Here is a 102,663-nt window from a genome sequence, read left to right as displayed (position 1 = left end):
CATATTTGGCGTTGACTTTTGGCACGCTGTTGAGTTCTCAAGGAACGGACGCTTCCTTCAAGTCCCTCTCAGGACCCTCCGGGCTTTTCCCTTCGATGTTTCAAACCTTATCAGGCTTTTTCCGTCCCCCTGACCATCCCCTGCGGACAGGCAGAGGTGTAGACCAGTTAGGATCTCGGCTTGAAAGGTTGCTGCCGACCCCCGACTCGACGTCGCGTTGGGGTCACGCAGGGGTACGACAGTACCTGGCGCCGGAGAGCGAGGCAAATCGTTTCCGGTGGCCCTCTAGGTCCGTCAAGCCGGTAGCTTTCGGTCGGAACTAGGACTTCAACTGACATACGCTTCTGAACAGTGTGCCGCCCCCTACGAGCAGTGACGGGGGTGCGGCGAATCTCCACCCCTGGGAGGCCCCATGACCACAGTGACGTCCCCTCTTGCCGGACGTGCCATCGGACTGTCCGCGGTGCCGGACCCGGTGTTCTCCGGTGCGATGGTCGGTCCCGGTACCGCCATCGACCCCGTCCGTGAGCCCTCCGAGGCCGTGTCCCCCGTCGACGGCGTCGTCGTCTCCTTGCACCCGCACGCCTACGTCGTGGTCGACGCCGAGGGGCACGGCGTGCTGGTGCACCTGGGCATCGACACCGTGCAGCTGAACGGCGAGGGCTTCGAACTGCTGGTCAACAAGGGGGACACCGTCACCCGCGGCCAGGCCATGGTGCGCTGGAACCCCGTCGCCGTCGAAGAGGCCGGGAAGTCCCCCGTCTGTCCGATCGTGGCGCTTGAGGCCACGGCCGATGCGCTCGGCGACGTCGTCGAGAGCGGCGACGTGAAGGTCGGGGACTCCCTCTTCTCCTGGCAGTGACGTCGTCGTGACGTCGGTTGGCCGTGGTCACGGCCGGTACGAGATCCATCGCGGCGGCACGGGCCGCCGCTCGACCGGGGACGGGTGAAATGGAGACAACGCTGCGAGGCGTCGGCGTGAGCCACGGTGTCGCCATCGGAGAAGTACGGCACATGGGTACGGCGGTGCTGGAGCCGCCCGCCAAGCAGAACCCCGCACAGGACGCGGAGCGCGAACAGGGGCGCGCCCGTCAGGCCGTCGACGCGGTGGCCGCCGATCTGATCGCCCGGGGCAACCTGGCGGGCGGCGAGGCGCAGGCCGTGCTGGAGGCCCAGGCGCTGATGGCCCAGGATCCGGAGCTGATGGCGGACGTGGACCGGCGGATCACCGTCGGGAGCACGGCGGAGCGCGCGGTGTACGACGCGTTCGCCGCCTATCGGGCGCTGCTGGCGGGTGCCGGGGAGTACCTGGCCGGTCGGGTCGCGGACCTCGACGACGTGCGGAACCGGATCGTGGCGCGGCTGCTCGGCGTGCCCATGCCGGGCGTGCCGGACAGCGACGAGCCGTACGTGCTGATCGCGCGGGACCTCGCGCCCGCGGACACGGCGCTGCTGGACCCGACGCTGGTGCTGGGGTTCGTGACCGAGGAGGGCGGGCCGACCAGCCACAGCGCGATCCTCGCGCGGGCGCTCGGGGTGCCGGCCGTGGTGGCGCTGCCCGGGGCCGGCGAGCTGGCCGAGGGCACGTTGGTCGCGGTGGACGGCAGCACGGGTGAGATCTTCGTGCAGCCGAGCGCGGAGAAGCAGGCCGAGTTGGAGCGGGCCGCGGCGGAGCGGAAGGCGGCGCTGTCGGCGTCGAGCGGGCCGGGTGCCACGTCGGACGGGCACAAGGTGCCGCTGCTGGCGAACGTCGGCGGCCCCGATGACGTGCCGGCGGCGGTGGAGGCCGGTGCCGAGGGCGTCGGGCTGTTCCGTACGGAGTTCCTGTTCCTCGACGACAGCAAGCAGGCACCGTCGGAGGAGAAGCAGGTCGACGCGTACCGCCGGGTGCTGGAGGCGTTCCCGGAGGGCCGGGTGGTCGTGCGGGTGCTGGACGCGGGCGCGGACAAGCCGCTCGACTTCCTGACGCCGGCCGACGAGCCGAACCCGGCGCTGGGCGTGCGCGGTCTGCGGACGCTGTTGGACCACCCGGAGGTGCTGGCGACGCAGCTGTCGGCGCTGGCGAAGGCATCCGAGGGCCTGCCGGTGTATTTGGAGGTCATGGCGCCGATGGTGGCGGACCGCACGGACGCGAAGGCGTTCGCGGACGCGTGCCGGGCGGCCGGGCTGCGGGCGAAGTTCGGCGCGATGGTGGAGATTCCGTCAGCGGCGCTGCGGGCGCGGTCGATCCTCCAGGAGGTGGAGTTCCTGTCGCTGGGCACCAACGACCTGGCGCAGTACACCTTCGCGGCGGACCGTCAGGTGGGTGCGGTGTCGCGCTTGCAGGATCCGTGGCAACCGGCGTTGCTGGACCTGGTGGCGCTGTCCGCCGAGGCGGCTCGGGCCGAGGGCAAGAGCTGTGGCGTGTGCGGTGAGGCCGCCTCCGATCCGTTGCTCGCGTGCGTGCTGACGGGGCTGGGGGTGACGTCGCTGTCGATGGGCGCGGCGTCGATTCCGTACGTGCGGGCGATGCTCGCGAAGTACACGCTCGCGCAGTGCGAGCGGGCTGCCGCTGCGGCTCGCGCCGCCGACACCGCCGAGGAGGCGCGGACGGCTGCCCAGGCGGTGCTGTCCGGCGAGTAGCGCTCGCTGGTGTGTGTTGGGCGGAAGGGCCTCGCTGGTGCGGGGCCCTTCCGTCGTGTCGTGGTCCGGGTCGGGGTTCAGTGGTGGGGGTCGGGTTCGTCCGAGGGGACCTCGAAGCCGGCGCGGTACTCGACGTTCGGCTCGGGGGACACGGGTTCGCCGGTGGTGGCGTCGGTGCAGTAGGCGCTGAAGACCTCCGCTTCGGTGAGGGGGACGAGGCTGCTCGCGTCCAGCCGCCAGCCGTGGAGTCGTACGGGGACGTCGGCGGAGGTGGTGGTGCGCAGGACCACGCCCGCGGGGCGGTGGAGGGCGACGGCGGTGGCGAGGACGGTGACGAACTCGGTCAGTGCCACGGTGTCGATGCGGGCGGTGGAGCCCGTGGCGTCGCGCTGCGCGTGGAGGGCGGCGAGGAGGTGTTCTTCGGGGGCGAGGACGCTGCACACCAGGTGGTGGGCGCCTGGTCCGGCGGCTTCGAGGAGTCTGCTGAGCAGGTGGAACGCCCGGTCGAAGGACGCCTTGCCGATGTCCTCGCCGCAGTCGGCGCAGGCTCCGATGTCGGCGAGGAGGGAGGCCGCGTACTCCCAGGTGGCTTGGCGGACGGCGTTGTCGATCAGGCGGGGCAGCAGGTCGCCAAGGGGTTGGCCGGTGTAGGTGAGGGCGTCGCCGCGGGCGGCGACGGAGGCGGTGTAGCGGCTTCGGCTGCGGGTGGCGTCGGGGTCGATGCCTTCGTCGGTGCAGTACTCCGCGAAGTCGTCGGGGTCGAAGAGGGCGACGGAGGTGTACAGGCCGTCGGCCGTGCGGGAGGCGAGCAGGGCTTCGACGTGCCGTAGGTACGCGGGGTGGTCGTCGAAGGGGAAGGTGTCGTACCCGAGCATGGCGTGGAAGTCGTGGGCGTCGGTGAGGACGCCCACGGTGCCGGGGACCTCGCGGCGCAGGGCGCGCCGCTGTGCTGCCCGGGTCCGTGGCCGGCCCGTGGTGCGTCGGGACCGGTGGGAGCGGCGGCGAGCGCTCGATGCGCTGCGTTCGCCGGGGTCGCGGTGGTCGCCGTGTTCGGCCGGTGTGGTGTCGGGTGTCATGGTCTCCCCCTGGGCGTGCCGTCGGTCGTGCGCACCCGTGGCGGGGTGCGCACGATCGCGTGCACAACGTCGATCAGTGACTACTCACCGTAGCGAGCGCCACTGACAACGGGCCGCGGGCGAGGCGTCAGGTGCCCTGTCGGGTGCGGGCGAGTTCCACGTAGAACGCCAGCAGGTCGGGCTTGTCGACGGAGCCCGGGTTGACCGCCTTGCTGAGGGCGGCGCCCTGGAGGAGGCGTTTGACGGGCACTTCGAGGCGCTTGCCGGTGAGGGTGTGCGGGACGGCGGGGATCTCGATGATGTCGTCGGGGACGTGGCGCGGCGAGAGCTGTTCCTTGATGGTGTTCTTGATCGTGGTGCGCAGTGCGTCGTCGAGGGCGACACCGGCGGCGAGGTGGACGAAGAGGGGCATCCAGTAGCCGCCGCCTTCCTCTTCGAGGCCGATGACGAGGGATTCGCGGATCTGCGGGAGTCGTTCGACGGCCTCGTAGATGTCGGCGGAGCCCATGCGGACGCCCTGGCGGTTGAGGGTGGAGTCCGAGCGGCCGTGGATGACGACGGTGCCACGGTCGGTGATGGTGATCCAGTCGCCGTGCCGCCAGGCGCCGGGGAACATGTCGAAGTACGCGGCGCGGTAGCGGGCCGCGTCGGGGTCGTTCCAGAAGGCCGTGGGCATGGAGGGCATGGCCTGGGTGACGATCAGCTCGCCGACCTCGTCCACGACGTCGTGCCCCGTGGGGTCCCAGGAGTGCAGGTCGGTGCCGAGGCCGGCGGCCTGGAGTTCGCCGATGTGGACGGGGAGGGTGGGCACGGCACCGGCGAAGCAGCTGCACACGTCGGTGCCGCCGCTGACGGAGGCGGTCCACAGGTCGGCGCCGGCCTCGGCGAACTCGTCGTGCAGCCAGCGGAAGCCGTCGGGCGGGAGGGGCGAGCCGGTGGTGGCGACGCAGCCCACGCGGGAGAGGTCGTGGTCGCGCGCGGGGTGCACGCCGGCCTTTCGGCAGGCCATGACGTACGCGGCGGAGGTGCCGAAGAAGGTGGCACCGGTGCGTTCGGCGACGGCCCACTGGGCCCCGACGTGGGGGTGGCCGGGGCTGCCGTCGTAGAGGACGACGGTGGTGCCGGTGAGCAGGCCGGAGACGAGGAAGTTCCACATCATCCAGCCGGTGGAGGTGTACCAGAAGAACCGGTCGTCGGGGCCGAGGTCGCAGTGGAGGGCGAGCTGCTTGAGGTGTTCGAGGAGGATGCCACCCTGGGACTGGACGATGGCCTTGGGCAGTCCGGTGGTGCCGGAGGAGTACAGGATCCACAGCGGGTGGTCGAAGGGGACCGGGGCGTACGTCAGCGGTCCGGGGTCGCCCGCGGTGACGTCGGCCCAGTCGGCGGCGCCGTCGGGTGCAGGGGTGCCGAGCAGGGGGACGTGGACGACGGCGCGCAGGGTGGGGAGTTCGGCGCGGAGTTCGGCGACGGTCGTGGTGCGGTCGTGCTCCTTGCCGCCGTAGCGGTAGCCGTCGACGGCGAAGAGGACGACGGGCTCGACCTGTTGGAAGCGGTCGAGGACGCTGCGGGCCCCGAAGTCGGGGGCGCAGGAGGTCCACACGGCGCCGACGGCTGCGCTGGCGAGGAGTGCGACGACGGCCTGGGGGACGTTCGGCAGGTACGCGCAGACGCGGTCGCCGGGGGTGACGCCGAGGGAGCGCAGGTGGGCGGCGAGGGCGGCGACCTGGCGGCGCAGCTCGGCCCAGCTCGTCTCGACGGGCCCCGTGGTGTCGTCGGTGGCCTCGTCGACGTGGACGAGGGCCGGGGCGTCGGGGCGGGTGTCGGCGGCGCGCAGCGCGTGCTCGGCGTAGTTGAGGGTGCCGCCGGTGAACCACCGGGCGCCGGGCATCTCGGGGTGGGAGAGCACCCGGTCGTAGGGGGTGGTGAACCGTACGTCGAAGTACTCGGCGACCGCGCCCCAGAAGGTGTCGAGATCGGCGACGGACCAGGCGTGGAGGGCGTGGTAGCCGCCGTCGGAGGGGGCTCCGTGGTGTGCGGCGGCCCAGCGCTGGAAGTGGGTGATCCTCGCGGCGGCGATCCGGTCGGCGTCCGGCTGCCACAGCGGGGCGGGGGTCGCGGCTGGGGACGCTTGGTGCGCTGCGTTCGCTGGGGTCACGGTGCGGCTCCCGGAGGGCTCTGGTCCGCGCTCCCGGTCCTGGGTGTCAGGGGTGGGGCGCCGTGTGCTGTCTGAGGCTGTCAAAAGGTGCCGTGCGCGTGCGGGGTGTGCGGTGGCACGGGCTGACACGGACGATGCCATGTGATCGTCTTTCGCACCAGAGCGGCGGGGAGCGGCCCGCGCCCGGGGTCGGAGCCGCCGGGAGCTGCATGGAACCGGCCGGACCTCCACCGTGCTGATCGACTTCGATCAGAACCGATCCGTGCTGAGCGCAGAGCCGATCCGTGCTGAGCGAATCCCCGGCGGACTGCGCGGGACAAGGGCACATCGGAACAGATGCGACCGAACCGGATCTGTTGTTCGATCGCGACGGGCGTCACCCTGGGTGAACGGCAGTTGAACGGTCCTCGTGTACCGGTCCCCGGGTGGCAGGCTGACGTGCATGGACGGTCATGAGTTCGTGCGTTCGGTGAGGGACCTGGCCACGCGCCGGGGGCTGCGGGCCGCTCGGTCGGCGTGGCGCGGACGTCGGACCGACGCGCGGAGCCTGCCGGCGCGGGGCGCCGAGCGGGCGCGGGTGCCCGGTTCGGTGGCGGGCGTGGAGCCGCTGCCCGGCGGGGGCGTCGTGCGCTTCGCCCGCTCCGAGTTGCGGATCCTGGTGGCGTCCGGGGGCGCGGTGTTCTGGGGGTGGGACGGGGCCGACCCCGAGCCGTCGTACGCACTGGCCGGCACGGCACCCGAAGCGGACCCGCGGGCCCAGTTGGAGCCGGACAAGGACTGCGGCTGGCGGGTGGTGTCCGAGCGGGTGACGGTGGAGGTCTCCCGACACGGCGCCGTGGAGGTCCGTACGCCCGGCGGGGTGGTGCTGCGGCGGGATCTGCCGCCGCGCTGGTGGGAGCCGGTGCGTGGCGGGCCGGCGCGCTGGGTGCAGCGCACCGAGGTGGCGGCGGACGCGCGCTTCTTCGGCCTCGGCGGGCGCTCCGCCGGGCCGCGGCTGCCCAGTGGTGAGTACAGCCTGTGGAACACCGACCCGCGGGGCTCCTTCGGCCCCGGCGACGATCCGCTGTCCATCACGATGCCCGTGCAGGTGGTCGTCGCGGACGCGGGCACGCACCTGGCCTTCTACGACAACACGTGGGAGGGGCGGGTGGTGCTGCGCGAGGGTGCCGAGGGCGAGGGGTCGGGGCACGACCGGCCGGGCACCAGCGTGCTGCGGATGGACGGCGGTCCGCTGCGGTGCTGGGTGGTCGTGGGCACGCCGGCGCGCGTGCTGGCGCGCTGGTCGCGGCTGACCGGGCCGGCCGCGGTGCCGCCGTCGTGGGCGCTGGGCCCGCAGCACGCCCGTTGGGGCTTCGGCAACCAGGAGGAGGTCCGCCGGGTCGTCGCCGGCTACCGCGAGCGGAACCTGCCGCTGTCGGCGGTCCACCTCGACATCGACCACTACGACGGGCACCGGGTGTTCACGGTGGACCGGCGGCGCTTCCCCGACCTGCCGGCGCTGGCCGGGGAGTTGCGGGACGCCGGGGTGCGCACGGTCTCCATCGTGGATCCCGCGGTGAAGGCGGAGCCGGGGAACGCGGTGTACGACAGCGGCCGGCGGGCCGGGGCGTTCGTACGGGACGCGCGCGGGCGCGAGGTGCGCGGCGAGGTCTGGCCCGGTGCGTGCGCCTATCCGGACTTCACGGACCCGCAGGTGCGGCGGTGGTGGGGCCGGTGGTACGAGGAACGCCTCGCCCAGGGCTTCTCGGGCGTGTGGCACGACATGAACGAGCCCGTGTCGTTCGCGCCCTTCGGGGACATGACGCTGCCCCGTTCCGCGCGGCACGCGTTGGAGGGGCGCGGGGGCGACCACCGCGAGGCGCACAACGTGTACGGGCTGACGATGGCGCGCGCCGGGTACGAGGCGCTGCGCCGGCTGCGCCCCCGGGAGCGGCCGTTCCTGTTCACCCGTTCGGGGTGGGTGGGCATGCAGCGCTACGGCGGGACCTGGTCCGGCGACGTGGCGAGCGGCTGGCCGGGGCTGCGGGCCTCGCTCGCGCTGGTGGTGGGGCTCGGGCTGTGCGGGGTGCCGTACTCCGGCCCGGACGTCGGCGGCTTCGACGCGGTGCCGTCGCCGGAGCTGTATCTGCGCTGGTTCCAACTGGGGGCGTACCTGCCGCTGTTCCGTACGCACAGCGCGATCGACGCGGGGCGCAGGGAGCCGTGGGAGTTCGGCCCCGAGGTGCTGCGGCACGCGCGGGCGGCCCTCGTGGAGCGGGAGCGGCTGCGCCCGTACTTCGTGACCCTGGCGCACCTGGCGCGGTTGACGGGGGCGCCGTACGTACGGCCGGTGTGGTGGGGGGCGCCCGAGGACCGGGCACTGCGGGAGTGCGACGACGCCTTCCTGCTCGGGGACGCGCTGTTGGTGGCGCCGGTGTTGGAGGCCGGGGTGGAGCGGCGCACGGTGCGGTTGCCGCGGGGCCGTTGGTACGACACGGCGACCGGTCGGGCCCACCACGGGCCGGGGCAGGTCGAGGTGGCGGCGCCGCTGTCGCGGGTGCCGGTCCTGGCGCGCGCGGGCTCGGTGGTGCCGGTGCGGGGTGCGGACGGGCGGCTGGAGTTGGAGGTGTGGGCGCCGGTGGAGGGGCGCAAGGGCGGCGGGCTGGTGGTGCCCGACCAGGGCGACGGCTGGGCGCGCGCGGAGGTGGAGCGCTATGCGACCCGGCTCACGAAGGGGCGCGTGGTGGTGAAGCAGATCCGCGGGGACGGCACGGCCGCGCCGCGCCGGCGGGTGCGGGTGCGGGGGCTGCCGTAGGGAACAGGACGGGGGTCAGGCGTAACGGCCGGCGAACCAGTTCGCGACCACCTCGGTGTGCAGCGGGAAGGCCAGGTCCGCGGGGCCGCGCAGCAGGTGCCAGCCGGCCGTCTCGCCCGTGGGGACCGACGGCGGCAACGTGGCCGCGGCGCGCGGCGGCAGCAGGGCGAAGACCAGCAGGTGTCCGGTGGAGCCGCTGAGGACGTCGGCGAGCCGGACCGCAGCGGCGTCGGCCTCGATGCGCGTCTCCTCGCGCAGTTCGCGCACGGCGGCTTCCTGCCAGGTCTCCCCGAGGTCGACGAAGCCGCCGGGGAGCGCCGCCCTGCCCGCCGCGGGCTCCACCGTGCGGGTGATGACGACGAGCCCGGCGCCGTCGGCGTCGTGCACGGGCTGGAGCACCACGGCCACGGGCAGCGGGTTGCGGTAGGCGGTGGCGCCGCACGACGGGCAGGTGCGCGGCCAGCCGGCCACCGGGCCGTACGGGGCGCCGCAGTCGGCGCAGTGCGAGTTCTCGGACACGCGCGGACTGTAGCCGACGGGGCGGAGCCGGTCCCGGGCACCCCGCAGAGCTCTGGCCGCCCGCCGCGGTGCGGGTTTACGGTGCCCGGCATGGAGCGGACATTCGATTCGTACGAGGAATTCTGGCCGTACTACGTGGCGATGCACTCCAAGGCGGCCACCCGCTGGGTCCATCTCACGGGCACGCTGACCGGGCTCGCGGTCACGGCGTACGGGCTGGCGCGCGGGCGCAGGCGCTATCTGGCGGCGCTCCCGCTCATCGGGTACGGCACGGCGTGGCCCGCGCACTTCTTCATCGAGGGGAACAACCCGGCGACGTTCGGGCATCCGGCGTGGTCGTTGCGGGGTGACGCGCAGATGATCCGGATGATGCTGACCGGCCGCGACGCGGAGCTGGCGGAGACCGCCGCCAAGTGGCTCGCCGAGAACGGCTGACCCGTGGCACACTTCTGACGTTCCGTCAGTTTTCGTGGCCGGGAGGGACCCTTGACGCGCACACCGGTGGTGGCCGGCTGGTTCACACAGGGCGACGGGGAGGAGTTCCGGCTGCTCGGCACCCGCTGCGGCGACTGCGGTGCGGTCTTCTTCCCGCGTGAGGACTCCTTCTGCCGCAACCCCGCCTGCGCCGGGGACGCGTTGGCGGAGGTCGCGCTCTCCCGACGGGGCACGGTCTGGTCGTACACCGACGGCCGCTACCGTCCCCCGCCGCCGTACGTCTCCGATCCGGACGTCCCCTGGGAGCCGTACGTCCTGGTCGCGGTCGAGTTGGCCGCGGAGGGAATGGTCCTGCTGGGGCAGGCCGCGCCCGGGGTGTCGACGGCGGACCTCTCCGTCGGCGCCGAGGTGGAGGTGGTCCCCGGCGTCCTGGACGAGGACCGGGAGACGGGCACGGTCCGGACGACCTGGCACTGGCGCCCGGTGGCGTCATGAGCGGGGAGCGGGACGTCGCGGTCCTCGGGGCCGGCATGCACCCCTGGGGCAAGTGGGGCCACAGCTTCGTCCGGTACGGGACCCTCGCCGCCCGGGCCGCCCTCGCCGACGCCGGGCTCGACTGGCGCCGCGTCACATCCGTCGTCGGCGCGGACACGGTGCGCGGCGGCTACCCCGGACACGTGGCGGGCGCCACCTTCGCCCGGGCGCTGGGCTGGCAGGGGGCGCGGGTCACCAGCGTGTACGCCGCCTGTGCGTCGGGCGCGCAGGCGATCGGCACCGCACGGGCCCAGATCCTCGCGGGGCTCGCCGACGTGGTGCTGGTGGTGGGCGCCGACGCCGCGCCGAAGGGCTTCTTCGCCCCCGCCGGCGGCGACCGGCCGGACGACCCCGACTGGCTGCGCTTCCGGATCCTGGGGGCGACCAACCCCGCGTACTTCGGCCTGTACGCCCGGCGCCGCATGGCCCTGTACGGGGACACCACCGACGACTTCGCCCGCGTCAAGGTGAAGAACGCGGCGGTCGGCGCGCTCAATCCGCACGCCCGCTACCGCAAGCCCGTCACGGCCGAGGAGGTCGCCGCGTCCGCCGTCGTCGCCGACCCGCTGCGGCTGCTGGACGTCTGCGCCACCTCGGACGGCGGCGCGGCGCTGGTGCTGTCCAGCGTGGAGTTCGCGCGCCGGCACGGCGTGGCCGACCCGGTCCGCGTCCGGGCGGTCTCGACCGTCACCCCGACGTATCCGAGGACCGTGCTCGACCTGCCGGACATCGCGACGGACTCGACCACGGCGGTCGGAATCGACGGCGGCGGCTCCTTCAGGGCGTCCATCGCGCACGCCGCGTACGAGGAGGCGGGCATCGGACCGGAGGACCTGTCGCTCGCCGAGGTGTACGACCTGTCCACCGCGCTGGAACTGGAGTGGTACGAGGACATCGGGCTGTGCGGACCGGGCGAGGGGGCGAAGCTCGTGCGCGAGGGGGTCACGGCGCTCGGCGGGCGCGTACCCGTCAATGCGAGCGGGGGGTTGGCGTCGTTCGGGGAGGCCGTGCCCGCGCAGGCGATCGCGCAGGTCTGCGAGCTGACCTGGCAGTTGAGGGGGGCCGCGGGGGCGCGGCAGGTGGCCGGGGCCCGGGTCGGGGTCACCGCCAACCAAGGGCTGTTCGGCCACGGGTCGGCGGTGGTGGTGGTCCGCTGACGCCTCCGGGCGTCAGGCGGAGGCGTGTCGGTGCTCGGGGTCGACCCGTTCCAGGGCGTGCTCCACCACCGCCACCAACGCCAGCTTCGCGGAGTCGCGTTCACGGGCGTCGCACATCATCAGCGGCACCCCGGGGTCGAGGTCGAGCGCGGCGCGCACGGACGCCGCGGGGAACCGCTCAGCCCCGTCGAAGCAGTTGACGGCGACGGTGAAGGGGATGCCGCGGCGCTCGAAGTAGTCCACCGCGGCGAAGGAGTCCTGGAGGCGACGGGTGTCGGCCAGCACCACGGCGCCGAGCGCGCCCTGCGCCAACTCGTCCCACAGGAACCAGAAGCGCTGCTGGCCCGGCGTGCCGAAGAGGTACAGCACCAGGTCGTCGCGGAGGGTGATGCGTCCGAAGTCCATCGCGACGGTGGTGGTCGTCTTGCCCGCGACGCCCGCGGTGTCGTCCACGGGCCGCCCCGCCTCGCTCAGCACCTCCTCGGTGCGCAGCGGCCTGATCTCGCTCACCGCGCCCACCAGCGTCGTCTTCCCCACCCCGAATCCACCGGCGACCAGGATCTTCAGCGCCACCGGCTCGACGGGCTTGCGGACACTAGAGCGCCCGAAGGGCATTGATCACCTCACGGAGGATGTTCACGTCCGGCAGCTCGGCCGGCGGAACGGGGCGGGAGACGTGGACGAGCGCGCCTTCGACGAGATCGCCCACCAGCACCCGTACGACCCCCACCGGGAGGTCCAGGCCGGTGGCGAGTTCGGCGATCGACTGCGGGCTGCGTTCGCAGCGTTCGACGATGTCGACGTGCTCCGGGGAGAGCGATCCGTCGTGGTGCAGGTGGTGGGCCGAGGGCTCGGCCACGACCAGGGCGATCATGTCGAGCCGGTGCTGGCCCGTGCTGCTGGTGCGACCGCGGGTCATGGCGTACGGGCGGACCACCGGCGACGCGTCGGCGTCGAAGAAGTGGTGGCGGTGCTGGGAGTGCCGGGGGTGGTGTGCCGAGTCACTCATGCCCGCGCTCATCCCCCGGCGCTGGCGGGACCGGTCCGGGGGGCGGTGGACAGGTGCGCGCCGACCCGCTTGACCATGAGGGTCATCTCGTAGGCGATCTGGCCGACGTCCGCGTCGGCGTCGGCGAGGACGGCGAGGCAACTGCCGTCGCCGGCGGCGGTGACGAAGAGGAACGCCTCGTCCAACTCCACCACGGTCTGGCGGACCCGGCCCACGTCGAAGTGGTGTCCGACGCCCTTGGCGAGGCTGTGGAAGCCGGAGGCGACGGCGGCGAGGTGCTCGCCGTCCTCCCGGGTCAGGGCGCGCGAGGCGCCGGTGGCCAGGCCGTCCCGGGAGAGCACCAGGGCCTGGCGGATGCTGCCGACCCGGTCGACGAGTTCGTCGAGCAGCCAGTTGAGTGCGCCGGAGCCCTGCGCGGGGTCTTCGCCGACGGCGTGTGCTGCGGCGTGCGGTGCGGTCATGGGCCGTCCCCCTCCGGGGTGGTTCGTGGTGCCGGCCGGCCGGTGCCCGGGCCGGTGGACTGGTCGACACCTTCGGCGGCACCGTCCGCGTTCTCGCGGCGGCCCCGCTGCCAGCCGCGCTGCATGGCCGCCATGCGGGTGCGCACCTCGTCCGGGTCGCGTTCGGCGTCGGGACCGAGATGACGCGCGTCGTCGTGGTGGGTCGGGGGCTGCCGGGTCCGGCCGGTGTCGGGGTCGGCCCTGAGCTGCGGGGCGAGGCTGGCCTGGCGCACGCGTCGCGGCAGTCCGTCGACCGGTGCGGGCGGCGGTTCTTCGTACGGGGGGACGGCGTCGAGCGCTTCGGGGCGGCCGGCGGATCCCGCGCGCGCGGGGTCCGGGGCCGGCAGGGGCTCGGGGAACGGAGCCGGGTGGGTGCGGACAGGCTCATCGACCCTGTGTCCGCCGTCGGTGATCAGGGTGGGCGGCTTGGTGCGCCGGGGCAGCGGTGCGCGGTGGGCCTCGTCGGGCTGCGGCTCGTACGGTGCGAACGGGGACAGCGCGTCGGGGAGGCCGTCGGGGGCCCCGGGGTCTTCGGGGGCGTCCCAGTCCGTACGGCCGCCGAGAAGCGCAGGACCGTTCCGCCGCGCCTGGCCGCTCTGGGCGAGCGCGGACAGCTTGGTGCCGCCCTCGCCCTTGCCGTTGCGTCGCCCGAAGGGCCCGTTCCCGGCCCGGTCGATGCGGACGCCCCTGCTCTCGGTGTCCGGGGCGTCGGTCAGCAGGGCGGCCGGGATGAAGACGATCGCCGAAGTGCCCCCGTACGGGGAGGGCTGGAGCGACACCCGTACGTTCTGGCGCTGGGCGAGCCGGCTGACCACGAACAGGCCGAGCCGGTCGGTGTTCGACAGCTCGAACTCCGGGGTCTCCGCGAGGCGCAGGTTGGCGTCCAGCAGGACCTCGGGCGCCATGCCGAGACCGCGGTCGTGGATCTCCAGGGTGAAGCCGTTGGCGACGCGTTCGCCGTGGACCTGGACCGTGGTGTGCGGCGGGGAGAACACCGTCGCGTTCTCCAGGAGTTCGGCGATGAGGTGGGTGAGGTCGGCGACGGCCGATCCGCCGACGCCGATGCGGGCCAGTCGGCGCACCTCGATGCGTTCGTAGTCCTCGACCTCGGCCACCGCGGCCCGGACCACGTCCATCAGCTGGACGGGTCTGCGCCACTGCCGGGAGGGGGTGGCGCCGGAGAGGATCACCAGGCCCTCGGCGTGGCGGCGCATGCGGGTGGTGAGGTGGTCGAGGCGGAAGAGGTCCGCGAGTTCGTCGGTGTCCTCGGTGCGGCGCTCCATGGTGTCGAGGAGCGTGAGTTGGCGGTGGAGCAGGACCTGGTTGCGGCGGGCGAGGTTGACGAAGACCTCGGAGACGCCGCGGCGCATCTCGGCCTGGCGCACGGCCGCTTCGACGGCGGCGCGCTGGAGGGTGTTGAGGGCGTGGCCGGCCTGGCCGATCTCGTCCTTCTCGTACTCCAGGCGCGGGGCTTCGGTCTCGACGTCCACCGGTTCGCCGGCGGCCAGGCGCCGCATGACGCTGGGCAGCCGGACGCTGGACACCTCGTGCGCCTCGCGGCTCAGCCGGGAGAGGTCGCGGACCAGGTCGCGGCCGATGCGCACGGAGACGACGACGGAGACGAGGAGGGCGGCGAAGCCGAGGACGCCGGCGACGCCCGCCTTGACGAAGACGTCGTACGTGGCGGGTTCGACGCGGTCCTCGTGGCGCGTCTGCGCCGCGTTGCCCTCGTCGCGGAGTTCGTCGAGCACCGGAGCGGTGGCCACCTGCCACTCCTGTGCCTCGGACGCTGACGCGTGCCGTAAGGGGCCGCCGGTGGTCAGCCGCTTCTCGGCGTCGCGCAGGGGCGCGGTCTCCGGGCCCTTCCAGAACACGCGGTGGATCTCCCGGTCCTTGGGGAGCAGGGCTTCGAGGCTGGTGTCGTACAGCACCTCGCGCCGGGCGACGAGGCCGGTGAGCTGGCGCAGTTCGTCGGAGTCCACCCGGCCGGCGGTGAAGGCGGACGCGATCAGGGCGTCCTCTCGGGCGAGGGCCTCGCGGGCGCGGGCGAGGCCGACGATGGCGCGGCCCTGGCGCTCCAGGCCGACGTCGCCGAGGGAGTGGAGGGAGTTCAGGAAGGAGAAGCCGGGGTCGACGATGCCGTTGTAGTACTCCAGCGCCTCGATGCGGGTGACGGTGCCCGCCTCCACGGAACGGCGCAGCGCGGTCAGTCCGTCGTATCCCTTGACCAGCTTGCCGAGCTTGCGCTCGCCCTCGGTGCCCAGCGTCTCGCGGGTCTCGGCGTCGTCCGCCCTGGACCTGACCTCGGCGACGGCCGCGTCCGTGGCGCCGCGCCGGGTGCGTAACTCGGGGAGCGCGGTGGAGGCGCGGCGGTCCGCGAGGTAGACGAGGGTCTGACGGCGCTCCTGCTGGAGGGCGTCGATCGCACTGGTGACGGGTTCGCCGACGTCTTCGGTGACCGCGTTGGCTTCGAGGAGTTCACTGGCCTCCCGGCCGGTGAGCACGGTGGTGAAGGCCCACAGTGCGGTGAGGGAGAGCAGCGGCACCAGCAGCAGCGCTGCGATCTTCCGGCGGATGGACTTCCCGCGAAAGCGCATGGCCTCCCTCCCCCGGCCGGAACCGCCCCAACGGACGGTGGTGTTCCGTCACTCCGTCAACAAACGGCGCGAGCCTACTACTGTCACACAAGCAACTCGAAGGGCCGTCCGGACGATTTTCGGCCGACCGGAGGGGTGTTGCCCACGGGTTGCTCCGGCATTCAAGGTGTTGGGATTCCCGGCGTGTCGCAAGGGGGTGCGGAGAGCGTCGGCTCCCCCGTCGCTGGAGATGGCCGGATTCATTCGTTTCATGCCCGGGTGGTGGAACAAATCGGCGCTCTCGTGCGTCCTTATGTGCAGAGCTGTTGGGATCCTGGTGATAGCGGTCGGTAGCGCGAGGTTCGCCCGCACTGCCGGTTTTCCCTTGAGGTCTCCAGTTGTCGGATTCCGGCGTCGATGTCCGGTGTCGGTTTCCGGTGCCTGCGGCGCTGCCGGAGGCGGAGGCTGGAGTAGGGCCGAGGGATTTCGGGCAGCCACCCAGAGGCCGGATGGATGTGGGGGGACGTGGGAAGTGACCAGGACGATGGACCAGGGGGAGCGTCGCGAGTCGATGCGGTACGCCTCGGATGAGGCGCGCGCGCCGCGGCAGCTGTGGGTGGAGGAGCCCACCGCCCGGGCCCGGCTCGCGGACCCCGTGCGCACCGCAGCGGTGCGGGCCGTGCTCATCGTGGCCATCACGCTCATTCAGGCGATGGTGGCCTTCCTGAGCACCCTCGCCGGCTCCTGGCTCGCCTTCCCGATGGTGCTCAGCAGTGTCGCCAGTACGGTCGTCGCGACCTGGTCCGTGCTGGACGTGTGGGTGACCCACCAGGTCTGGAAGCAGCGTCACGGCGTGATTTCCGAGCCCAGCAGCAGTGCCCGCCAGTTGCGCCGGGAGCGCCGCCGGGCCCGGCGGGCAGCCCGTGCCGAAGCCCGTCGCGAGGCGCGAATACGGCGCCGCGAGCCGCACGGCACGGCCCGGATGGCCAAGGCCGAGGCGTCCGCGTAGGAGCCGCAGGCGTATGGACCGTGGGCGTACGGGCGCTGGCATGAGCCAGCGCCGTCGCCCGGCGCATCGCTAGCCGTCCTGTGCTTGTTGCTCGGGTGCTTGAGGTTCCCGATCTTCCCGGTGCTCCTTGGGCTTCTCAGCCTTCTCGGGTGTCGGTGCCGCTTCGCTGGCCGGGGGCGGGGTCTGGGCGGGCAGGGGTGCCGGTGCCGGTTCGCTCGTGGCCCGCTTGAACATCCGCGTGGCCGTGATCTCGCCGTGGACCTGCTCGCCCGCCGGGTCCTGCTGGGGCAGCCCCGGCCGCAGGTGCTCCTCCACGCTGATGTACTTCAGCCCCGCGCGTAGATCGGCGTCATTGCGCAGCCGGATCACCAGGGGGAACTCCGCCAGGGCGGTGGTGTCGAAGAGTCCCGTCGTGTAGAGGAGCTGGACGCCCAGCGCATCGGAGACGGCACGCTGGAGTTCCAGCAGATAGGTGGCGTTGGCCCGGCCGATCGGGTTGTCGAGGAAGAGCGTGCCGGCGTGCCGGTGGCGGTCCCGGCCGCGGTCGTTGCTGCGCAGGGCCGCCATCGTGCAGTACAGCGCGATGGCCGCGGTCAGGAGCTGGCCGCCGGAGAAGACGTCGCCCATCTGACCGACCGGGACGCGTTCGGCGCGCAGCACCGCGTCCGGCTTCAGGATCTCCACGGCGATGCCCTTGGGTTGCAGCGCCGCCTGGACGCCGCGCAGCAGCAGGGACATGCCGTCCCTGCGGCCCTCGCCGTACGCCGCGGTGGCGTTCTTGCGCACGGCCGCGCGGGTGGCCTCGTCGATGACCTCCCCGAGGCGCTCCGCCAGCGTGGCCTGGTCGGGCTCCTCGAAGCGGATCCGGAGGAACTCCTGCCCGGACCACTCCCCCAGCCCCTCCGGCAGCCGGGACAGGCGCTGCGCCGAGCGCAGGGTGGCCAGCGCCGATTCCACCAGTCCGCGGAGCCGGTCGACGATGGTGTCGCGGTTGCGCTCCAGCTGCTGGAGTTCGTCGGTCAGCACCCGCAGTCGAGGGGCGAAGGCTTCCGCCCAGGCCGCCGCGTGCTCGGGCAGGGCGGCGGCCGGCAGCTCGCGGATCTGCTGGCGCGCGGGGGTGCGCACCTGCTCGTACCGGGTGGAGTTGGCGTGCCGTACGAGGACGTCGGAGGCTTCCCGTACGGCGGACTCGGCCGCCGACAGGTCCGTGGCGCAGCCGCGCAGGGAGCGCCGGGCCTCGGCGGTGGACTGCCGGGCGTCGGCGAGGTCCCCGGCGTACGGCTCGGGGTCCTGGGCCGGCTCGTCGTCCTGCTGGTCGCGCAGCAGGTCGCGGAGTTGGGCGGCGGTCTCGTCGAAGCCGCCGGCGGCGTCCTCGGCGGCGCGGTGGGCCTGGAGCAGTCCGCCGTGCACCTCTCGGGCGGTCTCCAGGGCGTCAGTGCGGGCGGCCAGTTCGCCGGTGGCGGTCCGCAGCAGGCTCTGGGCGTGCTCGGCGTCGGCGGGGAGCAGTTCGTCCGGGAGGTCCGTGTGCGCCTCGCCGTCGGAGGGGGCCAGCCGTTCCGCTTCGCCCCGGAGCCTGCCCAGCTTCTCGCTGGCCTCGGAGGCCCGGAACTCCAGGGTCTGGACGAGGGATTCGGCCCGGGCGACGGCGGCCTGCCGGGAGGGCCCGTCGGCGCCTTCGGTGCTCTCCAGGAGCTGTGCCGCGCGGGTGCGGACCTTGTTGGTGAGCCGGTCCAGTTCGGCCAGGGCCGCGCTCTCGTCGCCCTCGGCACGGGCCTGTTCGGCCCGCAGGTCCGCGCCGACGCCGACCTTCTCGTACAGCTGGGAGGCCGCGCGGTACGCCTCGCGCAGTGCGGGCAGCGCGGTGCGCCCCTGCGGCGTCGATGCTTCCTGGGCCGGGGCGTCCTCGTCGGGGAGGTGCTCCGGGGCGCCGGCGATCTCGGCCCGCTCGGCACGCAGGGCACGCGCGGTGCGGTGGGCGTCGTCGGCGGTGCGCTGGGCGACCCGTCGGTCCTCGTCCGCGGCCTTCGCCCGCTCCAGGCAGCTCGCGGCCCGCTCCTCCGACTCCGCCGCCTCGTCGGCCAGTTCCCGCAGCTTGACCTGCCAGCCGGCGCGCTCCCGGAGCCGGAAGGCCAGCCCCGCGAGGGCGTCCGCGGCACGGCGGGCGCGCTGGGCCTGCTCCTGGCGCTCTTCGCGTACGGCCGCGGCCTCGGCCGCCGCCTCATCGGCTTCGGTGCGCACCACGCGCGCCTCGGCCAGCTCGGCCGCCGCGGCCTCGGCGGCCTCACGGGCCGCGGCGGAGCCCTGGGCCAGTTCGGCGAGCATGCCGGGCGGGCAGTCGGCGCGCCACGAGCCGAGGCGCGCGGCGAGTGCGCGGTCCCCGGCGAGCCGGGCCGCGAGCGCCCTGATCTCCTCGTCCCTGGCGGTGGCGCGGGCGCGCAGCGCCTGGCGCTCCTCGTCGGCGGCGTGCTCGTCGTGCATGGCCGGGTTCGGCGGGACGAGGAACACCCCGGCGTCGTCGGCGCCCTGTGCGGGCACCGGCGCGAGCAGGGCGGCGGCGGTGCCGACGGCGACGGCGGACCGGGGCAGCAGCGCGGCGCCGGCGAGGACCTCGCGGGCGCGGACGTGGGACGCGGGGTCGGTGATCACCACGCCGTCGACCAGTTCGGGGCGGGCGGCGAGCACGGCTGCGTGGTCGGCGGGGTCGACGGCCTGGGCCAGGTAGCGCCAGCCGGGCAGGGCGGGGACGCCGTGCTCGGCCAGGAACTCGACGGTCGCCAGGACGTCGGGGCCCGGGGGCAGCAGCCCGCCGTCGCCGAGCGCGCCGAGGATCCGGGCGTCGTCGGCCGCGGCCGTCCGCAGGTCGAACAGCTGGCGCTCGGCCGCGGTGACGTACTGCTCCAGCAGCCCGCGCAGTTCGTCGGCGTAACGGTCCAGTTCTTCGGCGGCGAGAGGGCCTTCGCCCGTGCGCAGCGGTGCGCCGGAGCGGACTTCGTCACCCTGCGGGTCGTCGGCGTCGGCGGGGCGGGGTGCTGCGATGGCGGGCGCCGTGGGCAGGCTCAGCAGTTCGGCCAGGCGGGTGTCCTCGGCGATGGAGGCGGCGGCCCGGTGCTCCGCACCGTGGGCGTTCTCGGCCGCGCTCGCCGCGTCGGCCGCGCGGGCGGCGGCCAGTTCGGCGCGGGACTCCGCAGCGGCGGCCTCCTTCGCCCGCTCGGCGGTGACGCGCGCGGCTTCCCGGGCGGTGTCCCAGGCGGCGACGGCGGTCTTCTCGGCGTCGCTGGCGGCGAGCGCGGCCCGCGCCGGGTCGGCGTCGGGGGCGGTGTCGTCGAGCCAGCCGGCGCGTACCGCTTCGGCGGTCTCCTGCTCGACCTCGGCCAGCCGTTGGCGCAGGTGGCCGATCTCGCTGCGGGCGCGCTGGGCTTCGGTGGCCGCGGCGGTGGCGTCGCGGTGGGACGCTTCCCCGGTCTCCTGGAGCGCGGCGGAGCGCTCTTCCTGTTCGTTGGCGAGCCGTTCGCAGTCTTCGGCGGCGGCGTGCAGGGCGCGGACGAGGTCGGCGGCGGCGAGGGCCCGGGCGGCGAGGGCGGGGGCGGCGTCCCGCTCGGCCTCGCGGATGGCGGCGGCCACCCGCGCGGACCGGTCGCCGGCGGCCCGGTGCCGCAGCACGGCCTCCGCGGCCTGCCACGCCGAGTGGAGCGTACGGGCGTCGATCAGCTCGCGGCGCTGGGCGGCGGCGCGCTTCTCGGCGACGGCGAGGGCGAGGGAGGCGTTGCGGTAGGCGAGTTCGGCGGCGACCAGGGAGCTGCGGGCCCGGGTCTGCTCGGCTTCGGTGACGGTGTGGGCGGCGGCGGTGACCTGCTGGGCGAGGTCGGCGGCTCGGGCGCGTTCCTCGCCGGCCCGGGCGGAGAGCCGACGGGTCAGGCTGCGGGTGCGGCGTTCGGCGGCGGCGTGGATGTCCCGGGCCCGGGCGCGGGTGTCGGCGGCCTCCACGATCCGGTGCAGCAGGTCGACCGAGCCGGCGGTGAAGTCGCGTTCGGCGGTGAGTTCGGCGCGGCGGCCGAGTTTGTTGCCGAAGCCGCTGACGAGGTCGGCGAGGCCGTCGGTGTCCCGGGTGTCGGTGACGGCCCGCAGCAGCAGGTCGGTGAAGTCGGAGTCCTTCTTCACCGCGAAGAGGCCGGCCGCTTCGCCCTCGTCGGCGTTCATCTCCCGCTGGTAGCGGAAGAGTTCGGGGTCGAGGCCGAGGTCGCCGAGGTGTTCGTTCCAGCGGTCGTGGATCTCTTCCCAGTGGACGTCCAGGTGGGTGTACGCCTTGCCGGCGTCGGTGAGCGCGTCCCGGAAGCCCTTCATCGTGCGGCGCCGGCCCCGGGCGCCGGAGGCCCCTTCGACCGGGGGACGCACGGCGGTGGACTCGGCGACCGGGAGGGAGTCCAGGCTGAGCCCGGGGCCGGGCCGGAAGGAGTACCACGCCTCGGCGAACTTGCGCGGATCGTTGGAGACCTGGCGGCCCCGCCACTCGCTGACCTTGCCCACGACGACCAGTTCGCCGGTGAGGGTGTGCTGCCATTCGAGGGCGACGTGTCCGCAGTCGTCGGCGAGCAGGAACTTGCGCAGCACTCCGGAGCTGGCGCCGCCGAGGGTGTTGCGGTGGCCGGGCAGCATCACCGAGAAGATCAGCTTGAGCAGTACGGACTTGCCGCCGCCGTTCTCCAGGAAGAGCACTCCGGCCGGGGCCGGGCGGCGCGGCGGGCCGACGGGCTCGTCCTGGAAGAACTCCGCCTGGGTGGGGGCGGGGTGGGGCACCGGCTCGCCGACTCCGCGCAGGTCCAGGACGGTGTCGGCGTAGCGCGCACCGGCGGGCCCGATGGAGTAGAGGCGAACGCGGGACAGCTCGTACATGGCGGCGGACTCTCAGATGTCGACTGGTCGGGGTGCGCGGGCGCAGCGGCGACCGCGCGCGGTGGGCAGTGGTCGGGCGGGCTTACGTGTGGAAGGGCAGGCCCGCGTCGGCGGCCAGCTCCAGGTCGTCCCCGTCGGGGGGCGGGACCAGGGTGGCGCTGCCGTCGCTGACGGGCACGACGCCCAGCTCCAGCAGTTCGGCCATGGCGGCGCTGCCGGCCATGTCGCGGACCTGGAGCTGGTAGCGCGCGGTGGTGCGGTAGGCGCCGCCGGCGTCGTCGCCGGTGCGCTGGAGGAAGCCGGAGTCCGCGAGGAAGGCGACGGCCTTGCCGACGATGCCGGTGGTGGAGCCGGCCAGTCGGCGGGCGTCCTTGGTGGCGCCGGTGGCGCTGCGGCGGGCGTAGACGCGCCACGCGGCCTCCAGGCCGGGGGCGTCGGTGGCCGGGTCGGTGTTGTCGCCGCGCTCGTCGGCGCGCTCTTCGAGTCGGCGGCACGCCTGGCGGACGTAGCCGTCGACGCCGAGGACCGTGAGGCGGCCGATGTAGGCGTCGTCGGCGAGGTCCTCGGGGCGGGGGAAGGCCATGGCGGCGACCGCGAGGTGGGCCAGTCCGTGGAGGAAGCGGTCGGTGGAGTCGGCGGAGGTGCGTCGGGCGTATTCGCCCATGCGGACGGCGAAGACGGATTCCTCGTCCGCGCTGATGGCCATGCCGGCGCGCGGGGACACCTCCAGGACGACGAGTCCGAGGCCGGTGGCGACCGCGTCGGCGAGCCGGGCGAAGGGGGCGTCGTCCCGGTAGCGGCGCAGCAGTTCGGCGTACTCCGCGTCGCGGGCGGGCAGCAGCTTGGGCTGGAGTCCGAAGGAGACCAGGCGGGCGGCGTCGGCCGCGTCGGCGGGGGTGACCTGGGCGGCCGGGGTGCCGGCCGCCTCCGCGGGCGCGTCCGCCGCTGGGTCGCGCCAGGGGGCGCGCTCGGCGTGCGGTTCGGTCGCTGTCACTGGACGTGCTCCTCGTACGGGCGTGGGGGTCGGGGGCGTGGCGGGCTGGTGGCCGGTCGGCGGCGGGTCATGCCGCTTCCGTGCGGTCGGCGGCCATGCCGACGGCGTCGAGCAGGGCGGTCCCCACGATCAGGTCGGCGCCGCCGAACTCGGGGTCGTCGAGTTCGGTGCCGTCGTCCACGGCGAACAGGAGGCGTTCCTCGCCCTGGCGGTAGGCGGTGCCGACCGGGGGGCTCGCCGCGTGCACCGCGAGCAGTGCGACCAGGTACGGCAGGTCTGGGTCGCGGCGGCGGGCGTCGGCGAGGAGGCCGGAGAGCCGGCGCGGCGCGTCGTGCTCCAGGTCCAGGAACTCCATGGCCTGGGCGAGTTGTTCCTCGCTGAAGCGGCTGTCGTCGGGGGTGGCGATCAGGTCGGGCTCGGGCATTTCGGCGCCGAGGTGGTCCCGCTCGACGGGGGGCGTCAGCAACAGGTCGACCAGGTCCGCGAGGCGTACGGACGAGGGGGTGCGCAGGCCGGTGCCGCGGGCGAAGAAGGCGTCGGTGACGCGGACCGCGGACTCGACCGGGAGCGGCAGGAGGGGGGCGACGAGCTGGCCGTGGAGGTCGAGTCCGGTGCGGGTGGTGGGGCGGGCGAACGCCTGCCGGTCCTGTTCCGCGCGGAAGAGGGGGCCGGCTTCGAGGAGTCGGGACTGGAGCTGGGTGTGCCGGCGGATGCAGTCCTTGACGATGTCGACGAGTTCGGCGGCGCGGCGCTTGTGCTCGGGGTCCTCGGCCTCGTCGCGCGCCTTGCGGATGTTCGTCAGGATCGCGTTCTCGTGGCGGTAGCGGTCGGCGACGTGGTCGAGGGCTTCGGCGATCAGGTCCGGAACGGCGTTCAGCCAGTCGACCGCGCGGACGTTGCGGCGGGTGGCCTCCAGGGTGCGGCGCAGGGTCTCGGCGTACTGCACGGTGCGGTAGCGGGCCTGTTCGGCGGCGAGCTGGGCGTCGGCGAGCCGGCCGCGGCTGATCAGGACCTCCAGCTTCACCTCGGCGGCGATCTGCGCGCTGGTCACGTCGGTGTCGAGGGCGCCGACGAGGACGTTGACCGCCTCGTCGGTGGTGCGGAGGTAGACGCTGCCGCCGTAGCCGGGGACCTCTTCGATCAGCTTGAAGTCGTAGTCGCGGCGGGTGTAGACGCCGTCGGTGCCGAAGGTGCCGTACACGGCGCGGAAGCCTCGGTCCACGCTGCCGACGTTGATCAGGTTCTCCAGGACCCAGCGGGCGACGCGCTCGTGCTCGGCGGCGGGGCGTCGGGGGGCCTGGGCGGCGATCCTGGGCAGCAGTCTGGCGACGATCTGTTCGTGGTCGGCGCCGGTGTCGAAGTCCATGTTGAGCGTGACGAGGTCGATGGCCGCGAGGGCGACCTCCGCCATCGCGTAGACCGTGTACTCACCGGCGAGGTTCGCCTTGCGGGCGTCGAGGTCGTGCAGCGGCGCGGTGCAGGCGAGCGCGCGCAGCCGCCGCGCGAGCCCCTCGTCGGCGGCCGGGCCCTGCGCGGGCCGCGGCCCCGCGCTGAGCTGGGGCGGAACGGGGTCCGTCGAGGCAGGCGAAGTCACGGTGCACAGATTAGGTCCTCGCACTGACACTGGTCGAAACGGCGCAGATGCCGCCCGTCACGACGGAACCGACCCGGGCGTGCGGCGGGTCGGTTCCGCCAGGGGGCGGCGGCGCGGGGGTGTCAGTGCGTGTCGGTGCCGTGGACCCGGTGGGCGTACGTCTCGACCATCTGTGCCCGGGAGTCCTCCAGGTACTGCACGAGCAGCCGTTCGGCCGTGGTGGCGTCGCCGGCGCGCAGGGCGTCGAGGATGGCGCGGTTGCGCACGAGGTAGGGCTGGTGGAGGCCGCGCGGATCGTCGACGACGTGGAACGCCAGGCGCAGCTCGGCCAGGACGCCCCGCATGAGTTCGTCGGTGCGGGCGCTGCCGGCGAGGGCGACCAGCTCGCGGTGGAAGTGGATGTTCGCCGTGGACACGCCCGTCCAGTCGGCGTCGCGCTCGTGCTGTTCACCGGCGCTGACGGCGGCTTCGAGCGCCGTGACGTCGTACGGCGGGGCGCCGAGGCCGTGGACGACGGCGCACTCCACGAGCTGGCGGGTGCGGTAGATGTCGGTGACGTCCTGGACGGCGAGCATCCGGACGAAGACGCCCCGATTGAGCTGGTGGACGAGCAGCCGTTCGTGGGTCAGCAGGCGGAAGGACTCGCGCAGGGTGTTGCGCGACACTCCGAGCGCCTGGCCGATGGCCTCCTCGGACAGGCGTTCACCGGGGCGGAAGTAGCCCTCGGCGATGCGGGTGCGCAGGATGTCCGCGACGCGTTCGGCCGTGCTCGTGCGGCCGAGCAGCGCGCGGTCGTGCTCCAGCTCGCCGAGGCCGCCGGATCCGGCAGGTCCGCTCGCCCCGCTCACAGCGCTCGATCCGCTCGATGCACCCGATCCGCTCGAAGCGCCGGGCCCGTCGGCTCCGCTGGACCCGCCCGTCTTGCCCGTACCGGTCTCCGTCGCCCTCACGACACCTCTCTCTCCCGCCGGGGGCCGCCTCAATCCGGCCCGCACCGGCGCACGGGAGCCATCGTAGAAGGAAACAACGAGCCAACGCGCCCCTTGTCGGATCGTTCAACGATCCTCTAGCTTGATGACATCGCACAGTCACCCTCCCCGCTCGACACTGCGAGGTGCAGATGAGCACGACTCGGGTACAGCCCACGAAGGGTCAGCTCCCGGACGACACGGGAGCCTTCGCTTGGCTGAGGGCACTGGGACCGCGCGGGCGCCGGGCGTTCGGCGGAGCATTCGGGGGCTACGCCCTCGATTCGTACGACTACTTCACGCTGCCGCTGAGCATGGTGGCCATCTCCGCCTACTTCAGCCTGGACAACGGCCAGACCGGTCTGCTGACCACGGTCACCCTGGTGGTGTCCGCGATCGGCGGTGCGCTCGCGGGGATACTCGCCGACCGCATCGGCCGGGTGAAGGCCCTGATGGCCACGGTCATCACCTACGCGGTGTTCACCGTCGCCTGCGGCTTCGCACCCAACTACGAAACGCTGCTGGTCTTCCGGGCCCTCCAGGGCCTCGGGTTCGGCGGCGAGTGGGCGGTCGGCGCGATCCTGGTCGCGGAGTACGCGTCGGCGAAGCACCGGGGTCGGACGCTCGGCGCGGTGCAGAGCGCCTGGGCCGCCGGCTGGGGCCTCGCGGTGATCGTGTACACGCTGGTGTTCGAGTTCCTGGACCCGGACACCGCCTGGCGGGTGATGTTCTGGACGGGCGCGCTGCCCGCGCTCCTCGTCATCTACGTGCGGCGGCACGTGAGCGACGCCCCCGAGGCGACCGCCCGGCGGCAGGCGAGCACGACACGGGGCTCGTTCACCACGATCTTCAAGAAGGACCTGCTGCGGGTCACCCTCTTCGCCACCCTGCTGTCCACCGGCGTCCAGGGCGGGTACTACACCCTGGCGACCTGGGTGCCGACGTATCTGAAGACCGAGCGCGGTCTGACCGTGGTCGGCACCGGCGGGTATCTGGCCCTGCTGATCTCCGGGGCGTTCCTCGGCTATCTGACCGGCGGCTATCTCACCGACCGAATAGGCCGGAAGAACAACATCGCGTTGTTCGCCGTGCTGTCGGCCCTTGGCATCCTGTGCTACTCCAAGCTCCCCGAGGGGGAGAACGGGCTGCTGCTGCTCCTCGGCTTCCCGCTCGGGTTCTGCATGTCGGCCATCTTCAGCGGGTTCGGTTCGTTCCTCAGCGAGCTCTACCCGACGGCCGTGCGCGGCACGGGCCAGGGGTTCACGTACAACAGCGGCCGGGCCGTGGGAGCGTTCCTGCCGACCTGGGTGGGCTACATGTCCGACAGTTGGGGCGTGGGCGGGGCGCTGCTGCTCGGTGCCGTCGGTTACGGGCTCGCCGTGGTGGCGCTGCTCGGTCTGCCGGAGACCCAGGGCAGGGAGTTGCCGTGACCTCGGGGGAAAGAGAAAGGAAGGGCTGCACATGACGTGGGCGTCCATCGACCTCAACGCCGATCTGGGCGAGGGCTTCGGTCAGTGGCGGCTGACGGACGACGAGCAGTTGTTGTCCGTGGTCACCAGCGCGAACGTCGCCTGTGGGTACCACGCCGGGGACGCGGTCACCATGCGCCGGGTCTGTCAGCTGGCGGCCGAGCGCTCGGTGCGCATCGGGGCCCATGTGGCCTACCGCGACCTGGCCGGGTTCGGACGACGGGCCATGGACGTGCCACCGGACGAGCTGACGGCCGAAGTGGCCTATCAGATAGGCGCTTTGGAGGTGTTCGCCCGGTCCGCCGGCTCCCGCGTCGCGTACGTCAAGCCGCATGGCGCCCTGTACAACCGGGTGGTGCGGGACGAGGAGCAGGCGGCGGCCGTGGTGGACGGCGTGCTGCTGACGGGAGAGCGGCTGCCGCTGCTGGGGCTGCCCGGGTCCGCGCTGCACGTGGCGGCGGAGAAGGCCGGACTGCCGGTGATCACCGAAGGGTTCGCGGACCGCGCCTACACCGCGGAGGGCACCCTGGTGCCCCGCGACCAGGAAGGGGCGGTGATCACCGACGCGCCGACCGTGATCGACCGGTCCGTCAGCATGGCCCGCTTCGGCGCGGTCACCGCGCACTGCGGGCGGTCCGTGTCGGTGCGCCCCCGCTCCCTGTGCGTCCACGGGGACACCCCGGGCGCGGTGACGTTGGCGCGCCAGGTGCGCCGGGGACTGGAAGGCGCGGGCGTACGGGTCGGTGCGTTCGCATGAGGGCCCTGCCGATGGGTGATCGGGCGCTGCTCGTCGAGCTCGCGGACGGGCAGGAAGCGGGGGCACTGCACGCCGAGTTGGTGCGGCGGCGCACGGCGGGGGAGCTTCCGTCGGTGACGGAGATCGTGCCCGCCGCCAGGACGGTGCTGCTGGACGGCTTGGCGGACCCGGCCGGTTTCTCCGCCGAGCTGGCGGGGTGGCGCGTGCCGCCGTTGCGGTCCCGGACGGCGGACGTCGTCGAGCTGCCGGTCCGCTACGACGGAGCCGACCTGGCAGAGGTGGCCGCGCTGTGGGGAGTGTCGGCCGCGGAGGCGGTGGCGATCCACTCGGCGGTCGAGTTCCGGGTCGCCTTCTGCGGGTTCACCCCGGGCTTCAGCTATCTCACCGGCCTCCCCGCACGGTACGAGGTGCCACGCCGGGCCACCCCGCGCACCTCGGTCCCGGCCGGCTCCCTCGGCCTCGCCGGCCCGTACACCGGGGTGTATCCCCGCTCGTCGCCCGGTGGCTGGCAGCTCATCGGCAGTACGGACCGCGCGCTGTGGGATCCGCACCGGGAGCCGGCCGCCCTGTTGTCCCCTGGAGCACGGGTGCGGTTCGTACCGGATGGCACATGACGGATCGCGCCATCGCCGTCGTACGCGCCGGAGCGCTGACGACCGTGCAGGACCTGGGCCGATTCGGACACGCCCATCTCGGGGTGGGGCGGTCCGGGGCGCTCGACGAGCCGGCGGCCCGGCTGGTGAACCGCCTGGTGGGCAATGTCGAGGGGGCCGCGGTGTTGGAGACCACGGTCAACGGTTGTGCGGTGCGGCCCCGTCGGGCGGTGACCGTCGCCGTGGGCGGCGCCCCCTGCCCGGTCACCGTCGACGGGCGCCCGGTGGCGTGGGGGGCGCCAGTACGAGTGCCCGCGGGCGCACTGGTGGACCTGGGCCCGGCGACGTACGGGGTGCGGAGCTATCTGGCGCTCGCCGGCGGCGTCGCCGTCGAACCGGTCCTCGGCAGCCGGGCCACGGATCTGCTGTCGGGGCTGGGCCCCGGGCTGCTCACGGACGGGGTCGTGCTGCCGCTGGGGGCTCCGGGCGGTGCGCCGGGCCGGGTCGACGGCGTGGTGCCGTGGTCGAGCCCGCCGGCCGAGTTGGTGCTGCGCATCCGCTTCGGACCCCGCGCGGACTGGTTCACGACGGCGGCGCTGGCGACCCTCGTCGCCGGCGGCCACCGGGTCTCGGTGGCGAGCAACCGCATCGGGATGCGCCTTTCGGGACCGGCGCTCCAGCGGGCGCAGGAGGGGGAACTGCCCAGTGAAGGCATGGTGCTGGGAGCGGTCCAAGTGCCGCCGGACGGCTGTCCGGTGGTCTTCCTGGCCGACCATCCGACGACGGGCGGCTATCCGGTGGTCGCGGTCGTCGACCGACGCGATCTGCCCGGTGCGGCCCAGGCCGTGCCCGGGACCCCGGTGCGGTTCGTCCCGGTGTGATGCGCCCGGGTGCGACAGGGGCTCCGGAGCCCGGGGGGGGCGGCTTAGTGCTCCGGTGGTCCGTATCCCCCGCCGCCCGGGGTCTTCATCACCAGCACGTCACCCGGAGCGACGTCCACGGAGTCGACGCCGAGGAGCCGGGTGACGCTGCCGTCGGCGCGCTCCACCGTGTTCTCACCGAGCGCTCCGGGGCCGCCGCCCGCCATGCCGTAGGGCGCGACGCGCCGGTGCCCGGTGAGCAGGGCCACGGTCATCGGCTCCAGGAAGCGGATGCGGCGGACGACGCCGCAGCCGCCGTGCCACCGGCCGGTGCCGCCGCTGCCGGTGCGCACGGTGAAGGAGTCGACGCGCACCGGGTAGCGCCACTCCAGGACCTCCGGGTCGGTGAGCCGCGAGTTGGTCATGTGGGTCTGCACGGCGTCCGCGCCGTCGAAGCCGTCGCCCGCGCCGGAGCCGCTGGCCACCGTCTCGTAGTACTGGACTCGGTCGTTGCCGAAGGTCAGGTTGTTCATGGTGCCCGATCCCTCGGCCTGGACGCCGAGGGCGGCGTACAGCGCTCCCGTGACGGCCTGGGACGTCTCCACGTTGCCCGCGACGGTCGCCGCGGGGTGGACGGGCGCGAGCATCGATCCGGCGGGGACGCGGATTTCCAGGGGCTCCAAGCAGCCGCTGTTCAGGGGGATGTCCTCGCCGACGAGGGTGCGGAAGACGTAGAGCACGGCGGCCATCACCACGGAGGTGGGGGCGTTGGCGTTGCCGGGCAGTTGGGGCGAGGTGCCGGCGAAGTCCAGCACGGCGCTGCGCCGCGCGCGGTCCACGCGCAGCGCGACCTGGATCACCGCGCCGCCGTCCGTCTCGTAGCGGTACGTCCCGTCCGCCAGCCCGGCGACGATGCGGCGCACCGACTCCTCCGCGTTGTCGCGCACGTGCCGCATGTAGGCGTGCACGACGTCCAGGCCGAACTGGTCGACCATGTGATCCAGTTCGGCGATGCCCTTCTCGTTGGCGGCGATCTGGGCGCGGAGGTCGGCGAGGTTCACGTCCGGTGCGCGCGACGGGTAGCGGCCGGCGGTGAGCAGTTCGCGGGTCTCCGCCTCCCGCAGCCGCCCGTCCCGCACCAGCAGCCAGTTGTCGAAGAGGACGCCCTCCTCCTCGATGGTGGTGCTGAAGGCGGGCATCGAGCCGGGGGTGACGCCCCCGATCTCGGCGTGGTGGCCGCGCGAGGCGACCAGGAACGGCAGCCGCGGACCGTCCGCTCCCGTGTCGCCGCCGTCGCCGAACACCGGGGTCACCACGGTCACGTCGGGCAGATGGGTGCCGCCGTGGTACGGATCGTTGATCGCGTACACGTCCCCGGGCCGCAGCCGCTCACGGTTGCGGTGCAGCACCTCCTTGATCGACTCGCCCATGGAGCCGAGGTGCACGGGGATGTGGGGGGCGTTGGCGATCAGGTTGCCCTCCGGGTCGAAGAGGGCGCAGGAGAAGTCGAGCCGCTCCTTGATGTTGACGGAATGGGCGGTGTTCTCCAGTCGGACGCCCATCTGCTCGGCGATGGCCATGAAGAGGTTGTTGAAGACCTCCAGCAGCACCGGGTCCACGTCCGTGCCCACGGCGACGCGTTCGGGCCGGGCCGTGACCCGGGTCAGCAGCAGCTCCCCGCCGGCGCCGGCCTCGGCCCGCCATCCGGGGTCGACGACGGTGGTCGCGTCCGCCTCCGCGACGATGGCCGGCCCGGTCACCGCGTCCCCCGCGCGCAGCTCCGTACGCCGGTGCAGCGGTACGTCCCGCCAGGCGCCGGCGACGTACATCGGCACCAGGTCCCGCGGCCCGGCCCCATGGGGCTCGGCGCCTGTCCCGACGCCGTCTTCGGCCGGGTGGTGGTCCCCCGCCGCGCCGGTCGCCTCCACCGACACCGCCTCGACGACCAGCGGCTTGTCCATGGTGAAGGCGTACTGCGCGCGGTGGGCGGCCTCGAAGGCGTCCCGCATCTCGCCCTCGTCCGCGAGCGGTACGGGCAGGTGGGCGTCCGTGCCGGCGTACCGCAGCAGCACCTTCGCGCGGGTGGTGACCGCCGCGTCGGCAAGGCCGTCGGCCCGCAGTTCGGCGCGGGTGCGGTCGGCGAGGTCGCGGCACAGCTCCCGCACCCGGGCGACGGTCCGGGCGTCCAGCTCTGCCTCCACGGACTGCTCGCGCATGGCGGTGGCGTCGGCGAGCCCGATGCCGTACGCGGAGAGCACCCCGGCCAGCGGCGGGACGATCACCGTGGAGATGCCGAGGGCGTCGGCGACGGCGCAGGCGTGCTGGCCGCCGGCGCCGCCGAAGGAGTTCAGGGCGTAGCGCGTGACGTCGTGGCCGCGCTGCACGGAGATCTTCTTCACCGCGTTCGCCATGTTGAGGACGGCGATCTCCAGGAAGCCGGCGGCCACGTCCTCGGGCGCGGGCTCGGTGGAGGTCTGCTGCCGCACCCGTCCGGCGAGTGCGGCGAAGCGTTCGCGGACGACGGCGGCGTCCAGGGGTTCGTCGCCGTCCGGTCCGAAGACGGCGGGGAAGTGGGCGGGTTGGACGCGGCCGAGCATGACGTTGGCGTCGGTGACGGTCAGCGGTCCGCCGCGGCGGTAGCAGGCGGGGCCGGGCACGGCGCCCGCCGAGTCGGGGCCCACGCGGTAGCGGCGGCCGTCGAAGTGGAGCACCGAGCCGCCGCCCGCGGCGACGGTGTGGATGCGCATCATGGGCGCGCGCATCCGGACGCCCGCGACCTGGGTGCCCAGTTCGCGTTCGAACTCCCCCGCGTAGTGCGACACGTCGGTGGAGGTGCCGCCCATGTCGAAGCCGATGACCCGTTCGTGGCCGGCGCGGCCGGCGGTGCGGGCCATCCCGACCACTCCCCCGGCCGGCCCGGACAGCACCGCGTCCTTGCCCCGGAAGTGGGCGGCCTCCCGCAGTCCGCCGTTGGACTGCATGAACTGGAGCCGGATGCCGGGGAGTTCGGCAGCCACCTCGTCCACGTAACGCCGCAGGATCGGCGAGAGGTACGCGTCGACGGCGGTGGTGTCGCCGCGGGGTACGAGTTTGATCAGCGGGCTGACCTCGTGGGAGCAGCTGACCTGGGTGAAGCCGAGGTCACGGGCGGCTTCGGCGACCTGCGTCTCGTGGGCGCGGTGGCGGTAGCCGTGCATCAGGACGACGGCCGCGCTGCGGAAGCCGTCGGCGCGGGCCGAGGCCAGCCGTTCGGTGACGGTCGCCAGGTCCAGGGGGCGTACGACGGCGCCGTGGGCGTCGACGCGCTCGGGGACCTCCACGACCCGGTCGTACACGGCCTGCGGGAGCACGATGGCGCGGTCGAAGATGCGGGGGCGGTTTTGGTAGGCGATCCGCAGGGCGTCGCCGAACCCTTCGGTGATCAGCAGGACCGTCGGCTCGCCGCGCCGCTCCAGCAGGGCGTTGGTGGCGACGGTGGTGCCCATCTTGACGCAGGCGACCCGGTCGGCGGGGACCGGTTCGTCCGGCCGCAGGCCGAGCAGCAGCCGGATGCCGGCGACGGCCGCGTCCCGGTAGCGCTCGGGGTCGTGGGAGAGGAGCTTACGGGTGACGAGGCGTCCGTCGGGACGTTTGCCCACGACGTCGGTGAAGGTGCCGCCGCGGTCGATCCAGAACTCCCAGGGCCCGGTCATCCCCCCATTGTGACAAGGGGGCGCCCGCCGGACACGGTGGCGGAACCGGCCGGGGCGCGGCGGTGCGCACCGGTCGGGGCGCGGCGGGAAGCGGCGGGGGCGTGTTGCGAAAGCAGCTCCGTCCGCCCGCAGGCCAGGAAGGACTTTCGCAACACGCCGCGGGTCCGGGGTCGGACCCGCCCGTCTTCGTGCGGGGTGCGCGGTGCGTCAGATCGCCGGGGTGTCCGGACTGATCCTGCTGCGTACGGCCGTCTGGACCTCGTCCTCCTCGGCCGGGTCGGCGGCGAGGCGGCGCAGGCGTTCGGCGACGCGGATGTCACCGGTCTCGGCGTGGCGGGCGGCCACCTCGCGCGTCGTCTCCTCGCAGTCCCAGAGGCACTCGACGGCGAAGCCCGTCGCGAAGGAGGCGTCGGTGGCGGCCAGGGCGCGCGCGGCGCGCCCCCTGAGCTGGGAGGAGGCGGTCTCCCGGTAGATGTGGCGCAGGACGGGGGCGGCGCAGGCGATGCCCAGGCGGCCGGTCCCGTCGACGAGCGTCCAAAGGAGGGGGGCGTCCGGCCCGTCGGCCCGGACGGTTTCGCGCAGGGCGCCCAGGACCAACTGGGCGTCGCCGGCGGTGCCCCGGCAGGCGAGCACGCAGGCGGCGGACGCGCCGAGCGCGTCGGGGCGGTGGACCCAGCCGCGGGCGCGGTCCACGGCCGCCTCGTCGCACATCCGCTCGAAGGCGGCGATCGCGGCGTCGGCGACGGTTCGGGAGCCGGTGGACGCGGCGAGTTCGACGAGGTCGAGGACCGCGGGGTCCCGGGATTCGGCGAGGTAGTGCAGGGCGGCGCTGCGTGCGCCGTCGCCGCCCTCGCGCGCGGCGGTGACGATCAGGGCGCGGTCCTCCGCGGCGGCGACCGCGGTGAGGCACCGGGCGGCGGGGACGTGCAGCGCGGCGCCGCGCGCGGCGCCCTCGTCGGCCCAGTCGAAGATCGCCTGGACGCTCCAGCCCGGGCGGGGGCCGCTGGGCCGCAGTTGGCGCTGCCAGCGGTCGAAGGACCCGGCTTCCTGGGCGGCCCGCACCCGGGCGCCCACGCCCTCGCGCGGGTCGTCGGCCCACAGCCGCCACGGCCGGGGCTCGAAGGCGTCGCGCACGGTGACGGCAAGGTCGGCGTCGCCCTCCGGGCCGGCGGGGAATCTGGCGAGGATCGGGGTGGCGAGCGAGCGCAGCCCCGCGTCGTCGTCACGCAGCGCGAGCTCGTCGAGGGCCCAGGCCCAGTTGGAGCCGCGGGCCGCGTAGTCGCGCAGCATCTCCAGGGCGTCCCGCCTGCCGTACGAGGCGAGGTGGCCGAGGACGGCGAGCGCGAGCCCGGTGCGCGCCTCGTCGGGGTCGACGAGGTCGTCGGGATCGCACAGATGGCGCTGGATCGCCTCCAGACCGCCGTGCAGGTCCAGGTAGAGGCGTGCGTAGTAGAGGGAGCGGTTCTCGACCTGCCAGTCCTTGCGGGGGTCGTTCAGTACGCAGTGGTTGAGGGCGGCGAGCGCTTCGTCGCGCGGGGCGGCGAGCGCGTGCAGCGTGCCGTCGCCGCGGCCCCTCTGCAGCAGGCCGAGCAGCGTGCCGCTCGGCGCTATGACTGGATCGAACATGGGGAAGGCCTCACATCAAGCTCTCGACGCGACCGGTGGACGGGGATGCCTAGGCCGCGCAGCAGCATGCGGAGCCGTCCGTCGCCACGCGCGCTCGACGCGTCTTCTGCTCGGTGTAGACCATCTCTTCATCGCCTCTCGTCGGTGGGCCCCAGGGGAATTCCCGGTGATGTCCAGGACAGGACCCGTCGTCATGATGACCCACCCATATCGCCACCGCGACCACATTTACGACGTCCTTCGCGGGGCGGCCGGACGGCCTCCGGGCGACGACGGCGGAAACTCTCCGTGACGAAACGGTGGGTGTCCGGCGGCTCACTCGTCGCCGAACAGCCTCAGAAGCTCTGTCTTCCCAAACATCCGCGCGGTATCCACGGCGGAGGGAGTTCCCGCGCGCGGATCGGCGCCGCGGGCCAGCAGGACGCGGACGACCTCGTCCTCCCCCTTGAAGACCGCGCCGGCGAGCGGCGTCTGCCCGCGGTCGTTGGGGCGGTCCGGCTCGGCGCCGCGGGCGAGGAGCGCCTCGACCGCCGCGGAGTGGCCGTGGTAGGCGGCGAGCATCACGAGGGTGTCGCCGCGGTCGTTGGTGAGGTTGGCGGGCACTCCGGCGTCGACGTACGCCGCGAGCGCCTCGGTCTCGCCACGGCGAGCCAGGTCGAAGACCTTGGTCGCGAGTTCGATCACTTCCGGATCGGGGGACTCGCTCATCGGAAGGACCTCCTTTTGCTCCGTTGACCTGGGCGTACGGCGGGAACAGCCGTACGAGCGCATCGATAGGGCGCCAGGTTACTGCCCGCGGTGCGGGCCGTGCCCCGCGACCGCGGCGGACGCATGTCGACGCGCGGACCAACGTGCACCATTTCAGTGAAGTTCATTACTCTTCACCCGTTTGCACCTTTAATCGCATATGTGATTCCTGTGAGGTTGGAAGTACTCATGGTGACTGTCCCCTCACCCAGGAGAACCTCACATGGTCCTGTCGATCTCAGGCGTGGTCCTGCTCGCGATCATCGTCTTCCTCTTCTTCAAGAAGGACGGTCTGAAGGCGTCCCACGCGCTGGTGTGCGCACTCTTCGGATTCTTCCTGGCGGGCACCGCCATCGCCCCCAGCATCACGGCCGGCAGTCAGAGCCTCGCCAGCCTGCTGGGCGGCATCAAGTTCTGACCCCCGACCTGCCCCGCCCGCACCCCGTACCCGCATCCCGTACCGCATCCCAGGAGAACGACGTGGCCCGGCTACCGCTCCCCCGCATCCTGAGCACCGGATCCGCGCAGCTCGCCCGGAGCCGGGAGTTCGCCCGCACGGCCGCGGACGGCGCAACCGACGTCCTCCATCCGCTGATCACGGTCTCCCGCGGGCTGCGGCAGCTCTCGGGCCTGGCCCGGCAGCGGTGGCTCGCCACCCCCAAGGAGAAGCGCGGTCCCCTGCTCTTCTTCGTCGCGGCCGGCGTGCTGGCGGTGGCGTTCGTCCCGTACGGGCCCCTGACCGCCCTGATCGCCCTGATGGGCGCAGCCGCCTGGAAGGGGCGGGTGCGCACCCCCGTGCGGACCGGCCCCGACGAGGCCGAGGCCGGTCGGCTCCAGGCGCTCTACGACGCGCTCGTGCCGTACTTCTCGGACCCGGACGACCCCGCCCCGCTCTTCGCCCACGGCGGGCAGTGGAGCAGCGCCTTCAGCGACCACGCCTTCGACGGCACCGGCCGGCTGACCGCGCTGCGCATCGCCTACCCCGCCTACTTCACCGACGGCGAGGAGGAGTCCCGGACGCGGATCGAGCAGGTGCTGCACGCCAAGTCGGGGCGGGGACGCGAGTACCGCTTCGTCTGGGACGAGGAGGGCAACCACCTGTTGATGACGGTGCTGCCGGCGCTGGCGACCACCATCGCCGCCCAGCGCTTCGTGACCGCGCCCGGCGAGACCGTGCTCGGCTTCACCGACGCCGACGCGGTGCAGCGCACGGTGCCCGTCGCGGACGGCAACGACACCCGGGACGCACCCCCGGTGATCTGGCGCACCGGCCCCCGCTCCACCGAGCCCCATCTGCTGGTCGTGGGCGAGCCCGGCAGCGGGACCACCACCCTGATGCGTTCCATCGCCCTCCAGGCGCTGTCCCACGGCGACGTGCTGATCGTGGAGGGCAGCGGCACCGGGGAGTACGCCTGTCTCGCCGGTCGCAGCGGGGTGCTCGCCGTGGAGTGCGCGCTCACCGGCGCCCTGACGAGCCTGGAGTGGGCGGCCCGGGAGACCGAGCGGCGCCTGATCGCCGCGAACCGCGCCCGCCAGGCCGGACTGCCCGCGCCCGACGACACCAGGCGCCCGCTGTGGATCCTGGTGGACCGCCCGTCCGTCTTCGGGCACCTGGCCGCGGCCGACGGGCACCCCGATCCGCAGGAGCTGCTGGCGGTGCCGCTGCGGCACGGCCGGGCGGTGCACGTCACCGTCGTGGTGGCCGAGCAGTCCGACTGCCTGGACGAGCTGTGCGAGGTGGTGCTGACGCACACCCGCGCCCGGGTCGCGCTGGGGGCGGCCGACTTCGGCCTGGTGGCGGCCGTGCTCGGGGCGGTGCCGCCGACCACGCCCGCGCCGCACGTGCCGCCGGGCCGCGGCTACGCCCGCCTGGGCACCGGCCCCGTGCTCCGCCTCCAGGTGCCGGCGACGCCCGATCCGTACGACGACGCCACCGCCCACGACCAGCGGCAGGCCGTGCTGGAGCTGCTGCCCGAACGGCCCGTCGGCTCCGACCGGCCCGAGGTGCCGAGCGCGCCCGGCGCACCGGAGCAGCAGGACGCGTACGACGCCCGCCCCGTCGAATCGGTGTCGATCCCCGCGGCGATGATCGACGGGCCGGCCCCTGACGCGGACACCGCGCGCCCGGTCCCCGCGGAGGGCTGATCCCCGGCGCCCGCTCCTCACGCCACGAAGGTGCGCGGCGCCTCCGCCCCCGTCGTCGCTCCGCTGCGCACCAGCCGTGCCGCGGCGGCCAGGCGCACCGCCGCCTCGTCCGCGACCGGCCCGCTCACCGTGAACGGCAGCCGGACGAAGCCCTCGAAGGCGCCGTCGACCCCGAAGCGCGGTCCGGACGGCACCCGTACGCCCACGCGTTCGCCCGCCTCCGCGAGTCGGGAGCCGGAGAGCCCGCCCGTGCGCACCCAGAGCGTGAGCCCGCCGCGGGGGACGGTGAACTCCCAGTCGGGCAGCTCCCGGCGCACCGCGCTCACCAGCGCGTCCCGGTTCTCCCTCGCCTGGGCGCGGCGCACCGCGACCGCCTCGTGCCATCCGCCGGTGCGCATCAGCCAGTGGACGCCGAGCTGCTCCAGGACCGGGGTGCCGAGGTCCGCGTAGGCCCGGGCGGCGACCAGCGAGCGGATCACGTCGGGCGCGGCCCGCACCCAGCCGATGCGCATCCCGGCCCAGAACGCCTTGCTGGCGGAGCCGACCGTGACCACCGTGCCGCCCGCGGGGTCGAAGGCGCAGACGGGCCGCGGCATCGCCGAGTCGTCGTCGTCCAGGTGCAGCTCCGCCATGGTCTCGTCGACCACCAGCACGGTCCCCGCCGACCGGGCCGCCTCCACCAGGCCGCGGCGCTGGTCCTCGTCGGCGAGGGCGCCGGTGGGGTTGTGGAAGTCGGCGACGACGTACGCCAGCCGGGGCGCCGCCTGGCGCAGCACCTGCCGCCAGCGCGCCAGGTCCCAGCCGCCGAGTTCGTCCTCCATGGCGACGGGCACCAGCCGGGCGCCGGCCTCCCGCATCAGCTGGAGGATGTTGGCGTACGACGGTGACTCGACGGCGACGCGCTCGCCGCGGCCGGCGAAGAGGTGGCACAGGGCGTCCATGGCGCCCATCGCCCCGGTGGTGACCATGATCTGCTCGGGCATGGTGGGGATGCCCCGCGCCGTGTAGCGGTCGGCCAGCATCTGGCGCAGCACGGGGATGCCCGCGGGGTAGTCGCCGTGGGTGTGCGCGTACGGCGGCAACTCGTCCAGCGCTCCCCGGAAGCTGCGGGTGAGCCAGGGCTCGGGGGCCGGGAGCGCCGCGCAGCCGAGGTCGATCACGGAGCCCAGCGACTCGGGCGGCAGCGGCTCCAGGCCGCGCGCCGGCAGGGGGTTCCCGGCCGGGACGGCGGTCCAGCTCCCGGCGCCCCGACGGGATTCGAGGAAGCCCTCCGCGCGCAGCGCCTCGTACGCCGCGGCGACCGTGGTGCGGCTGACGCTGAGCGCGAGCGCGAGTTCGCGCTCGGCGGGCAGTCGGGCGGCGACCGGGACCCGGCCCTCCAGGACCAGCAGGCGGATCCCGTCGGCCAGCGCCCGGTAGGCGGGGGGCTTGCGCGTGCCGGGGCCGGCCGGGCGGTGCTGTTGGGCGGCGAGCTGTCGGGCGAGCTGAGCCGCACCCACGACAGAAGTCCACTGAGTCACGGAAGTCAGTCCACCTTCCTTGAATTGGCCATGGTTGGCATCTACTCGATGGCCACAGGGTGTCATGAGTCAGTCCACCATCGCCAGGAGGGGCCCCACATGTCTGAGGAATCGATCGCACCGACGGATGCGCCGACGGATGCGGGGCGGACCGCGGCAGCCGGGCCCACCAAGGCGTCGGCTACCGCGACCGTGCGCTCGCGCCGGCTGCCGCGACGGCTCGCCCAGCTCTACGGGGGGCTGGTGCTGTACGGGGTCAGCGCGGCCATGATGGTCCGCGCCGGCCTCGGGCTCGACCCGTGGGGCGTGTTCCACCAGGGGCTGGCCGAGCGGGCCGGGCTGACCATCGGGGTGGTGACCACCCTCGCCGGCGTGCTCGTGCTCCTCGCGTGGATCCCGCTGCGCCAGCGGCCGGGGCTGGGCACGGTCTCCAACGTCCTGGTCATCGGCGTCGCCATGGACGCCGCCCTGTACGTGCTCCCCGGGGCGCAGGGGCTCGCCGCCCAGATCCCGGTCCTGGTCGCCGGCGTGGTGCTGAACGGCGCGGCCACCGGCCTCTACATCGCGGCGCGCTTCGGGCCCGGCCCGCGGGACGGGCTGATGACCGGGCTGCACCGGGTCACCGGCCGCTCCATCCGGCTGGTGCGCACCGGCATCGAGCTGGCGGTGGTCGCCAGCGGCTTCCTGCTCGGCGGCACGGTGGGCGTCGGGACGGTCGTGTACGCCCTGAGCATCGGTCCGCTGGCCCAGGTGTTCCTGCGGGTCTTCGCCGTGCCCGGCGCGGGACCGGAGGCCGAGCCCGCCGCACGGGCCCCCGAGGGCCGCGTGGTGGCCCGCGGCCCGGCCGCCGGGGGAGGACCGGACGCCGGCGCCGCGGCCGAAGGAGCGATACTGCGGCAGTGACCCCCGTACCGAGACCCCGACCGCGTCACCCCGTCCTGGACCACCCCTCCGTGCTGCCGTTCGCCCACCGGGGCGGGGCGGCGGACGGGCTGGAGAACACGGCCGCGGCCTTCAGGCGCGCCGCCGCCCTCGGCTACCGCCACTTCGAGACCGACGTCCACACGACCGCGGACGGCCGGCTCGTCGCCTTCCACGACGCGACCCTGGACCGGGTGACGGACGTCGGCGGCCGGATCGCCGAGCTGCCGTGGCGCGAGGTGCAGCGGGCCAGGGTCGGCGGACGGGAGCCGCTGCCGCTCTTCGAGGAACTGGTGGAGGAGTTCCCGGGCGTGCGGTGGAACGTGGACATCAAGGCGGAGTCGGCGCTGGAGCCGCTGGTGGACCTGGTGCATCGGGCGCGGCTGTGGGACCGGCTGTGCGTGGGGTCCTTCTCGGAGGGCCGGATCGCCCGGGCCGCACGGCTCGCGGGACCCCGGCTCGCCACGTCGTACGGCGTGCGCGGCGTCATGGGGCTGCGGCTGCGCTCGCTCGGGCTGCCCGCGGCGGTGCGCGCGGGCGCGGTGTGCGTCCAGGTCCCCGAGAGCCGGGGCGGCGTGCGGGTGGTGGACCGCCGCTTCGTGCGGACCGCGCACGCGCTGGGGCTCCAGGTCCACGTGTGGACGGTGAACGACCCGGACCGGATGTGCGCCCTGCTCGACCTGGGGGTGGATGGCATCATGACCGATCGTCTGGAGACGCTGCGCGCGGTGCTGACCGATCGGGGTGCCTGGGTCTGACCCGCGCGACCGCACCGCGCACGAACGAGGGGGGCGCGGCATGACCGCCGGGACCGCGGAGCACGAAGGGGCTGCGGGCGACGGCCCGGGGCCGGACCGGTCCGGGGGCGACGCGCTGCGGGAGCGCCGGCGCGAGCAGCACGGCTGGTACCTGTACGACTTCGCCTGCTCGGTGTACTCGACGAGCGTGGTGACCGTCTTCCTGGGGCCGTACCTGACCTCGGTGGCGAAGGCCGCGGCGGACGCCGAGGGGTACGTGCACCCGCTGGGCGTCCCGATCCGGGCGGGTTCCGTCTTCCCGTACGCGATCTCCGCGTCAATCGTGCTGGCGGTGGTGCTGATGCCGCTGGCGGGCGCCTGGGCGGACCGCACGGGGCGCAAGAAGCCGCTGCTGGCCGTCGCCGCGTACACCGGCGCCGCCGCGACCTGCGCCATGTTCCTGCTGGACGGCGACCGCTATCTGCTCGGCGCCGCGCTGCTGATCGTCGCCAATGCGTCGCTCGCGGTGTCGATGGTGCTCTACAACGCGTACCTGCCGCAGATCGCGGCCCCCGAGGAGCGCGACACGGTCTCCTCGCGCGGCTGGGCCTTCGGGTACGCCTCCGGGGCGCTGATGCTGGTGCTGAACCTGGTGCTGTACGCGGGCCACGAGCGCTTCGGGCTCTCCGAGTCGGAGGCGGTGCGGATCTGTCTGGCCTCGGCCGGCCTGTGGTGGGGCGCCTTCACGGTCGTCCCGCTGCGGCGGCTGCGGGACCGCGGGACGCCGCGGGAGGGCCACGGGGCGCAGCCGGGCGGCTGGCGCCAGCTCGTCGCGACCTTGAAGGACATGCGCCGGCACCCGCTGACGCTGTCGTTCCTGCTGGCGTACCTCGTCTACAACGACGGCATCCAGACGGTGATCTCCCAGGCGTCGGTGTACGGCTCCGAGGAGCTGGGGCTCGGGCAGACGACGCTGATCGTGGCGGTGCTGCTGGTGCAGGTGCTGGCGGTGGCGGGGGCGCTGTGGCTGGGGCGGCTGGCCCGCACCCACGGCGCCAAGCGCATCGTCCTCGGCTCGCTGGCCGCGTGGACCGCGATCCTGGCGGGGGGCTACTTCCTCCCGGCCGGCGAGCCCGCGTGGTTCTTCGCGCTCGCGGCGGGGATCGGGCTGGTGCTCGGCGGCAGCCAGGCGCTGTCCCGCTCCCTCTTCTCCCATCTGGTGCCGCGCGGCAAGGAGGCGGAGTACTTCGCGGCGTACGAGATGAGCGACCGGGGCCTGAGCTGGCTGGGGCCGCTGGTGTTCGGGCTCGCGTACCAGCTCACCGGGAGCTATCGCGACGCGATCCTCTCGCTCGTGGCCTTCTTCGCCCTCGGCTTCGTGCTCCTGGCGCGGGTCCCGGTACGCCGGGCGGTGGCCGCCGCGGGCAATCCGGTGCCGGACCGGATTTAGACGTTGAAGCGAAAGGCCGCTAGTGTACGCGTTTGGCCTGCCAGGCGGACCGTTACTGCGCACTGACGAAGCAGCATCACTGGGTGACACTTTCTGTCAGATGTGACAAACCGGGCACTGGTGGGTACTTCAACCTAGGGCTTGTCGTAGGGATCCCGCCCGATCCGTTCGACGCGTCCAGGGGAAAGCAGCGGCACGACGGGCGACGCATGACCCAGAACGGGAATCTTTACGGCCGACCGGACGTTGACCGGATGACGACGACAGCGACACCTGTCCTGTGGGCGACAAGCCCGGGAGGCACCATTCATGAGTGAGCGAGCTCTCCGCGGCACGCGACTCGTGGTTACCAGCTACGAGACGGACCGCGGCATCGATCTGGCCCCGCGCCAGGCGGTGGAGTACGCATGCCAGAACGGACATCGGTTTGAGATGCCGTTCTCGGTGGAGGCGGAAATTCCGCCGGAGTGGGAGTGCAAGGCGTGCGGCGCCCAGGCACTCCTGGTGGACGGCGAGGGCCCTGAGGAGAAGAAGGCCAAGCCCGCGAGGACGCACTGGGACATGCTCATGGAGCGGCGCACCCGCGAGGAGTTGGAGGAGGTGCTGGCCGAGCGGCTGGCCGTCCTGCGCTCCGGCGCGATGAACATCGCGGTGCATCCGAGGGACAGCCGGAAGTCCGCCTAGGCTCCACCTGGGCACGGACACCGGGTCGTCCGCGACCCGGCCAGGCCGGCGACTTCCTGCGCGGACCGCGCGAACGGCACCGAACGAAGAGGGCCGGGGCACACACCGTGTGCCCCGGCCCTCTTCGCATGTCGGCTTCGCATGTCGGCTTCGCATGTCGGCGCCTCTTCGCAGGTCAGCGCCGATGCCGGCTGTTGCCGTACGTACGGCAACAGCCGGCCCTTGCTCGTACCACCTCTCGTTACGACCTGGGGTCGCCGTCCGGGCGGATGACCTTGCCCTCGATGATCCTCGACTCCTGGTCCGCCCCGGCCCCCGCTCCCTGACCGGTCCCGGCGCCCCGTCCCGACGGGTCCGGGTCGATGACCTCGCCCGGGACGACCCTGCCGTCGGGACGGTGCATCCGCGCCTGGTTGAACGCGTCACCGAGGCTGCCCGGCGCGGCGGCCCGGATGCGCCGCTCGAAGGAGCGCTCGACGGCCCTGCTCAGGAAGGTGCGGACGGGCGGCACGAGCAGGACGAGGCCGACCGCGTCCGAGATCAGCCCGGGGATCATGATCAGACCCCCCGCGAGCATCAGGAAGCCGTTGCCGTTCGCCCCGCTCTCCGGCGCCTCGCCGCGCTGCTGCCGCTGGAGCGTCTCCGCGAGGTTGCGGTAGGCGTTGCGGCCGGCGCGCTTGATGATCGTGCCGCCGAGGACCGCCCCCGCGATCAGCAGGGCGAGGACGGTCAGGGCGCCGGCCGTGGAGCCGACGAGGATCAGCACCCAGACCTCCAGGGCCAACCAGACGGCGAGGCCGATCGGGATGAGGCTGCGGACGCGCGAGCGCTTGGGGGGCAGGGAGCCGGTCGTCATGCTCCCAGTGTGCCTGGGCGCCGGTCCAAGCGGCACCGGCGGGTGATCATCGAGCGGGACGGGACGTGCGGCGCCGGACGGGTCAGACCGGCGGACGGCCCCGGAAACGGTTCGCCCGGTCCGTCAGGCCCCAGCCGGCGACCCGCCACAGCGCTTCCACGGCGATGTCCCGGTTCATCTTGGAGTCGCCCAGCTCCCGCTCGACGAAGGTGATCGGCACCTCCACCACGTGGTACCCGAGGGCAACGGCGCGGCGCGCGAGGTCGACCTGGAAGCAGTAGCCCTGGGAGGCGACCTCGGAGAGCCCGAGGCCGCGCAGCGTCTCGGCGCGGAAGGCGCGGTAGCCGCCGGTGACGTCGCGGATGGAGAGGCCGAGGAAGAGCCGGGAGTAGGTGCTGCCGCCCCGCGAGATGAACTCGCGGTACTTGGGCCAGTTCACGACCCGGCCGCCGGGGACCCAGCGCGAGCCGAGGACCAGGTCGGCGCCCTTGAGGGCGGTGAGCAGCCGGGGCAGTTCCTCGGGCTGGTGGGAGCCGTCGGCGTCCATCTCGATCAGGACGCCGTAGTCGCGCTCCAGCCCCCAGGAGAAGCCCGCGAGATACGCGGCGCCCAGCCCTTCCTTGCCCTTGCGGTGCAGGACGTGGACCTGTTCGTCCGCCGTCGCGAGTTCGTCGGCGAGCTTCCCGGTGCCGTCGGGGCTGTTGTCGTCGGCGACGAGCACGTCCGCGTCGGGGACCGCGGCGCGGACCCGGGAGACGATCTTCTTGATGTTCTCGGCCTCGTTGTAGGTCGGGATGATCACCAAGGCTCGGCCGAGCGGACCGTACCGCCTCTGGGCCTCGCGGTCCTTAGCGCCGTCGTTCACTGCTGCCCCTTCATGTCGTGCACAGGGCCCCACCTTAGCGATCGTCGGGGCGATCGCAGGGCACCCGGCAGCGACGGCACGGAACGGGGGTGTCGTGGGGCGCCGCGGAGCCCGGGGCCGGGGTGCGCGGCGGATACGGATCGGGGACCGGCGTCCTTCGGGCCGACCTGGGATCCGCTGGCTGCGGATCGACCGAGAGCCGTTGTCTACTGAACGCCGGGCCCCACCCGGGTCACACCTGCCGATCGGCTGAAACCTTCCCTCGCCCCCGAGGCGCGGACGCTGGACCTGGCTCCCAGTGGCAGTGCTCCGGTGCGGTGCACTGCCCCATGACCCAGCGGCGTCGACGACTTGCGTGGAGGTTCCGTCGGTCGGACGTCCTGTGGTGGACTTGGCCGAACCTACCCGCCCGTGGGCGCTCCATGTCAACAGTCGTGCGATCTGCGCGGTTTGCCCAATTCGCCCGACCGGTACCGAAGATCCGCAGGTCGTGGCGGAGCCTTCGGGCACCGGTCGACGGAGCGAAATGTCCGTACGTCACCCGTTCAGGCGATCAAAGACCGTGCGCCCGGAGACCACCGTGCGCAGGCAGCGCGGGAGTTCGCCGCCGGGGGTGAGGTCGGGCAGTCCCGGGGTGCCCGAGCGGGGGTCGGTGGACCAGCGGGCGACCCGGTCGTCCGGGGCCTGGACCACCAGGTCACCGGCGTGCCAGACGGCGTAGTCGGCGGGGGCGCCGGGCACCAGGACGCCCGCGTCGTCGCGGCCGATCGCCCGCCAGCCGCCGCGGGTGTGGGCGGTGAAGGCCGCCCGTACGGACACCCGGTGCTCGGGGGTGCGATGGAAGGCCGCCGCCCGGACCGTGCCCCAGGGGTCGAGCGGGGTGACCGGGCTGTCGGAGCCGAAGGCGAGCGGCACGCCGGCCCGCAGCAGCGCCGCGTACGGGTTGAGGGTGCGGGCCCGCTCGACGCCCAGGCGTTCGGCGTACATGCCCTCCGCACCGCCCCAGGCGGCGTCGAAGGCCGGCTGGACGGAGGCGGTGAGCCCGAGGTCGGCGAAGGCGGCGATGTGCTCGGGGGTGAGCATCTCGGCGTGCTCGACCCGGTGCCGGGCGGCGCGCACCCGGGCCGTGCCGAGCGCGTCCGCAGCCGCCCGCACGCCGGCCACCACCGCGCTCAGGGCGGCGTCGCCGATGGCGTGGAAACCGGCCTGGAGGCCGGCTTCGGTGCAGGCGGTGACGTGGGCGGCGATCTCGGGCACGTCCAGGTGGCGGACGCCCGTGTGGTCCGCGTCCGCGTATGGATCGTGCAGACAGGCGGTGTGGGAGCCCAGCGAGCCGTCGACGAACAGGTCGCCCGCCGCGCCGACCGCGCCGAGGTCGCGGATGCGCCGGGCGTCCTTTGCATCCGCGATCCGTTCGGCCCAGTAGCCGACGACGCGGGGGCCGGGGTGGGACTCGGCGAGGGCCAACAGACCGGTGAAGTCGGCCTCGTCGGAGATCTCGGGCCCGCCGCACTCGTGCAGGGTGCCGATGCCGAGGGAGGCCGCGCGGTCGAGCGCGGCGCGCTGGGCGGCGATGCGCTGGGCCGGGGTCACGGCGGCGTGCGCCGCGGCCCGGACCGCGTGGTGCGCGGCGCCGGTGAGCGGCGCGTCGGGGTGGTACCCCGACAGGTCGGTGACGCCCGGCACCAGGTCGAGCAGAGCGGTCGTGACGACGGCCGAGTGGACGTCGACCCGCGGCAGATAGAGCGGACGGCCTCCGGTCGCCTCGTCCAGCTCCGCGCGGGACGGCGGCCGGCGCTCCGGCCAGCGGGCCGCGTCCCAGCCGCCGCCGAGCAGGACCGCGTCGTCGGGGTGCGCGTCGGCGTGCCGTCGTACGAGCGCGAGGGCGTCCGCCACCGTGCTTGCGGGGGCGAGGTCGAGCCCGGTGAGCGCGAGCCCGGTGGAGGTCGTGTGCACATGCGCATCGGTGAACGCGGGGGTGACGAGCGCACCGTCGAGGTCGACGACGTCGTCGGCCGTCGCGGCGAAGGCGTCCGCGGCGCCCTCGGACCCCACCCAGGCGACGTGTCCCCGTTCGACCACCATCGCGGTGGCGAAGGGGTCGGCGGGGCTGTGGACTTCTCCCCCGCGCAGCAGGACGGTGCGGTTCTCGTCGCCGGCGGGCGCGGTGCTCTCGGTCATGGGACCAGGTTAGGTCGCGCCTTCACCGCCCCTGGGCCCGCCCTGGGCTCCCACGCAGGGGCGAACCTAGGGTGCGCCCTTGATCCGCGGCGGGCGGGCCTCGTACGGGGTGGAGAGGACGACCGTGGTGCGGGTGGAGACGCCGGCGAGGGAGCGGATGCGGGTGAGCAGGTTCTCCAGTTCCACCGGCGCCGCGACGCGCACCTTGAGGATGTAGTTCTCGTCGCCGGCGACGCTGTGGCACGCCTCGATCTCCGGGACGCCCGCGAGGCGTTCGGCGATGTCGTCGGGGGCGCTGGGGTCGAAGGGCTTGACCGAGATGAACGCGGTCAGCGGCAGCCCCACCGCCTCCGGGTCGACCACGGCCGCGTAGCCGCGGATGACGCCGCGCTGTTCCAGCCGGCGGACGCGCTGGTGCACCGCCGAGGTGGACAGCCCGGTGGCCTTGCCCAGGTCGGTGTAGCTCATCCGCCCGTCCTTGACCAGCAACTCAACGATCTGACGATCCAGCTCCTCCATGCGGATCAACTTAATTGCCGAGACGCCTTCCAGCACACCCGTGCGCCGCACCGAGTGCTCCCGGAGCGTTCGTGTGACCAACGCCACAGACCCTGAGGGGGGTCCGTCGTGACCGGACGGTTATCCGGGGGGCCCATGGGGAAGTGCTTGCTGTGGTCGAGGCCACATGAGCCCGGTTGGCCCACCTGAGGGGGAGTACTCCATGCAGAGCGTCAAGAAGAGCATCCGCACCGAACCGGAGCCTGTTGATCCGGCGGAGTCTGCGAGGTCTGCCGAATTGGACGAGCCGAGCGCCTACGACACCTTCGACATGTACCGGGTCGTCTGCCCGGACTGCGCGCAGCCAATCGCCCTTCTTGCGGAGGAGGACGTACTCCCGGAGCACGCCCTGTGCCCCACCCCGTGGAACCCCTTCGGGCTGACGGTCTGCTCGGGCACCGGTCGCCCGGCGACCCAGGCGCGTCCCGCCGACGAGACCAAGGAGCCCCAGGAGCAGGGGATGGGGCTGCTGTTGACGCTGCCTCAGGGGCTGGACTGGCGGATGCAGCCGTTCTCGCACGTCGGCGGTCCCGGCTCGCGCCCGCGGCAGCTCCCGCCGATGCGTCACCACGCGGCCTGACGGCGCGCAGGGCCGGCTGGACGGAGCGGCCCCACGATCAAACGGCACGCGGAAGGGGGCCGGGCCAACGGCCCGACCCCCTTTACTCTTCCGCCCCTTCGTACGTCCGCTCTTGGGGACGTCTTCGTACGTCTGGTTGCGTCGACGGGCCCCGCGCCGGGCCGCCGGGTCAGCGGGACTCGGGTCCCAGCAGCTGACGGGCGATCACCATCCGCTGGATCTGGTTGGTGCCCTCCACGATCTGGAGCACCTTGGCCTCGCGCAGATAGCGCTCCGCGGGGAAGTCCGCGGTGTAGCCGTAGCCGCCGAGCACCTGCACCGCGTCCGTCGTGACGCTCATCGCCGCGTCCGTGCAGAACAGCTTGGCCATCGCGGCCTGTCGGGAGAAGGGCCGACCGGCGTCCCGCAGCCGGGCCGCGGTCAGGTACAGCGCCCGACCCGCCTCCACCTTGGTGGCCATGTCGGCGAGCAGGAACCGCAGTCCCTGGAAGTCCGCGATGGGCCGGCCGAACTGCTGCCGCCCCGCGGCGTAGCGCAGCGCCTCGTCCAGCGCCGCCTGGGCGACGCCGACCGCGCAGGCGGCGATGCCGAGCCGGCCCGTGTCCAGCGCCGCGAGCGCGATCCCGAAGCCCTGCCCCTCGTCGCCGATGCGCCGGCCGTCGGACACCCGTACGCCGTCGAGGTGGATCTGGGCGGTGGGCGAGCCCTTCATGCCCATCTTCTTCTCCGGCGCGGCGGGGACCAGGCCCTCGGCGTCGCCGGGGACGAGGAAGGCGGTGATGCCCCGGGGCCCGTCCTGGCCGGTGCGGGCGAAGACGGTGTAGAAGTCGGCGACGCCGCCGTGGGTGATCCACGCCTTGGTGCCGGTCAGCACCCAGTCGTCGCCGTCGCGCACGGCGCGGGTGCGCAGGGACGCCGCGTCGGAGCCGGAGGAGGGCTCGGAGAGGCAGTACGCGCCGAGGAGCCCGCCGCCGAGCATCGCGGGCAGGTGCTCGGCCCGCTGCTCCTTCGTGCCGTAGCCGGCCAGGGCGTGGCAGGACAGCGAGTGGACGCTGACCCCGAGGCCCACGGTCAGCCGGGCGCCGGCGAGTTCCTCCAGGACCTGGAGGTACACCTCGTACGGCTGGTCGCCACCGCCGTACTCGCCCGCGTAGGGCAGTCCGAGCAGCCCGGATCCGGACAGCAGGGCGAAGGTGTCCCGGGGGAAGCGGCCGGCTTCCTCCTCCTCGGCGGCCCGGGGGGCGATCTCCCGCTGGGCGATGTCTCGCACCAGGGCGATCAGGTCCCTGGCCTCCTCGGTCGGCAGCTCTCGTTCCACCGGCTGCGGGGCGCGGTCGGGCATTGCGGCACTCTCCTCCCTTTCGGGCGATGCGGGTCGCGCGCCCCATGGGTGGGTGCACGCGGCACCGGTTTTTCTGCCACGCCGATGCTGCCCCTCCGGATCGCGAAACGGCTGCACGGCTGTGTCGGCGCGTCGAGTATGCCCGATCTTCGTACCCGCGTCACCAGGGGAAAGAGTCGTCCCGATGGCCCGATTGCACCCCGCGGCCCCGTGGCCCGACTGCCGCCCCTGCCGCCCCTGCCGTCCCTCAGTGGATGCCGAACGCCGCCAGCGCCTTGCGCTGGGCCGGCGTGGGGCGCTCGGGCCAGAAGAGGTAGCAGATGCCACCGGTGCCGGACACCACCCGACCGCTGGCGTTGTACCGCTTGGTCCGCAGCCAGATGTTCTCCCACTCGCGGCGGCGGTAGACGCGGCGCACGGCCTCGTTGTCGTCGGACGCGGGGTCGTTGGCGATCACGTCCCCGTCCGGGGTGAACCCTATGACCGTCATCAGATGGCCGGCCGTGCCGTAGCCCGCGCCCGTCAGCTCCTCCTTGCGGAAGGACTGCGAGGTGATCGCCGGGATGCCCACCCGGATCAGGCGCTCCAGGTCCGTGAGCGAGGCGAGCCGGGTGACCACGGCGTTCATGCCGGGGTAGGTGGCGGCGTAGGCCGCGTTGAAGGACCAGTTCCCGCAGCCCCGGTACTGGTAGTCGTAGGTCTGGCGGGCCGCGTGGCACACCTGGGGGTCGTCGAAGTCCGGGTTCACCCAGGCCAGGTCGTCGGCGGTGGGCTTGCGTCCCCAGTACTCGACGATCATCTGCGAGGAGGTCGGGCTGCACCACGCCTCGCCGCCGTTGTCGTACTCCGGGTACCGGCCGATGTGGATGTTCTGCGAGTAGCGCGGCACGGCCAACTCGCGCGCCGGGCCCGGCTCGGACGCCGGCACGGTGAAGCGGTCCGGCACGTCCGACGCCATCGCGCCCAGCCGCCACACCGTGGGCGTGGGGCGGGTGCCGGGCCGGCGGTACAGCGTCAGACGCAGTCGGTACGCGGCCAGGCGCAGCCCGCTCGCCGCGTCGTCCACGGAGAAGGTGTCGGTCCAGATGCTCGACCTGCCGTCGGTCTGGCCGTCGACCGAGGTGCGGCGGACGTCGCCGTCGCCGGCCGCCCAGCGGCCCATGACGTACCAGGGCGTGCGGGTGCCGTCGGAGTAGGTGCCGCCGAGTTCGACCTGGATCCAGGTGCCGGCGGGGGTGTGTGCGTTCCACGAGGTCACCACCTCGGTCGCCGGCACCGCGGAGCGGTGCTCCGGCGAGGTCCAGGTGGCGTACTCGTAGCGCTCGGTCCGTCCGGTGTGCGGATCGGTGTGGTCCACCACGCCCACGGCGCGGTCGACCACCACCCCGGGGCGCTGCCCCGGCGCGGCGCGGGTGCCCTCGGCGGTGCCGCAGCGCCAGTCGGTGTACGAGGTCCAGAAGCGGTTGTCAACGGTCCAGGTGGTCAGGGTGGTCCTCACGGGCGCATCGGGAGCGTCGGGCGAATCGGGCGCGGCGACCGCCGGGAGGGCGGTGGAGGTGGACAGCGCCCCGGCTCCGGCCGCCGCGGCGATCGCCGCACCCAGCACGGACCTGCGCGTAGTGGCTCTGGCCATGGAACCCCCAAGTCGAGTGCGCCCAGCGGATGGCGCGGGCTGCCGCGCCGGAGGCCACTATCACCCCTGCTCGCCGTTTCGGCCAGCGCCCGGGGCCTGCGTCGTACGACCAATATTGGTCTGGTCCACTGGCGCCCGCGCTGCCTTCCGTACCTGGTCCGGCGGCGGGACGCGCACCCACGGGCGGCTGTGCGCCGGCCCCCGTAGGGTGGTGGTGTGGACGATGTGGAACGGCTGGCCGGGTCGCTGTACGCGGGACCGCCCTCCTGCGGGCCGGTGCGGCTGGTCGCGGTCGACGGGCACGCGGGCTCGGGCAAGAGCACCTTCGCCGCCCGACTCGCCACCGTGCTCGGCGGCGAGGTGCCGGTGCTGCACCTCGACGACCTCGCCAGCCACGAGGCGTACTTCGACTGGACCGGCCGGGTGCTCGACCAGGTCGTCGATCCGCTGTCGCGGGGCATCACCGCGCACTACGAACCGTACGACTGGGTGGCGCGGCACTTCGCACCCGCCCGGGAACTGCCGGCCGCCCCGGTGGTGCTGATCGAGGGCGTGGGAGCGGGCCGCGCCGCGCTGCGCCCGCACCTGGCCCGGCTGTTGTGGATGGAGCGCTCCCCCGAGGACTCCTGGCTCCGGGGCCGGCAACGGGACGGAATCGGCCTTTCGGCCTTCTGGGACAGCTGGACCGTGGCCGAGACCCAACACTTCCTGGCCGATCCTTCGCGCTCGTTCGCGGATGCACTGGTTCAGGAGTGCCCCGAGGGATACGAGGTGCACCCGGGGCCCATGGCGACCGCATGAGCGCATCGGATCATCACATAGAGTGACGCCCCTTGCCGGCCAGTACCACGCGTCGGGAATCCGCCCCATCAGTGCCTGAACTCCGCTTGACCCGGGGGGTGTCCAGGTCTTACGTTCTCAATGTGCGGCTTTTCGAAGCTGCCGCAGACGCGAAGCCCCCGGTTGTTCCCCCGTGATCGGGGGCTTCGTTCTGCCTCCGTCGCGCCGCCGCCGGCCGCCACTCCTAACCCTCGGTCACCGTCGCCGGATCACTCCCCGGTGGCCTTAAACCAGGCGTCCCCCCGCAGGTACGATGCCCTTCGGTGGGGCCTCGGCCGGGCCAATTCCCGTCCGCGACAAGGTGGTTTACGTCGGTGTACTTGTGGGGGACCTGATGGACATCGGCACGCAGGGCGGCACCGCCCCGGCCGACCTCGCCTGGGTGCGCGGCGTCGACGCGTACACCATGGGGGCCTATCCGCAGGCCGAGGAGGAGTTCCGCACCGCCGTACGGCTCGACCCCGGGATGGCCGACGGCTGGCTCGGGCTCCACGCCCTGCGGGTGGACACCGCGAACGCCCTGCTGCGCATGTTCCGGGCCCGCGACCGCTTCGGCGAGCAGCGCCACCGCCACCGCCGCACCCTGAACTCCTGGTACTGGCTCGGCTGGTGGGTCCAACCGGTCCTGGAGACCCCGCGGGACCTGCTGCTCGCCCACGCCTCCCACTGGCTCGACGGCCGCCACGTCCCGGAGCTGGACCGGGCGCTCGCCGGACTGCCGCCGATCGACACCGATCCGCAGGTCCGCTTTCTGCACGCCTGCCGCGCGTACCTCGTCAAGGACTGGGAACAACTCGTCCGCCACACCGAACAGTTGGTCCACGATCCGCTGCTGGGGATCGAGGCCGGGCTCTTCGCCGGGATGGCGCGGGTGCGGCTGGAGATGTACGGGCAGGCGGAGCCGCTGCTGGCGACCGCCCTGATGCGGTGCCGCAGCGAACAGCCGCAGCGCAAGGAGTTGCGCTACTGGCTGGCCCGCGCCCACGAGGGCACCGGCCGGACCGCGGCGGCCCTGCCGCTGTACCGCGCGGTGCACCGTATCGACCCGGCGTTCATGGACACCGCGGCCCGGCTCGCCGCGATCGCGGAGTTCGACGGCCTGGACGGAGTGGACGCCGCCGCCGGCTACGACGCGGCGGGCCTCGCGGTCAGCCTCGCCGGATACGGGCAGGAGGCGACGGAGGTCGAGGCGGAGGGGCCGACGGCGACCGACCTGCGGCCCGGCGGCGAGCCGGCGTCCCCGCTCGATCCGACCGCCCCGTCCGACGTGTCGGCCCAGCCGCCCGGTGGCTCCCCCGGTGCGCCCGAGGCGATCCGGCGCCGCGAGTCCGCTTCGACCGCGCCCGCTCCGCCGCTCTTCCCCGCCGGCCCCACCGATCCGGTGCTGCTCGCCCAGGCGCTGGCCGAGCTGGAGCGCATGGTCGGGATGGAGCCGGTCAAGCGCCAGGTCAAGGCGTTGTCGGCGCAGTTGGAGATGGCGCGGCTACGGGCCAGCCAGGGCCTGCCCGTACAGCCCCCGAAGCGCCACTTCGTCTTCTCCGGCCCCTCCGGCACGGGCAAGACCACCGTCGCCCGGATACTCGGCCGGGTCTTCTACGCGCTGGGGCTGCTCGGCGGCGACCACCTGGTGGAGGCACAACGCGCCGACCTGGTGGGCGAGTTCCTCGGGCAGACGGCGGTGAAGGCCAACGACCTGATCAACTCGGCGCTCGGCGGCGTCCTCTTCGTCGACGAGGCGTACAGCCTGTCCAACACCGGTTACGCCAAGGGCGACGCCTACGGCGACGAGGCGCTCCAGGTCCTCCTCAAACGGGCCGAGGACAGTCGGGACCACCTGGTGGTGATCCTCGCCGGATATCCCGAGGGGATGGATCGGCTCCTGACCGCCAACCCCGGGCTGACCTCCCGCTTCGCCACCCGGGTCGACTTCCCCTCCTACCGTCCGCTGGAGCTGACCGCGATCGGCGAGGTGCTGGCCGCGGAGAACGGCGACAGCTGGGACGAGGAGTCCGTCGAGGAGCTGCGCTCCATCTGCGGCCACGTGGTCGACCAGCGCTGGATCGACGAGCTGGGCAACGGCCGCTTCCTGCGCACGCTGTACGAGAAGAGCTGCGCCTACCGGGATCTGCGGCTCTCCGGCTATCCGGGCACGCCGACCCGGGAGGATCTGTCGACCCTGCGGCTGCCCGATCTGATGCAGGCGTACGGCGAGGTCCTGTCGGGCCGCGGCCCCTTGGAACGCGGCCCGCAGGACCCGCCGTCGTCCTGACGGCCGGTCCGGCAGGTCAGCAGGTCAGGCGGTGCCGGGAGTGCTCCGGGCCTCGGCGAGGGCGCGCAGCGCACGGGCGTCCGCGACGGCCTTGCTCTGGGCGATGCCCGGCTGGATGCCGAGCGCGGGCAGGCTGGTGCCGTCGCTGAGGTCGAGATAGACCCAGGGGTCGCCGGGGCGGAGGTTCACCCGCAGGATCTCGGCCCACGCCAGCCGTCGCACCCGCGTGATGTTGACGACCGTGACGCCGTCCTCGTCCGCGACGACCTTGGGCCGGGCCAGCAGGTAGAGCACGAAGAGGAAGAGCCCCGCGGTGACGACGAAGCTGGCCCGCTCCCCCGCGCTGAGCCGGTCGAGGGTGAGCCCGACGGCGCTGATCACGGTGAACATGACCGTGCCGACGCACAGCAGCACGATGCGGGTGCGGCCGGGGCGGAAGGTGACGGGGAGCACGGGGGATCCGGGCTGGTGCGTGGACATGGTTCGCAGGGTCCTCAGAGCCGGCAGGCGTGGATGGCGGTGGTGAGGATGGCGCGGGCGCCCAGCTCGTACAGGTCGTCCATGACCCGCTGGGCCTCCTTGGCCTCGACCATCGAGCGGACGGCCACCCAGCCCTCGTGGTGCAGCGGGGAGATCGTGGGCGATTCGAGGCCGGGGGTGAGGGCGACGGCCTGTTCCAGGTGCTCGACCCGGCAGTCGTAGTCCATCATCACGTAGCTGCGGGCGACCAGGACGCCCTGGAGGCGGCGGAGGAACTGCTGCACCTTGGGGTCGTCGGACTCGGCGCCGGTGCGCCGGATGACGATCGCCTCGGAGGTCATGATCGGCTCGCCGACGATCTCCAGGCCGGCGTTGCGCAGCGAGGTCCCGGTCTCCACGACGTCCGCGATGACCTGGGCGACGCCCAGTTCGACCGCGGTCTCCACGGCCCCGTCGAGGTGGACGACGGAGGCGTCGATCCCCTGCTCGGCGAGGTGCTTGGCGACGACGCCCTCGTACGAGGTGGCGACGGTCATGCCGGTGAAGTCCTGGACGCCGCGCGCGGTGCCGGGCCGGGTGGCGTAGCGGAAGGTGGAGCGGGCGAAGCCGAGCTGGAGGATCTCCTCGGCGTTCGCACCGGAGTCCAGCAGCAGGTCACGGCCGGTGATGCCGATGTCGAGCCGGCCCGAGCTGACGTAGATCGCGATGTCGCGCGGGCGGAGGTAGAAGAACTCGACCTCGTTCTCGGGGTCCACGAGCACCAGCTCCTTGGACTCCTTGCGCTGTTGGTAGCCGGCCTCATGGAGCATCGCCGCCGCAGGCCCGGACAGTGAACCCTTGTTGGGGACGGCGATGCGCAACATGAGTGATCGGCTTCCTTCGTGTGATCTACGGATGCGTGCTGGGCGGATCGGGACGGGTCGTGCGTGGACGTGCGGTCGGACGGGAGGGTCGGTCGACGGGGCGGCTCAGAGGTGGGCGTAGACGTCGTCGAGGGAGATCCCGCGCGCCACCATCATCACCTGGACGTGGTAGAGCAGCTGCGAGATCTCTTCCGCGGCGGCTTCCTTGCTCTCGTACTCGGCGGCCATCCACACCTCGGCGGCCTCCTCCACGACCTTCTTGCCGATGGCGTGGACGCCCTTGTCGACCAGTTCGGCGGTGCGGGAGGTGGCGGGGTCGCCGGTCTCCGCCTTGAGCTGGAGCTCGGCGAAGAGTTCTTCGAAACTTTTGCGGGTCGTGTTCGCCATGATGGTCTCAGGGTACGGGGTCCGGGCGGCCCGCTCAGCGCCAGGGCTCGCTCACGGAGCGCAGCGTCGCCGCGGTGGCGACCGCGGCGGTCACCGCCTCGTGTCCCTTGTCCTCGCGCGACCCCTCGATGCCGGCCCGGTCCAGGGCCTGCTCCTCGGTGTCGCAGGTGAGCACTCCGAAGCCGATGGGGACGCCGGTGTCCACGGAGACCTGGGTCAGTCCCTGGGTGACGCCCTGGCAGACGTACTCGAAGTGCGGGGTGCCGCCGCGGATGACGACGCCGAGGGCGACGACGGCGTCGTAGCCGCGGCCGGCGAGGACCTTGGCGACCACGGGCAGCTCGAAGCTGCCGGGGACGCGCAACAGCGTCGGCTCGTCGATGCCGAGTTCCCGCAGGGCGCGCAGGGCGCCCTCGACGAGTCCGTCCATCACCTTTTCGTGCCACTGGGCGGCGACCACGGCGACGCGGAGGTCCCCGCAGTTTCGTACGGACAGTTCGGGTGCGCCCTTGCCGCTCACGCTTCTCCTCGGTGCAGATGTGGGTGGAGCTGAAATGGTGGGGGGGTGACGGGTGCTGCCGGTCCTACTGGGTGCTGCAGGTGGAGACCGCGCCGGGGTCGAGCCAGGGCAGGTCGTGCCCCATCCGATCGCGCTTGGTCCGCAGGTAGCGCAGGTTGTGCTCGCCCGCCTGGAGCGGCATCGGCTCGCGGCCGTGCACGGTCAGACCGTGCTCCTCCAGCGCACTGACCTTGTCGGGGTTGTTGGTCATCAGCCGCAGGCCGCGCACCCCGAGGTCGGCGAGGATCCGGGCGCCGGCCGCGTAGTCGCGGGCGTCGGCGGGCAGCCCCAGCTCCAGGTTGGCGTCCAGGGTGTCCCGGCCGCGCTCCTGGAGCTCGTACGCGCGCAGCTTGGACATCAGCCCGATGCCGCGGCCCTCGTGGCCGCGGAGGTACACCACCACACCCCGGCCGGCCTCGACGATGCGCCGCATGGACTCCTGGAGCTGGGGTCCGCAGTCGCAGCGCAGGGAGTGGAAGATGTCGCCGGTCAGGCACTCGGAGTGGACGCGCACCAGTACGTCGTCGCTGCCGTCGTCGCCGAGGTCGCCGTGGACGAGGGCGACGTGCTCGACGCCGTCGCGGGTGGAACGGTAGCCGTAGGCGGTGAACCGGCCGAAGGCGGTGGGCAGGTCGACCGCGGCCTCGCGCCGCACGGTGGGCTCCGAGGCGCGGCGGTAGGCGATCAGGTCCTCGATGGAGATGATCGTCAGCCCGTGCTTGCGGGCGAAGGGGATCAGCTCCGGCAGTCGCAGCATCACCCCGTCCTCGCCGGCGATCTCCACGATGGCGCCGGCGGGGCGCAGCCCGGCGAGCCGGGCGAGGTCGACCGCGGCCTCGGTGTGGCCGTTGCGGGTGAGCACTCCCCCGGGCTTGGCCCGCAGCGGGAAGACGTGGCCGGGGCGGACGAAGTCGGCCGGGCCCGCCGTGCCGTTCGCCAGCAGTTGCAGGGTGGTGGCGCGGTCGGCCGCGGAGATGCCGGTGGTCACGCCGTACCGGGGCGCGGCGTCGACGGAGACGGTGAAGGCGGTCTGCATGGACTCGGTGTTCCGCTCGACCATCTGCGGGAGGTCGAGCCGGTCGAGTTCGTCGCTCTCCATGGGGGCGCAGATCAGCCCGCGGCACTCGCTCATCATGAAGGCGACGATCTCGGGGGTGGCCTTCTCGGCCGCGATGACGAGGTCGCCCTCGTTCTCGCGGTCCTCGTCGTCGACGACGACCACGGGTCGGCCGGCGGCGATGTCGTGGATGGCCTGTTCGACGGGGTCGAGGGCGAAGTCCTCCACGTTGTCGGTGGAGTACCACGTGGGAGCCGTGGTCATGCCGGTGCTCCTTCCAGGGCGGGGGTGCGCGAGCGCAGCCACCAGTCGCGCAGGCCCCACAGGACGAGGGCGAAGTAGATCACGTAGACGAGGCCGGAGAAGGCCAGGCCGCTGTTGAAGGCGAGGGGCACGCCGACGAGGTCGACGAGGAGCCAGGCGAACCAGAACTCGACGAGTCCACGGGCCTGGGCGACCATCGCGACGAGGGTGCCGACGAAGATGTACGCGTCGGCCCAGGGGCTCCAGGACAGCGAGGGGTACAGGCTGAAGAGCCCGCCGACGGCGAGGGTGCCCACCAGCGCCCCGCCGGCGAGCAGTCCGCGCTCCTTCCAGGTGGCGAAGCGCACGGCGACGGAGCCGTCCTGCGCCCGGCGGTTGCCGCGGGTCCACTGCTGCCAGCCCCACAGGGCGAGCGCGATGACCAGGAGCTGCTTGCCGACGCCGCCGCTGAGCTGGGCGGAGGCGTACGCGGCGACGAGGACGGCGCCGGAGGCGAGCTGGGCGGGCCAGGTCCACACCGAGCGGCGCCAGCCGAGGGCGAGGGCGAACAGGCCGATGGAGCTGCCGATCATGTCGGACCACAGGATGTGCTGTCCGAAGGCGGTGAACGCCTCCGTGTTCAGCCAGGAGACGGCGCTCATCGAGCCGTCTCCCCGGCCGCGCGGGCGCCGAGCAGCCGCTCCACGTACTTGGCGATCACGTCGACCTCCAGGTTGACCGGGTCGCCGGGCTGCTTCACGCCGAGCGTGGTGAGGGCGAGGGTGGTGGGGATGAGGCTGACGGTGAACCGGTCGTCGCCCGCGTCCACGACCGTGAGGCTGACGCCGTCGACGGTGATGGAGCCCTTCTCGACGACGTAGCGGGCGAGCGGGGCGGGCAGCGCGATCTCCACGACCTCCCAGTGCTCGGAGGGGGTCCGGGCGGTGATGGTGCCGACGCCGTCGACGTGGCCCTGGACGATGTGTCCGCCCAGGCGTCCGCCGACGGCGGTCGGGCGCTCCAGGTTGACGCGCGCGCCGACGTCGAGCGCGCCGAGGCTGGAGCGCTTCAGGGTCTCGGCCATCACGTCGGCGGTGAACTCGCCGTCGGCCGTCTCGACGACCGTGAGGCAGACCCCGTTGACGGCGATGGAGTCGCCGTGCCGGGCGCCTTCGGTGACGAGCGGGCCGCGCAGGCGGAAGCGGGAGGCGTCGCCGAGGTCCTCGACTGCGGTGACCTCGCCCAGCTCTTCGACGATTCCGGTGAACACTTCAGCGCTCCTTGGGGGCGGTGGCGGGGACGGCGGTGATCCGCAGGTCCGGCCCGATGCGTACGGCCTCGGTCATGTCGAGCCGCAACGCTTCGGCGATCGTGCTGATTCCGGCGGGGCCGAGTGCGGCCGGGCCGGCGCCGAGGAGGACGGGGGCGAGGTAGCCGACGACCTTGTCGACCGCGCCGGCGGCGACGAACGCTCCGGCGAGGGTGGCGCCGCCCTCCAGGAGGACCGAGCGCACGCCCCTGGCGTGCAACTCGGCGAGCAGGGCGGGGACGGACAGGGCGGCGCCGGTGTGCGGGTCGGCGGGGAGCCTGACGACGTCGGCGCCGGGGATCTCGCTGGTGTCGGCGTCGGTGCCGACGGCGATCAGGGTGGGGGCCGCGTCGTCCAGGACACGGGCGTCCGGCCTGATCGTGGCGTGGGTGTCGAGGACGACCCGCAGCGGCTGGGTCGCGCCGTCGACGCCGCGGACCGCGAGGTGCGGGTCGTCGGCCTTGAGGGTGCCGGAGCCGACGACGACGGCGTCCGCCTCGGCGCGCAGCCGGTGGACGTCGGCCCGGGCCTCGGGGGAGGTGATCCAGCGGCTGGTGCGGTCGTCGGCGGCGGTGCGGCCGTCGAGCGTGGCGGCGTACTTCCACAGGACGTGCGGGCGGCCGGTGCGCACGGAGGTGAGCCAGGCGGTGTTGCCCGCCTCGGCTTCGGCGGCGAGCAGTCCGCCCTCGACCTGCACGCCGGCCGTGCGCAGGGTCGCTGCGCCGCCGGTGGCCCGCGGGTTCGGGTCGCCGACCGCGTACACCACCCGGTCGAGGCCGGCGTCGATCAGGGCGCGGGCGCAGGGGCCGGTGCGGCCGGTGTGGTTGCAGGGTTCGAGGGTGACGTACGCGGTGCCGCCGCGGGCTCGGTCACCGGCCGCGCGCAGGGCGTGGACCTCGGCGTGCGGGCCGCCGGCGCGCTGGTGGTACCCCTCGCCGACGACAGCGCCGGAGGCATCGGTGACGACGCACCCGACGACGGGGTTGGGGCTGGTCGCGCCGAGGCCGCGGGCGGCGAGCGCGACGGCTCGGCGCATGGCGTTGATGTCGGCGGTGGTGGCCACCGGGTCCTCCTGCCTCTTCGGGCACGGACTCCGGGGCGCGTCGATCGACGACAGGAACGGGTGGTGCACCGCGGCTGCGCCGGGCCGCGAAGGCGCCGACCGCCCGCGAAGGGGACGATCAGCGTCCGTACGGCCGACGTGCCGACAAGGGCCGCCCGCCGCGCACTGCCTCCCATCCGGACTTTCACCGTCGGTCCAGGAATTTCACCTGGTCAACCGACCGCTGGCGGCGGACGGGTCGCGGACTTTAACCGCCGGCTCGGAATTTCACCGACCCCGGAGTGCGCTACTGCTGATACGAACCCAGTGTGCCACGCGTGGCGATGAGCCAAACGGGTGACCTTCTGTGGGGTGACTCACAAGGGGGCGGGGATTCATTCCGGATCCAGGTCCGGGCGGCCGTTCAACTGAGCTTGTCCGCTGCCCTATTGACGCAATGGTCTAGTCCTTTTAGTCTCGGGCGCACTCCGCTCGCGCGCGGGGTGCGGACGCCCGGCGGTGGAGTCCCGGCCCTTGCCGCCGCCGGGCGTTCCCGTCGCGGCTCGGCCGCGGTGCGCGCGACGGCGCGACTCGCGGCGCCCAGCGGATACCGGGCCTCAGCCCAGCAGCCGGACCGGAGCGCCCGCCAGATGCGCCTCGATGTCCTCGACCGCCTCCCGGTAGTAGCCCTCGTAATTGCGCCGGGTCACGTACCCCAGGTGCGGCAGGGCGAGGAAGCCCGGGACCGTGCGCAACGGGTCGTCGGCCGGCAGCGGTTCCGTTTCGAAGACGTCCGCACCGGCGCCGGCGATCCAGCCCTCGCGCAGGGCCCGCAGCAGCGCCGTCTGGTCGACGATCGCGGCGCGGGAGGTGTTGACGAGCAGGGCGGTGGGCCGCATGCGGCGCAGTTCGGGCTCGCCGATCAGTCCGCGGGTGCGGTCGCTGAGCACCAGGTGCACGGAGACGACGTCGCTGCGCTCCAGCAGTTCCTCCTTGGAGGACGCGGCGACCACGCCCTGCGCGGCGGCGCGCTGGGGATCGAGGTGCTGGCTCCACGCCGTCACCTCCATGCCGAACGCGGCGCCGACCCGGGCCACCTGGGTGCCGATCTTGCCGAGTCCGAGCAGGCCGAGCCGCCGGCCGTGCAGATCGGTGCCGAGGGTCTGCTGCCAGGGGCCGCCGGAGCGCAGGGCCGCGTTCTCGACCGTGACGTGGCGGGCGAGGCCGAGGATCAGCGCCCACGTCAGTTCGGCGGGCGGTTCGGAGTTGCTGGCCGTGCCGCAGACCGTGATGGAGCGGGCGGCGGCTGCCACGAGGTCGAGGGAGGCGTTGCGCATGCCGGAGGTGATCAGCAACCGCAGCCGGGGCAGTCGATCGAGCAACTCGGCCGGGAACGGGGTGCGTTCGCGCATCACCACCACGATCTCGCACTCCCCCACCGCCCGGACGACCTCGTCGTGGGAGCCCAGGTGTTCGCCGATGAAGCGGATGTCGACGCGGTCGGCGATCCTCGACCAGTCGGCGAGCGAACGGGCGACCCCCTGGTAGTCGTCGAGTACGGCGCAGCGCAGCCTCGTCCTCACGTTCCCCGTACCGCTCATACGCCCCACGCTCCCCACGTCGTTCGATGGGCGGGAGCGTACCCCGGCGCGTGGTGCGGCCGTCTGCGCAACGGGGTGGCGTTGCCGGGCAACGGCAGGCGCGCGACGCACGTCCCGTCGGCCGCCGTCCGCCCGTGACCTGGGCGAACGGGCCGCACTGCGAGGCGGCGCCCGCCGCTCCGCGATTGCCAACGTTGCCGGTTCATCCATCCGCGGGCGCAACGCGCCCCCGGCACTCCATGCTGGGCTCGCCCTTCCGCGACCGTCGGGAGGACGTGGCGTCCCCACCGGTGTCCGGTCGGGCGAGACAAGGGAGGGACGCGATGGAACGACCGCTTCTGTCGCCCAGGTCCGCTCTGGTGCTGTTACTGGCCGTCCTCGCGGGCGTGGGGGCCGGGGTGCTCGCCGCGCTCGCGGGCGAGGGCACCGCACGCAGCGTGCTGTGCGGACTGGCCGCGGCCGGGGTCGCGGTGCCGTTCTTCAACGGGCTGGTGGCCCCCGAGGCGCCCGCACCGGCCCCGCCGGTGCACCCTTCGGGCCGGCCGGAGGGCGGTGAGGGGCATGGCTGAGCTGCGTCCGCTCGCCCCCGACCTGAGCAAGGAGTCCCGGGAACTGGCAATGGCCCTGCGCCGGCTGTTCCTGGGGCTGGAGGTGTCGGTGCGGCGGTACGCGGTACGGCGCGTCCGGGACGCCGGGACCTTCTCGCGCTACCTCAGCGGCACCCGCGTACCGCCGTGGGAGGTGGTGATGGACCTGTTCACCGATCTCGCGGAGCACCTGGGCGTCGCGGCCACCCCCGACGCCATCGAGCTGGTGCGGACGCTGCACCGCGCCGCGGTGGCGACCGCCGGTTCGCCCCGGCACGCCGTGGAGGTGCTGGAGCGGCAGTTGGCCGACGCCGACCGGGTCTCGCGGCGGCAGGCCGTGCGCGGTGACGTGCTCGGTGAGGCGCTGCTCGACCGGCAGCACCGGATCGCGGACCTGGAGGTGCGGCTGCGGCAGCTGGAGGCCGAGTGGAGCGTCGAGCGGGAGCGGGCCGACCGGTTGGCCGCCGCGGCTCCCGAGGCGTCGGACCTGCTGCGGGAGCGCGACGAACTCCGCGGCGAGGTGGGCCGGCTCAGCGAGGAACTGGCGGCGACCCGGCTCCAGCGCGACCGGGCGGAGGAGCGCTGCGGGCTCCTGGAGCGTCAACTGGAGGCGGTCGAGGGCGTGGCGGCGACCACCGCGGGGCCGGCGGCAGCGGTGGGACCCGCCGGGCCGGCACCAGGCGTCGAGGGCCTGCCGACGCTGACGCCGCCGTACGCCGGTCCGCTGCCCGAGGACCGCACCCTGCCGAAGGTGCTGGTGGTGGACGACCAGCCGGACAACCTCCTGGCCATGACGGCGGTGCTGTCGACGCTCGACCAGGAGCTGGTGGCGGTGTCGTCGGGGCGCGAGGCGCTGAAGGCGCTGCTCGACCACGACGACTTCGCGGTGATCATCCTGGATGTGCAGATGCCGCTGATGGACGGGTACGAGACCGCGGCGCACATCAAGCGGCGCAGCCGGAACTCCAACGTGCCGATCATCTTCCTCACCGCGATGGGCGCCGACCCCGAGCACTCGGCCCGCGGCTACGCGGCGGGCGCGGTGGACTACATCGGCAAGCCCTTCGACCCCTGGGTGCTGCGAGCGAAGGTGGCCGTCTTCACCGGCATCTACCTGGAGCGACGCGCGGCGGCCCGCGTGAGGCACTGACCGGCCCCGTGTAGTCCCGTCCGGATGGCCTGGGCCCGGCGCCCTCAAAAACGCCTGCCTTAGGGCGTGTCTTATGGATCAGGCTGGGTGAGTGAGCGGGGTCTGGTGCCATGGATCGCAAGGCGGAGGATGGGGGTACTCCCCCACGGCTACGCGTGGGGGCGCCCCCACCCGGGCCGCCAGGCCCCGGGGGAGAATCGACACGGAGTGTCGGTGACCGACGAGAACGCGGCGTGGGGGTACCTCCCGGGCCGAAGGCCCAGGGGGAGCGGTGCCAGGGCACGCGAGCCCAGCAAGATCCATAAGACACGCCCCAGCCGCAGACAAAGGACGGGGGCAGCACATCAGGGACGCGGGGAACTGCGCGACAAGTCCACCACCGGGCCGCGGAGACCAACGCTCCCGCACGGTGACGGCGGCTACGTCCAGAGGCACAGGGGTACCAAGGGGCCAGACGGGCGCGGGCGCGGCCTATGCGCCCGGGGCGAAGACTTCCTCCTGCGCCCGGTCCCGCGCGGTCAGCAGCGCGCCGAGGACGATCGCCGAGCCGCCGAGCTGACCGGGGCGCACCTCGGTGGAGAGCGGGTTGAGGCCGACCAGCCGGGCGGCCACCCGGGACGCCAGTTCCGCGCCGCCCGCCAGCCCGGTCTCCCCGCCCAGGACCACGCAGCCGGGGTCCAGCACGGAGACCACCGCGGCGGCGCCGACGGAGATCCGGTCGGCGAGGGCGTCGAGGAAGCCGTCCTCGCCCGCGGCCACCGCCTCGGCGACCACGGCCGCCGCCGCGGGTGCCGGCGCCTCGCCGACCTTCAGCCCGTGCTCCTCGGCGAGGGCGCAGATCGCGGCCGATCCGGCGAGGGAGTGGAAGCCGCCGGCGCAGTCGGCGGTGGACGGCAGCCCGCCGGTCCCCGGCACGGGCAGGAACCCGATCTCGCCCGCGCCGCCCGAAGCCCCCCGGCGCAGTCGACCGTCGAGGAAGAGGCCGGCGCCCACGCCGACGCCGAACCAGAGGAAGGCGAAGGTGTCGCGGTCGCGGGCGGCGCCGGCCCGCTGCTCGGCCACCGCGGCGAGGTTGGTCTCGTTCTCCAGCACGATCCGTGCGGACAGCCGGTCCTGGAGGGCGGCGACCAGACTGCCGTGCCAGCCGGACAGGCCCGAGTTCCGCAGCTCGCCGGTGACGGGGTCGATCAGCCCGGGCGCACCGATGGCCACGGTGTGCAGCCGGGACGCGCCCGCGTCGGCCGCGGTGCGCTCCAGCAGGGCGACCGCGGCGGCGACCGCGGGTCCGGTGGCGGTGCCGGCGTCGATCGGCAGGGACGCTTCGGCGAGCGTGCGGCCGAGCAGGTCGGCGACGACGAGGGAGACGCCCTGGGTGCGCACGTCGAGCGCGGCGAGGTGGGCCCGGTCGGCGACGATCCCGTACACCCGCGCATTGGGCCCGCGCCGCTGTGCGCCCGCCTCGCCGACGACGCCGATCAGCCCGGACGTCTGGAGCCGCTCGACGAGGTCCGCGATGGTGGGTCGGGAGAGCCCGGTCAGGGACTTCAACTGCCCTGCCGTCAGCGGACCTTCGTCCTGGAGGAGGCGGAGGGCGAGGCGGTCGTTGATGACCCGGGCGGTGCTCGGGGATGCGGCCATGTCGGAATCCTTCCAGATCGATTCCCCCCGGCCAGACGAGGGGCGCTGCGGAGCGCGGACGAAAAACGACTGGCACACGAGCTAACTATCAGGCAAGGTTCCTGATAGTTTACGCCAGGCAGGCAGCCACCAACTGGGAGGGGCAGGGCATGGGGGACGTGAAGGTCGAAGGCCCACAGAGGCTGAGGCGGGCGCGGTTCGCGCTCGCCGCGGTCTTCTGCGTGCACGGCTCGGTGACCGGCAGCTTCGCCACCCGGATCCCCTGGATCCAGGACCACGCCGACATCAGCGCGGGCCAACTCGGCCTGGCGCTCGCCTTCCCCGCGGTGGGCGCCTCGCTCGCGATGCCGCTGGCGGGCGCGGTCAGTCACCGCCTCGGCGCCCGCACCGCACTGCGCCTCACGCTCGCCCTGTGGACGCTCGCGCTGACGCTGCCTTCCCTCGCGCCCAATCTGCTGGGCCTGTGCGCCGCGCTCTTCGTGTACGGCGCGACCTCGGGCATGTCGGACGTGGTGATGAACGCGCTCGGCGTCGAGTTGGAGAACCGCCTCGACCGTTCGATCATGTCGGGGCTGCACGGGATGTGGAGCGCCGGCGCGCTCGTCGGCTCGGCCGGCGGCACCCTCGCCGCGCACCTCGACACCGACGCCCGGGTGCACCATGCGCTCGCCGCCGCCGTGCTCACCGTACTCGGCCTCCTGGCCTGCCAGTTCGTACTCGACCAGCACAGCGCCCCCGACGAGGAGCCGCCGCCGCGGTTCGCCCTGCCGCCCAAGTCGGCGGTGGTGATCGGCGCCATCGGGTTCTGCGCGGTCTTCGCCGAGGGCGCGAGCCTGGACTGGTCCGCGGTCTATCTGCGCGACGTGCTGGACACCTCGCCCGGCCTGGCCGCCGCTTCCACCACCGCGTTCGCCCTGACCATGGCCGCGGCGCGACTGGCGGGCGACCGCGTCGTGGACCGCTTCGGACCGGTGCGCACGGTCCGTACGGGCGGGGTCCTCGCCACGCTCGGCGGACTGCTCGTGGTGAGCGCCCCGCACCCGGCGGTGGCCCTGACCGGGTTCGGCTTCCTGGGCCTCGGCGTCGCCGTCGTCGTCCCGCTCGCCTTCGCGGCGGCCGGGCGCAGCGGCCCGCGCCCCAGCCAGGCGATCGCGGGCGTCGCCACCATCACGTACACCTCGGGGCTGATCGCACCGTCCGCCATCGGTGCGGTCGCCGACGCGACGAGCCTGGTCGTCTCCTTCGGGCTGGTCACGGCCCTGGCGATGGGGCTGGTGCTGGGTGCAGGGGTGCTGCGCTCGGCCGGGCGGACGAGTACGGGGCCGGCGTCGGCGGATCCCGCCGCCCCCGCCGACCGCACCATCGCCGAGCGCAGCCCCTGACCGGTGGGCGCTGCTCGCGGCGCCCACCCCACAGTCGGCCCCGGGCGGACCCACTGCCACCCCGTCCGCCCGGGGCCCCTCTCCACGTCCGCCGGTGACGCACTGGCGGACGTACCGCCGGCCAGCCGGCGATCGAGTCGACTTGCTCGACGGCCAGCTCCGGGTGACACGTCCCGTGGGCGCACTTCACGAACCGAACCCGCGCGGGAACTTTGGCTGAAACATGCCACTACGATTGCGCCGGCGCCGAGCCGACGTCGTACGACGTCGGCACCGCACCGCAGCAGACGACCGCGAAGACGTGAAGAAGTGGAGCCGCCCGTGAACCTCGGCGTGCGCTGGACCCTGCACGGCGACGGGCGGACCCCCGCTCCGGGCGCCGTCGTACGCCCCGACGAACGGCTCTCGTGGCCACGCACCGCGGGCCTGGGCGCCCAACACGTGGTGGCGATGTTCGGGGCGTCCTTCGTGGCCCCGGTCCTCATGGGCCTGGACCCGAACCTCGCGATCATGATGTCCGGCGTCGCGACGATGATCTTCCTGTTGGCCACCCGCGGGCGGGTGCCCAGCTACCTCGGCTGTTCGCTCTCCTTCGTCGGCGTCGCCGCCGCGATCCGGGCGAGCGGTGGCGACAGCGCCACCGTCACCGGCGCGGTCTTCGTCGTCGGCGTGGCCCTCTTCTTGTCCGGCCTCGCGGTGCAGCGCTTCGGCGCGCGGATCATCCACGCGGCGATGCCGCCGATCGTCACCGGCGCCGTCGTGATGCTGATCGGCTTCAACCTCGCACCGGTCACCGCCAGCACGTACTGGCCCCAGGACCAGTGGACCGCCCTGCTGGTGATGCTGTTCACCGGGCTCGCGGTGGTGTGTCTGCGCGGCTTCTTCTCCCGGATCGCGATCTTCCTCGGTCTGCTCTTCGGCTATCTGCTCTCCTGGGTCCTCGACCGGGTCTTCGGCAAGATCAACTCCCCGGTCGGCGGCGAGGTGGTCGACCACTGGCGGCTGGACCTCTCCGGCGTCGGCCAGGCGGAGTGGATCGGCCTGCCGTCCTTCCACGCCCCCGCCTTCGAGTGGTCGGCGATCCTGGTCGCCCTGCCGGTGGTCATCGCACTGATCGCGGAGAACGCCGGGCACGTCAAGGCCGTGGGCGAGATGACCGGGGACCGCCTCGACGACAAGCTGGGCACGGCCATCGCCGCGGACGGCGCCGCGTCCATGCTCTCCACCGCCGTGGGCGGCCCGCCGAACACCACGTACTCCGAGAACATCGGCGTCATGGCGGCCACCCGGGTCTATTCGACCGCCGCCTACTGGGCCGCGGCCGTCTTCGCGCTGCTCTTCGGCCTCTGCCCCAAGTTCGGTGCGGTCGTGGCCGCGATCCCCGGCGGGGTGCTCGGCGGCATCACCGTCATCCTGTACGGAATGATCGGCCTGCTCGGCGCGCAGATCTGGATCAACGCCAAGGTGGACCTGCGCAATCCGCTGAACCTGGTCCCCGCGGCGGCGGGCATCATCATCGGCGTCGGCGGCGTCAGCCTGAAGATCACCGACGACTTCGAGCTCGGCGGGATCGCGCTCGGCACCATCGTCGTCATCACCGGCTACCACGTGCTGCGGGCCTTCGCCCCGGCGCACCTGAAGTCCGAGGAGCCCTTGTTGGACGCGGGCACCTCCAGCTACGACGAGAACGGGACGGGCGACGCCAACGGCAAGGACGCCCGCGCCTAGGGTTTTTGCGCCCTTTGCGGGCCGTCTGTGGCTTATCGCGTATTTGCCCGCGCCCCTGAAAGCCCGTCCGTGCCCCGCAGACGAGATGTAAGGGCAGCACATCAGGGGCAGGAACCGCGCGCACAGCCCCCAACCGGGCCGCAGACGTCATCACCGCGCCCGCCGGGCCGACCGGAGGGTCGCGCCGGGTACGGCATGGGCGGTGCCCGGCGGGAGCGTAGGCCATTCCGGGGAACTCCCAGGAGGCGGGCCCCCGATCGGGTCCGCGGCCTGGGACGCTGCCCGAATGATCCGGATGCAACGGTCCACCGCACCCGACGTGGCGGACGTGGCCGCCGAGATGCGCGACCTCGGCGCCCGCTGGCCCGCCGCCGACGGCGTCGCCGTCTTCAACCGCGTCTATCTGGCGGTGACCGAGGAGATCGGTCGCCGGGTGGACGCGGGCGAGTTCCCCGACCGTCGCGCCGCGGTCACTCTCGACGTGCTCTTCGCCCGGCACTATCTGACGGCCGTGCGGCTGGCGGAGTCGGGCGGTCGGCCGCCCGACTGCTGGCGTCCGCTGTTCCACCACCGTCGCCACCCGGGGGTGCGGCAGGTGCAGTTCGCGCTCGCCGGGATCAACGCCCACATCGGGCACGACCTGGCGCTCGCCGTCGTCGACGCCTGCCACGCCCTCGACTGTGCGCCGCCGGAGCTGGAGAACGAGTTCGACCAGGTCGGGGACGTGCTCACCCTGCTGGAGGAGCGGATCCGCGAGGACCTGATGCCGGGGCCCGACCTCCTGGAGGTCGCCGATCCGCTGACCCATCTGATCAGCGCCTGGAGCCTGGACCGGGCCCGTGACGCGGCCTGGTCGGCGGCCCGGCTGCTGTGGGGCGTACGGGAACTCCCGGGACTGGCAGAGGAGTTCACCGAACGGCTGGACACGGGCGTCGGGCTCGTCGGGCGCTGTCTGCTCACGCCCTGGCCCGTCGCCGCTCCTCAGTGAACCGCGCGCTCAGGCGTTCGTGCCCGCGTCGACGGTGAGGGCGGTGCCCGTGACGAGCCGGCCGCCGGGCCCCGCCAAGTACGCCACGGCCTCGGCCACGTCGTCCGCGGACAGATAGCTCCCGAGCGCCGCGTGCCGGCGCGACTCGTCGGCGCTCGGGCCCTCGGCCGGGTTCATGTCGGTGTCCGTGGGTCCGGGCTGCACCACGTTGACCGTGATGCCGCGCGGTCCGAGGTCCCGGGCGAGCGCACGGGTCAGCCCGGTGAGCGCCGACTTCGTCATCGTGTAGAGCACGGTGCCGGTGATGGGCACGTAGTCCGCCAGGTTGGTGCCCGTGTTGATGATCCGGCCGCCCCGCGGCAGGTGTTCCAGCGCCGCCTGGATGGCGACGAAGGGCGCCTTGACGTGGATCGCCAGGGCGCGCTCCAACTCCTGTGCGGTGACGTCCTCGACGGGCCCGTACGGGAAGATGCCCGCGTTGTTGACGAGGACGTCGAGCCGGCCGAGCTCCGCCACCGTGCGCGCCACGGACGCGGTGACCGCCTCCGCCCGCGCCGCGTCCGCCTCGATGGCCACCGCCCGCCGCCCCAGCGCCTCGACCTCGGCCACCAGCGCCTTCGCCTTCACCTCGCTCGACGCCGAGACGTACGTGAACGCCACGTCCGCGCCGTCGCGCGCCAGCCTGCGCACGATCGCCGCCCCGATCCCCCTGCTGCCGCCCGTCACCAGAGCGACCCGGCCCGCCAGTGCACTCATCTCGCGCCCCCAATTCCGTATCGATTGACACAGAAATATGAGCACGGACGTTCGAGCACGTCAAGGTATATTTTTACCGAGCGACACAGAAATGGCCGGACCGGCAGCCGGCCGAGGGTGAGGAGGCACGCCATGGCGGGACGGGGACGCCCGAGGAGCTTCGACCGGTCGGTCGCCCTCGGCCGGGCGATGGAGACCTTCTGGCGGCGCGGCTACGAGGCGACCTCGATGAGCGACCTCACCGCCGCCATGGGGATCAACTCCCCCAGCCTCTATGCCGCCTTCGGCTCGAAGGAGAAGCTGTTCCGGGAGGCCGTGGAGCTGTACGCCGCCACCGAGGGCGCCCCCATCACCCGGGCGCTGGCCGAGGAGCCCACCGCGTACGACGCGGTCGCGGCCGTGCTGTACGTCAACGCCCGCGCGTACACCGACCGCGAGCGGCCCACCGGCTGCATGATCGTGCTGGCCGCCACGAACACCGGCGACGACGTCGCGCGCGACTACCTCGCCGGCTGGCGCAGGTCGGGGGTGGAGCAGCTCAGGGAGCGGCTGGACCGGGGCGTGCGGGAGGGGGAGCTGCCGCCGGACGCCGACACCGCGGGCATCGCCGAGTTCTACACCGCCGTGCTCCAGGGGATGTCCGTGCAGGCCCGCGACGGGGCCCGGCGCGAGGACGTGGAGCGCATCGCGCAGCGCGCCCTCGCGGCCTGGGAGGCGGTCACCGGCGCCGGGCTTCAGTCCTCCGGCAGCTCCACCGGCGCGATGTCGTCGTAGACGTCGCCCGGCCCCGGGTTCGCCGCGTCGCTCGCGCCGCCGAGGTGGTGCATCACGCCCCACACGGCGTTCAGCGCGGTCTGCACGGCGCCCTCGGCCCAGCCCGCCGTCCAGGAGATGTCGTCGCCCGCGAGGAAGATGCCGCGCTTGTCCGCCGGCAGCCGGTCCTGCATGAAGTGGGTGAAGAGCCGGCGCTGGTAGCGGTAGTGGCCGGGCAGGTTCGCCTTGAACGCGCCCATGAAGTACGGCTCGTTCTCCCAGGACACCGTCACCGGGTTGCCGATGACGTGGCTGCGGATGTCGACGTTCGGATAGATCTCGCCGAGCGAGTTCAGCATGACCTCCATCCGCTCGTTCGCGGACAGCGGCAGCCACTTGAGGCTGTCGTCGCACCAGGTGTACGACAGGCAGATCACGGCGGGCCGGTCCGGTCCGTCGTCCAGCAGGTACGTGCCGCGGGTCATCCGGTCGGTCAGCGTCATCGACATGGTGTCGCGGCCGGTCACCTCGTCCTTGTCCAGCCAGAAGGGCCGGTCGACCGGGACGAAGAGCTTCGAGGACTCCATGTAGTGGGTGCGCTCGATCGCCGTCCAGTGGTCGATCGGGAAGAGTCCGTCGTCGCAGGCGATCTTGGAGAGCAGCATCCAGGACTGGGCGGTGAAGATCGCGGCCCGGTAGGTGCGGATGTCTCCGGAGGCGTCGGTGACGGTGATCCCGTTGCCCGCGGTGCGGTTGAGCCGGGTCACCGCCGGTCGGTGGCCGCCCTCGTGCAGGGAGGCGAGCGAGGTGCCCTGCGGCCAGTGGACGATCTTCTCGGGCGCCCGCTCCCACAGCCGCAGCGGAAGCTGCTGGCTGCCCTCCACGATGCCGCGGTGGTGGTCGTCGGCCTCGGAGTAGACGACCCGCAGGATCTCCAGGATGGAGTTGGGGAAGTCCGTGTCCCAGCCGCCGGTGCCGAAGCCGACCTGTCCGAAGATCTCCCGGTGGCGGAAGGAACGGAACGCCTCCGACGCGCACAGGAAACCGTAGAAGGTCTGGTTGTCCAACTGCTCCACCAGCCGCGCCCAGATCTCCCGGATCTTCGGCACGTCGCGCTCGCGCATGGCGCGGTTCATCGCGGCGAAGTCGGCGCCCTCCGCCAGGCAGGCGTTCCACGCGTCCATGACGTCCCGGTACACCTGCGGCAGGTCGTCGATGGTCTCGGCGTAGTGGCTCTCGCCCTTGAGGTCGACCACGGTCGAGGGGGTGCCGGGCGCCAGCGGGTTGGGGAACGGCCGGGTCGTCAGCCCCACCAGGTCGACGTAGTGCTGGAGCGCGGTCGACGACGGCGGAAAGCGCATCGCGCCCATCTCGGCGCTGAGCCCGGGGTCGCAGCCCTCGAAGCCGACGGTCCGCAGCCGTCCGCCGAGCCGGTCGGCCTCGTACAGGACCGGCTTGAGCCCCATCTTCATCAGCTCGTACGCGGCGACCACGCCGGACAGCCCGCCCCCGATCACGGCCACCTCGGTCCCGTGCTCCGTCGCCGGCACCTGCCCGAGCCCGGCCGGGTGCGCCAGGAAGTCGTCGTACGCATAGGGGAAGTCCGGCCCGAACATGGTGATCGGCGGCTGTGCGTCGGTGTGCTGGACGGCGGTGGGGACCGTGGACGTCATGGGGTACGGGCTCCTTGCGGGCGAACGCGGTGGTACGGGGTGCTGCTGGGTGGTACGGGGGTGCGGCGCTCAGCCGGGCGCGCCGGGGAGCCCGCGGCGCCGGAGCAGGGCGGTGCACGACGGCGACATGGCTGACCTCGGGCGGTGTGCGGGCGGTCGCCCGAAGGGGATGCGGCGGACGCCTACGACGGTACGGTCCGGGCTCGCGCGCGGACAAGGCGTGACCGTTGCGCGCTTCTGACCTGTTCGTTGCGCTGTTCCCGGGCTTCCCGGCGATTCGTTGCACGGCGGGCCCGGGGCGGTCGCCGCGGGGTCCGACCAGGGTCGTACGGGGCGTCCGGGCGCCCCGGCCGGATGGCGGACCGGGGGTGGTTCCGCGGCAGGATGTGCGGCCCGCGCGGCGACGCGAGAGTGGGCGTCGTCCACCCGGCGGGGCGGAGCGGCGCCACCGTGAGGGGGCTCGTTCCGCGGTCCGTCGACAGCGAGGAGAGGACCGTTTGTGAAACGTCACTTCAGCGGCCGGCCCGGCCGTGCGCGGGCCGTGGCGATCGGGGCGACCGCACTGCTCTGCACCGGCTCGGCGCTGCCGGCCGGCGCCACCGCCGACGGCGCGGGCCCGGCGAGGGAGGCCGCCGCGCTCACCGGGAGCGCCCAACTGCTCCGCTCGTCGGACGACGTCGTCACCTTCTCCTTCGACGCGCACCTGGCCGCCCGGCACGACGACGACCCGCTGAAGGCCACGGGCACGTTCCGGTGGAGCCACCGCGACAGCGCCGGGGGCGGCTGGGCCGAGGCCGAGGTGGACTGTCTGGTGACCGGCGGCAAGGTGGCCGTGGTCAGCGGCACCGTCACCCGTACCGACGTCGCCCGGCTCAAGGGGGTGCGGGTCGGGATCACGGTCCACGACACCGGCGGCACCGACCGGCTCGGCTACAGCTGGGGCTCGACGGGCGATCCGGTGGCGATGGGGAGCGTGCCCGCGTGCGTGGGCTCCGCACCGTTCGAGAAGGTGAGGGCCGACACCGGCGACTTCCGGGTGCTGCCCTGGCGCCCCGCGTTCTGACCGTACGGGGGTCCGCTCACGCCGCCCGGTCGGTGCGGGCGGTCACGGGGTCGCCGGCGGATACGGGGGTTTCGCCGGCGAAACCCCCGTATCCGCCGAATAGCGGCGCAGCAGCGGGGAGAGCACCAGGACCGACTTGGTGCGCTCCACGAACGGCTCGCCGGCAATCCGCTCCAGCACCTGCTCGAAGTGGCGCATGTCGGCGGCGAAGACCTGGACGACGGCGTCCGCGTCACCGGTGACGGTGGAGGCGGACGCGACTTCCGGGTAGCGCTCCAGGCCGCGCTCGATGGCCTCGGGCGAGGTGTTCGAGCGGCAGTAGATCTCGATGAAGCCCTCCGTCTCCCAGCCGAGCGCCGCGGGGTCGACCCGGACGGTGAAGCCGGTGATGGCGCCGACCGCGCGCAGTCGGTCCACCCGCCGCTTCACGGCCGGGGCGGAGAGGCCGACCAGGGCGCCGATGTCGGCGTAGGAGCGGCGGGCGTCCTCGGCGAGGGCGTGGACGATGCGTTCGTCGAGATCGTTGAGTCGCACGGCGGGTGGTTCACTCTTCATTCGCTGGTCGGGCTTGCCTGACGGCAGTAGAACACGCCTGGCCGGCCGCGGGATCCACCCGGCGGCGGGCCGCACGGCAGGACGGGCCGGGAACAGTTCCGGGCCCGTCCTGTGGTGCGGTCTGCGGTGCGGATCAGGTCCAGCTGGCGTGCAGCGGCTTGCCCTCCGCGTACCCCGCGGCGCTCTGGACGCCGAGGACGGCGCGCTCGGCGAACTCCGCCAGCGTCCCGGCGCCGGCGTAGGTGCAGGAGGAGCGGACGCCCGCGATGATCGAGTCGACCAGGTCCTCCACGCCCGGGCGCGCCGGGTCGAGGAACATCTTCGAGGTGGAGATGCCCTCCTCGAACAGCGCCTTGCGGGCACGGTCGTAGGCGGACTCCTCGCTGGTGCGGTTGCGCACGGCGCGGGCGGAGGCCATGCCGAAGGACTCCTTGTACGGCCGCCCGTCGGCGGTGTGCTGGAGGTCGCCCGGCGACTCGTGCGTACCGGCGAACCAGGAGCCGACCATGACGTTGGAGGCGCCGGCGGCCAGCGCCATCGCCACGTCGCGCGGGTGGCGCACGCCGCCGTCCGCCCAGACGTGCTTGCCGTACTTCCTCGCCTCGGCGGCGCACTCCAGGACGGCGGAGAACTGCGGCCGGCCGACCCCGGTCATCATCCGGGTGGTGCACATGGCGCCGGGGCCGACGCCGACCTTGATGATGTCCGCACCCGCCTCGACGAGGTCGCGCACGCCCTCGGCGGCGACGATGTTGCCCGCGACGACGGGGACGTGCGGATCCAGCGCGCGGACCGCGCGGATCGCCTGGATCATGCTCTCCTGGTGCCCGTGGGCGGTGTCCACCACGAGGGTGTCGACGCCGGCGTCCAGCAGCTGCTTGGCCTTGCCGGCCACGTCGCCGTTGATGCCGACGGCGGCGGCGATCCGCAGCCGGCCCCGGGCGTCCACGGCCGGGGTGTACAGGGTGGCGCGCAGGGCGCCCTTGCGGGTGAGGATGCCGACGAGCCGGCCGTCCTCGTCCACGGCGGGGGTGTAGCGGCGGTTGGCGCCGTCGAGGTGGTTGAACGCCTCGCGCGGGTCTATGTCCGCGTGCAGCAGCACCAGGTCGCGCGACATGACCTCGGAGAGCTGGGTGAAGCGGTCGACCCCGGTCAGGTCGGCGTCCGTGACGACGCCGACGGGGCGGTGGTCCTCGTCCACGACGACGCCGGCCTCGTGCGCCCGCTTGGGCAGCAGGGCCAGCGCGTCGGCGACGGTCTGGTGCGGGGTGAGCACGATCGGGGTGTCGAAGACCAGGTGGCGGGCCTTGACCCAGGCGACGACGTCGGTGACGACGTCGATCGGGATGTCCTGGGGGATGACGGTGAGCCCGCCCCGGCGCGCCAGCGTCTCGGCCATCCGCCGACCGGCGATGGCGGTCATGTTCGCGGCGACGAGGGGGATGGTGGTGCCGGTGCCGTCCGGGGTCGACAGGTCGACCGCCTGGCGGGAGCCGACGGCCGAGCGCCGGGGCACCATGAACACGTCGTCGTACGTCAGGTCGTAGGGAACCGGCGAACTCTCCACATGGCGCCCCGTACCGGGCTCAAGAAAACGCATAAGTCTCACATTTTCACGCGAAACGACGCAGGTCACTGCCGTGAACGACACAACAAAGAACCCCCGCTTCGTGCTTTCCTCCAAAGGAGGGACGGGGGCTGCTGTTGCAGACGGTGCGCCTGCCTTACGTCAAAAGGTTACCCGAGGTCGAACACGACGGCGAACGGTCGAGCCGTGCGCGGGGCCTGCGCCGCGGTCCGGCCCGGCGGCCCGGTCGATGCGGTGCACACTCGTTTTCCCCCCACTCCTGACCTAGTCTGACCGCGTGGTGAGTGCCGAGAGAGCCTTGCGAGCAATCAGCGACCTGCACATTTCGTACACCGAGAACCGCGACATCGTGGCCGCGCTGAAACCGGAGTCGCCCGATGACTGGCTGATCGTCGCCGGCGACGTCGGCGAGCTGATGGCCGACGTCGAGTGGGCCCTGACCCTGCTGCGGGACCGTTTCGCCCAGGTGATCTGGGTGCCGGGCAACCACGAGTTGTGGACGGTCCAGCGCGACCCCGACCAGCGGCGCGGCGTGGAGCGCTACGAGGCGCTGGTGGCGATGTGCCGTCGGCTCGGCGTCCTCACGCCCGAGGACCCCTACCCCGTGTGGACCGGCCCGGGCGGACCGGTGCGGATCGCCCCGCTGTTCCTGCTGTACGACTACACCTTCCTGGCGCCCGGGACCACGACCCGCGAGGAGTCGCTGGCGAAGGCCCACGAAGCCGGGATCGTCTGCACGGACGAGTACTACCTGCACCCCGACCCCTACCCCAGCCGTCAGGACTGGTGCGCGGCCCGGGTGGCGTACTCGGAGCAGCGGCTCACCGAGGTGGCCGGGGACCTCCCGCTGGTCCTGGTCAACCACTGGCCGCTGGTGCGCCGCCCCACCGAGATCATGACGCACCAGGAGTTCGTCCAGTGGTGCGGCACCGTGCGCACCGCCGACTGGCACACCCGCTTCGACGTGTGCGCTTCCGTGTACGGGCATCTGCACATCCCCCGCAGCACGGTCTACGACGGCGTCCCCTTCGAGGAGGTGTCGCTCGGTTATCCGCGTGAGTGGCGCCGCTTCGGCCTCCGCTCCGACCTGGCCCGTCAGATCGTCCCCCGACCGGAAGGGTTCACCGCGTGATCGAGACGATACTGCCGGCCTCGGTCCGCTCGGCGCAGTCGTTCACCGACCGCCTCGACATCAGCCTGTTCCCCCAGGAGCAGGCCGTCATCGAACGGGCCGTGGACAAGCGCCGGGCGGAGTTCACCACGGTCCGCGCCCTGGCCCGGGACGCGCTGGCGGCCATCGGGCAGTCCCCCGTGCCGCTGCTGCCGGACGAGCGCGGCGCCCCGGGGTGGCCGGCGGGCGTGGTGGGGAGCATGACCCACTGCGCCGGCTACCGGGCCGCCGCCGTGGCGCGCGTCAGCGAGTGCATCGCGGTGGGCATCGACGCCGAGCCGAACGGCGCGCTGCCCGAGGGCGTGCTGGAGACGATCTCGCTGCCGGAGGAGCGGCCCCTGCTGGCGCAGTTGCCGGACGCCGACGGCACTTCCTGGGACCGCCTGCTGTTCAGCGCCAAGGAGTCCGTCTACAAGGTCTGGTACCCGCTGGCCCGGCGCTGGTTGGGCTTCCAGGACGCCCGGGTGAACTTCTCCCCCGACGGCACGTTCACCGCCCTCATCCTCGTCCCCGCCCCCCGGGTCCACGGCGAGCCCCTGAGCATCCTGAACGGACGCTGGGCGGCGGACGCCGAGCACGTGATGACGGCGATCACCCTGGAGCGACCGGCCGAGTAGCCGGGAGCACCCCGACACGCACCGACGCCCCGGCCCGGCGGACCCGGACCGTACCGCAAGCGAGGATGAACGATTCCTCGGTGGTACGGTCCGGCGCGGGCCGGGGCGTCGTCGCCTACGCGTCCGGGTCGGCCCGCTCCAGCGCCGGACGCAGCCCGGGCGGCGCCGACATCAACTGGTCGGCCGCCGCGGTGTCCGTGACCAGGCTGGTGACGAGCCCGGAGCGGAGCACCGCGCCGATCGCCTCCGCCTTGCGCTGCCCACCGGCGATCGCCACCACCTCGGGGATGCGGCGCAGCCGGTCCGCCTCGACCGTGATGCACCGCTCGCCGAGGTCGCGCCCCACCCGCCGGCCGTCCCGGTCGAAGAGGTGCGCCGACATCTCGGCGGCCACGCCGTAGGAGGCGTACCGGGCGCGCTCGTCCTCGGAGAGCATGTCGTGGACGGTGGAGATGCCCGCCTCCCACGACCCGATGGAGACGGCCGCGACCGTGACCTTGTCGAAGTACTCGAAGGCGCGGGCGATGCCGGTCTGGTGGCGCAGCGCGGCGGCGGTGGCCGCGTCCGGCAGCAGCATCGGCGCGTAGATCGGGTGGGCGTCGCCGCCGGAGACCTGGGCGGCCCGGCGCACCGCCTCCACCGATCCGCGCTCCGCGGTGCCCGCGTCGTACACACCGGTGAGCTGGACGACGGTGCACGGCGGCAACCGGTCCAGCGCCGCGGCCATGTGGATGGTGGACCGGCCCCAGGCCAGCCCCAGCACGTCGCCCTCGGCCACCAACTCGCCCAACAGATCCGCGGCCACTTCGCCCAGGTTCTCCGGATCGGGCGATTCGTCGGCCTCCGCCGGCGACTCGACGACGACGGCGTGCCGCAGTCCGAACCGGGCGCGGAGCGCGTCGGAGCGCTCGGCGTCCAGCTCTGCGGGGACGCGGATTTCGATGCGCACGAGATCGCGCTCCAGCGCCGTCTCCAGGACCCTCGCCACCTTGAAGCGGCTGACGCCGAACTCCTCCGCGATCTGGATCTTGGACTTGCCCTCCAGGTAGAAGCGGCGCGCCATGGCCGCCGCCTGTACGAGCTCCGCGGGTCCCATCCGCAGGGCAGATCGTCCCGCCGACCTAGCAGACACCGCGATCTCCTCACTGCTGTTCACACTTCGGATCCGTCATCCTGTCAGATCCGACGGTTGTTGATCAGCCCGGTCGGGCCGAGTTCACTTGTCTGTCGCCCCGCGGTCGCTCGGCGTGATCATCGGGGCGGTGGTGCTGGTCGGTTCGGGCGAGGTTCCACCGCGCTCCGACCGGTCCTGCTCGGCGTTCCTGCTCAGTGTGCGCAGCCCCAGGCCGTCGTGGCGACGGTCTGTTCGGCCTTTGCCCGCAGGGCGCGCACCGCGGCGGCCGGGTCCTCGGCCCCGTAGACCGCGGAGCCCGCGACGAAGACGTCCGCCCCCGCCTCGGCGCACCGCTCGATCGTGGAGTCGGCCACCCCGCCGTCGACCTGGAGCCACAGGTCGAGGCCGTGCTTGCCGATCAGCTCACGGGTGCGGCGGATCTTGGGGAGCATGATGTCGAGGAACGCCTGGCCGCCGAAGCCCGGCTCGACGGTCATGATCAGCACCATGTCGAGTTCGGGGAGCAGGTCCTCGTAGGGCTCGATCGGGGTCGCCGGCTTCAGCGCCATCGAGGCCCGGGCGCCCTTGGCGCGGATCTCCCGGGCCAGCCGTACGGGGGCGGCGGCGGCCTCGACGTGGAAGGTCACCGACCCGGCCCCGGCCTCGACGTACTGGGGCGCCCAGCGGTCGGGGTCCGCGATCATCAGATGGCAGTCCAGCGGGGTGTCCGTCGCCCGGCTCAGGGACTCCACGACCGGCACGCCCAGGGTCAGGTTGGGCACGAAGTGGTTGTCCATGACGTCGACGTGGAGCCAGTCGGCACCGGAGACGGCCCGCGCCTCGTCCGCCAGGTGGGCGAAGTCGGCGGAGAGGATGCTGGGGTTGATCTGTACGGCCATGGCCCAAGCCTGCCACGTCCCGCGGCGCTTCCCCGCCTCCGTCCGGTTTCCGGTGCCGATCGCCCGGGAAACAATGCGCCCGCACCGGGGAACAGTCCCCGCATTCCCGACCTTTCGCCCCGCTCCCGGGGAGCGGGGGTGTCCGAAAAACTCCCCTCGGCGACCGGGTCGGTCCGGTCAGCCCGTGCGCCGCAGCAGCGCCAGGTACATCGCGTCCGTCCCGTGGCGGTGCGGCCAGAGCTGGACGTCCGGACCGTCGCCGAGCTCCGCCACCCCCGGCATCAGCGGCCGGGCGTCCACCCACTCGGCCTGCGGGGGCACACCGCCGCCGCGCCCGCGCAGCACGTCGTCGACGACCACCCGGGTCTCGGCGAGGTGCGGCGAGCAGGTCGCGTACCCGACGACCCCGCCGACGCGCACCGCCGCCAGCGCCTCCTGCAACAGGGCGCGCTGGAGCGGCGCGAAGCCCTCCAGGTCCTCGGGCCGACGGCGCCAGCGGGCCTCCGGGCGACGGCGCAGCGCGCCGAGACCGGAGCAGGGGACGTCGACCAGCACCCGGTCGAAGCTGCCGGGCCGCCACGCGGGGCGGGTGCCGTCGGCGACGACGACCTCGTACGGGCCGGGGTTGCCGGCGAGCGCCCGCGCCACGAGCCCGGCGCGGTGGGGCTGCTTCTCGGCCGCGAGCAGGAAGGCTCCGCGCTCGGCGGCCAGCGCCGCGAGCAGGGCCGCCTTGCCGCCGGGGCCGGCGCAGCCGTCGAGCCAGCGGGCGTCGGAGCCTTCGACGGGGGCGCCCGCGAGGGCGAGGGCCACCAACTGGCTGCCCTCGTCCTGGACGCCGGCGCGCCCTTCGCGCACCGCCGGCACCGCGCCGGGCTCGCCGCCCTCCGCGAGCCGCACCGCGTACGGCGACAGCAGCCCGGGCGTGGCCGCCTCCTCCGCGAGCAGTTCGTCGGCGGTGGCGCGGCCGGGGCGGGCGACCAGGGTCACCTCCGGGCGTTCGTTGTCCGCCGCCAGCAGCTCCTCGATCCCGGCCCGGCCCCCGCCGAGCGCGTCCCACAGCGCGGAGACGATCCACCGGGGGTGCGAGTGGACCACGGCGAGGTGGTCCTCGGGGTCCTCGTCGTACGGCGGGGCCACCCGCCGCACCCAGGTGTCCAGGTCTTCGCGGGCGACCTTGCGCAGGACCGCGTTGACGAACTTGGCGCGCCCGTCGCCGAGCACCACCCGGGCCAGCTCCACGCTCGCCGACACGGCCGCGTGGCTCGGGATCCGGGTGCCCAGGAGCTGGTGGACGCCGAGCGAGAGCACGTCCAGCACCGGCGGGTCGACCTCGCGCAAGGGGCGGTCGACGCAGTCGGCGATGATCGCGTCGTACGTGCCCTGGCGGCGCAGGGTGCCGTACACCAGCTCGGTGGCGAGGGCCGCGTCCCGGGCGTCGAACCCCTCCTTCTCCCTGGCCTTGCGCAGCAGCGGCGGCAGGACGAGGTTCGCGTACGCGTCCCGCTCGTCCACCGCGCGCAGCGCCTCGAAGGCGAGGAACCGCACGGGGTCCTTCACCGGACGCCGATAGCGCTTGTGGGGTCCGGGGCGGCGAGCCCCCTGGGGGCGTGCCTGGTCGTTCAAAGGTGCTCCGCTGATCATGGTGTTTCGAAAGGGGTGTTCCTACGGCGCCGACGCGGGCGCCGCCCACCCAGCGTACGTTCCGGCGGGCGCCGGGGCCGGGCGGTGCGGCGTCGCTCAAACGGCCCCGGGGGCGCCGAGCAGTTCCCCGGGGGCGATGCGCACCCCGCGGGCCCAGTCGGCGGCGGCCATCGGCTTCTTGCCCTGGGGGCGCACCCAGAGCAGTTCCACGGCGTGCGAGCCGGTGCCCACGTGGACGGCGTTCTTGGTGGCCGCGAGCTGCCCCGGGGCGAGGTCCGTGCGGTCGGGCACCGGCCGCACGGAGACCAGCTTCAGCCGCTCGCCGCGGAAGACGGTCCACGCGCCGGGCGCCGGGGTGCAGCCCCGTACGACGCGGTCGACCCGCAGGGCCGGGGCGAGGAAGTCGACCCGGGCGTCCTCCACGGTGATCTTCGGCGCGTGGGAGACGCCGTCGGCGGGCTGCGGCACGGCCTTCAGCGAGCCGTCCTCGATGCCGTCCATGGTGGCGCTCAGCAGCCCGGCGCCGGCGAAGGCGAGCCGGGTGAGCAGGTCCCCGCTGGTGTCGCTGGGGCGGATCCGCTCGGTGACCACCCCGTACACGGGCCCGGAGTCCAGCCCCTCCTCGATGAGGAAGGTGGCCGCGCCGGTCATCTCGTCGCCGGCGATCACGGCGTGCTGGACGGGGGCCGCGCCGCGCCACGCGGGCAGCAGCGAGAAGTGCAGGTTCACCCAGCCGTGCGCGGGGACGTCGAGCGCGACCCGCGGCAGCAGCGCGCCGTACGCGACGACCGGGCAGCAGTCGGGGCCGATCTCCCGCAGCCGGGCGAGGAAGTCCTCGTCGCGCGGCTTGGCCGGCTTCAGCACCTCGATGCCCGCCTCCTCGGCGCGCTGGGCGACCGGGCTGGCGACCAGGCGCCGACCGCGGCCGGCGGGCGCGTCGGGCCGGGTGACGACGGCGGCCACCTCGTGCCGCTCGGAGGCGATGAGGGCGTCCAGAGCGGGGACGGCGACTTCGGGGGTGCCTGCGAAGACGAGCTTCATGGGTGGCTGACTGCCTCTCGGCTGTACGGGGCGGCGGTACGGGCTGTGCGCAATGAGCAGCGCACCAGTGTAGGCAGGGTCGTTGCCGGTGCGCCGTCCGGCCGGCGCGGTTCGCCGTGCGGCGGGCTGTGCCATCGCGTCTGCGGCCCGTCCGTGGCCCGTCGCGCAGTTCCCCGCGCCCCCTGTCCTGCTCCCCCTGCCGGTCCTGCGCGAACAGCCCACCACGGGCCGCAGAGACCAACGCACCCGCTGGGACACCGCGGCCATGTGCAGGGCGTGGCCGGGGGGATGGACTCGGGGGGCGTATGGAATCCCACGCGCCCTGAACACGTGCACCTACGCCCCCGCAGCGTGACCACATGGACGGGTGCGGCGTTGGTCAAGTGAGATTGACCGGTCTCCGGCCCGCCCCGCGGTCCGTCGGAGCCCGGCGCAGTGGGCCGCCAGGGCGCGGCCCGGCCCCCTTTCAACGCCGGTTCGAGAGGCTTCCCGATGGCCGACCACGCAACCCACGACGCCCAAGCCCGGGCCAGCCTGCACCTGTTGGTGCGCGACATCGAGCGGGTCCGCCGGCAGGTGGACGCGCTGCGCACGCTCACGGCCCAGTTGGGCAACGTCTACCGCCCGCGCCGCACCGGTCCCTCCACCGGCTTCGTCGTCTACGGCCGGGCCCCGGCCCCCACCGTCCGGCTCGCCCAAGAACTCCGGGACAGCGTCGAGACGCTGGTGACCGCCGCGGTGGACTTCGACCGCTCCCTGGGCTTCTCGTGGGACGCGGTGGGCTCCGCGCTCGGGGTCACCAAGCAGGCCGTGCACCGCCGTTACGGAGCGCGGCGCGCCACGCCGCCCGCGGTCGCACCGGAGGCGGAGCGCCCGGCGGAGCCGACGACGACGCGCACCCTGCCGCCGGGCGGGCTGCCCGCGGCCGTGCCCGCAGCCCGCAGCATGCCGCCGCAGCCGACCGTCACCAACCACGCCCCCGCTCACGCGGCCACGCACACAGCCAACCACGCGGCCCGGCACGACGAGGCCCGCCCGAGCGCCTTCCCGAGCCCGCGCAACGGCTGACGCACCACCCGGACCTCGACGTCCCCGACCCCGCGGGCCCGAAGGCGCAGCACCGCGGCTGCCGGAGCGGGTGCGGTAGCGCCGTGACGGTCCGGTGGTGGGTTGTGGTCGCCATCACGGCACGGGGCGCTGGGACCCCTTGGCCGTCGCCGCGCAAGCGCAGCGCCTCAGCCGATGTCCAGCGGGTCGACGCGGATCCGGACCTGGTCCGGGCCGCCGCGGGCGGTACGGACCGCCTGGGCGGCCTTGAGGGCCGTCGCGAGCGCCGCCCCGCGGCCCGGGGGGACCCTCAGCAGCGCCCGGGTCCACGACTCGCCGACGGGCGGGTCCCCCGGCCGCCGGGGCCGCCCGGGCGGCGGCGCCGGCAGCGGCACCGGCCCCAGGACCTCCGCCTCGGCCGGCAGTTCGGCCGCCGCGACGAACGCGTCCACCGCGTCGGCCCGACCGCTCACCGACGCCATCCGGGACACCGGGGGGAATCCCAACTCGGCCCGCTCGGCCAGCTCGCGCTGGGCGTGGCCGACCGGGTCCCACCGGACCAGCGCCTGCACCGCGCGGGCCGTCGGCTCGGCGACGACCACGACCGTGCCGCCCTCCCCCTGGCCCCGCACCAGCGAAGCGGCGTCTATCCAGCGCCGTAGCGCCTCCTCCGACGAGCGCAGGTCAGGCCGGCCGAGCATGGCCCAGCCGTCGAGGAGCAGCGCCGCCGCGTACCCGCCGTCGGCGACGGGCTCGGCGCCGGGCGTGCTGACGACGAGCGCCGGGCGGCCGGGGACGGCGTCCAGGACGTGATCGCGCCCCGAAGTGCGCACGGGGACCGCGGGAAAGGCGCGCCCCAGCTCCTCAGCGGTGCGCCGGGCCCCCACCACCCGGGCCCGCAGCCGGGTGCTGCCGCAGGCGGTGCAGTGCCAGTCGGTGCTGTTCCGCCCGCACCAGCGACAGGCCAGGTCCCGCTCGTCGGGCGCCTGGAGCGGGCCGGAGCAGTGCCGACAGCGGGCGGGGGTGCGACAGCGCTCGCAGGCGAGCCGGGGGACGTAGCCGCGCCGGGGCACCTGCACCAGCACCGGGCCGCTGCGCAGCCCGTCCCGTACGACCTTCCAGGCCAGCGAGGGCAGTCGGGCCGCGCGGGCGGCCTCGTCCCGGGCCAACTCCTCGTCCCCGACCGTACGGACCAGGGGGGCGGCAGTCCGGACCTGCTCGCGGTCCGCCGTCAGTGGCCGCGCCCAACCGCTCTCCACGAGCTGGGCCGCTTCCACCGTGCAGGCGGTGGCGCCGAGCAGGAAGCCGCACGACTCGTGGGCGGCGCGCAGCTCCAGGACCTCGCGGACGTGCGGGAACGGCGCGTTGTCGTCGCTGTGGCTGGAGTCGCCGTCGTCCCAGACGGCGACCAGGCCGAGGTCGCGCACGGGGGCGTACATCGCGGCGCGGGTGCCGACGACGGCCCTCACGGATCCGCGGAGGACGGCGAGCCACTGGCGGTAGCGCTTCTCGGGGCCGGACTCGGCGGTCAGCACCGCGTGCCGCCCCTCGCCGAGGAGGGCCGTGAGCGCCGCGTCCACCCGGGCGGCCCGTCGGCCGTCGGGGACGACCACCAGTGCGCCCCGCCCGGAGGCCAGGGTCGCCACGACCGCGCGGGCCAGCTCGTCCGGCCAGTGCGGCCCGGGCAGGGCCGTCCACACCGCACGCGGGGTGCCGCCGCCGGCGAGGGCCCGCAAGAACGCCTCCCCCGCGCCGTACCGCCCCCAGGTGCCGGGGTCCGGCGGGCCGGGCGGCGGCAGCGGATCGGGCGACGGCCGGCCCTCGGCACGGGCGTTGCGCGGCGGCACGGCGAGCTGCACCACGTCCGCCAGCGAGCCCGCGTACCGATCGGCGATGGCACGGGCCAGCTCCAGCGTCCGGGGGCCGAGCACCGGCTCCGGGGAGACGACGGAGGCGAGGGCGGCGAGCGCCCCCCCGTAGTCCGTGGCGGCCCGGCGCTCGACGATGAAGCCGTCGATCAGCCCGCCGCCCTCGCGCCGGCCCTCGCGCACCCGGCGCGCGCCGGCGCCGAAGCGCACCCGCACCCGCACCCCCGGCTGCGCCTCGGCGTCCAGCTCCCGGGGCACGGCGTAGTCGAAGTACTGGTCGAGGTGGAGCACGCCCTTGTTGACCAGGACCCGGGCGACCGGCAGCTCCTCCGCGAGCGCCGCGCCGCGCCAGGTCCGGGGCTTGGCCTTCGGCGTCTTCGCCCGACGCACGGTCTCCCGAATGAGCGCAAGCTGCTCGGGCCCCTGTCCCCCGGGCTCCGGCGTCCGCTCATCGTCGCTGCTCACACCGACTTTCCTACCAGACGGCACCGACAGCGGGCGCCCGTCGACCACATGGCCGGACCCCGGCTCCTTCGAGGAAGCCGGGGTCCGGGGTGCTTCAGCGCGCGGGCCGGTGGGCCCGGCGGGTCCTACAGGCCGACCGCCGCGCGCAGGGCCGCGGTGCGGTCCGTGCGCTCCCAGGTGAAGTCGGGCAGCTCACGGCCGAAGTGGCCGTAGGCCGCGGTCTGGGCGTAGATCGGGCGCAGCAGGTCGAGGTCGCGGATGATGGCGGCCGGGCGCAGGTCGAAGACCTGGCCGATGGCCTGCTCGATCTTCTCCACCTCGACCGTGGCGGTGCCGAAGGTCTCCACGAAGAGACCGACCGGCTCGGCCTTGCCGATCGCGTACGCGACCTGGACCTCGCAGCGGGCGGCGAGCCCGGCGGCGACGACGTTCTTCGCGACCCAGCGCATCGCGTACGCGGCCGAGCGGTCCACCTTGGACGGGTCCTTGCCGGAGAAGGCGCCGCCGCCGTGGCGGGCCATGCCGCCGTACGTGTCGATGATGATCTTGCGGCCGGTGAGGCCGGCGTCGCCCATCGGGCCGCCGATCTCGAAGCGACCGGTGGGGTTCACCAGCAGGCGGTAGCCGTCGGTGTCCAGCTTGATGCCGTCGTCGACGAGCTGCTTGAGCACGTGCTCGACGACGAACTCCCGGATGTCGGGTGCGAGCAGCGAGTCCAGGTCGATGTCCGAGGCGTGCTGTGAGGAGACCACGACCGTGTCGAGGCGGACGGCCTTGTCGCCGTCGTACTCGATGGTGACCTGCGTCTTGCCGTCGGGGCGCAGGTAGGGGATCGTCCCGTTCTTGCGCACCTCGGAGAGCCGGCGGGAGAGCCGGTGGGCGAGGTGGATGGGGAGCGGCATGAGCTCGGGGGTCTCGTCGCACGCGTAGCCGAACATCAGGCCCTGGTCGCCGGCGCCCTGGCGGTCCAGCTCGTCGACCTCGACGCCCTCGGCGCCCCCCTCGACCCGGGACTCGTAGGCGGTGTCCACGCCCTGGGCGATGTCGGGCGACTGGGCGCCGATCGACACCGAGACGCCGCAGGAAGCGCCGTCGAAGCCCTTCTTCGAGGAGTCGTACCCGATGTCCAGGACCCGGTTGCGCACGAGCGTCGGGATGTCCGCGTATGCCTTGGTGGTGACCTCACCGGCGACGTGCACCAGTCCGGTGGTGATCAGGGTCTCGACGGCGACGCGGGAGGTCGGGTCCTGGGTGAGCAGGGCGTCGAGAATGGTGTCGCTGATCTGGTCGGCGATCTTGTCGGGGTGACCCTCGGTGACAGATTCCGAGGTGAAGAGACGGCGGGACACATCGCTCCCTGGGGTTGCAGCGGCTGCTGGCTGATCATGAGTGGACCGGCAGGGGGCTGCGGCCCCGCGACGCTCCGACGACCAGTCTATCCACCGTCTCGCGCACATGGTCCACCTGTCTCATTTTTACGGTGGTGCCGCGGTGGCCGATTCACCAGCAGAGATAAGGCGGGAACCCCCGGCGATAGCAGGGTTTCATCGAGAGAAACACCACTTTTGGGACACTTTGTCGGGCCCCGGGCGTCGTGGCCCCGGCGACGACGGGGCCACGACGGGATGGCGCGAATTGCTCAACCCGGGGGGCGCGCCGTCACCCCAGTCGGGGCACCACGAGGTCCCAGACCGTGTCCGCCAGCGCTTCCTTGGGGCCGTACGGCACCGGTGTCTCGGTGCCGTCGGCCGCCAGGACGACCGCTTCGCTCTCCGCGGCCCCGAACGTCTTGCGCTCACTCACCTCGTTGACCACCAGGAGGTCGCAGCCCTTGCGGCGCAGCTTCTCGCGGCCGTTGGCGAGGACGTCGTCCGTCTCGGCCGCGAAGCCCACGATCACCTGGTCGGCCCGGGGCCGATCGGCGGAGAGCTCGGCGAGGACGTCGGGGTTGCGGACCAGCGCGACCGGCTCCGGGTCCCGACCGTCCTTCTTCTTGATCTTGCCGCTGGCGTACGCGGCGGGGCGGAAGTCGGCGACCGCCGCGGCCATCACGACCGCGTCCGCGTCCGCCGCGGCCTTCAGCACGGCCTCGCGCAGCTTCAGGGCGGTGTCCACGTGGACCACGTCGACGCCGGCCGGGTCGGGCAGCGCGGCGTTCGCGGAAACCAGCGTCACCCGTGCACCGCGGGCGGCAGCCGTACGGGCCAGGGCGTACCCCTGCCGGCCGGAGGAGCGGTTGCCCAGGTAGCGCACCGGGTCCAGCGGCTCGCGGGTGCCGCCCGCGCTGATCACCACGTGCCGGCCCACCAGGTCGGGCGCGGCGGTGCCGCGCGCCAGCACCCGCCGGCACGCCTCGAAGATCTCCGCCGGCTCGGGCAGCCGGCCCCTGCCGGTGTCGACGCCGGTGAGCCGGCCGACCGCGGGCTCGATGACGACGGCGCCGCGGCGGCGCAGCGTGGCCACGTTCTCCCGGGTCGCCGGGTGCTCCCACATCTCGGTGTGCATCGCGGGCGCGAAGACCACCGGACAGCGGGCGGTGAGCAGGGTGTTCGTCAGCAGGTCGTCGGCGAGGCCGTGGGCGGCCTTGGCGAGCAGGTCAGCCGTGGCGGGCGCCACCACCACGAGGTCGGCGCCCTGGCCGATCCGCACGTGCGGCACCTCGTGCACGTCGGACCAGACCTCGGTGGAGACCGGGTGGCCGGAGAGCGCGGACCAGGTCGGGGCGCCGACGAACTGCAGCGCCGAAGCGGTCGGCACCACCCGTACGTCGTGGCCCGACTCGGTGAGCCGGCGCAGCAGCTCGCACGCCTTGTACGCGGCGATGCCCCCGCTGACTCCCAGCACGACCTTCGACTTGACCGACTCAACAGGCACCACTGGCTCAACCACGGACGTCTCCCGCCTCTCCCCGAACAGCTACCGGCAGTCCCTATGACACACCACAGACCCGGCGGACGTGCCGCCGGGTCTGTGGTCAACGCATGGATCCGCCGGGTGCGGACTGCTGCTTACGCCTGGCCCTCGATGGCCTCGGAGGTCAGCAGGCCCGCGTTGATCTCGCGAAGCGCGATCGACAGCGGCTTCTCGTGGACGTGGGTGTCGACGAGCGGACCGACGTACTCCAGCAGGCCCTCGCCGAGCTGCGAGTAGTACGCGTTGATCTGACGCGCACGCTTGGCCGCGTAGATCACGAGGCTGTACTTGGAGTCCGTGGCCTCAAGCAGCTCGTCGATCGGCGGGTTGATGATGCCCTCGGGCGCAGTGATGGAAGAGGACACGCTCTACCTTCCGAAAGAGGGAAAAAGATCGATGGGCGTCGACACCGCGGGGAGCACCGGGACGGTCACCGCGGTGACCTCGGGGAGCTTTCGCGCGGGTCCGGCGAGATCACTCGCCGGACGACACCGCCACCAAGGCTAGCAGCTCGCGCGCCACGTCCTCGACGGAGGTGTTGACGAGGGTCGTGTCGAACTCCGATTCGGCCGCCAGCTCCACCCGGGCGGCGGCCAGCCGCTCCTCGATGACCTCGGCCGACTCGGTGCCCCGCCCGGTGAGGCGGCGCACCAGCTCGTCCCAGCTCGGCGGGGCGAGGAAGACCAGCCGGGAGTCCGCGAGGGAGTCCTTGACCTGACGGGCGCCCTGGAGGTCGATCTCCAGCAGCACGGGCTCGCCCGCCTCCAGCCGCTCCATGACGGCCTGCCGCGGGGTGCCGTAGCGGTTGCCGGCGAAGGTCGCCCACTCCAGCAGCTCGCCGTTGGCGATCATCTTGTCGAACTCGTCGTCGGTGACGAAGAAATACTGGACGCCGTGGCGCTCGCCGGGGCGCGGCTTCCTGGTGGTGGCCGACACCGAGAGCCAGACCTCGGGGTGGACCTTGCGCATATGCGCGACGACCGTGCTCTTGCCGACCCCTGAGGGGCCGGAGAGCACGGTCAGCCGCGGACGTACTTCTGCTGCCATGCAGCGATTATCCAGGTTCTGCGGAGTGCCCGGGACCGCCGCCCCGGTCACACGCGGAACGTCAGGCGGGGCCGCCGCCGAACTCGCGCTCCAGGGAGGCGATCTGGTTCGAGCCGAGACCGCGCACGCGGCGGCTCTCGGAGATGCCGAGTCGTTCCATGATCTGCTTGGCGCGGACCTTGCCCACGCCCGGGAGGGACTCCAGCAGGGCGGAGACCTTCATCTTGCCGATGACGTCGTTTTCCTGACCCTGCTTGATGACCTCGTGGAGCGAGGCGCCGGAGTGCTTGAGTCGATTCTTGACCTCGGCCCGCTCCCGGCGAGCCGCGGCGGCCTTTTCGAGCGCGGCTGCGCGCTGTTCAGGGGTAAGGGGCGGAAGAGCCACGCCTACGTCACCTCGGATGTCGAACTGTCGGATACGGACCGGTGAGGAAGCTAGTCGCCCCACACCAGGCGAGCAACGAGCGAAGTGCTCGTTGCTCTTCGACGGAGACTAGCGGGCCACACCGCTCCAGTCAGCGAGAACAGACGAAAAGTCCTGGTCAGCATCGACCGACCAGGACTTTTGCGGCATATCACCCACGTTTTTCGTCAAGATTCTGCCAACTCGCCGTCAGCAGCGCTTTCACGGAAGACCCGCTGGTGAGCACGGAGAAACCCCTGTTCGCTACAACTATGCGGAGTCGAAGCGTCCGGCGGGCGTCCCTCAGCGGGTGCTACGCGCCCGAGACGGCTGCCCGGCACTCCTCGGCGAAGCGGGCCGCCGCCTCGCGCAGGGCCGCCGCGTCCGGGCCGTACCGCAGGACGCCCCGGCTGACGCTGGGGACCACGTTGCCGGCCACCGAGCCGAAGACCCGCGGGACGTCCGCCGGGGTGGCGCCCTGGGCTCCGATGCCCGGGGCGAGCAGCGGGCCGTTGATCGCGAGGTTCACGCCGGCGTCGGCGAGGGTGGCGCCGACGACCGCGCCCACCGAGCCCAGCGGCCAGGCGTCCACGTTCTCCGCCGCCATGTGGTCGAGCATGACCTGCGCGAGCGGACGACCGTCGGCGGCGGTGGCCCGCTGCACCTCGGCGCCCTCCGCGTTGGAGGTGAGCGCCAGCACGAAGACGCCCGCGCCGGACGCGGCGGCGGCGTCCAGCGCCGGGCGGAGCGAGCCGAAGCCGAGGTACGGCGAGAGGGTGACCGCGTCGGAGAAGAGCGGCGACGACGGGTGCAGATAGGCCGCGGCGTACGCGCCCATGGTGGAGCCGATGTCGCCGCGCTTGGCGTCCATCAGCACCAGGGCACCGGCGGCGCGCGCCTCCTCGACCGTCTTCTCCAGCACGGCGACGCCGCGCGAGCCGAAGCGCTCGAAGAAGGCCGACTGCGGCTTGAGGACGGCGACCCGGTCGGCGAGGGCCTCCACCGTGGTGCGGCTGAACCGCTCCAGGCCGGCGACGTCGTCGTCGAGCCCCCAGTCCTTGAGCAGGGAGGCGTGCGGGTCGATTCCGACGCAGAGGGGGCCGCGGGTGCGCAGCGCCTCGTGCAGCCGGGCTCCGAAGGGGGTGATGGCGGTCATGCGGCGCTGCTTTCCTTGCGGTCGTGGTCCTGGACTCCGGCTCCGACGGCCTCGGCCAGGGTGGCGTACGGGCTGGCCGCGAGCCGGGCGGCGAGCCCCTGGTGGATCGCCCGGCTGAAGAACGGGCCCCGGTAGACGAAGGCGCTGTACGCCTGGATCAGCGTCGCGCCCGCGAGGATGCGCTGCCAGGCGTCCTCGGCGTCCTCGATGCCGCCCACGCCCACGAGGGTGATGCGGTCGCCCACGCGGGCGTACAGCCGGCGCAGCACCTCCAGGGAGCGCTCCTTGAGCGGGGCGCCGGACAGGCCGCCGGTCTCCGCGGTGAGCTCCGCCGGGGAGGCGAGCCCGGTGCGGGCGATGGTGGTGTTGGTCGCGATGATCCCGTCGAGGCCCAGTTCGAGCGCGAGGTCGGCGACCGCGTCGACGTCCTCGTCCGCGAGGTCGGGGGCGATCTTGACCAGCAGCGGCACCCGGCGGCGGGTCTCCGTGCGGTCGGCGGCCTCGCGGACCGCGGTGAGCAGCGGGCGCAGCGACTCGGTCGCCTGGAGGTCGCGCAGTCCGGGGGTGTTCGGCGAGGAGACGTTCACCACCAGGTAGTCGGCGTGCCGGGCGAGGCGCTCGGTGGAGGTGACGTAGTCCTCGACGGCCTCGGACTCCGGGACGACCTTGGTCTTGCCGATGTTGACGCCGACGACGGCCTTGAAGACCGGGCGGCGCTCGCCCAGGCGCTGGGCCACGGCCGCGGAGCCGTCGTTGTTGAAGCCCATGCGGTTGATCAGGGCGCGGTCGGGCACCAGCCGGAAGAGCCGCTTCCTCGGGTTGCCGGGCTGCGCCATCGCGGTGACCGTGCCGATCTCCACGTGATCGAAGCCGAGCATGGTCATCCCGTCGATGGCCACCGCGTTCTTGTCGAAGCCGGCGGCGAGGCCGAAGGGTCCGTGCATCCGCAGCCCCAGGGCTTCGGTGCGCAGCTCCTCGTGGCGGGGGGCGAGCAGGGCGGCGAGGTAGGTGCGCAGCACGGGGACCCTGGCTGCGGCCCGGATCCAGCGGAAGGCCAGGTGGTGGGCGGCCTCGGGGTCCATCCGGGAGAAGAAGAGGGTGAAGAACAGCTTGTACATGGTGGCTTCCTCATGAAGAGGGGGACACCGTCTCGACGGTGTCCCCCTGTTCGCTAGTCGCGGGCCGCGGTCAGGTGTCGTGCGTGTTCCTGGAGGGAGCGCACTCCCACGTCTCCGCGTCCCAGCGCCTCGATGCCCTGCACGGCGGCGGCGAGCGCCTGGACCGTGGTGAGGCAGGGGACGGCGCGGGCGACGGCGGCGGTGCGGATGTCGTAGCCGTCGAGGCGTCCGCCGGTGCCGTACGGGGTGTTCACGATCAGGTCGACCTGGCCGTCGTGGATGAGCTGCACGATGGTCTTCTCGCCGTTCGGCCCCTCGCCCTCGCTGTGCTTGCGCACCACGGTGGCGCCGATGCCGTTGCGCTTGAGGACCTCGGCGGTGCCGGAGGTGGCCAGCAGCTCGAAGCCGTGGGCGACCAGCTCGCGGGCGGGGAAGATCATCGAGCGCTTGTCCCGGTTGGCCACCGAGATGAAGGCGCGGCCCTTGGTGGGCAGCGGTCCGTACGCGCCCGCCTGCGACTTGGCGTACGCCGTGCCGAAGACGGAGTCGATGCCCATGACCTCGCCGGTGGAGCGCATCTCCGGCCCGAGGACGGTGTCCACGCCCCGGCCGTGGATGTCGCGGAAGCGCGACCAGGGCAGCACGGCCTCCTTGACGGAGATCGGTGCGTCCATCGGCAGCGTGCCGCCGTCGCCGCTCGCCGGCAGCAGGCCCTCGGCGCGCAGCTCGGCGACGGTGGCGCCGAGCGAGATGCGGGCGGCGGCCTTGGCCAGCGGTACGGCGGTGGCCTTGGAGGTGAAGGGGACGGTGCGGGAGGCGCGCGGGTTGGCCTCCAGCACGTAGAGGATGTCCCCGGCCATGGCGAACTGGATGTTGATCAGTCCGCGGACGCCCACGCCGCGGGCGATCGCCTCGGTGGAGGCGCGCAGCCGCTTCACGTCGTAGCCGCCGAGGGTGATCGGGGGCAGGGCGCACGCCGAGTCGCCGGAGTGGATGCCGGCCTCCTCGATGTGCTCCATGACGCCGCCCAGGTAGAGCTCCTCACCGTCGTAGAGCGCGTCGACGTCGATCTCGATGGCGTCGTCGAGGAAGCGGTCCACGAGGACCGGGCGGGTGGGGCTGATCTCGGTGGACTCGGCGATGTACGACTGGAGGCGGGCCTCCTCGTACACGATCTCCATGCCGCGTCCGCCGAGCACGTACGAGGGGCGCACCAGGACCGGGTAGCCGATCTCGTCGGCGATGGCCTTGGCCTCGGCGAAGGTGGTGGCGGTGCCGTGCTTGGGCGCCGGCAGGCCGGCGTCCTTGAGCACCTGGCCGAAGGCGCCGCGGTCCTCGGCGGCGTGGATGGCCTCCGGCGGGGTGCCGACGACGGGCACGCCGTTGTCCTTCAGCGCCTGGGCGAGGCCGAGCGGGGTCTGGCCGCCGAGCTGGACGACGACGCCGGCGATCGGTCCGGCCGCGGCCTCCGCGTGCACGATCTCCAGCACGTCCTCCAGGGTGAGCGGCTCGAAGTAGAGCCGGTCGGAGGTGTCGTAGTCGGTGGAGACGGTCTCGGGGTTGCAGTTGACCATCACGGTCTCGTAGCCGGCGTCGCTGAGCGCGAAGGAGGCGTGGACGCAGGAGTAGTCGAACTCGATGCCCTGGCCGATGCGGTTGGGGCCGGAGCCGAGGATGATCACGGCGGGCTTCTCGCGCGGCGCGACCTCGGTCTCCTCGTCGTACGAGGAGTAGAAGTACGGCGTCTTCGCGGCGAACTCGGCGGCGCAGGTGTCCACGGTCTTGTAGACGGGGCGCACGCCGAGCGCGTGGCGGACCTCGCGGACGACGTCCTCGGGCAGCCCGCGGACGGCGGCGATCTGCGCGTCCGAGAAGCCGTGCCGCTTGACCTCGGCGAGCAGCTCGGGGGTGAGTTCGTCGGCGGCGGCCAGCTCGTCCGCGTACTCCTTGATCAGGAAGAGCTGGTCGACGAACCACGGGTCGATCCTGGTGGCCGCGAAGACCTCGTCGGCGGTGGCCCCGGCACGGATGGCGGCCATGACGGTGTTGATCCGGCCGTCGGTGGGGCGCACGGCCTCGCGGAGCAGTTCTTCCTTGTCGCCGAGGTCGGCGACGGGCGTGGCGAAGTCGAACTGGCTGCCCTTCTTCTCCAGGGAGCGCAGGGCCTTCTGGAGCGCCTCGGTGAAGTTGCGGCCGATCGCCATGGCCTCGCCGACCGACTTCATGGTGGTGGTGAGGGAGGAGTCGGCGGAGGGGAACTTCTCGAAGGCGAACCGGGGGGCCTTCACCACGACGTAGTCGAGCGTCGGCTCGAAGGAGGCCGGGGTCTGCTCGGTGATGTCGTTGGGGATCTCGTCCAGCGTGTAGCCGACGGCCAGCTTCGCGGCGATCTTGGCGATGGGGAAGCCGGTGGCCTTGGAGGCGAGCGCGGAGGAGCGGGAGACCCGCGGGTTCATCTCGATGACGATGATCCGGCCGTCGTCGGGGTTGACGGCGAACTGGATGTTGCAGCCGCCGGTGTCGACGCCGACCTCGCGGATGATCGCGATGCCGATGTCCCGCAGCCGCTGGTACTCGCGGTCGGTCAGGGTCATCGCCGGGGCGACCGTGATGGAGTCGCCGGTGTGCACGCCCATGGGGTCGAAGTTCTCGATGGAGCAGACGACCACGACGTTGTCGTGCTTGTCGCGCATCAGCTCCAGCTCGTACTCCTTCCAGCCGAGGATGGACTCCTCCAGGAGCACCTCGGTGGTCGGGGAGAGCGTGAGGCCCTGGCCGGCGATGCGGCGCAGCTCCTCCTCGTCGTGGGCGAAGCCGGAGCCGGCGCCGCCCATGGTGAAGGAGGGGCGGACGACGACCGGGTAGCCGCCGAGGATGTCGACGCCGTTCAGGACGTCGTCCATGGAGTGGCAGATCACCGAGCGGGCGGACTCGCCGTGGCCGGTCTTGGTCCGGACGGCCTCGACGACCTCCTTGAACAGGTCGCGGTCCTCGCCCTTGTGGATGGCGGTGACGTTGGCGCCGATCAGCTCGACGCCGTACTTCTCCAGGACGCCCTGTTCGTGCATGGCGATCGCGGTGTTCAGCGCGGTCTGGCCACCGAGGGTGGGCAGCAGCGCGTCGGGGCGCTCCTTGGCGATGATCTTCTCGACGAACTCCGGGGTGATGGGCTCGACGTAGGTGGCGTCGGCGATCTCCGGGTCGGTCATGATCGTGGCCGGGTTGGAGTTGACCAGGACGACGCGCAGGCCCTCGGCCTTGAGGACGCGGCACGCCTGGGTGCCGCTGTAGTCGAACTCGGCGGCCTGGCCGATGACGATCGGGCCGGAGCCGATGACCAGGACGGACTGGATGTCGGTGCGCTTAGGCACGCTGGCCCTCCATCAGGGAGACGAAGCGGTCGAACAGGTAGGCGGCGTCGTGCGGGCCGGCTGCCGCTTCGGGGTGGTACTGGACGCTGAAGGCCGGCCGGTCGAGCAGGCGCAGGCCCTCGACCACGTCGTCGTTGAGGCAGACGTGGGAGACCTCGGCGCGGCCGTAGGGGGTGTCGGAGACGGCGTCGAGCGGTGCGTCGACGGCGAAGCCGTGGTTGTGGGCGGTGACCTCGACCTTGCCGGTGGTGCGGTCCTGGACCGGCTGGTTGATGCCGCGGTGGCCGTACTTCAGCTTGTAGGTGCCGAAGCCGAGGGCGCGGCCGAGGAGCTGGTTGCCGAAGCAGATCCCGAAGAGGGGGGTCCGTCGCTCCAGGACCGCCTTGACCACGGTGAGGTCGGCGGTGGCGGGGTCGCCGGGGCCGTTGGAGAGGAAGACGCCGTCGGGCTGGACCGCGTACACCTCCTCGACGGTGGCGGTGGCGGGCAGCACGTGGACCTCGATGCCGCGCTCGGCCATCAGGTGCGGGGTCATGCCCTTGATGCCGAGGTCGAGGGCGGCGACGGTGAAGCGCTTCGCGCCGATCGCGGGGACGACGTAGGTCTGCTCGGTGGCGACCTCGGCGGACAGGTCCGCGCCCTTCATCTGGGGGGACTGCCGCACCCGGGCCAGCAGGGTCTCCGCGTCGGGCAGGGCGGCGCCGGAGAAGATCCCGACGCGCATCGCACCGCGCTCGCGCAGGTGGCGGGTGAGCGCCCGGGTGTCGATGCCGCTGATGCCGACGACGTCCTGGGCGGTCAGCTCGTCGTCCAGGGTGCGCCGGGCGCGCCAGTTGGAGGGGATGCGGGCGGGGTCGCGGACGACGTATCCGGCCACCCAGATGCGCCGCGACTCGTCGTCCTCGTCGTTGACGCCGGTGTTGCCGACGTGCGGGGCGGTCATCACGACGACCTGGCGGTGGTACGAGGGGTCCGTCAGGGTCTCCTGGTAGCCGGTCATGCCGGTGTTGAAGACCGCTTCGCCGAAGGTCTCCCCCACGGCCCCGTAGGAGCGACCGCGGAAGATCCGGCCGTCCTCCAGGACGAGTACGGCGGGGGTGGTGCTCCTCGTCGGAGCGACTCCCCTGGTGGAGGTGGTCATCGTGCGCCTTCCGTCGTGTGGATCAGGTCGTTCAGGGTGGTCACCCAGTCGGCGTGCTCGTCGGACCGGTCGGCGCGGAAGCCGGAGTCGATCAGCGTGCCGCCGTGTTCCCAGGTGACGATGAGCAGTCCGCCCTCGGCGAGGACCTTGCCGGCGATGCCCTTGTCGAGGCGGGCCTCGCGCAGGGCGGCCCGCGGGACGAAGAAGTCGCTCGCGCCGGGGCGCACCACGTCGAGTCCGGCGTCGGTGAGGGTCAGCTCGACCCGGCTGCGGACGCCGAGCCCGTGGGCGACGATCCGGTCGAGCCACTGCCCGGCGGTGGTGGAGCCGTGGTAGCGGCCGGTCGAGGACCGCAGCGGTGCGCCTGGGTCGTCCGGGGCGGCGGGCAGCGCGGGGAGGTCCGACTGGAGGCTGCCGCGCCACTTCCAGCCCTGGCGCATCAGCCAGTAGACCAGGGCGATGAAGATCAGCAGCCCGACGACCCAGCCGATGCGGGCCGCCCAGTCGGTCACCTCCGCGGACTTCTTCTCCGCTGCGAGATGGGCTGCGATGGTGGTGAGTGATGTCACGCCAGATTCCCGTCGACGACCGTTGCCCGGCCCCGCAGGAAGGTGTGGGTGACGCGTCCCGGCAGCTCACGGCCCTCGTAGGGGGTGTTGCGGCTGCGGGAGGCGAAGCCCGCGGGGTCCACCGCTCCACGGTAAGCCGGATCGACGAGCGTGAGGTTGGCGGGCTCACCGGCGGCGATCGGCCGGCCGTGGCCGTCGAGCCGGCCGATGCGGGCCGGGCGGAACGACATCCGGTCGGCGACGCCGGCCCAGTCGAGCAGTCCGGTGTCCACCATCGTCTCCTGGACGACGGAGAGCGCGGTCTCCAGGCCGACCATGCCCATGGCGGCGGCGCCCCACTCGCAGTCCTTGTCCTCGTGCGGGTGCGGGGCGTGGTCGGTGGCGACGCAGTCGATCGTGCCGTCCGCCAGTGCCTCGCGCAGGGCCAGCACGTCGGTCTCGGTGCGCAGCGGCGGGTTGACCTTGTAGACCGGGTTGTAGGTGCGGACGAGCTCGTCGGTGAGCAGCAGGTGGTGCGGGGTGACCTCGGCGGTCACGTTCCAGCCCTTGGACTTGGCCCAGCGGACGATCTCGACCGAGCCGGCCGTGGAGAGGTGGCAGATGTGCACCCGGGAGCCGACGTGGGCGGCGAGCAGCACGTCCCGGGCGATGATCGACTCCTCGGCGACCGCGGGCCAGCCGCCGAGTCCGAGTTCGGCAGAGACGACGCCCTCGTTCATCTGGGCGCCCTCGGTCAGCCTGGGCTCCTGGGCGTGCTGGGCGATGACGCCGTCGAACGCCTTCACGTACTCCAGGGCGCGGCGCATGATGACCGCGTCGTCGACGCACTTGCCGTCGTCGGAGAAGACCCGCACCCCGGCGGCCGAGTCGTGCATGGCGCCCAGCTCGGCGAGCTGCTTGCCCTCCAGTCCGACGGTGACCGCGCCGACCGGCTGGACGTCGCAGTAGCCGGACTCCTTGCCGAGTCGGTAGACCTGCTCGACCACGCCGGCGGTGTCCGCGACGGGGAAGGTGTTGGCCATGGCGTGCACGGCGGTGAAGCCGCCGACGGCCGCGGCCTTGGTGCCGGTCAGCACGGTCTCGGAGTCCTCGCGGCCGGGCTCGCGCAGATGGGTGTGGAGGTCGACGAGGCCGGGCAGCAGCACCCGGCCGGCGGCCTCGATCACCGTGGCGTCGCCGGGCTCGATGTGGTCCGCGATCTCGGCGACGGTCTCTCCGTCGATCAGGACGTCCTGCGCCTGCCCGCCGAGCACCTGGGCGCCTCGGATAAGGATCTTGCTCATGGTTACGGGGTCTCCTCGGTACGGACGGGCTCGGTGCGGGTGTGGGCGGCGGCGGACTCGTTGCCGCCGAGCAGCAGGTAGAGGACGGCCATGCGGATGGACACGCCGTTGGCGACCTGTTCGACGGCGGTGCAGCGGTCGGAGTCGGCGACCTCGGCGGTGATCTCCATGCCGCGGTTCATCGGGCCTGGGTGCATCACCACGGCGTGCTCCGGCGTCCGGGCCATGCGCTCGCCGCCGAGGCCGTAGCGGCGGGCGTACTCGCGCTCGGTGGGGAAGAAGGCGGCGTTCATCCGTTCGCGCTGGACCCGGAGCATCATCACGGCGTCGGACTTGGGCAGCACGGCGTCGAGGTCGTAGGAGACCTCGCACGGCCAGCTCTCGACGCCGATGGGGACGAGGGTCGGCGGGGCGACCAGGGTGACCTCGGCGCCGAGGGTGTGCAGCAGCAGCACGTTGGAGCGGGCGACCCGGCTGTGCAGGATGTCGCCGACGACGGTGACGCGGCGGCCGGCCAGGTCGCGGCCCATGCCGGCGTCGGGGCCGACCAGTCGGCGGCGGACGGTGAAGGCGTCCAGCAGGGCCTGGGTGGGGTGCTCGTGGGTGCCGTCGCCGGCGTTGACGACCGCGCCGTCGATCCAGCCGGAGTTCGCCAGCCGGTAGGGCGCGCCGGAGGCGTGGTGGCGGATGACGACCGCGTCCGCGCCCATGGCCTCCAGGGTGAGGGCGGTGTCCTTGAGGGACTCGCCCTTGGAGACCGAGGAGCCCTTGGCGGAGAAGTTGATGACGTCGGCGGAGAGCCGCTTGGCGGCGGCTTCGAAGGAGATCCGGGTGCGCGTCGAGTCCTCGAAGAAGAGGTTGACGACGGTGCGTCCGCGGAGGGTGGGCAGCTTCTTGATCGGCCGGTCGGCGACGCGGGCCATCTCCTCGGCGGTGTCGAGGATGAGGACGGCGTCGTCACGCGTGAGGTCGGCGGCCGAGATGAGGTGGTGCTTCATCTGGTGGGCTCCGGTGGGTACTCGGTCGGCGTGCGGGGTGTGGCCCGCCCCGGGGGCGTACGGACGCACGGGCGCGCGGGTGCCGCGGGCCGTGCGGGTCGGTGGGCGGTGGGTGCGGCGGGGTCAGCGCTGTGCGGCGCCCTGCGGGGCGCTCGCGTCGTCGCGCGGCTCGCGCACGCCGAGCAGCACGGTGTCGCGGCCGTCCTCCTCGTGGAGCAGCACCTTGACCGTCTCGCGCAGCGACGTGGGCAGGTTCTTGCCGACGTAGTCGGCGCGGATGGGCAGCTCCCGGTGGCCGCGGTCGACCAGGACCGCGAGCTGGACGGCGCGGGGGCGGCCGATGTCGCCGAGGGCGTCCAGCGCGGCGCGGATGGTCCGGCCGGAGAAGAGCACGTCGTCGACGAGGACGACCAGCCGGCCGTCGACGCCCTCGCCGGGGATCTCGGTCCGGGCCAGCGCGCGGGCGGGCCGCAGGCGCAGGTCGTCGCGGTACATGGTGATGTCGAGGGAGCCGACCGGCATGGCGCGTCCGGTGATCTGCTCCAGCTTGTCGGCGAGCCGGCGGGCGAGGAAGACGCCGCGGGTGGGGATGCCGAGGAGCACCACGTCGTCGGCGCCCTTGGCGCGTTCGACGATCTCGTGGGCGATGCGGGTCAGCACCCGCGCGATGTCGGGGGCTTCCAGCACGGGCCGGGCCGCATCGGTGCCGTCTGCACGGCTGTTGGTGTCCATGGGAAAAGGACCTCCTTCTCCGCCTCACGGGACGGACCTTAAAGGACGTCGGTCAATGCGCTCCCCACCGTACCAGGGCCATTCGGGCGAACCTTCCGGGGGAGGGCGTGACCCTGGTCCGGACCTGGGGTGATTCCGGTCTTGATCATGACAAGGAACCGGTCTGGACCCGTTCGGCTTGACGCATCCAGATCACTCTGCGTAACCTCACAGTGAGTCACCAGCCGCGCGGCGGAGCCGCACGTTGTCACAGCGTCCGGGAGCTATATGTCCAGCGAATACGCAAAGCAGCTCGGGGCCAAGCTCCGCGCCATCCGCACGCAGCAAGGGCTGTCCCTCCACGGCGTGGAGGAGAAGTCCCAGGGCCGCTGGAAGGCCGTCGTGGTCGGTTCGTACGAACGCGGCGACCGCGCCGTGACCGTGCAGCGCCTGGCCGAGCTGGCCGACTTCTACGGGGTGCCGGTGCAGGAGCTGCTGCCGGGCACGACCCCGGGCGGTGCGGCCGAGCCCCCGCCGAAGCTGGTGCTGGACCTGGAGCGGCTGGCGCACGTGCCGGCGGAGAAGGCCGGCCCCCTCCAGCGGTACGCGGCCACGATCCAGTCCCAGCGCGGGGACTACAACGGCAAGGTGCTGTCGATCCGCCAGGACGACCTGCGCACCCTCGCCGTCATCTACGACCAGTCGCCTTCGGTCCTCACCGAGCAGCTCATCAGCTGGGGCGTCCTCGACGCGGACGCCCGTCGCGCGGTGACGCACGAGGAGGGCTGAGCCCCTCCGGAGCAGCGCTGCACCATCGGCCCTGCCTCCGGAGAAACGTCACGCCCGAGGGCGGATCCCATCAGGGGGTCCGCTCTCGGGCGTTCCGTCGTCGTGTGCGCGCCCCGCGCTCGGCGTGCGAGCGGTTGGTGCGCGGGCGCCGCCGTGCTTCCCGTACGCGAAGAAACGGCGGGGCCCGGGGCGGAGGTCAGCCTCCGCCCCGGGCCCCGCCGTACGCCCTACCGCTGCGCTCAGTCGCCGTCGCGCCGCAGGGACGACTTGAGGTCCTTGAGCCGGCCCAGGAGGCCGTTCACGAACGACGGGGAGTCATCGGTGGAGAACTCCTTGGCGAGCTCCACCGCCTCGTCGATCACCACCGCGTCCGGGGTGCCGTCCACCCAGACCAGCTCGTAGGCGCCGAGCCGGATGATGTTCCGGTCGACCGCCGGCATCCGGTCGAGGTCCCAGTCGCGCGCGTAGGTGACGATCAGCTCGTCGATCCGCTTCGCGTACGCCTCGTACCCCTCGACGAGTTCGATCGTGTACTCGCTGACCGGGGGCTGCCGGTCGTCGGTCCGTGAGTGCCGGATCCAGTCGGCGAGGACCGTCGGCACGGACACCCCGCGCTGGTCGGCCTCGAAGAGGATCTGGAAGGCGCGCTTACGGGCCTTGCTGCGTGCCGCCACGGTTAGCTGTTCACCCGGCTGAGGTAGTCACCGGAGCGCGTGTCGACCTTGATCTTCTCACCCGTGGTGATGAACAGCGGGACCTGCACCTCGTAGCCCGTCTCCAGCTTGGCGGGCTTGGTGCCGCCGGTGGAGCGGTCGCCCTGGACGCCGGGCTCGGTCTCCGCGATGACCAGCTCGACGGCGGCCGGCAGCTCCACGTAGAGCACCGAGCCCTCGTGGGTGGCGACGGTGGCCTCGAAGCCCTCGATCAGGAAGTTGGCGGCGTCGCCGACGGCCTTGCGCTCGACGTGGAGCTGGTCGTACGTCTGCATGTCCATGAAGACGAAGTAGTCGCCGTCCATGTACGAGAACTGCATGTCACGGCGGTCGACGGTGGCCGTCTCGACCTTCACGCCGGCGTTGAACGTCTTGTCGACGATCTTCCCGGACAGCACGTTCTTGAGCTTGGTGCGCACGAAGGCGGGGCCCTTGCCGGGCTTGACGTGCTGGAACTCGACGACGGACCACAGCTGGTCGTTGTCGAGCTTGAGCACCATGCCGTTCTTGAGGTCGTTCGTGGAAGCCACGGTTGCGGAATCTCCTGGACTGACGTGGACGACCCGGGGGCTGCGAAGGTACGCGCCGCTAGAGCGCGAGCAGCTCCTTGGTCGTGATGGTGAGTAGCTCGGGTCCGCCGTCCGCCTCCTGGCGTACGACGAGCGTGTCATCGATCCGGACCCCGCCCCGGCCCGGAAGGTGGACCCCCGGTTCGACGGTGACCGGCACGCAAGCGTCCAGTTTACCCATGGCCGCCGGAGTCAACTGGGGGTCCTCGTCGATTTCCAGACCCACGCCGTGCCCGGTGAGCGGCGCCAGGCCGGCTCCGTGGCCCGCGCCGTCCAGGATCTGGCGCGCCGCCTGGTCCACGTCGCAGCACGCCATCCCCGGCAGCAGGGACTCGCGGGCGGCCCGCTGGGCGCTGAAGACCAGGTCGTACAGCTCGATCTGCCAGTCCGCCGGGGTGGTGCCGATGACGAAGGTCCGGCCGATCTCACAGCGGTAGCCGCGGTAGTCGGCGCCGACGCAGACGGTGAGGAAGTCGCCCTCCTCGACGCGCCGGTCCGTGGGGCGGTGGCCGCGGCGGCCGGAGTTCGGCCCGGTGGCCACCGAGGTGGCGAAGGCGGGCCCGTCCGCGCCGTGGTCCACCAGCCTGCGCTCCAGCTCCAGCGCGAGGTGCCGCTCGGTGCGCCCCACCAGGATGGACTCCAGCAGCTCGCCGAGCGCCTGGTCGGTGATCTCCGCCGCGATCCGCAGGCAGGCGATCTCCTCCTCGTCCTTCACGATCCGCTGCTGCTCCACGGCGAGCCCGGTGTCGACCAGGTGCAGCCGGGGCGCGGTGGCGCGCATCGCCCGGTGGCGCGCCACCGTGAGGTGGTGCTCCTCGACGGCCAGGGCCTCCACCCTCGCCCGGCTCGCCAGCTCGGCCGCGGCGACGGCCGGGTCCGGGCCGTCCTCGGGCAGGACGGTCAGCCGCAGGGCGTCGTCGGGCCGGCCGTCCCCGGTGTCCAGCGCGGGGGTGCGGGGACAGAGCAGGACGTCCTGATCGGGTGCGAGCAGCAGAACGGCTCCCGGGGGCGCTCCCCCGGCGAGGTAACGCACGTTCGCCGGGCGGGAGATCAGCGCTCCGCCGCCGTTGTCCGCGCACCGCTCCCGCAGCCGGTCGCGGCGGCCCGCGTACACCTCTGCCATGCATCGAGCGTACGAGTGATCGTCCGGCTCGGCTCGGCGGGACGTCCGACCGGGGGGTGGGCGGTCAGAAGGACGGGGGGCTGGCGATGGCCCGGGCCAGGGCCTCGTCCAGGACCCGGGCCGTGGTCGGGACGTCGTACTTCGAGTTGTCGATGATCGGCAGGCCCGAGCCGTACCAGCCGGCCATCCGGCCGTGGATGCTGGCGACCTCCTCGTCCGACAGCCGGCGGTTGCCGCTGCGGGCCGCGTTGCGCTCCAGGACGACGTCGAGGCCCGGCAGCAGGACGACCGGGAGCAGACCGGGGCCGACGTGGCGCTTCCAGCCGCCGAGGCCGAC

The 102,663-nt window shown here is 73.2% G+C and carries 88 protein-coding genes and 1 riboswitch (1 of these 89 running past the window's edge); of the genes, 31 read left to right on the top strand and 57 right to left on the bottom strand.

Annotated features, from left to right (window positions below):
- Nucleotides 1–412: 412 nt before the first annotated feature.
- Nucleotides 413–862, top strand: a complete 450-nt coding sequence (locus AB0E05_RS26245; protein WP_361967691.1) for a PTS glucose transporter subunit IIA — start codon at nt 413–415, stop codon at nt 860–862.
- An 89-nt stretch (nt 863–951) separates the two neighbouring features.
- Complete coding sequence (gene ptsP / locus AB0E05_RS26240; RefSeq protein ID WP_361967689.1) at nt 952–2,622, top strand: phosphoenolpyruvate--protein phosphotransferase; 1,671 nt, start codon at nt 952–954, stop codon at nt 2,620–2,622.
- 77 nt (nt 2,623–2,699) lie between these two features.
- Here ptsP and AB0E05_RS26235 read toward each other — a convergent pair whose 3' ends face one another.
- Both AB0E05_RS26235 and AB0E05_RS26230 read right to left on the bottom strand, forming a co-directional pair.
- Nucleotides 2,700–3,698 carry a hypothetical protein gene (locus AB0E05_RS26235; RefSeq protein ID WP_361967687.1) on the bottom strand — a complete coding sequence of 333 codons (999 nt, stop codon included), beginning with the start codon at nt 3,696–3,698 and terminating at the stop codon, nt 2,700–2,702.
- Between the two features lie 127 nt (nt 3,699–3,825).
- Complete coding sequence (locus AB0E05_RS26230; protein WP_361967685.1) at nt 3,826–5,853, bottom strand: acetoacetate--CoA ligase; 2,028 nt, start codon at nt 5,851–5,853, stop codon at nt 3,826–3,828.
- 442 nt (nt 5,854–6,295) lie between these two features.
- On the opposite strand from AB0E05_RS26230, the gene AB0E05_RS26225 reads away from it, so the two are divergent.
- Nucleotides 6,296–8,647, top strand: a complete 2,352-nt coding sequence (locus tag AB0E05_RS26225) for a glycoside hydrolase family 31 protein (RefSeq protein WP_361967683.1) — start codon at nt 6,296–6,298, stop codon at nt 8,645–8,647.
- Nucleotides 8,648–8,662: 15 nt separating this feature from the next.
- Here AB0E05_RS26225 and AB0E05_RS26220 read toward each other — a convergent pair whose 3' ends face one another.
- On the bottom strand, nt 8,663–9,166 hold the full coding sequence (locus tag AB0E05_RS26220; RefSeq protein WP_361967681.1) for an NUDIX domain-containing protein: 504 nt from the start codon (nt 9,164–9,166) through the stop codon (nt 8,663–8,665).
- 90 nt (nt 9,167–9,256) lie between these two features.
- Here AB0E05_RS26220 and AB0E05_RS26215 point away from each other — a divergent pair, with 90 nt between their 5' ends.
- The 3 genes from AB0E05_RS26215 to AB0E05_RS26205 all read left to right on the top strand — a co-directional run bounded on the left by AB0E05_RS26215 (nt 9,257) and on the right by AB0E05_RS26205 (nt 11,292).
- The gene (locus AB0E05_RS26215; RefSeq protein ID WP_361967679.1) at nt 9,257–9,601 is read left to right on the top strand and encodes a DUF962 domain-containing protein; all 345 of its coding nucleotides are present in this window, start codon (nt 9,257–9,259) and stop codon (nt 9,599–9,601) included.
- 69 nt (nt 9,602–9,670) lie between these two features.
- The gene (locus tag AB0E05_RS26210; protein ID WP_361967704.1) at nt 9,671–10,096 is read left to right on the top strand and encodes a zinc ribbon domain-containing protein; all 426 of its coding nucleotides are present in this window, start codon (nt 9,671–9,673) and stop codon (nt 10,094–10,096) included.
- The gene (locus AB0E05_RS26205; protein WP_361967677.1) at nt 10,093–11,292 is read left to right on the top strand and encodes a lipid-transfer protein; all 1,200 of its coding nucleotides are present in this window, start codon (nt 10,093–10,095) and stop codon (nt 11,290–11,292) included. Before AB0E05_RS26210 ends, AB0E05_RS26205 begins: the two co-directional genes overlap by 4 nt.
- Nucleotides 11,293–11,304: 12 nt before the next feature.
- On the opposite strand, the gene AB0E05_RS26200 is transcribed toward AB0E05_RS26205, so the two are convergent.
- Genes AB0E05_RS26200 through AB0E05_RS26185 form a run of 4 tightly spaced genes read right to left on the bottom strand, consistent with a single transcriptional unit; the run spans nt 11,305 to nt 15,398 of the window.
- Entirely contained in the window at nt 11,305–11,907 is a 603-nt protein-coding gene (locus AB0E05_RS26200; RefSeq protein WP_361967675.1) for an ATP/GTP-binding protein, read from the bottom strand.
- Nucleotides 11,888–12,301 carry a DUF742 domain-containing protein gene (locus AB0E05_RS26195; RefSeq protein ID WP_361967673.1) on the bottom strand — a complete coding sequence of 138 codons (414 nt, stop codon included), beginning with the start codon at nt 12,299–12,301 and terminating at the stop codon, nt 11,888–11,890. The genes AB0E05_RS26200 and AB0E05_RS26195 overlap by 20 nt, the downstream gene beginning before the upstream one ends.
- An 8-nt stretch (nt 12,302–12,309) precedes the next feature.
- Nucleotides 12,310–12,762 carry a roadblock/LC7 domain-containing protein gene (locus AB0E05_RS26190; protein ID WP_361967671.1) on the bottom strand — a complete coding sequence of 151 codons (453 nt, stop codon included), beginning with the start codon at nt 12,760–12,762 and terminating at the stop codon, nt 12,310–12,312.
- Nucleotides 12,759–15,398, bottom strand: coding sequence for a nitrate- and nitrite sensing domain-containing protein (locus AB0E05_RS26185; RefSeq protein ID WP_361967669.1), 2,640 nt, complete (start codon nt 15,396–15,398; stop codon nt 12,759–12,761). Before AB0E05_RS26185 ends, AB0E05_RS26190 begins: the two co-directional genes overlap by 4 nt.
- Nucleotides 15,399–15,948: 550 nt before the next feature.
- Here AB0E05_RS26185 and AB0E05_RS26180 point away from each other — a divergent pair.
- On the top strand, nt 15,949–16,386 hold the full coding sequence (locus tag AB0E05_RS26180) for a hypothetical protein (RefSeq protein ID WP_361967702.1): 438 nt from the start codon (nt 15,949–15,951) through the stop codon (nt 16,384–16,386).
- A 69-nt stretch (nt 16,387–16,455) separates the two neighbouring features.
- Here the strand turns inward: AB0E05_RS26180 and AB0E05_RS26175 are convergent, their stop codons facing one another.
- The 4 genes from AB0E05_RS26175 to AB0E05_RS26160 all read right to left on the bottom strand — a co-directional run bounded on the left by AB0E05_RS26175 (nt 16,456) and on the right by AB0E05_RS26160 (nt 24,712).
- On the bottom strand, nt 16,456–21,276 hold the full coding sequence (locus tag AB0E05_RS26175) for a hypothetical protein (protein ID WP_361967667.1): 4,821 nt from the start codon (nt 21,274–21,276) through the stop codon (nt 16,456–16,458).
- A gap of 82 nt (nt 21,277–21,358) precedes the next feature.
- Nucleotides 21,359–22,270: a hypothetical protein gene (locus AB0E05_RS26170; protein WP_361967665.1), complete on the bottom strand. Its 912-nt coding sequence runs from the start codon at nt 22,268–22,270 to the stop codon at nt 21,359–21,361.
- Nucleotides 22,271–22,337: 67 nt separating this feature from the next.
- A complete protein-coding gene (locus AB0E05_RS26165) occupies nt 22,338–23,864 on the bottom strand; it encodes a hypothetical protein (protein WP_361967663.1) in 1,527 nt (508 codons plus the stop codon).
- A 122-nt stretch (nt 23,865–23,986) separates the two neighbouring features.
- Nucleotides 23,987–24,712 (bottom strand): GntR family transcriptional regulator, encoded by a 726-nt coding sequence (locus AB0E05_RS26160; protein WP_361967661.1) that lies wholly within the window; start codon nt 24,710–24,712, stop codon nt 23,987–23,989.
- Between the two features lie 272 nt (nt 24,713–24,984).
- On the opposite strand from AB0E05_RS26160, the gene AB0E05_RS26155 reads away from it, so the two are divergent.
- Genes AB0E05_RS26155 through AB0E05_RS26140 form a run of 4 tightly spaced genes read left to right on the top strand, consistent with a single transcriptional unit; the run spans nt 24,985 to nt 28,532 of the window.
- Nucleotides 24,985–26,262, top strand: a complete 1,278-nt coding sequence (locus AB0E05_RS26155) for an MFS transporter (RefSeq protein ID WP_361967659.1) — start codon at nt 24,985–24,987, stop codon at nt 26,260–26,262.
- A gap of 31 nt (nt 26,263–26,293) precedes the next feature.
- Entirely contained in the window at nt 26,294–27,058 is a 765-nt protein-coding gene (locus AB0E05_RS26150; protein ID WP_361967657.1) for a 5-oxoprolinase subunit PxpA, read from the top strand.
- Nucleotides 27,055–27,672 carry a 5-oxoprolinase subunit PxpB gene (gene pxpB, locus AB0E05_RS26145; RefSeq protein ID WP_361967655.1) on the top strand — a complete coding sequence of 206 codons (618 nt, stop codon included), beginning with the start codon at nt 27,055–27,057 and terminating at the stop codon, nt 27,670–27,672. The genes AB0E05_RS26150 and pxpB overlap by 4 nt, the downstream gene beginning before the upstream one ends.
- On the top strand, nt 27,669–28,532 hold the full coding sequence (locus AB0E05_RS26140; protein ID WP_361967652.1) for a biotin-dependent carboxyltransferase family protein: 864 nt from the start codon (nt 27,669–27,671) through the stop codon (nt 28,530–28,532). Before pxpB ends, AB0E05_RS26140 begins: the two co-directional genes overlap by 4 nt.
- A 44-nt stretch (nt 28,533–28,576) precedes the next feature.
- Here the strand turns inward: AB0E05_RS26140 and AB0E05_RS26135 are convergent, their stop codons facing one another.
- The 3 genes from AB0E05_RS26135 to AB0E05_RS26125 all read right to left on the bottom strand — a co-directional run bounded on the left by AB0E05_RS26135 (nt 28,577) and on the right by AB0E05_RS26125 (nt 34,537).
- Nucleotides 28,577–32,203: a hydantoinase B/oxoprolinase family protein gene (locus AB0E05_RS26135; RefSeq protein ID WP_361967650.1), complete on the bottom strand. Its 3,627-nt coding sequence runs from the start codon at nt 32,201–32,203 to the stop codon at nt 28,577–28,579.
- Nucleotides 32,204–32,410: 207 nt separating this feature from the next.
- Complete coding sequence (locus AB0E05_RS26130) at nt 32,411–33,829, bottom strand: HEAT repeat domain-containing protein (protein ID WP_361967648.1); 1,419 nt, start codon at nt 33,827–33,829, stop codon at nt 32,411–32,413.
- A 315-nt stretch (nt 33,830–34,144) separates the two neighbouring features.
- Nucleotides 34,145–34,537 carry an ankyrin repeat domain-containing protein gene (locus tag AB0E05_RS26125; RefSeq protein WP_361967646.1) on the bottom strand — a complete coding sequence of 131 codons (393 nt, stop codon included), beginning with the start codon at nt 34,535–34,537 and terminating at the stop codon, nt 34,145–34,147.
- A gap of 262 nt (nt 34,538–34,799) precedes the next feature.
- Between AB0E05_RS26125 and AB0E05_RS26120 the strand changes: the two genes are divergently transcribed.
- Together AB0E05_RS26120 and AB0E05_RS26115 are read left to right on the top strand one after the other, a co-directional pair.
- Nucleotides 34,800–34,994 (top strand): hypothetical protein, encoded by a 195-nt coding sequence (locus AB0E05_RS26120; protein ID WP_361967644.1) that lies wholly within the window; start codon nt 34,800–34,802, stop codon nt 34,992–34,994.
- A 62-nt stretch (nt 34,995–35,056) separates the two neighbouring features.
- A complete protein-coding gene (locus AB0E05_RS26115; RefSeq protein ID WP_361967642.1) occupies nt 35,057–36,721 on the top strand; it encodes an ATP-binding protein in 1,665 nt (554 codons plus the stop codon).
- Between the two features lie 17 nt (nt 36,722–36,738).
- Here AB0E05_RS26115 and AB0E05_RS26110 read toward each other — a convergent pair whose 3' ends face one another.
- Nucleotides 36,739–38,241: a PLP-dependent aminotransferase family protein gene (locus tag AB0E05_RS26110; protein ID WP_361967640.1), complete on the bottom strand. Its 1,503-nt coding sequence runs from the start codon at nt 38,239–38,241 to the stop codon at nt 36,739–36,741.
- A 99-nt stretch (nt 38,242–38,340) separates the two neighbouring features.
- Here AB0E05_RS26110 and AB0E05_RS26105 point away from each other — a divergent pair, with 99 nt between their 5' ends.
- The 4 genes from AB0E05_RS26105 to AB0E05_RS26090 all read left to right on the top strand — a co-directional run bounded on the left by AB0E05_RS26105 (nt 38,341) and on the right by AB0E05_RS26090 (nt 42,033).
- Nucleotides 38,341–39,144, top strand: a complete 804-nt coding sequence (locus AB0E05_RS26105) for a hypothetical protein (protein WP_361967638.1) — start codon at nt 38,341–38,343, stop codon at nt 39,142–39,144.
- Nucleotides 39,141–39,920 carry a glycerophosphodiester phosphodiesterase gene (locus tag AB0E05_RS26100; protein WP_361967636.1) on the top strand — a complete coding sequence of 260 codons (780 nt, stop codon included), beginning with the start codon at nt 39,141–39,143 and terminating at the stop codon, nt 39,918–39,920. The genes AB0E05_RS26105 and AB0E05_RS26100 overlap by 4 nt, the downstream gene beginning before the upstream one ends.
- A 40-nt stretch (nt 39,921–39,960) precedes the next feature.
- Nucleotides 39,961–41,349 carry an MFS transporter gene (locus AB0E05_RS26095; RefSeq protein WP_361967634.1) on the top strand — a complete coding sequence of 463 codons (1,389 nt, stop codon included), beginning with the start codon at nt 39,961–39,963 and terminating at the stop codon, nt 41,347–41,349.
- Nucleotides 41,350–41,658: 309 nt separating this feature from the next.
- On the top strand, nt 41,659–42,033 hold the full coding sequence (locus tag AB0E05_RS26090) for an RNA polymerase-binding protein RbpA (protein ID WP_361541020.1): 375 nt from the start codon (nt 41,659–41,661) through the stop codon (nt 42,031–42,033).
- A 241-nt stretch (nt 42,034–42,274) separates the two neighbouring features.
- Here the strand turns inward: AB0E05_RS26090 and fxsA are convergent, their stop codons facing one another.
- The 4 genes from fxsA to AB0E05_RS26070 all read right to left on the bottom strand — a co-directional run bounded on the left by fxsA (nt 42,275) and on the right by AB0E05_RS26070 (nt 46,454).
- Complete coding sequence (gene fxsA / locus AB0E05_RS26085; protein WP_361967631.1) at nt 42,275–42,889, bottom strand: FxsA family membrane protein; 615 nt, start codon at nt 42,887–42,889, stop codon at nt 42,275–42,277.
- An 82-nt stretch (nt 42,890–42,971) separates the two neighbouring features.
- Nucleotides 42,972–43,754 (bottom strand): polyprenol monophosphomannose synthase, encoded by a 783-nt coding sequence (locus AB0E05_RS26080; protein ID WP_361967629.1) that lies wholly within the window; start codon nt 43,752–43,754, stop codon nt 42,972–42,974.
- 537 nt (nt 43,755–44,291) lie between these two features.
- Nucleotides 44,292–45,935: an amidohydrolase gene (locus tag AB0E05_RS26075; RefSeq protein ID WP_361967627.1), complete on the bottom strand. Its 1,644-nt coding sequence runs from the start codon at nt 45,933–45,935 to the stop codon at nt 44,292–44,294.
- Nucleotides 45,936–46,001: 66 nt separating this feature from the next.
- Nucleotides 46,002–46,454, bottom strand: a complete 453-nt coding sequence (locus AB0E05_RS26070) for an Lrp/AsnC family transcriptional regulator (protein ID WP_361967625.1) — start codon at nt 46,452–46,454, stop codon at nt 46,002–46,004.
- 202 nt (nt 46,455–46,656) lie between these two features.
- Between AB0E05_RS26070 and AB0E05_RS26065 the strand changes: the two genes are divergently transcribed.
- Entirely contained in the window at nt 46,657–47,073 is a 417-nt protein-coding gene (locus AB0E05_RS26065; protein WP_361967623.1) for a hypothetical protein, read from the top strand.
- A gap of 169 nt (nt 47,074–47,242) precedes the next feature.
- Here AB0E05_RS26065 and AB0E05_RS26060 read toward each other — a convergent pair whose 3' ends face one another.
- The gene (locus AB0E05_RS26060) at nt 47,243–48,415 is read right to left on the bottom strand and encodes an acyl-CoA dehydrogenase family protein (RefSeq protein WP_361967621.1); all 1,173 of its coding nucleotides are present in this window, start codon (nt 48,413–48,415) and stop codon (nt 47,243–47,245) included.
- Between the two features lie 247 nt (nt 48,416–48,662).
- Entirely contained in the window at nt 48,663–50,048 is a 1,386-nt protein-coding gene (locus tag AB0E05_RS26055) for a peptidase C39 family protein (protein WP_361967619.1), read from the bottom strand.
- A 216-nt stretch (nt 50,049–50,264) separates the two neighbouring features.
- Here AB0E05_RS26055 and AB0E05_RS26050 point away from each other — a divergent pair, with 216 nt between their 5' ends.
- Complete coding sequence (locus AB0E05_RS26050; RefSeq protein WP_361967617.1) at nt 50,265–50,849, top strand: hypothetical protein; 585 nt, start codon at nt 50,265–50,267, stop codon at nt 50,847–50,849.
- Nucleotides 50,850–51,222: 373 nt separating this feature from the next.
- Nucleotides 51,223–53,157 (top strand): AAA family ATPase, encoded by a 1,935-nt coding sequence (locus AB0E05_RS26045; RefSeq protein ID WP_361967615.1) that lies wholly within the window; start codon nt 51,223–51,225, stop codon nt 53,155–53,157.
- A 24-nt stretch (nt 53,158–53,181) separates the two neighbouring features.
- Here AB0E05_RS26045 and AB0E05_RS26040 read toward each other — a convergent pair whose 3' ends face one another.
- The 9 genes from AB0E05_RS26040 to AB0E05_RS26000 form a co-directional block, all read right to left on the bottom strand.
- Nucleotides 53,182–53,637 (bottom strand): PH domain-containing protein, encoded by a 456-nt coding sequence (locus AB0E05_RS26040; RefSeq protein WP_361967613.1) that lies wholly within the window; start codon nt 53,635–53,637, stop codon nt 53,182–53,184.
- 14 nt (nt 53,638–53,651) lie between these two features.
- The gene (gene hisG / locus AB0E05_RS26035; protein WP_361540987.1) at nt 53,652–54,500 is read right to left on the bottom strand and encodes an ATP phosphoribosyltransferase; all 849 of its coding nucleotides are present in this window, start codon (nt 54,498–54,500) and stop codon (nt 53,652–53,654) included.
- Between the two features lie 105 nt (nt 54,501–54,605).
- Nucleotides 54,606–54,887: a phosphoribosyl-ATP diphosphatase gene (locus AB0E05_RS26030; protein WP_361967610.1), complete on the bottom strand. Its 282-nt coding sequence runs from the start codon at nt 54,885–54,887 to the stop codon at nt 54,606–54,608.
- 34 nt (nt 54,888–54,921) lie between these two features.
- Nucleotides 54,922–55,407, bottom strand: a complete 486-nt coding sequence (gene ribH, locus AB0E05_RS26025) for a 6,7-dimethyl-8-ribityllumazine synthase (RefSeq protein ID WP_361540981.1) — start codon at nt 55,405–55,407, stop codon at nt 54,922–54,924.
- A gap of 64 nt (nt 55,408–55,471) precedes the next feature.
- A complete protein-coding gene (locus tag AB0E05_RS26020) occupies nt 55,472–56,767 on the bottom strand; it encodes a bifunctional 3,4-dihydroxy-2-butanone-4-phosphate synthase/GTP cyclohydrolase II (protein ID WP_361967607.1) in 1,296 nt (431 codons plus the stop codon).
- On the bottom strand, nt 56,764–57,408 hold the full coding sequence (locus AB0E05_RS26015; protein ID WP_361967605.1) for a nicotinamide mononucleotide transporter family protein: 645 nt from the start codon (nt 57,406–57,408) through the stop codon (nt 56,764–56,766). The genes AB0E05_RS26020 and AB0E05_RS26015 overlap by 4 nt, the downstream gene beginning before the upstream one ends.
- Nucleotides 57,405–58,016 carry a riboflavin synthase gene (locus AB0E05_RS26010; RefSeq protein ID WP_361967603.1) on the bottom strand — a complete coding sequence of 204 codons (612 nt, stop codon included), beginning with the start codon at nt 58,014–58,016 and terminating at the stop codon, nt 57,405–57,407. The genes AB0E05_RS26015 and AB0E05_RS26010 overlap by 4 nt, the downstream gene beginning before the upstream one ends.
- A 1-nt stretch (nt 58,017) precedes the next feature.
- Nucleotides 58,018–59,118, bottom strand: a complete 1,101-nt coding sequence (gene ribD, locus AB0E05_RS26005; protein ID WP_361967601.1) for a bifunctional diaminohydroxyphosphoribosylaminopyrimidine deaminase/5-amino-6-(5-phosphoribosylamino)uracil reductase RibD — start codon at nt 59,116–59,118, stop codon at nt 58,018–58,020.
- Nucleotides 59,119–59,276: 158 nt separating this feature from the next.
- Nucleotides 59,277–59,407: riboswitch (FMN riboswitch) on the bottom strand.
- A 307-nt stretch (nt 59,408–59,714) separates the two neighbouring features.
- On the bottom strand, nt 59,715–60,698 hold the full coding sequence (locus AB0E05_RS26000; protein ID WP_361967599.1) for a D-2-hydroxyacid dehydrogenase family protein: 984 nt from the start codon (nt 60,696–60,698) through the stop codon (nt 59,715–59,717).
- 323 nt (nt 60,699–61,021) lie between these two features.
- Here AB0E05_RS26000 and AB0E05_RS25995 point away from each other — a divergent pair, with 323 nt between their 5' ends.
- Nucleotides 61,022–61,267: a hypothetical protein gene (locus tag AB0E05_RS25995; RefSeq protein ID WP_361967597.1), complete on the top strand. Its 246-nt coding sequence runs from the start codon at nt 61,022–61,024 to the stop codon at nt 61,265–61,267.
- A complete protein-coding gene (locus AB0E05_RS25990; protein WP_361967595.1) occupies nt 61,260–62,435 on the top strand; it encodes a response regulator in 1,176 nt (391 codons plus the stop codon). Before AB0E05_RS25995 ends, AB0E05_RS25990 begins: the two co-directional genes overlap by 8 nt.
- Nucleotides 62,436–62,906: 471 nt before the next feature.
- Here the strand turns inward: AB0E05_RS25990 and AB0E05_RS25985 are convergent, their stop codons facing one another.
- On the bottom strand, nt 62,907–64,073 hold the full coding sequence (locus AB0E05_RS25985; RefSeq protein WP_361967593.1) for an ROK family transcriptional regulator: 1,167 nt from the start codon (nt 64,071–64,073) through the stop codon (nt 62,907–62,909).
- Between the two features lie 149 nt (nt 64,074–64,222).
- Here AB0E05_RS25985 and AB0E05_RS25980 point away from each other — a divergent pair, with 149 nt between their 5' ends.
- The 3 genes from AB0E05_RS25980 (at nt 64,223) to AB0E05_RS25970 (ending at nt 68,171) form a co-directional block, all read left to right on the top strand.
- Nucleotides 64,223–65,455 carry an MFS transporter gene (locus AB0E05_RS25980; protein ID WP_361967591.1) on the top strand — a complete coding sequence of 411 codons (1,233 nt, stop codon included), beginning with the start codon at nt 64,223–64,225 and terminating at the stop codon, nt 65,453–65,455.
- A 321-nt stretch (nt 65,456–65,776) separates the two neighbouring features.
- Nucleotides 65,777–67,183: a solute carrier family 23 protein gene (locus AB0E05_RS25975; RefSeq protein ID WP_361967589.1), complete on the top strand. Its 1,407-nt coding sequence runs from the start codon at nt 65,777–65,779 to the stop codon at nt 67,181–67,183.
- A gap of 295 nt (nt 67,184–67,478) precedes the next feature.
- A complete protein-coding gene (locus tag AB0E05_RS25970; protein ID WP_361967700.1) occupies nt 67,479–68,171 on the top strand; it encodes a DUF5995 family protein in 693 nt (230 codons plus the stop codon).
- A gap of 9 nt (nt 68,172–68,180) precedes the next feature.
- On the opposite strand, the gene AB0E05_RS25965 is transcribed toward AB0E05_RS25970, so the two are convergent.
- Nucleotides 68,181–68,927 carry an SDR family oxidoreductase gene (locus AB0E05_RS25965; RefSeq protein ID WP_361967587.1) on the bottom strand — a complete coding sequence of 249 codons (747 nt, stop codon included), beginning with the start codon at nt 68,925–68,927 and terminating at the stop codon, nt 68,181–68,183.
- Between the two features lie 132 nt (nt 68,928–69,059).
- Here AB0E05_RS25965 and AB0E05_RS25960 point away from each other — a divergent pair, with 132 nt between their 5' ends.
- Nucleotides 69,060–69,701, top strand: coding sequence for a TetR/AcrR family transcriptional regulator (locus AB0E05_RS25960; protein ID WP_361967585.1), 642 nt, complete (start codon nt 69,060–69,062; stop codon nt 69,699–69,701).
- Here AB0E05_RS25960 and AB0E05_RS25955 read toward each other — a convergent pair.
- Nucleotides 69,662–71,353 carry an NAD(P)/FAD-dependent oxidoreductase gene (locus AB0E05_RS25955; RefSeq protein ID WP_361967583.1) on the bottom strand — a complete coding sequence of 564 codons (1,692 nt, stop codon included), beginning with the start codon at nt 71,351–71,353 and terminating at the stop codon, nt 69,662–69,664. The genes AB0E05_RS25960 and AB0E05_RS25955 overlap by 40 nt on opposite strands.
- A 499-nt stretch (nt 71,354–71,852) precedes the next feature.
- On the opposite strand from AB0E05_RS25955, the gene AB0E05_RS25950 reads away from it, so the two are divergent.
- A complete protein-coding gene (locus AB0E05_RS25950; RefSeq protein ID WP_361967581.1) occupies nt 71,853–72,416 on the top strand; it encodes a hypothetical protein in 564 nt (187 codons plus the stop codon).
- Between the two features lie 42 nt (nt 72,417–72,458).
- On the opposite strand, the gene AB0E05_RS25945 is transcribed toward AB0E05_RS25950, so the two are convergent.
- Together AB0E05_RS25945 and AB0E05_RS25940 are read right to left on the bottom strand one after the other, a co-directional pair.
- Nucleotides 72,459–72,950: an Lrp/AsnC family transcriptional regulator gene (locus AB0E05_RS25945; protein ID WP_361967579.1), complete on the bottom strand. Its 492-nt coding sequence runs from the start codon at nt 72,948–72,950 to the stop codon at nt 72,459–72,461.
- Nucleotides 72,951–73,104: 154 nt separating this feature from the next.
- Nucleotides 73,105–74,571, bottom strand: a complete 1,467-nt coding sequence (locus AB0E05_RS25940) for a GuaB1 family IMP dehydrogenase-related protein (RefSeq protein ID WP_361967577.1) — start codon at nt 74,569–74,571, stop codon at nt 73,105–73,107.
- A gap of 286 nt (nt 74,572–74,857) precedes the next feature.
- On the opposite strand from AB0E05_RS25940, the gene AB0E05_RS25935 reads away from it, so the two are divergent.
- Entirely contained in the window at nt 74,858–75,691 is an 834-nt protein-coding gene (locus AB0E05_RS25935) for a metallophosphoesterase (protein ID WP_361967575.1), read from the top strand.
- Entirely contained in the window at nt 75,688–76,347 is a 660-nt protein-coding gene (locus tag AB0E05_RS25930) for a 4'-phosphopantetheinyl transferase superfamily protein (RefSeq protein ID WP_361967573.1), read from the top strand. The genes AB0E05_RS25935 and AB0E05_RS25930 overlap by 4 nt, the downstream gene beginning before the upstream one ends.
- A gap of 115 nt (nt 76,348–76,462) precedes the next feature.
- Here AB0E05_RS25930 and AB0E05_RS25925 read toward each other — a convergent pair whose 3' ends face one another.
- The 4 genes from AB0E05_RS25925 to fmt all read right to left on the bottom strand — a co-directional run bounded on the left by AB0E05_RS25925 (nt 76,463) and on the right by fmt (nt 81,042).
- The gene (locus AB0E05_RS25925; RefSeq protein ID WP_361967571.1) at nt 76,463–77,503 is read right to left on the bottom strand and encodes a sugar-binding domain-containing protein; all 1,041 of its coding nucleotides are present in this window, start codon (nt 77,501–77,503) and stop codon (nt 76,463–76,465) included.
- 170 nt (nt 77,504–77,673) lie between these two features.
- The gene (gene rpe / locus AB0E05_RS25920) at nt 77,674–78,360 is read right to left on the bottom strand and encodes a ribulose-phosphate 3-epimerase (RefSeq protein WP_361967569.1); all 687 of its coding nucleotides are present in this window, start codon (nt 78,358–78,360) and stop codon (nt 77,674–77,676) included.
- 177 nt (nt 78,361–78,537) lie between these two features.
- A complete protein-coding gene (locus AB0E05_RS25915; protein ID WP_361967567.1) occupies nt 78,538–79,983 on the bottom strand; it encodes a transcription antitermination factor NusB in 1,446 nt (481 codons plus the stop codon).
- Between the two features lie 114 nt (nt 79,984–80,097).
- Entirely contained in the window at nt 80,098–81,042 is a 945-nt protein-coding gene (fmt, locus tag AB0E05_RS25910; protein WP_361967565.1) for a methionyl-tRNA formyltransferase, read from the bottom strand.
- 492 nt (nt 81,043–81,534) lie between these two features.
- Here fmt and AB0E05_RS25905 point away from each other — a divergent pair, with 492 nt between their 5' ends.
- Nucleotides 81,535–82,110, top strand: a complete 576-nt coding sequence (locus tag AB0E05_RS25905) for a hypothetical protein (protein WP_361967563.1) — start codon at nt 81,535–81,537, stop codon at nt 82,108–82,110.
- A 167-nt stretch (nt 82,111–82,277) separates the two neighbouring features.
- Here AB0E05_RS25905 and AB0E05_RS25900 read toward each other — a convergent pair whose 3' ends face one another.
- From AB0E05_RS25900 to pyrR, 14 genes are all read right to left on the bottom strand, one after another.
- Entirely contained in the window at nt 82,278–84,422 is a 2,145-nt protein-coding gene (locus tag AB0E05_RS25900; protein ID WP_361967561.1) for a primosomal protein N', read from the bottom strand.
- Between the two features lie 125 nt (nt 84,423–84,547).
- Nucleotides 84,548–85,771 (bottom strand): methionine adenosyltransferase, encoded by a 1,224-nt coding sequence (gene metK, locus AB0E05_RS25895; RefSeq protein ID WP_361967559.1) that lies wholly within the window; start codon nt 85,769–85,771, stop codon nt 84,548–84,550.
- A 310-nt stretch (nt 85,772–86,081) separates the two neighbouring features.
- Complete coding sequence (coaBC, locus tag AB0E05_RS25890) at nt 86,082–87,311, bottom strand: bifunctional phosphopantothenoylcysteine decarboxylase/phosphopantothenate--cysteine ligase CoaBC (protein WP_361967557.1); 1,230 nt, start codon at nt 87,309–87,311, stop codon at nt 86,082–86,084.
- Between the two features lie 119 nt (nt 87,312–87,430).
- A complete protein-coding gene (gene rpoZ / locus AB0E05_RS25885; RefSeq protein ID WP_361540898.1) occupies nt 87,431–87,700 on the bottom strand; it encodes a DNA-directed RNA polymerase subunit omega in 270 nt (89 codons plus the stop codon).
- 109 nt (nt 87,701–87,809) lie between these two features.
- On the bottom strand, nt 87,810–88,382 hold the full coding sequence (gene gmk / locus AB0E05_RS25880; protein WP_361967554.1) for a guanylate kinase: 573 nt from the start codon (nt 88,380–88,382) through the stop codon (nt 87,810–87,812).
- Nucleotides 88,383–88,443: 61 nt separating this feature from the next.
- Complete coding sequence (locus AB0E05_RS25875; RefSeq protein WP_003956414.1) at nt 88,444–88,767, bottom strand: integration host factor; 324 nt, start codon at nt 88,765–88,767, stop codon at nt 88,444–88,446.
- A 331-nt stretch (nt 88,768–89,098) separates the two neighbouring features.
- Nucleotides 89,099–89,941: an orotidine-5'-phosphate decarboxylase gene (gene pyrF, locus AB0E05_RS25870; protein WP_361967552.1), complete on the bottom strand. Its 843-nt coding sequence runs from the start codon at nt 89,939–89,941 to the stop codon at nt 89,099–89,101.
- Nucleotides 89,938–91,059 carry a quinone-dependent dihydroorotate dehydrogenase gene (locus tag AB0E05_RS25865; RefSeq protein ID WP_361967550.1) on the bottom strand — a complete coding sequence of 374 codons (1,122 nt, stop codon included), beginning with the start codon at nt 91,057–91,059 and terminating at the stop codon, nt 89,938–89,940. The genes pyrF and AB0E05_RS25865 overlap by 4 nt, the downstream gene beginning before the upstream one ends.
- 53 nt (nt 91,060–91,112) lie before the next feature.
- Nucleotides 91,113–94,430 carry a carbamoyl-phosphate synthase large subunit gene (gene carB / locus AB0E05_RS25860; RefSeq protein WP_361967547.1) on the bottom strand — a complete coding sequence of 1,106 codons (3,318 nt, stop codon included), beginning with the start codon at nt 94,428–94,430 and terminating at the stop codon, nt 91,113–91,115.
- Complete coding sequence (carA, locus tag AB0E05_RS25855) at nt 94,423–95,571, bottom strand: glutamine-hydrolyzing carbamoyl-phosphate synthase small subunit (protein ID WP_361967545.1); 1,149 nt, start codon at nt 95,569–95,571, stop codon at nt 94,423–94,425. Before carA ends, carB begins: the two co-directional genes overlap by 8 nt.
- Nucleotides 95,568–96,140 (bottom strand): hypothetical protein, encoded by a 573-nt coding sequence (locus AB0E05_RS25850; protein WP_361967543.1) that lies wholly within the window; start codon nt 96,138–96,140, stop codon nt 95,568–95,570. The genes carA and AB0E05_RS25850 overlap by 4 nt, the downstream gene beginning before the upstream one ends.
- A complete protein-coding gene (locus tag AB0E05_RS25845; RefSeq protein WP_361967541.1) occupies nt 96,137–97,423 on the bottom strand; it encodes a dihydroorotase in 1,287 nt (428 codons plus the stop codon). The genes AB0E05_RS25850 and AB0E05_RS25845 overlap by 4 nt, the downstream gene beginning before the upstream one ends.
- Before the next feature lie 2 nt (nt 97,424–97,425).
- Complete coding sequence (locus AB0E05_RS25840; RefSeq protein ID WP_361967539.1) at nt 97,426–98,421, bottom strand: aspartate carbamoyltransferase catalytic subunit; 996 nt, start codon at nt 98,419–98,421, stop codon at nt 97,426–97,428.
- A gap of 123 nt (nt 98,422–98,544) precedes the next feature.
- Nucleotides 98,545–99,153, bottom strand: a complete 609-nt coding sequence (pyrR, locus tag AB0E05_RS25835) for a bifunctional pyr operon transcriptional regulator/uracil phosphoribosyltransferase PyrR (protein ID WP_361967537.1) — start codon at nt 99,151–99,153, stop codon at nt 98,545–98,547.
- 267 nt (nt 99,154–99,420) lie between these two features.
- On the opposite strand from pyrR, the gene bldD reads away from it, so the two are divergent.
- Nucleotides 99,421–99,921, top strand: a complete 501-nt coding sequence (gene bldD / locus AB0E05_RS25830) for a transcriptional regulator BldD (RefSeq protein WP_361540868.1) — start codon at nt 99,421–99,423, stop codon at nt 99,919–99,921.
- A gap of 239 nt (nt 99,922–100,160) precedes the next feature.
- On the opposite strand, the gene nusB is transcribed toward bldD, so the two are convergent.
- The 4 genes from nusB to AB0E05_RS25810 all read right to left on the bottom strand — a co-directional run.
- A complete protein-coding gene (gene nusB / locus AB0E05_RS25825) occupies nt 100,161–100,595 on the bottom strand; it encodes a transcription antitermination factor NusB (protein WP_361967535.1) in 435 nt (144 codons plus the stop codon).
- A 2-nt stretch (nt 100,596–100,597) separates the two neighbouring features.
- On the bottom strand, nt 100,598–101,164 hold the full coding sequence (efp, locus tag AB0E05_RS25820) for an elongation factor P (protein WP_361967533.1): 567 nt from the start codon (nt 101,162–101,164) through the stop codon (nt 100,598–100,600).
- Between the two features lie 58 nt (nt 101,165–101,222).
- On the bottom strand, nt 101,223–102,326 hold the full coding sequence (locus AB0E05_RS25815; RefSeq protein ID WP_361967531.1) for an aminopeptidase P family protein: 1,104 nt from the start codon (nt 102,324–102,326) through the stop codon (nt 101,223–101,225).
- 64 nt (nt 102,327–102,390) lie between these two features.
- Nucleotides 102,391–102,663, bottom strand: the final stretch of a protein-coding gene (locus AB0E05_RS25810; RefSeq protein WP_361967529.1) for an AAA family ATPase. 660 nt of this gene lie beyond the right edge of the window; the window shows 273 of its 933 coding nt (coding positions 661–933); the start codon falls outside the window, past its right edge; its stop codon occupies nt 102,391–102,393.

This window comes from Streptomyces sp. NPDC048057 (assembly GCF_040653095.1).
In the GTDB taxonomy this organism is placed as follows: domain Bacteria; phylum Actinomycetota; class Actinomycetes; order Streptomycetales; family Streptomycetaceae; genus Streptomyces.
Note: the sequence above shows the minus strand (reverse complement) of the source record. Positions and strands in the feature narration are given on the sequence as shown.

Bases quoted from the DNA above. Each gene is read 5' to 3' on its own strand.
- AB0E05_RS26060 (WP_361967621.1), bottom strand. From the start codon at position 48,415: ATGCCCGACCGCGCCCCGCAGCCGGTGGAACGAGAGCTGCCGACCGAG.
- AB0E05_RS26175 (WP_361967667.1), bottom strand. From the start codon at position 21,276: ATGTACGAGCTGTCCCGCGTTCGCCTCTACTCCATCGGGCCCGCCGGT.
- AB0E05_RS26030 (WP_361967610.1), bottom strand. From the start codon at position 54,887: ATGGCGAACACGACCCGCAAAAGTTTCGAAGAACTCTTCGCCGAGCTC.
- AB0E05_RS25940 (WP_361967577.1), bottom strand. From the start codon at position 74,571: ATGCGTTTTCTTGAGCCCGGTACGGGGCGCCATGTGGAGAGTTCGCCG.
- AB0E05_RS26015 (WP_361967605.1), bottom strand. From the start codon at position 57,408: ATGAGCGCCGTCTCCTGGCTGAACACGGAGGCGTTCACCGCCTTCGGA.
- AB0E05_RS26000 (WP_361967599.1), bottom strand. From the start codon at position 60,698: ATGAGCGGTACGGGGAACGTGAGGACGAGGCTGCGCTGCGCCGTACTC.
- AB0E05_RS26185 (WP_361967669.1), bottom strand. From the start codon at position 15,398: ATGCGCTTTCGCGGGAAGTCCATCCGCCGGAAGATCGCAGCGCTGCTG.
- AB0E05_RS26090 (WP_361541020.1), top strand. From the start codon at position 41,659: ATGAGTGAGCGAGCTCTCCGCGGCACGCGACTCGTGGTTACCAGCTAC.
- AB0E05_RS26040 (WP_361967613.1), bottom strand. From the start codon at position 53,637: ATGTCCACGCACCAGCCCGGATCCCCCGTGCTCCCCGTCACCTTCCGC.
- AB0E05_RS25955 (WP_361967583.1), bottom strand. From the start codon at position 71,353: ATGACGTCCACGGTCCCCACCGCCGTCCAGCACACCGACGCACAGCCG.
- AB0E05_RS26235 (WP_361967687.1), bottom strand. From the start codon at position 3,698: ATGACACCCGACACCACACCGGCCGAACACGGCGACCACCGCGACCCC.
- AB0E05_RS26130 (WP_361967648.1), bottom strand. From the start codon at position 33,829: ATGTTCGATCCAGTCATAGCGCCGAGCGGCACGCTGCTCGGCCTGCTG.
- fmt (WP_361967565.1), bottom strand. From the start codon at position 81,042: ATGAAGCTCGTCTTCGCAGGCACCCCCGAAGTCGCCGTCCCCGCTCTG.
- AB0E05_RS26190 (WP_361967671.1), bottom strand. From the start codon at position 12,762: ATGACCGCACCGCACGCCGCAGCACACGCCGTCGGCGAAGACCCCGCG.
- AB0E05_RS25985 (WP_361967593.1), bottom strand. From the start codon at position 64,073: ATGGCCGCATCCCCGAGCACCGCCCGGGTCATCAACGACCGCCTCGCC.
- AB0E05_RS26135 (WP_361967650.1), bottom strand. From the start codon at position 32,203: ATGACCGGGCCCTGGGAGTTCTGGATCGACCGCGGCGGCACCTTCACC.
- AB0E05_RS26065 (WP_361967623.1), top strand. From the start codon at position 46,657: ATGCAGAGCGTCAAGAAGAGCATCCGCACCGAACCGGAGCCTGTTGAT.
- AB0E05_RS26125 (WP_361967646.1), bottom strand. From the start codon at position 34,537: ATGAGCGAGTCCCCCGATCCGGAAGTGATCGAACTCGCGACCAAGGTC.
- AB0E05_RS26195 (WP_361967673.1), bottom strand. From the start codon at position 12,301: ATGAGTGACTCGGCACACCACCCCCGGCACTCCCAGCACCGCCACCAC.
- fxsA (WP_361967631.1), bottom strand. From the start codon at position 42,889: ATGACGACCGGCTCCCTGCCCCCCAAGCGCTCGCGCGTCCGCAGCCTC.
- AB0E05_RS25980 (WP_361967591.1), top strand. From the start codon at position 64,223: ATGGGGGACGTGAAGGTCGAAGGCCCACAGAGGCTGAGGCGGGCGCGG.
- AB0E05_RS25995 (WP_361967597.1), top strand. From the start codon at position 61,022: ATGGAACGACCGCTTCTGTCGCCCAGGTCCGCTCTGGTGCTGTTACTG.
- AB0E05_RS26045 (WP_361967615.1), top strand. From the start codon at position 51,223: ATGGACATCGGCACGCAGGGCGGCACCGCCCCGGCCGACCTCGCCTGG.
- bldD (WP_361540868.1), top strand. From the start codon at position 99,421: ATGTCCAGCGAATACGCAAAGCAGCTCGGGGCCAAGCTCCGCGCCATC.
- AB0E05_RS26245 (WP_361967691.1), top strand. From the start codon at position 413: ATGACCACAGTGACGTCCCCTCTTGCCGGACGTGCCATCGGACTGTCC.
- AB0E05_RS25815 (WP_361967531.1), bottom strand. From the start codon at position 102,326: ATGGCAGAGGTGTACGCGGGCCGCCGCGACCGGCTGCGGGAGCGGTGC.
- AB0E05_RS25865 (WP_361967550.1), bottom strand. From the start codon at position 91,059: ATGTACAAGCTGTTCTTCACCCTCTTCTTCTCCCGGATGGACCCCGAG.
- AB0E05_RS26225 (WP_361967683.1), top strand. From the start codon at position 6,296: ATGGACGGTCATGAGTTCGTGCGTTCGGTGAGGGACCTGGCCACGCGC.
- gmk (WP_361967554.1), bottom strand. From the start codon at position 88,382: ATGGCAGCAGAAGTACGTCCGCGGCTGACCGTGCTCTCCGGCCCCTCA.
- AB0E05_RS26180 (WP_361967702.1), top strand. From the start codon at position 15,949: ATGCGGTACGCCTCGGATGAGGCGCGCGCGCCGCGGCAGCTGTGGGTG.
- ptsP (WP_361967689.1), top strand. From the start codon at position 952: ATGGAGACAACGCTGCGAGGCGTCGGCGTGAGCCACGGTGTCGCCATC.
- AB0E05_RS26055 (WP_361967619.1), bottom strand. From the start codon at position 50,048: ATGGCCAGAGCCACTACGCGCAGGTCCGTGCTGGGTGCGGCGATCGCC.
- AB0E05_RS26070 (WP_361967625.1), bottom strand. From the start codon at position 46,454: ATGGAGGAGCTGGATCGTCAGATCGTTGAGTTGCTGGTCAAGGACGGG.
- AB0E05_RS26215 (WP_361967679.1), top strand. From the start codon at position 9,257: ATGGAGCGGACATTCGATTCGTACGAGGAATTCTGGCCGTACTACGTG.
- hisG (WP_361540987.1), bottom strand. From the start codon at position 54,500: ATGTTGCGCATCGCCGTCCCCAACAAGGGTTCACTGTCCGGGCCTGCG.
- AB0E05_RS26105 (WP_361967638.1), top strand. From the start codon at position 38,341: ATGTCTGAGGAATCGATCGCACCGACGGATGCGCCGACGGATGCGGGG.
- AB0E05_RS25990 (WP_361967595.1), top strand. From the start codon at position 61,260: ATGGCTGAGCTGCGTCCGCTCGCCCCCGACCTGAGCAAGGAGTCCCGG.
- AB0E05_RS26095 (WP_361967634.1), top strand. From the start codon at position 39,961: ATGACCGCCGGGACCGCGGAGCACGAAGGGGCTGCGGGCGACGGCCCG.
- AB0E05_RS26155 (WP_361967659.1), top strand. From the start codon at position 24,985: ATGAGCACGACTCGGGTACAGCCCACGAAGGGTCAGCTCCCGGACGAC.
- AB0E05_RS25845 (WP_361967541.1), bottom strand. From the start codon at position 97,423: ATGAGCAAGATCCTTATCCGAGGCGCCCAGGTGCTCGGCGGGCAGGCG.
- rpe (WP_361967569.1), bottom strand. From the start codon at position 78,360: ATGGCCGTACAGATCAACCCCAGCATCCTCTCCGCCGACTTCGCCCAC.
- AB0E05_RS26200 (WP_361967675.1), bottom strand. From the start codon at position 11,907: ATGCCCTTCGGGCGCTCTAGTGTCCGCAAGCCCGTCGAGCCGGTGGCG.
- AB0E05_RS25905 (WP_361967563.1), top strand. From the start codon at position 81,535: ATGGCCGACCACGCAACCCACGACGCCCAAGCCCGGGCCAGCCTGCAC.
- AB0E05_RS26020 (WP_361967607.1), bottom strand. From the start codon at position 56,767: ATGACCACGGCTCCCACGTGGTACTCCACCGACAACGTGGAGGACTTC.
- AB0E05_RS26205 (WP_361967677.1), top strand. From the start codon at position 10,093: ATGAGCGGGGAGCGGGACGTCGCGGTCCTCGGGGCCGGCATGCACCCC.
- carA (WP_361967545.1), bottom strand. From the start codon at position 95,571: ATGACCACCTCCACCAGGGGAGTCGCTCCGACGAGGAGCACCACCCCC.
- AB0E05_RS25840 (WP_361967539.1), bottom strand. From the start codon at position 98,421: ATGAAGCACCACCTCATCTCGGCCGCCGACCTCACGCGTGACGACGCC.
- AB0E05_RS26150 (WP_361967657.1), top strand. From the start codon at position 26,294: ATGACGTGGGCGTCCATCGACCTCAACGCCGATCTGGGCGAGGGCTTC.
- AB0E05_RS26120 (WP_361967644.1), top strand. From the start codon at position 34,800: ATGGTCCTGTCGATCTCAGGCGTGGTCCTGCTCGCGATCATCGTCTTC.
- AB0E05_RS25960 (WP_361967585.1), top strand. From the start codon at position 69,060: ATGGCGGGACGGGGACGCCCGAGGAGCTTCGACCGGTCGGTCGCCCTC.
- AB0E05_RS26075 (WP_361967627.1), bottom strand. From the start codon at position 45,935: ATGACCGAGAGCACCGCGCCCGCCGGCGACGAGAACCGCACCGTCCTG.
- pxpB (WP_361967655.1), top strand. From the start codon at position 27,055: ATGAGGGCCCTGCCGATGGGTGATCGGGCGCTGCTCGTCGAGCTCGCG.
- AB0E05_RS25970 (WP_361967700.1), top strand. From the start codon at position 67,479: ATGCAACGGTCCACCGCACCCGACGTGGCGGACGTGGCCGCCGAGATG.
- pyrR (WP_361967537.1), bottom strand. From the start codon at position 99,153: ATGGACACCAACAGCCGTGCAGACGGCACCGATGCGGCCCGGCCCGTG.
- pyrF (WP_361967552.1), bottom strand. From the start codon at position 89,941: ATGACCGCCATCACCCCCTTCGGAGCCCGGCTGCACGAGGCGCTGCGC.
- AB0E05_RS26140 (WP_361967652.1), top strand. From the start codon at position 27,669: ATGACGGATCGCGCCATCGCCGTCGTACGCGCCGGAGCGCTGACGACC.
- AB0E05_RS25965 (WP_361967587.1), bottom strand. From the start codon at position 68,927: ATGAGTGCACTGGCGGGCCGGGTCGCTCTGGTGACGGGCGGCAGCAGG.